At 67.1% G+C, this 111,131-nt stretch carries 106 protein-coding genes (2 of these 106 only partly in view); 54 read left to right on the top strand and 52 right to left on the bottom strand.

What is annotated here, in order from left to right:
- The 5 genes from rodA to DSM104443_RS20890 form a co-directional block, all read right to left on the bottom strand.
- Positions 1–460: the beginning of a rod shape-determining protein RodA gene (rodA, locus tag DSM104443_RS20910; RefSeq protein ID WP_246232388.1), read on the bottom strand. 638 nt of this gene lie to the left of the window's left edge; 460 of the gene's 1,098 nt are visible here — the first part of the coding sequence; the start codon lies at positions 458–460; the stop codon falls past the left edge of the window.
- Positions 453–2,312, bottom strand: a complete 1,860-nt coding sequence (mrdA, locus tag DSM104443_RS20905) for a penicillin-binding protein 2 (protein ID WP_171096673.1) — start codon at positions 2,310–2,312, stop codon at positions 453–455. Before mrdA ends, rodA begins: the two co-directional genes overlap by 8 nt.
- 41 nt (positions 2,313–2,353) lie before the next feature.
- Complete coding sequence (mreD, locus tag DSM104443_RS20900; RefSeq protein ID WP_171095815.1) at positions 2,354–2,887, bottom strand: rod shape-determining protein MreD; 534 nt, start codon at positions 2,885–2,887, stop codon at positions 2,354–2,356.
- Entirely contained in the window at positions 2,874–3,716 is an 843-nt protein-coding gene (mreC, locus tag DSM104443_RS20895) for a rod shape-determining protein MreC (protein WP_246232386.1), read from the bottom strand. Before mreC ends, mreD begins: the two co-directional genes overlap by 14 nt.
- A 166-nt stretch (positions 3,717–3,882) precedes the next feature.
- Positions 3,883–4,926, bottom strand: a complete 1,044-nt coding sequence (locus tag DSM104443_RS20890) for a rod shape-determining protein (RefSeq protein ID WP_171095812.1) — start codon at positions 4,924–4,926, stop codon at positions 3,883–3,885.
- 106 nt (positions 4,927–5,032) lie between these two features.
- Between DSM104443_RS20890 and gatC the strand changes: the two genes are divergently transcribed.
- The 3 genes from gatC to gatB are packed head-to-tail and all read left to right on the top strand — an operon-like array spanning position 5,033 to position 8,318.
- The gene (gatC, locus tag DSM104443_RS20885; protein ID WP_171095809.1) at positions 5,033–5,317 is read left to right on the top strand and encodes an Asp-tRNA(Asn)/Glu-tRNA(Gln) amidotransferase subunit GatC; all 285 of its coding nucleotides are present in this window, start codon (positions 5,033–5,035) and stop codon (positions 5,315–5,317) included.
- A gap of 2 nt (positions 5,318–5,319) precedes the next feature.
- The gene (gene gatA, locus DSM104443_RS20880) at positions 5,320–6,777 is read left to right on the top strand and encodes an Asp-tRNA(Asn)/Glu-tRNA(Gln) amidotransferase subunit GatA (protein WP_171095808.1); all 1,458 of its coding nucleotides are present in this window, start codon (positions 5,320–5,322) and stop codon (positions 6,775–6,777) included.
- Positions 6,774–8,318, top strand: a complete 1,545-nt coding sequence (gatB, locus tag DSM104443_RS20875) for an Asp-tRNA(Asn)/Glu-tRNA(Gln) amidotransferase subunit GatB (RefSeq protein WP_171095806.1) — start codon at positions 6,774–6,776, stop codon at positions 8,316–8,318. Before gatA ends, gatB begins: the two co-directional genes overlap by 4 nt.
- 3 nt (positions 8,319–8,321) lie before the next feature.
- Here gatB and DSM104443_RS20870 read toward each other — a convergent pair whose 3' ends face one another.
- Both DSM104443_RS20870 and pyrE read right to left on the bottom strand, forming a co-directional pair.
- Positions 8,322–9,113, bottom strand: a complete 792-nt coding sequence (locus DSM104443_RS20870; protein ID WP_171095804.1) for a DUF4124 domain-containing protein — start codon at positions 9,111–9,113, stop codon at positions 8,322–8,324.
- Positions 9,114–9,174: 61 nt separating this feature from the next.
- Positions 9,175–9,852 carry an orotate phosphoribosyltransferase gene (gene pyrE, locus DSM104443_RS20865; protein ID WP_212756827.1) on the bottom strand — a complete coding sequence of 226 codons (678 nt, stop codon included), beginning with the start codon at positions 9,850–9,852 and terminating at the stop codon, positions 9,175–9,177.
- Positions 9,853–9,916: 64 nt separating this feature from the next.
- Between pyrE and DSM104443_RS20860 the strand changes: the two genes are divergently transcribed.
- The 3 genes from DSM104443_RS20860 to DSM104443_RS20850 all read left to right on the top strand — a co-directional run bounded on the left by DSM104443_RS20860 (position 9,917) and on the right by DSM104443_RS20850 (position 13,024).
- A complete protein-coding gene (locus tag DSM104443_RS20860) occupies positions 9,917–10,690 on the top strand; it encodes an exodeoxyribonuclease III (protein WP_171095799.1) in 774 nt (257 codons plus the stop codon).
- Positions 10,691–10,693: 3 nt separating this feature from the next.
- On the top strand, positions 10,694–12,604 hold the full coding sequence (locus tag DSM104443_RS20855) for an ATP-binding cassette domain-containing protein (RefSeq protein WP_171095797.1): 1,911 nt from the start codon (positions 10,694–10,696) through the stop codon (positions 12,602–12,604).
- Between the two features lie 69 nt (positions 12,605–12,673).
- Positions 12,674–13,024 (top strand): hypothetical protein, encoded by a 351-nt coding sequence (locus tag DSM104443_RS20850; RefSeq protein WP_171095795.1) that lies wholly within the window; start codon positions 12,674–12,676, stop codon positions 13,022–13,024.
- 52 nt (positions 13,025–13,076) lie between these two features.
- Here the strand turns inward: DSM104443_RS20850 and msrB are convergent, their stop codons facing one another.
- Positions 13,077–13,469: a peptide-methionine (R)-S-oxide reductase MsrB gene (gene msrB / locus DSM104443_RS20845; protein ID WP_171095793.1), complete on the bottom strand. Its 393-nt coding sequence runs from the start codon at positions 13,467–13,469 to the stop codon at positions 13,077–13,079.
- Positions 13,470–13,599: 130 nt separating this feature from the next.
- Here msrB and DSM104443_RS20840 point away from each other — a divergent pair, with 130 nt between their 5' ends.
- Positions 13,600–14,874, top strand: coding sequence for an AmpG family muropeptide MFS transporter (locus tag DSM104443_RS20840; protein ID WP_171095791.1), 1,275 nt, complete (start codon positions 13,600–13,602; stop codon positions 14,872–14,874).
- Positions 14,875–15,061: 187 nt separating this feature from the next.
- Here the strand turns inward: DSM104443_RS20840 and metW are convergent, their stop codons facing one another.
- The 11 genes from metW to DSM104443_RS20785 all read right to left on the bottom strand — a co-directional run bounded on the left by metW (position 15,062) and on the right by DSM104443_RS20785 (position 27,798).
- Entirely contained in the window at positions 15,062–15,655 is a 594-nt protein-coding gene (metW, locus tag DSM104443_RS20835) for a methionine biosynthesis protein MetW (protein WP_171095789.1), read from the bottom strand.
- Complete coding sequence (gene metX / locus DSM104443_RS20830; protein ID WP_171095787.1) at positions 15,652–16,881, bottom strand: homoserine O-succinyltransferase MetX; 1,230 nt, start codon at positions 16,879–16,881, stop codon at positions 15,652–15,654. The genes metW and metX overlap by 4 nt, the downstream gene beginning before the upstream one ends.
- A 121-nt stretch (positions 16,882–17,002) precedes the next feature.
- Entirely contained in the window at positions 17,003–17,383 is a 381-nt protein-coding gene (locus DSM104443_RS20825) for a hypothetical protein (RefSeq protein WP_171095784.1), read from the bottom strand.
- 2 nt (positions 17,384–17,385) lie between these two features.
- The gene (locus DSM104443_RS20820; RefSeq protein ID WP_171095783.1) at positions 17,386–18,648 is read right to left on the bottom strand and encodes a hypothetical protein; all 1,263 of its coding nucleotides are present in this window, start codon (positions 18,646–18,648) and stop codon (positions 17,386–17,388) included.
- 97 nt (positions 18,649–18,745) lie between these two features.
- Positions 18,746–19,864, bottom strand: a complete 1,119-nt coding sequence (locus DSM104443_RS20815; protein WP_171095780.1) for a zinc-binding metallopeptidase family protein — start codon at positions 19,862–19,864, stop codon at positions 18,746–18,748.
- A gap of 15 nt (positions 19,865–19,879) precedes the next feature.
- Positions 19,880–21,397, bottom strand: coding sequence for an SH3 domain-containing protein (locus DSM104443_RS20810; RefSeq protein WP_246232383.1), 1,518 nt, complete (start codon positions 21,395–21,397; stop codon positions 19,880–19,882).
- Positions 21,394–22,545: an SPFH domain-containing protein gene (locus DSM104443_RS20805; protein WP_171095778.1), complete on the bottom strand. Its 1,152-nt coding sequence runs from the start codon at positions 22,543–22,545 to the stop codon at positions 21,394–21,396. The genes DSM104443_RS20810 and DSM104443_RS20805 overlap by 4 nt, the downstream gene beginning before the upstream one ends.
- A gap of 151 nt (positions 22,546–22,696) precedes the next feature.
- On the bottom strand, positions 22,697–25,375 hold the full coding sequence (locus DSM104443_RS20800) for a sensor domain-containing phosphodiesterase (protein ID WP_171095776.1): 2,679 nt from the start codon (positions 25,373–25,375) through the stop codon (positions 22,697–22,699).
- A 9-nt stretch (positions 25,376–25,384) separates the two neighbouring features.
- Positions 25,385–27,133 carry a phosphoenolpyruvate--protein phosphotransferase gene (gene ptsP, locus DSM104443_RS20795; RefSeq protein ID WP_171095774.1) on the bottom strand — a complete coding sequence of 583 codons (1,749 nt, stop codon included), beginning with the start codon at positions 27,131–27,133 and terminating at the stop codon, positions 25,385–25,387.
- A 3-nt stretch (positions 27,134–27,136) separates the two neighbouring features.
- Positions 27,137–27,406: an HPr family phosphocarrier protein gene (locus DSM104443_RS20790; RefSeq protein WP_171095772.1), complete on the bottom strand. Its 270-nt coding sequence runs from the start codon at positions 27,404–27,406 to the stop codon at positions 27,137–27,139.
- Positions 27,403–27,798 carry a PTS sugar transporter subunit IIA gene (locus tag DSM104443_RS20785; protein WP_171095770.1) on the bottom strand — a complete coding sequence of 132 codons (396 nt, stop codon included), beginning with the start codon at positions 27,796–27,798 and terminating at the stop codon, positions 27,403–27,405. Before DSM104443_RS20785 ends, DSM104443_RS20790 begins: the two co-directional genes overlap by 4 nt.
- Positions 27,799–27,850: 52 nt before the next feature.
- Here DSM104443_RS20785 and DSM104443_RS20780 point away from each other — a divergent pair, with 52 nt between their 5' ends.
- From DSM104443_RS20780 to DSM104443_RS20760, 5 genes are all read left to right on the top strand, one after another.
- On the top strand, positions 27,851–28,264 hold the full coding sequence (locus DSM104443_RS20780; RefSeq protein WP_171095768.1) for a gamma-butyrobetaine hydroxylase family protein: 414 nt from the start codon (positions 27,851–27,853) through the stop codon (positions 28,262–28,264).
- On the top strand, positions 28,264–28,998 hold the full coding sequence (ubiE, locus tag DSM104443_RS20775) for a bifunctional demethylmenaquinone methyltransferase/2-methoxy-6-polyprenyl-1,4-benzoquinol methylase UbiE (protein WP_171095766.1): 735 nt from the start codon (positions 28,264–28,266) through the stop codon (positions 28,996–28,998). The genes DSM104443_RS20780 and ubiE overlap by 1 nt, the downstream gene beginning before the upstream one ends.
- Positions 28,998–29,585 (top strand): ubiquinone biosynthesis accessory factor UbiJ, encoded by a 588-nt coding sequence (locus DSM104443_RS20770; RefSeq protein ID WP_171095763.1) that lies wholly within the window; start codon positions 28,998–29,000, stop codon positions 29,583–29,585. The genes ubiE and DSM104443_RS20770 overlap by 1 nt, the downstream gene beginning before the upstream one ends.
- Before the next feature lie 87 nt (positions 29,586–29,672).
- A complete protein-coding gene (locus DSM104443_RS20765) occupies positions 29,673–31,214 on the top strand; it encodes an ATP-binding protein (protein WP_171095761.1) in 1,542 nt (513 codons plus the stop codon).
- A complete protein-coding gene (locus DSM104443_RS20760; RefSeq protein ID WP_171095760.1) occupies positions 31,211–31,891 on the top strand; it encodes a response regulator in 681 nt (226 codons plus the stop codon). Before DSM104443_RS20765 ends, DSM104443_RS20760 begins: the two co-directional genes overlap by 4 nt.
- A 93-nt stretch (positions 31,892–31,984) precedes the next feature.
- On the opposite strand, the gene DSM104443_RS20755 is transcribed toward DSM104443_RS20760, so the two are convergent.
- Positions 31,985–32,266, bottom strand: coding sequence for a hypothetical protein (locus DSM104443_RS20755; protein ID WP_171095758.1), 282 nt, complete (start codon positions 32,264–32,266; stop codon positions 31,985–31,987).
- Between the two features lie 183 nt (positions 32,267–32,449).
- Here DSM104443_RS20755 and DSM104443_RS20750 point away from each other — a divergent pair, with 183 nt between their 5' ends.
- The 3 genes from DSM104443_RS20750 (at position 32,450) to DSM104443_RS20740 (ending at position 38,812) form a co-directional block, all read left to right on the top strand.
- Positions 32,450–34,399 carry an autotransporter assembly complex protein TamA gene (locus DSM104443_RS20750; RefSeq protein ID WP_171095756.1) on the top strand — a complete coding sequence of 650 codons (1,950 nt, stop codon included), beginning with the start codon at positions 32,450–32,452 and terminating at the stop codon, positions 34,397–34,399.
- 1 nt (position 34,400) lies between these two features.
- Positions 34,401–38,402, top strand: a complete 4,002-nt coding sequence (locus DSM104443_RS20745; RefSeq protein ID WP_171095753.1) for a translocation/assembly module TamB domain-containing protein — start codon at positions 34,401–34,403, stop codon at positions 38,400–38,402.
- Between the two features lie 104 nt (positions 38,403–38,506).
- A complete protein-coding gene (locus DSM104443_RS20740; protein WP_171095751.1) occupies positions 38,507–38,812 on the top strand; it encodes a hypothetical protein in 306 nt (101 codons plus the stop codon).
- A gap of 16 nt (positions 38,813–38,828) precedes the next feature.
- Here DSM104443_RS20740 and DSM104443_RS20735 read toward each other — a convergent pair whose 3' ends face one another.
- Positions 38,829–41,672: an adenosylcobalamin-dependent ribonucleoside-diphosphate reductase gene (locus tag DSM104443_RS20735; RefSeq protein ID WP_246232380.1), complete on the bottom strand. Its 2,844-nt coding sequence runs from the start codon at positions 41,670–41,672 to the stop codon at positions 38,829–38,831.
- A gap of 98 nt (positions 41,673–41,770) precedes the next feature.
- Here DSM104443_RS20735 and msrA point away from each other — a divergent pair, with 98 nt between their 5' ends.
- From msrA to DSM104443_RS20720, 3 genes are all read left to right on the top strand, one after another.
- Positions 41,771–42,310, top strand: a complete 540-nt coding sequence (gene msrA, locus DSM104443_RS20730) for a peptide-methionine (S)-S-oxide reductase MsrA (protein ID WP_171095747.1) — start codon at positions 41,771–41,773, stop codon at positions 42,308–42,310.
- A 64-nt stretch (positions 42,311–42,374) separates the two neighbouring features.
- On the top strand, positions 42,375–43,268 hold the full coding sequence (locus tag DSM104443_RS20725; protein ID WP_171095745.1) for an adenylate/guanylate cyclase domain-containing protein: 894 nt from the start codon (positions 42,375–42,377) through the stop codon (positions 43,266–43,268).
- 35 nt (positions 43,269–43,303) lie between these two features.
- Positions 43,304–44,068, top strand: a complete 765-nt coding sequence (locus tag DSM104443_RS20720) for a hypothetical protein (protein ID WP_171095743.1) — start codon at positions 43,304–43,306, stop codon at positions 44,066–44,068.
- A 7-nt stretch (positions 44,069–44,075) separates the two neighbouring features.
- Here the strand turns inward: DSM104443_RS20720 and DSM104443_RS20715 are convergent, their stop codons facing one another.
- The 3 genes from DSM104443_RS20715 to DSM104443_RS20705 are packed head-to-tail and all read right to left on the bottom strand — an operon-like array spanning position 44,076 to position 47,989.
- Entirely contained in the window at positions 44,076–45,104 is a 1,029-nt protein-coding gene (locus DSM104443_RS20715; protein WP_171095741.1) for an ABC transporter substrate-binding protein, read from the bottom strand.
- Positions 45,101–47,227, bottom strand: coding sequence for an MFS transporter (locus tag DSM104443_RS20710; RefSeq protein WP_171095739.1), 2,127 nt, complete (start codon positions 47,225–47,227; stop codon positions 45,101–45,103). The genes DSM104443_RS20715 and DSM104443_RS20710 overlap by 4 nt, the downstream gene beginning before the upstream one ends.
- On the bottom strand, positions 47,228–47,989 hold the full coding sequence (locus DSM104443_RS20705) for a hypothetical protein (protein WP_171095737.1): 762 nt from the start codon (positions 47,987–47,989) through the stop codon (positions 47,228–47,230). It abuts the gene before it with no gap.
- Positions 47,990–48,176: 187 nt separating this feature from the next.
- Between DSM104443_RS20705 and DSM104443_RS20700 the strand changes: the two genes are divergently transcribed.
- Positions 48,177–50,609 carry a protein kinase domain-containing protein gene (locus DSM104443_RS20700; protein WP_171095735.1) on the top strand — a complete coding sequence of 811 codons (2,433 nt, stop codon included), beginning with the start codon at positions 48,177–48,179 and terminating at the stop codon, positions 50,607–50,609.
- Positions 50,609–51,694 (top strand): alpha/beta fold hydrolase, encoded by a 1,086-nt coding sequence (locus DSM104443_RS20695; protein WP_171095733.1) that lies wholly within the window; start codon positions 50,609–50,611, stop codon positions 51,692–51,694. The genes DSM104443_RS20700 and DSM104443_RS20695 overlap by 1 nt, the downstream gene beginning before the upstream one ends.
- Here the strand turns inward: DSM104443_RS20695 and DSM104443_RS20690 are convergent.
- Positions 51,691–52,284 carry a histidine phosphatase family protein gene (locus tag DSM104443_RS20690; protein WP_171095731.1) on the bottom strand — a complete coding sequence of 198 codons (594 nt, stop codon included), beginning with the start codon at positions 52,282–52,284 and terminating at the stop codon, positions 51,691–51,693. The genes DSM104443_RS20695 and DSM104443_RS20690 overlap by 4 nt on opposite strands.
- A 108-nt stretch (positions 52,285–52,392) precedes the next feature.
- On the opposite strand from DSM104443_RS20690, the gene ubiB reads away from it, so the two are divergent.
- Complete coding sequence (gene ubiB / locus DSM104443_RS20685) at positions 52,393–53,838, top strand: ubiquinone biosynthesis regulatory protein kinase UbiB (RefSeq protein ID WP_171095730.1); 1,446 nt, start codon at positions 52,393–52,395, stop codon at positions 53,836–53,838.
- A 10-nt stretch (positions 53,839–53,848) separates the two neighbouring features.
- On the opposite strand, the gene DSM104443_RS20680 is transcribed toward ubiB, so the two are convergent.
- The 5 genes from DSM104443_RS20680 to DSM104443_RS20660 form a co-directional block, all read right to left on the bottom strand.
- Entirely contained in the window at positions 53,849–54,640 is a 792-nt protein-coding gene (locus DSM104443_RS20680; RefSeq protein ID WP_171095728.1) for an SDR family NAD(P)-dependent oxidoreductase, read from the bottom strand.
- 85 nt (positions 54,641–54,725) lie between these two features.
- The gene (locus tag DSM104443_RS20675) at positions 54,726–55,826 is read right to left on the bottom strand and encodes an MBL fold metallo-hydrolase (RefSeq protein WP_171095726.1); all 1,101 of its coding nucleotides are present in this window, start codon (positions 55,824–55,826) and stop codon (positions 54,726–54,728) included.
- Between the two features lie 59 nt (positions 55,827–55,885).
- Positions 55,886–56,788, bottom strand: coding sequence for a TolB family protein (locus DSM104443_RS20670; protein WP_171095724.1), 903 nt, complete (start codon positions 56,786–56,788; stop codon positions 55,886–55,888).
- A gap of 1 nt (position 56,789) precedes the next feature.
- Positions 56,790–57,449 (bottom strand): class I SAM-dependent methyltransferase, encoded by a 660-nt coding sequence (locus DSM104443_RS20665; RefSeq protein ID WP_171095722.1) that lies wholly within the window; start codon positions 57,447–57,449, stop codon positions 56,790–56,792.
- Positions 57,450–57,458: 9 nt separating this feature from the next.
- On the bottom strand, positions 57,459–58,304 hold the full coding sequence (locus DSM104443_RS20660; protein WP_171095720.1) for an endonuclease/exonuclease/phosphatase family protein: 846 nt from the start codon (positions 58,302–58,304) through the stop codon (positions 57,459–57,461).
- A gap of 83 nt (positions 58,305–58,387) precedes the next feature.
- Between DSM104443_RS20660 and blaOXA the strand changes: the two genes are divergently transcribed.
- Positions 58,388–59,179, top strand: coding sequence for a class D beta-lactamase (blaOXA, locus tag DSM104443_RS20655; RefSeq protein WP_171095718.1), 792 nt, complete (start codon positions 58,388–58,390; stop codon positions 59,177–59,179).
- A 61-nt stretch (positions 59,180–59,240) separates the two neighbouring features.
- Here the strand turns inward: blaOXA and DSM104443_RS20650 are convergent, their stop codons facing one another.
- Genes DSM104443_RS20650 through DSM104443_RS20630 form a run of 5 tightly spaced genes read right to left on the bottom strand, consistent with a single transcriptional unit; the run spans position 59,241 to position 63,893 of the window.
- Positions 59,241–60,068, bottom strand: a complete 828-nt coding sequence (locus DSM104443_RS20650) for a carbohydrate ABC transporter permease (protein WP_212756825.1) — start codon at positions 60,066–60,068, stop codon at positions 59,241–59,243.
- Between the two features lie 7 nt (positions 60,069–60,075).
- The gene (locus DSM104443_RS20645) at positions 60,076–60,945 is read right to left on the bottom strand and encodes a carbohydrate ABC transporter permease (RefSeq protein WP_171095716.1); all 870 of its coding nucleotides are present in this window, start codon (positions 60,943–60,945) and stop codon (positions 60,076–60,078) included.
- Entirely contained in the window at positions 60,942–61,622 is a 681-nt protein-coding gene (locus DSM104443_RS20640; protein WP_171095714.1) for an HAD family hydrolase, read from the bottom strand. Before DSM104443_RS20640 ends, DSM104443_RS20645 begins: the two co-directional genes overlap by 4 nt.
- Before the next feature lie 10 nt (positions 61,623–61,632).
- A complete protein-coding gene (locus DSM104443_RS20635) occupies positions 61,633–62,916 on the bottom strand; it encodes an ABC transporter substrate-binding protein (protein ID WP_171095711.1) in 1,284 nt (427 codons plus the stop codon).
- On the bottom strand, positions 62,913–63,893 hold the full coding sequence (locus DSM104443_RS20630; protein WP_171095709.1) for an ABC transporter ATP-binding protein: 981 nt from the start codon (positions 63,891–63,893) through the stop codon (positions 62,913–62,915). Before DSM104443_RS20630 ends, DSM104443_RS20635 begins: the two co-directional genes overlap by 4 nt.
- A 60-nt stretch (positions 63,894–63,953) precedes the next feature.
- Here DSM104443_RS20630 and DSM104443_RS20625 point away from each other — a divergent pair, with 60 nt between their 5' ends.
- The 10 genes from DSM104443_RS20625 to DSM104443_RS20580 all read left to right on the top strand — a co-directional run bounded on the left by DSM104443_RS20625 (position 63,954) and on the right by DSM104443_RS20580 (position 74,839).
- Positions 63,954–65,384, top strand: a complete 1,431-nt coding sequence (locus DSM104443_RS20625) for a high affinity choline transporter 1 (RefSeq protein ID WP_171095707.1) — start codon at positions 63,954–63,956, stop codon at positions 65,382–65,384.
- 68 nt (positions 65,385–65,452) lie between these two features.
- Positions 65,453–66,883 (top strand): high affinity choline transporter 1, encoded by a 1,431-nt coding sequence (locus tag DSM104443_RS20620; protein WP_171095705.1) that lies wholly within the window; start codon positions 65,453–65,455, stop codon positions 66,881–66,883.
- Between the two features lie 190 nt (positions 66,884–67,073).
- The gene (locus DSM104443_RS20615; protein ID WP_171095703.1) at positions 67,074–67,343 is read left to right on the top strand and encodes a hypothetical protein; all 270 of its coding nucleotides are present in this window, start codon (positions 67,074–67,076) and stop codon (positions 67,341–67,343) included.
- 156 nt (positions 67,344–67,499) lie between these two features.
- Entirely contained in the window at positions 67,500–67,655 is a 156-nt protein-coding gene (locus DSM104443_RS20610; protein WP_171095701.1) for a hypothetical protein, read from the top strand.
- A 6-nt stretch (positions 67,656–67,661) separates the two neighbouring features.
- Positions 67,662–68,741, top strand: a complete 1,080-nt coding sequence (locus DSM104443_RS20605) for a sensor histidine kinase (RefSeq protein ID WP_171095698.1) — start codon at positions 67,662–67,664, stop codon at positions 68,739–68,741.
- Positions 68,742–68,750: 9 nt separating this feature from the next.
- Complete coding sequence (locus DSM104443_RS20600) at positions 68,751–69,506, top strand: LytR/AlgR family response regulator transcription factor (RefSeq protein ID WP_171095696.1); 756 nt, start codon at positions 68,751–68,753, stop codon at positions 69,504–69,506.
- 372 nt (positions 69,507–69,878) lie between these two features.
- The gene (locus tag DSM104443_RS20595) at positions 69,879–72,008 is read left to right on the top strand and encodes a histidine kinase (RefSeq protein ID WP_171095694.1); all 2,130 of its coding nucleotides are present in this window, start codon (positions 69,879–69,881) and stop codon (positions 72,006–72,008) included.
- Between the two features lie 9 nt (positions 72,009–72,017).
- Positions 72,018–72,761, top strand: a complete 744-nt coding sequence (locus DSM104443_RS20590) for a LytR/AlgR family response regulator transcription factor (protein ID WP_171095692.1) — start codon at positions 72,018–72,020, stop codon at positions 72,759–72,761.
- 177 nt (positions 72,762–72,938) lie between these two features.
- Positions 72,939–74,090: a sensor histidine kinase gene (locus DSM104443_RS20585; RefSeq protein ID WP_171095690.1), complete on the top strand. Its 1,152-nt coding sequence runs from the start codon at positions 72,939–72,941 to the stop codon at positions 74,088–74,090.
- The gene (locus DSM104443_RS20580) at positions 74,087–74,839 is read left to right on the top strand and encodes a LytR/AlgR family response regulator transcription factor (protein WP_171095688.1); all 753 of its coding nucleotides are present in this window, start codon (positions 74,087–74,089) and stop codon (positions 74,837–74,839) included. The genes DSM104443_RS20585 and DSM104443_RS20580 overlap by 4 nt, the downstream gene beginning before the upstream one ends.
- A 1-nt stretch (position 74,840) precedes the next feature.
- Here DSM104443_RS20580 and DSM104443_RS20575 read toward each other — a convergent pair whose 3' ends face one another.
- Together DSM104443_RS20575 and DSM104443_RS20570 are read right to left on the bottom strand one after the other, a co-directional pair.
- On the bottom strand, positions 74,841–75,320 hold the full coding sequence (locus DSM104443_RS20575; RefSeq protein WP_171095686.1) for a hypothetical protein: 480 nt from the start codon (positions 75,318–75,320) through the stop codon (positions 74,841–74,843).
- Positions 75,317–75,799 carry a hypothetical protein gene (locus tag DSM104443_RS20570; RefSeq protein WP_171095685.1) on the bottom strand — a complete coding sequence of 161 codons (483 nt, stop codon included), beginning with the start codon at positions 75,797–75,799 and terminating at the stop codon, positions 75,317–75,319. Before DSM104443_RS20570 ends, DSM104443_RS20575 begins: the two co-directional genes overlap by 4 nt.
- A 66-nt stretch (positions 75,800–75,865) precedes the next feature.
- On the opposite strand from DSM104443_RS20570, the gene DSM104443_RS20565 reads away from it, so the two are divergent.
- The 6 genes from DSM104443_RS20565 to DSM104443_RS20540 are packed head-to-tail and all read left to right on the top strand — an operon-like array spanning position 75,866 to position 79,554.
- Positions 75,866–76,387: a gamma carbonic anhydrase family protein gene (locus tag DSM104443_RS20565; RefSeq protein WP_171095683.1), complete on the top strand. Its 522-nt coding sequence runs from the start codon at positions 75,866–75,868 to the stop codon at positions 76,385–76,387.
- Positions 76,338–77,444, top strand: coding sequence for a VanZ family protein (locus DSM104443_RS20560; protein ID WP_171095681.1), 1,107 nt, complete (start codon positions 76,338–76,340; stop codon positions 77,442–77,444). The genes DSM104443_RS20565 and DSM104443_RS20560 overlap by 50 nt, the downstream gene beginning before the upstream one ends.
- A 7-nt stretch (positions 77,445–77,451) precedes the next feature.
- Positions 77,452–77,763 (top strand): (2Fe-2S) ferredoxin domain-containing protein, encoded by a 312-nt coding sequence (locus DSM104443_RS20555; RefSeq protein ID WP_171095678.1) that lies wholly within the window; start codon positions 77,452–77,454, stop codon positions 77,761–77,763.
- A gap of 8 nt (positions 77,764–77,771) precedes the next feature.
- Positions 77,772–78,422 carry an alpha/beta hydrolase gene (locus DSM104443_RS20550; RefSeq protein ID WP_171095677.1) on the top strand — a complete coding sequence of 217 codons (651 nt, stop codon included), beginning with the start codon at positions 77,772–77,774 and terminating at the stop codon, positions 78,420–78,422.
- Positions 78,422–79,093 carry an SMI1/KNR4 family protein gene (locus DSM104443_RS20545; RefSeq protein WP_171095675.1) on the top strand — a complete coding sequence of 224 codons (672 nt, stop codon included), beginning with the start codon at positions 78,422–78,424 and terminating at the stop codon, positions 79,091–79,093. The genes DSM104443_RS20550 and DSM104443_RS20545 overlap by 1 nt, the downstream gene beginning before the upstream one ends.
- A complete protein-coding gene (locus DSM104443_RS20540; protein WP_171095673.1) occupies positions 79,090–79,554 on the top strand; it encodes a hypothetical protein in 465 nt (154 codons plus the stop codon). The genes DSM104443_RS20545 and DSM104443_RS20540 overlap by 4 nt, the downstream gene beginning before the upstream one ends.
- A 6-nt stretch (positions 79,555–79,560) precedes the next feature.
- Here the strand turns inward: DSM104443_RS20540 and DSM104443_RS20535 are convergent, their stop codons facing one another.
- Positions 79,561–80,115 (bottom strand): hypothetical protein, encoded by a 555-nt coding sequence (locus tag DSM104443_RS20535; RefSeq protein ID WP_171095671.1) that lies wholly within the window; start codon positions 80,113–80,115, stop codon positions 79,561–79,563.
- A 102-nt stretch (positions 80,116–80,217) separates the two neighbouring features.
- Here DSM104443_RS20535 and DSM104443_RS20530 point away from each other — a divergent pair, with 102 nt between their 5' ends.
- Positions 80,218–80,718 carry a rhodanese-like domain-containing protein gene (locus tag DSM104443_RS20530; RefSeq protein WP_171095669.1) on the top strand — a complete coding sequence of 167 codons (501 nt, stop codon included), beginning with the start codon at positions 80,218–80,220 and terminating at the stop codon, positions 80,716–80,718.
- Here DSM104443_RS20530 and DSM104443_RS20525 read toward each other — a convergent pair.
- The gene (locus DSM104443_RS20525) at positions 80,715–81,176 is read right to left on the bottom strand and encodes a hypothetical protein (protein WP_171095666.1); all 462 of its coding nucleotides are present in this window, start codon (positions 81,174–81,176) and stop codon (positions 80,715–80,717) included. The genes DSM104443_RS20530 and DSM104443_RS20525 overlap by 4 nt on opposite strands.
- 116 nt (positions 81,177–81,292) lie before the next feature.
- Here DSM104443_RS20525 and DSM104443_RS20520 point away from each other — a divergent pair, with 116 nt between their 5' ends.
- Positions 81,293–82,015 carry a tetratricopeptide repeat protein gene (locus DSM104443_RS20520; RefSeq protein WP_171095664.1) on the top strand — a complete coding sequence of 241 codons (723 nt, stop codon included), beginning with the start codon at positions 81,293–81,295 and terminating at the stop codon, positions 82,013–82,015.
- A 120-nt stretch (positions 82,016–82,135) separates the two neighbouring features.
- On the opposite strand, the gene DSM104443_RS20515 is transcribed toward DSM104443_RS20520, so the two are convergent.
- Positions 82,136–82,732, bottom strand: a complete 597-nt coding sequence (locus tag DSM104443_RS20515; RefSeq protein ID WP_212756824.1) for a thioredoxin family protein — start codon at positions 82,730–82,732, stop codon at positions 82,136–82,138.
- Between the two features lie 28 nt (positions 82,733–82,760).
- Positions 82,761–84,938 carry a protein-disulfide reductase DsbD family protein gene (locus DSM104443_RS20510; RefSeq protein ID WP_171095662.1) on the bottom strand — a complete coding sequence of 726 codons (2,178 nt, stop codon included), beginning with the start codon at positions 84,936–84,938 and terminating at the stop codon, positions 82,761–82,763.
- 75 nt (positions 84,939–85,013) lie between these two features.
- Between DSM104443_RS20510 and hemJ the strand changes: the two genes are divergently transcribed.
- From hemJ to DSM104443_RS20495, 3 genes are all read left to right on the top strand, one after another.
- Positions 85,014–85,427 carry a protoporphyrinogen oxidase HemJ gene (gene hemJ / locus DSM104443_RS20505; protein WP_171095660.1) on the top strand — a complete coding sequence of 138 codons (414 nt, stop codon included), beginning with the start codon at positions 85,014–85,016 and terminating at the stop codon, positions 85,425–85,427.
- A 28-nt stretch (positions 85,428–85,455) separates the two neighbouring features.
- Positions 85,456–86,652, top strand: coding sequence for a THUMP domain-containing class I SAM-dependent RNA methyltransferase (locus tag DSM104443_RS20500; protein ID WP_246232377.1), 1,197 nt, complete (start codon positions 85,456–85,458; stop codon positions 86,650–86,652).
- A gap of 80 nt (positions 86,653–86,732) precedes the next feature.
- Entirely contained in the window at positions 86,733–87,512 is a 780-nt protein-coding gene (locus DSM104443_RS20495) for a hypothetical protein (protein ID WP_171095658.1), read from the top strand.
- Here DSM104443_RS20495 and DSM104443_RS20490 read toward each other — a convergent pair whose 3' ends face one another.
- Positions 87,513–88,787 (bottom strand): alanine racemase, encoded by a 1,275-nt coding sequence (locus DSM104443_RS20490; RefSeq protein WP_171095656.1) that lies wholly within the window; start codon positions 88,785–88,787, stop codon positions 87,513–87,515.
- Positions 88,788–88,887: 100 nt separating this feature from the next.
- Between DSM104443_RS20490 and DSM104443_RS20485 the strand changes: the two genes are divergently transcribed.
- Positions 88,888–89,382: a TspO/MBR family protein gene (locus DSM104443_RS20485; RefSeq protein ID WP_171095654.1), complete on the top strand. Its 495-nt coding sequence runs from the start codon at positions 88,888–88,890 to the stop codon at positions 89,380–89,382.
- Here DSM104443_RS20485 and DSM104443_RS20480 read toward each other — a convergent pair.
- The 6 genes from DSM104443_RS20480 to DSM104443_RS20455 form a co-directional block, all read right to left on the bottom strand.
- The gene (locus DSM104443_RS20480; RefSeq protein WP_171095652.1) at positions 89,375–90,964 is read right to left on the bottom strand and encodes an acyl-CoA dehydrogenase family protein; all 1,590 of its coding nucleotides are present in this window, start codon (positions 90,962–90,964) and stop codon (positions 89,375–89,377) included. The genes DSM104443_RS20485 and DSM104443_RS20480 overlap by 8 nt on opposite strands.
- Positions 90,961–91,629 carry an SCO family protein gene (locus tag DSM104443_RS20475; RefSeq protein WP_171095650.1) on the bottom strand — a complete coding sequence of 223 codons (669 nt, stop codon included), beginning with the start codon at positions 91,627–91,629 and terminating at the stop codon, positions 90,961–90,963. The genes DSM104443_RS20480 and DSM104443_RS20475 overlap by 4 nt, the downstream gene beginning before the upstream one ends.
- On the bottom strand, positions 91,626–92,870 hold the full coding sequence (gene mtoX / locus DSM104443_RS20470) for a methanethiol oxidase (RefSeq protein ID WP_171095647.1): 1,245 nt from the start codon (positions 92,868–92,870) through the stop codon (positions 91,626–91,628). Before mtoX ends, DSM104443_RS20475 begins: the two co-directional genes overlap by 4 nt.
- An 83-nt stretch (positions 92,871–92,953) precedes the next feature.
- Positions 92,954–94,357, bottom strand: a complete 1,404-nt coding sequence (gene dacB / locus DSM104443_RS20465) for a D-alanyl-D-alanine carboxypeptidase/D-alanyl-D-alanine endopeptidase (protein WP_171095645.1) — start codon at positions 94,355–94,357, stop codon at positions 92,954–92,956.
- Positions 94,354–95,640: an adenosylmethionine--8-amino-7-oxononanoate transaminase gene (locus DSM104443_RS20460; RefSeq protein ID WP_171095643.1), complete on the bottom strand. Its 1,287-nt coding sequence runs from the start codon at positions 95,638–95,640 to the stop codon at positions 94,354–94,356. The genes dacB and DSM104443_RS20460 overlap by 4 nt, the downstream gene beginning before the upstream one ends.
- The gene (locus tag DSM104443_RS20455; RefSeq protein ID WP_171095641.1) at positions 95,637–95,957 is read right to left on the bottom strand and encodes a hypothetical protein; all 321 of its coding nucleotides are present in this window, start codon (positions 95,955–95,957) and stop codon (positions 95,637–95,639) included. Before DSM104443_RS20455 ends, DSM104443_RS20460 begins: the two co-directional genes overlap by 4 nt.
- A gap of 192 nt (positions 95,958–96,149) precedes the next feature.
- Here DSM104443_RS20455 and DSM104443_RS20450 point away from each other — a divergent pair, with 192 nt between their 5' ends.
- The 8 genes from DSM104443_RS20450 to DSM104443_RS20415 all read left to right on the top strand — a co-directional run bounded on the left by DSM104443_RS20450 (position 96,150) and on the right by DSM104443_RS20415 (position 104,956).
- Complete coding sequence (locus DSM104443_RS20450; protein ID WP_171095639.1) at positions 96,150–96,791, top strand: diguanylate cyclase; 642 nt, start codon at positions 96,150–96,152, stop codon at positions 96,789–96,791.
- The gene (cls, locus tag DSM104443_RS20445; protein WP_212756822.1) at positions 96,704–98,188 is read left to right on the top strand and encodes a cardiolipin synthase; all 1,485 of its coding nucleotides are present in this window, start codon (positions 96,704–96,706) and stop codon (positions 98,186–98,188) included. Before DSM104443_RS20450 ends, cls begins: the two co-directional genes overlap by 88 nt.
- A gap of 83 nt (positions 98,189–98,271) precedes the next feature.
- Entirely contained in the window at positions 98,272–99,162 is an 891-nt protein-coding gene (locus DSM104443_RS20440) for an STAS domain-containing protein (RefSeq protein WP_171095637.1), read from the top strand.
- A 4-nt stretch (positions 99,163–99,166) separates the two neighbouring features.
- Positions 99,167–99,523 (top strand): STAS domain-containing protein, encoded by a 357-nt coding sequence (locus DSM104443_RS20435; RefSeq protein WP_171095635.1) that lies wholly within the window; start codon positions 99,167–99,169, stop codon positions 99,521–99,523.
- Between the two features lie 23 nt (positions 99,524–99,546).
- Positions 99,547–99,966 carry an anti-sigma regulatory factor gene (locus DSM104443_RS20430; RefSeq protein WP_171095634.1) on the top strand — a complete coding sequence of 140 codons (420 nt, stop codon included), beginning with the start codon at positions 99,547–99,549 and terminating at the stop codon, positions 99,964–99,966.
- Positions 99,966–100,967, top strand: a complete 1,002-nt coding sequence (locus DSM104443_RS20425; RefSeq protein WP_171095632.1) for an ATP-binding protein — start codon at positions 99,966–99,968, stop codon at positions 100,965–100,967. The genes DSM104443_RS20430 and DSM104443_RS20425 overlap by 1 nt, the downstream gene beginning before the upstream one ends.
- Positions 100,968–100,970: 3 nt before the next feature.
- The gene (locus tag DSM104443_RS20420) at positions 100,971–103,070 is read left to right on the top strand and encodes an ATP-binding protein (protein ID WP_171095630.1); all 2,100 of its coding nucleotides are present in this window, start codon (positions 100,971–100,973) and stop codon (positions 103,068–103,070) included.
- Entirely contained in the window at positions 103,067–104,956 is a 1,890-nt protein-coding gene (locus DSM104443_RS20415) for a hybrid sensor histidine kinase/response regulator (RefSeq protein WP_171095628.1), read from the top strand. Before DSM104443_RS20420 ends, DSM104443_RS20415 begins: the two co-directional genes overlap by 4 nt.
- 202 nt (positions 104,957–105,158) lie before the next feature.
- Here DSM104443_RS20415 and DSM104443_RS20410 read toward each other — a convergent pair whose 3' ends face one another.
- Positions 105,159–105,959 carry a DUF3014 domain-containing protein gene (locus DSM104443_RS20410; RefSeq protein WP_171095626.1) on the bottom strand — a complete coding sequence of 267 codons (801 nt, stop codon included), beginning with the start codon at positions 105,957–105,959 and terminating at the stop codon, positions 105,159–105,161.
- Positions 105,960–106,189: 230 nt separating this feature from the next.
- Here DSM104443_RS20410 and groES point away from each other — a divergent pair, with 230 nt between their 5' ends.
- Both groES and groL read left to right on the top strand, forming a co-directional pair.
- On the top strand, positions 106,190–106,477 hold the full coding sequence (groES, locus tag DSM104443_RS20405) for a co-chaperone GroES (protein ID WP_171095624.1): 288 nt from the start codon (positions 106,190–106,192) through the stop codon (positions 106,475–106,477).
- 39 nt (positions 106,478–106,516) lie between these two features.
- A complete protein-coding gene (gene groL, locus DSM104443_RS20400; protein ID WP_171095622.1) occupies positions 106,517–108,163 on the top strand; it encodes a chaperonin GroEL in 1,647 nt (548 codons plus the stop codon).
- Between the two features lie 174 nt (positions 108,164–108,337).
- Here the strand turns inward: groL and DSM104443_RS20395 are convergent, their stop codons facing one another.
- The 3 genes from DSM104443_RS20395 to DSM104443_RS20385 all read right to left on the bottom strand — a co-directional run.
- Positions 108,338–108,703, bottom strand: a complete 366-nt coding sequence (locus DSM104443_RS20395; RefSeq protein WP_171095621.1) for a Crp/Fnr family transcriptional regulator — start codon at positions 108,701–108,703, stop codon at positions 108,338–108,340.
- A gap of 86 nt (positions 108,704–108,789) precedes the next feature.
- Complete coding sequence (locus DSM104443_RS20390) at positions 108,790–109,188, bottom strand: hypothetical protein (RefSeq protein ID WP_171095618.1); 399 nt, start codon at positions 109,186–109,188, stop codon at positions 108,790–108,792.
- Between the two features lie 366 nt (positions 109,189–109,554).
- On the bottom strand, positions 109,555–111,131 hold the 3' portion of the coding sequence (locus DSM104443_RS20385; protein ID WP_171095617.1) for an AAA family ATPase. The gene runs 859 nt beyond the window's last position; the window shows 1,577 of its 2,436 coding nt (coding positions 860–2,436); its start codon lies off the right edge, out of view; it ends in the stop codon at positions 109,555–109,557.

Genomic DNA, 111,131 nt, shown 5'->3' with positions numbered 1-111,131 from the left:
GCGCGATGAGGCCCACGGGCAGGGCGAGGATGATCGTGGCGACGGCGTAGTCGCGGATGCGCAGCCCTTCCTCGTGGCGGTGGAAGTACCACGCGAGCACCAGCGGCACGGCAATCTTCATGATCTCGGAGGGCTGCACCGAGCCGAAGCCGAGGTTCAGCCAGCGGCGGGCGCCGTTGCGCACATCGCCGAAGACCGCCACGCCCACCAGCAGCGCCATGCCCACGACGTAGACCGGGACCGCGAGGCGCATCAGCGTCTGCGGCGGCACGTTGGCGGCGATCCACAGGGCGCCCAGGGCCACGAGGACGTTGCGCACCTGGCCGCCGACGCGGTCGAACGACTGGCCGCCCGAGGCCGAGTAGATCACCGTGAGGCCGAGCGCGATGGCGAGCATCAGCGCCGCCATGAGCGGCCCGTCGATGCGGCGGGCGACCAGGTTGAAGAGGCGCTCAATCACTGGCGGTCTCGTCGTCGCCCAGCTTCTGCTTCACGGCGGGCTTCTTCTTCAGCAGGTGGAAGTCGAAGACCTCGCGCGCGATCGGCGCCGCGGTCGATCCGCCGTGGCCGCCGTTCTCCACCAGGAGCGCGATCGCGATCTTCGGGTTGTCGGCCGGCGCGTAGGCGATGAACACCGCGTGGTCGCGGTGCGCCTCCTTCACGCGCTTCTCGTCGTACTTCTCGCCCTGCTTCATGCCGATCACCTGCGCGGTGCCGGTCTTGGCGGCGATCGTGTACGGGGCGTTCGCGCCCGCGCGCGCGGCCGTGCCGCCGGGCTTGGTGACGTCGACCATCGCGTTGCGGATGAGCTGCAGGTATTCGGGCTTGAGCGGGATCGTCTCGCCGGTGGGTGCGGCGAGCTCGCGCGTCTCGAGCGTCTTGGAGTCCTGCACCGCCTTCAGCAGCCGCGGGTGCACGACGGTGCCGCCGTTGGCGAGCGTCGCGGTGGCCGCGGCGAGCTGCAGCGGCGTCACGAGCCAGTAGCCCTGGCCGATGCCCACGCTCACCGTGTCGCCCGCGTACCACTTCTGCTTGTAGCGCTGCCATTTCCAGTCGCTCGACGGCTGGAGCCCGCCCAGCTCGCCTTCGATGTCGATGCCGGTGCGCGCGCCGAAGCCGAAGGGCGTGAGGAAGCGGTGGATCGCGTCCACGCCCATGTCGTTGGCGAGGCCGTAGAAGTAGGTGTCGCAGGAGACGACGATGGCCTTGTGCAGGTTCACGCTGCCGTGGCCGTCGGGCTTGTGGTCGCGGTAGCGGTGAGTCACGCCCGGCAGCGCGAAGAAGCCCGGGTCGGAGATCGAGAACTCGGGCGTGCGCTTCTTCGTCTCCAGCGCCGCGAGCCCGAGGAACGGCTTGATCGTCGAGCCGGGCGGGTACTGGCCGCGCAGCGCCCGGTTGTTGAGCGGCTTGTCGGGCGAGTTGTTGAGCGCGTCCCAGTTCACCGGGTCGATGCCGTCGACGAACAGGTTCGGGTCGAAGCCGGGCTTGCTCACCAGGGCCAGCACGTCGCCGTTGGTGGGATCGATCGCGACCAGCGCTCCGCGGTAGTCCTGGAAGGCGGCCTCGGCGACCTTCTGCAGCTGCAGGTCGAGCGTCACGACGAGGTTGTTGCCGGAGTGCGGCTCGTTGCGCGAGAGCGAGCGGATGGCGCGGCCGCCGGCGTCGATCTCCACCTGTTCGCTGCCGGTCAGGCCGTGGAGCTCGCGCTCGTAGGCGCCCTCGATGCCGAGCTTGCCGATGTGGTCGGTGCCCTTGTAGTTCGTGGTGTTGCCCTGCGAGTCGATGCGCTTCACGTCGGCGTCGTTGATGCGGCCGATGTAGCCGATCGCGTGCGAGGCGACCTCTCCCTGGGGGTACGAGCGGAAGAGCCGCGCCTTGATCTCGAAGCCGGGGAAGCGGAAGCGGCTCACGGCGAAGCGCGCCACCTCCTCCTCGGTCAACCGCGTGCGGATCGGCAGGCTCTCGAAGTTCTTGCTCTCCTCCTGCAGCTTCTTGAAGCGGCGGCGGTCGCGCGGGCTCACCTCGATCACTTCGGAGAGATCGTCGATGGCGCGCTCGACGTTGGACACCTTGCTCGGCGTGATCTCCAGCGTGTAGGCCGAGAAGTTGGCCGCGAGGATCTCGCCGTTGCGGTCGGTGATGATGCCGCGGTTGGGAACCACGGGCACGACGGAGATGCGGTTCTGCTCGGCGAGCGTGTGGTAGTACTCGCGCTGCACGACCTGCAGCCAGGTGAAGCGCGCCACCAGCAGGCCGAAGGCGATGAGGATGAACAGGCCCGAGAGCACGATGCGGCTCTGGAAGACCCGCATCTCGCGGCGCTGGTCGCGCAGCGCGTGGCCGAGTGCGGCGCTCACGAGTGCGACTCCGTGCGGCGCCGCCGCACCGCCGGGTGGTAGAGCACCCACGTGGCCGGCGCCCACAGGATGGCGGTGAGCAGGGGCGACAGCAGGAACGCGAAGCCCGGGAAGTCGGCGCCGAGCACGAGGTTCAGCACCACCAGCACCACGGAGGAAAGGACGAGGATGCCGGCCACGTGCAGCGTCTGCTCCGGCAAGTAGAAGGCGAGGATGCGCACGCGCAGTGACTGCGCGAGGTACACCGCGAGCACGTATTCCAGCGCGTGCTCGCCCAGCAGCATCGAGTCGCCGACGTCCATCAGCAGGCCGAGCGCGAAGGCCACGCCCTGGCCGACCATGCGCGGCTCGTGCAGCGTCCAGAAGAGCAGGGCGAGCAGCACGAAGTCCGGGCGCGCGAGGAGCAGCCACCCCGACCACGGCATGGCGCAGAGCAGGTAGGCGACGGCAAAGGACACGAAGACGAAGCCCAGCCCCGCGGGGCGCTTCATCACGTCGCGTGCGACGGGCGTGAGGTCAGCGGCTCTCACGGCGGCTTCCCTTGGGATTGGTGGCGCGCTTGCGCTCCTCGGCCTTCGCTTCCGGGGCGGGCGGCGAGGCGGGCGGCATGGGCAGCACCATCACGTAGCGGTTGCTGTCGACGCCGGCGGCCGGCTTCGCGACGATGCGCGCGAACACGAACGCCGCGTTCTTCTCGACCGTGGTGACCTTCGCGACGACGAGCCCGGGCGGATACGTGCCGTCGATGCCGGAGGTCACGAAGAGGTCGCCGTTCTGGATGTCGGCGGAGACCGGCATGAACGGGACTTCGAGGGAGCCGTCCTTGCCCGAGCCGGAGATGATCGCGCGCACGCCGTTCCGCACCAGCATCACCGGCACCGACTGGCCCTTCTCGGTGAGCAGCGTGACCTCGCTCGTGAACGTGCCGACGTTGGTGACCTGGCCCACGACGCCGCTGCCGTCGATCACCGGCATGCCGGCGCGCACGCCCTGCGTGAGGCCCTTGTCGATCACGATCTTGCGGATGAAGGGGTTGCGGGCGTTGTAGAGGACCTCGGCGACCATGCCCTCCGATGCGTACTTGGACTTGCCCGGCGCCATGCCGAGCAGCAGCTCCTGCTCCTTCACCAGCAGCTTCGCCTGCTGCGCGGCGGCGGATTGCTCGAGGAGCTGGGACTTGAGCGCCTGGTTGTCCCGCATCAGGCGGTCCTGGTTCGCGAAGTAGTCGCTCACGCGGCTGACCACCTCGCCCGGGAGGGAGGCCGCGCGCTGCGCGGGCTGGGCGAGGACGGAGATCGAGAGGCGCACGGCCTCGAGGGCCTGGAAGCGGTGGTCGGCGATCATCAGGCCGATCGCCACCAACCCGAAGAACGTGAGTCGCGCTAGGGGGGAGGGACCGCGGTGGAAGAATGGAGGCGGATCGTGAATCACGGGGGGCTGCTGCCCACGTAATCAGGGGTCAGACTCGAATTCGCAGTCCCGTGAACCGGACAGAAGCGCGAATTCGAGTCTGACCCCCGCTGCATCAGTCGTTGGTGAAGACGGTTCCGAGCTTGTCCATCTCTTCGAGCGCCCTCCCCGAACCTCGCACCACGCAGGTCAGGGGATCGTCGGCGACGATGACCGGAAGGCCCGTCTCTTCCATCAGCAGGCGGTCCAACTCGCGCAGCAGCGCCCCGCCGCCGGTGAGGACCATGCCCTTCTCGGCGATGTCGGCGCCCAGCTCGGGCGGCGTCTGCTCGAGCGCGCTCTTCACGGCCGAGACGATGGAATTGAGCGGATCGGTGAGCGCCTCGAGGATCTCGTTGGACGAGATCGTGAACGAGCGCGGAATGCCTTCGGCGAGGTTGCGGCCCTTCACTTCCATCTCGCGCACTTCGCTGCCGGGGAAGGCCGAGCCGATGGTCTTCTTGATGTTCTCGGCCGTGGACTCGCCGATCAACATGCCGTAGTTGCGGCGGATGTAGTTGATGATCGCTTCGTCGAACTTGTCCCCGCCGACGCGAACGCTCGCGGAGTAGACGATGCCGCCGAGCGAGATGACACCCACTTCCGTGGTGCCGCCGCCGACGTCGACGACCATCGAGCCCGTGGCTTCCGCGATCGGGAGATCCGCGCCGATGGCCGCGGCCATGGGCTCCTCGATCAGGAAGACCTGCGAGGCGTTGGCGCCCAGCGCGCTTTCGCGGATGGCGCGGCGCTCGACCTGCGTGGACCCGTACGGCACGCAGATCACGATGCGCGGGCTCGGGCGGAACCACTGGTTGTCGTGGATCTTCTTGATGAAGTACTTGAGCATCTGCTCGGTGATGGTGAAGTCGGCGATCACGCCGTCCTTCATGGGGCGGATGGCCGTGATGTTCCCCGGCGTGCGCCCGAGCATCTGCTTGGCGGCAAGGCCGACCGCCTGGATCGTCTTCTTGCCGTTGGGTCCGCCTTCCTGGCGGATCGCGACCACGGACGGCTCGTCGAGGACGATGCCTTTGCCGCGGACGTAAATGAGGGTGTTGGCGGTGCCGAGATCGATCGCGAGATCGGTGGAGAAGTACTTGGAAACGAATGAGAACATCTTGATCCGTAACGTATTTCGGGGCGTTGCTGGTCCCCGGCGGTAAGGGGCCTTTATAATAACTCCGAAATGCCGTGAAAATTGAAGCCCTTAGGCGATTTTTTGCATGCTTTCCCTCCAGGACGTCCAGCGCATTGCCCACCTCGCCCGGCTCGAGCTCTCCGCGGCCGAGGCGGAAGCCATGCAGGCGCAGATGAACTCGATCCTCGCGATGGTCGACCAGATGTCCGCGGTCGACACGAAGGGCGTCGAGCCGATGTCGCATCCCCAGGAAGTCACGCAGCGCCTGCGCGATGACGTGGTCACCGAGCCGGACCGGCGCGACGATTTCCTGGCCCTCGCCCCGCAAGCCGAAGACGGCCTCTATCTCGTCCCGAAAGTGATCGAGTAGCCGTGCATCGCGACACCCTGAAGGCGCTCTCGGCGCAACTGGCCGCACGCAAGGTTTCCAGCGTGGAGCTCACCACGCATTTCCTCGACCGCATCGAGCGCGCGCAGCCGGTGCTGAACGCGTTCATCACCGTCGATCGCGAGAAGAGCCTGGTACAGGCGCGCGCCGCCGACGCCCGCATCGCGAAGGGCGACGTGGCCCCGCTCACCGGCATTCCCGTCGCGCACAAGGATCTCTTCTGCGCGAAGGGATGGCGCACCACGAGCGGCTCGAAGATCCTCTCCAACTTCGTCTCGCCCTACGACGCCCACGTGATCGAGCAGTTCGACCGCGCCGGCGCCGTCATCCTCGGCAAGGCGAACATGGACGAATTCGCGATGGGCTCGTCCTGCGAGAACTCCGCCTACGGGTGCGTGCGCAACCCCTGGGACACGAACGCGGTGCCTGGCGGCAGCTCCGGCGGTTCCGCCGCCGCCGTCGCCGCGCGCATCGCGCCGGCAGCCACCGCCACCGATACCGGCGGCTCGATCCGCCAGCCTGCGTCGTTCACCGGAGTGAGCGGCCTGCGTCCCACGTATGGGCGCGTCTCCCGTTTCGGGATGGTGGCGTTCGCTTCGTCGCTCGACCAGGCAGGCTGCATCGCCAAGAGCGCCGAAGACCTCGCGATGCTGCTCGACGTGATGGCCTCGTACGATCCGCGCGATTCGACATGCCTGGACCATCCGAAGGACGACTACGTCGGCGGCCTCGCGCGCGGCGTGAAGGGCCTGCGGATCGGCCTGCCGAAGGAGTACTTCACGAAGGACGTGGCGCGAGACGTGACCGATCCGATCCTCGCCGCCGTCGAGGAATACAAGAAGCTCGGCGCCACGGTCGTGGACGTGAGCCTGCCGAACCAGGGCCTCTCGGTGCCCGTGTACTACGTGCTGGCGCCGGCCGAGGCATCGTCCAATCTCTCGCGATTCGACGGCGTGCGCTACGGCCACCGCGCGGAGAAGTACACCGACCTGATGGACCTCTACAAGAAGTCGCGCGCCGAGGGCTTCGGCCCCGAGGTGAAGCGCAGGATCATGATCGGCACGTACGTGCTCTCGCACGGCTACTACGACGCTTACTACCTGCAGGCGCAGAAGATCCGCCGCCTCATCGCGCGCGACTTCACCGAAGCCTTCGCGAAATGCGACGTCATCATGGGCCCGGCCGCGCCGACGGTCGCCTACGACATCGGCTCGAAGGTCACGGACCCGGTGCAGATGTACCTGGACGACCTCTACACGATCCCCATCAACCTCGCGGGGTTGCCGGGGATGTCGATCCCGTGCGGCTTCGGCAACAAGGGGCGGCCCGTCGGCCTGCAGATCGTCGGCAACTACTTCGACGAGGCGAGGATGCTCGCCGTGGCGCACGCCTTCCAGCAGGCGACCGACTGGCACCAGCGCGAGCCGAAAGGCGCGGCATGAAAGCCGGCTGGGAAGTCGTCATCGGCCTCGAGACGCACGCGCAGCTCACGACGGCATCGAAGATCTTCTCGGGCGCGGCTACGACGTTCGGTGCCGAGCCCAACACGCAGGCCTCGGCCGTGGATATCGCGCTGCCGGGGACGCTGCCGGTGTTGAACAAGGGTGCCGTCGAGCGCGCGATCCGCTTCGGCCTCGCGGTCGGCGGCACCATCGCGCCGCGCTGCATCTTCGCGCGCAAGAACTACTTCTACCCCGACCTCCCGAAGGGCTACCAGATCAGCCAGTACGAGCAGCCCGTCGTCGCCGGCGGCACGCTCGCGTTCCTGCTGGATGGCGAGGAGAAGGTCGTCCACCTCACGCGCGCCCACCTCGAGGAGGACGCGGGCAAGCTGCTGCACGACGCGGTGCCCGGCACCTCGGGCGTGGACCTGAACCGCGCCGGCACGCCGCTGCTGGAGATCGTGACCGAGCCCGACATGCGCTCCTCGGCCGAGGCGGTGGCGTACGCGAAGGCGCTGCATTCGCTCGTGCGCTGGATCGGCATCTGCGACGGCAACATGCAGGAGGGCTCGTTCCGCTGCGACGCCAACGTCTCGGTGCGCAAGGTCGGCGATCCCAAGCTGGGCACGCGCTGCGAGATCAAGAACGTGAACTCCTTCCGCTTCCTCGAGAAGGCGATCGAGTTCGAGATCCGCCGCCAGATCGAGGTGATCGAGGACGGCGGCAAGATCGTGCAGGAGACGCGCCTCTACGACGCCGACCGCGACGAGACGCGCTCGATGCGCTCGAAGGAAGACGCGCAGGACTACCGCTACTTCCCCGACCCCGACCTGCTGCCGCTCGCGATCGGTGCTGACTGGATCGCTGAGATCGAGTCGAATCTCCCTCCGCTACCAGCAGAGCGAAAGCGCCACTACGTCGAGCACTACAAGCTGGGAGCTGCCGAAGCTAGCTTTCTAACCTCGTCGAGAGAGATGGCAGAGTTCTTTGAGGAGTCGGTTTCGGCAACTTTGCGAACTCTTGAGGCTGATGTACGTTTTGTCGATACGAGAGAAACGGGTGTCGCAAGAGCTGTGTGCAATTGGCTTGTAGGTGCGATGTCCGCGAAGCTGAACGAAACGGCCCTGACCATTGACCAGTCGCCAGTGCGTCCAATGGCCATAGCTGGATTGATACATCGCGTATTCGACCAAACGCTCAGCAGCCGAACAGCGAAAGACGTTTTTGAGGTGCTTTGGGGCCCGCAAGGAGATCCACCGACAGGCGGGCGAGTTATCAACGTCTCAGTTCATGAGCACGCGAATGCGACGGATGCAGTGGATGCCATTGTCGAAATGCGAGGACTCAAGCAGATCTCGGATTCGGGCGCGGTCGAGGCCGCGGTCGACCAGGTGATGGCCGCCAACCCGAAGCTGGTCGAGGACTTCCGCTCCGGCAAGGAGAAGGCCTTCAACGCGCTCGTGGGCCAGGTGATGAAAGCCACGCAGGGCAAAGCCAACCCCGCGCAGGTGAACGCGATCCTCCGGGCGAAGCTGGGCTAGCGTCTAGAGGCGGGGCGCTTCGCAGGCGACGGTCTGCCACGTGCCGTCGGTCTTCAGGCACAGGAACGACTCGCCGCGGCGGCAGGAGAGGGTCTTGTCGCCGCACTTGGCGCTGCCCCGGGACCAGTTGAGCGGCACCGCGGTGGACGGCGCGTTGGCGTCGTTGCGCACCAGACCGGGATTGGTCTTGAGCTCGGCCCAGCGCTTCTTGTCCCCGTCGTACTTGGCGCGGATGTCGGCGATTTCCTTCTCGTACTGGGCGATGCTCTTCTGCAGCGACACCTTCTCCGCCTGGACGCGTTCGTGGTCGGCGGAGAGCTGGGCGGGCATCTCGGCCTTCTTCGCCGCCTTGCTCTTGCCGGCCTTGTAGAACTCCATCTCGTCGGAGAGCTCCTGGGCGCGCTTGTCGACGGCGGTAATGCGTTCCTGGGTGAGGCGGATGCGCGCCTGCACCGGCTCGACGTTGCGGTCGCGGGCCATGTCCAGCTCGGCGGGACTGCTGTAGGTGGCCATCAGCGCGATGTCCTTGCGGCGCTGCTCGGCGGCCTGCTTTTCCTTCTCCTTGCGGTCCGCGGCCTCGGCCTCGCGGCTCTTGGCTTCCTCGGCGGTGGGCGTGGGGTCGATCTTGCGCAGCACCGTGCCGGAGGTGGAGATCTCGAACAGCGGCACCTTGGCGCAAGCGGCCGGAGGCGTGTCGCCGATGTGGGTTACGCCTTTTTCATCCACGCAACGGTACGCCGCGTGCGAGCTGCCCGCCGCGAGTGCCGCCACCACCAGGAAAAGCACCTTTCTCATTGTCATCCCTATGTGCGCCATCGGCGGGCAGCGGCATGGGCCGCCCGTTCCGACACTTCGTTCAGGCGGCGACGCCGTAGCGCCGCCGGTAATCCTCGATGTTCTCGATGTTCGACTTCTGGTCCGGCCGGCTCCGCAGGGTCGCCAGGATGTCGTCCAGGGTGGCGATGGCCGCGACGGGCACGCCGAAATCCCGGCCGACTTCCTGCGTGGCCGAGAGCTCGCCCTGACCCTTCTCCTGACGATCGACAGCAATTAGCACGCCAGCGGCGGCCGCTCCCGCCTGGCGGATCAGCTCCATCGACTCCCGCACCGATGTCCCCGCTGAAATCACGTCGTCCACGACCAGGACCCGGCCCGACAGGGGTGCTCCGACGATGTTGCCCCCTTCCCCATGGTCCTTCGCCTCCTTGCGGTTGAAGCTGTACGGCACATTGTGACCCAACGCGGCAAGCGCCATGGCCGTGCCGGCAGCGAGCGTGATGCCTTTGTATGCGGGTCCGAACAGGAGGTCAAACCGGATTCCCGACGCCAGGGCGGCCTGGGCGTAGAAACGGGACAGCTCGCCCAGGCTGGCGCCGTCGTTGAAAAGGCCGGCGTTGAAGAAGTAGGGGGACAGGCGGCCCGCCTTGGTCTTGAACTCGCCGAAGCGCAGCACCCCGACACGGATGGCGAAGTCGACAAACTCTCGCCGGAAGGCTCGGGGATCGGGGTTCGCGGCGGCGGAAGCGGCGCTCATCGGGGTCCGGGCAGGTACGATACGCGCTATTTTGCCTCGATCCGGCGGGAACTGCCGGTAATCCATGCGTATCGTGACGTTAAATGTGAACGGGCTGCGCTCCGCGGCCGCCAAGGGCTTCCTGCCCTGGATGAAGCGCCAGAAGCCCGACATCGTGTGCCTGCAGGAGATCAAGGCGCAGGAAGCCGACCTTTCGAAGGAGCTCCTCGCGCCGCCGGGCTTTCACGCCTTCTTCCATCCGGCCGAGAAGAAGGGCTATGCGGGCGTGGCCATCTACACGAAGTACGAGCCCGACAAGGTCGTCATCGGACTCGGCATCAAGGACATCGATCAACAGGGCCGTTTCCTGCAGGTGGATATCGGCAAGCTCTCGGTGATCTCGCTCTATCTTCCATCGGGCTCCAGCGGCGAGGAAGCGCAGGCGCGCAAGTTCTCCTTCATGGAGCGCTTCCTGCCGCGCCTGGAGCAGATGCACAAATGCGGACGCGAGATCGTGCTGTGCGGCGACTGGAACATCGCGCACAAGGAGATCGATCTGCGCAACTGGCGCTCGAACCAGAAGAACTCGGGCTTCCTCCCCGAGGAGCGGAAGTGGATGACGGAGATCTTCGAGCGCGTGGGCTGGGTCGATGCCTTCCGCGTCGTCGAGCAGGGCCCCGACCACTACACGTTCTGGTCGAACCGCGGCGACGCGTATAACAAGAATGTCGGTTGGCGCATCGACTACCAGGTCGCCACCCCCGGGATCGGCAAGCTCGCGCGCAAGGCTTCGATCTACAAGACGAAGCGCTTCTCCGACCACGCGCCGCTCACCATCGACTACGACTACAAGATCTAGACCTTGCTTCGCATCTCCAACGTAACGCTGCGCCGCGGCGCGAGGGTGCTTCTCGACGACGCCTCGATGAACGTGCACCCGGGCCACAAGGTGGGCTTCGTCGGGCCCAACGGCGCCGGCAAGTCGAGCGTGTTCGCTCTTGTGCTGAACGAGCTGCACGCGGACTCGGGCGAAGTCGCTTACCCGCCGCGCTGGGTGCTCTCGCACGTCTCGCAGGAAACGCCGGCGGTCGACCGCCCCGCGATCGAGTTCGCGCTCGATGGCGACGTGGAGCTGCGCGAGATCGAAGCCGCGATCGCCGCTGCCGAGGCTTCGCACGAGGAAGGCGAGGAGCTCGCCCACCTGCATTCGCGCTTCGAGGAGATCGGCGGCTACCAGGCGCGGTCGCGTGCGCAGAGCATGCTGGGCGGTCTCGGCTTCGATGCCGAAGCGCAAGCACGCCCCGTTGCATCGTTCTCCGGGGGCTGGCGCATGCGGTTGAACCTCGCGCGTGCGCTCATGTGCCGGGCGGACCTGCTGCTGCTGGACGAGCCCACGAACCACCTCGACCTCGATGCCGTGATGTGGCTGGAGGACTGGCTCAAGGCCTACGCGGGTGCCGTGCTCCTGATCACCCACGACCGCGAGTTCCTCGACACGGTGGCGCAATCCATCGTGCACATCGAGAACCGCAAGTTGAACACCTACGCGGGCAACTACTCGGCGTTCGAGACGCAGCGCGCCGATCGCTTGGCACTCCAGCAGGCGTCGTACGAGAAGCAGCAGAAGTCCATCGCGCACCTGGAGGCCTTCATCGCGCGCTTCCGGGCGAAGGCGACCAAGGCCGCCCAGGCGCAAAGCCGCATCAAGGCGCTGGAGAAGCTGGAGCGCATCGCGGCCGCGCACGTGGACTCGCCATTCACCTTCACCTTCCGCGAGCCGGCGGAAAAACCGAGGACGCTCTTCCGCCTGGAGGAGGCGAACCTCGGCTACGGCACGAAGGCGGTCCTCTCGGGCATCGAGTGGAGCGTGATGCTGGGCGATGCGATCGGTTTGCTGGGGCCGAACGGCGCAGGCAAGTCGACGCTGCTGAAATCGGTGGTCGGCAACCTCCCGCTGCTCTCGGGCGAGCTGCAACGCGCGCAGGGCCTTCGCGTGGGTTACTTCGCGCAGCACCAGGTCGACCAGTTGCGCCTGGAAGAAAGCGCGCTCTGGCACCTCGGCCACATCGCGCCGGGCGTACGCGAGCAGGAGCTGCGCGACTTCCTCGGGGGCTTCGATTTCCGCGGCGACCAGGTCATGCAGGCCTCCGCGAGCCTCTCCGGCGGCGAGAAGGCGCGCCTGGCATTGGCGCTCATCGTCTGGCAGCGTCCCAACCTGCTGCTGCTCGACGAGCCCACGAACCACCTCGACATCGAGATGCGCGAGTCGCTGGCGCAGGCGCTCACGGATTTCGAAGGCGCCCTCGTGGTCGTCGCGCACGACCGTGCGCTGCTCGCCGCCGCCACGGACCAGTGGCTGCTCGTGGCGGACGGTGCGGTGGTCCCGTTCGATGGCGATCTCGACGACTACAAGGAGTGGGCCAAGGCCTATCACGCGCGCGGCACGCAGCGCGAAGAGAAGGCCGGTGTTGTCGACCGGAAGGCCGAGCGCCGCTCGCAAGCCGAAGCCCGGCAGCGGACCGCGGATGTCAGGAAGCCCTTCGAGAAGAAGATCCGCGCCATCGAGACCGAGCTCGAGGTGCTGCAGAAGGAAAGCGCGGAGGCCGAGGCGTGGCTCGCATCCGGCGAGGCCTACGAGGAAGCCCACAAGGACCGGCTGAAGACCGTGCTGCAGCGCCGCGGCGAGGTCGCGACCCGCATCGCCACGCTGGAGGAGGACTGGCTGTGGCAGCAGGCCGCCCTCGATGCCGAGGTCAACCGCGTCCGCGAGTAGGCGTTGTTCGGGGAGCCACTCGCCCCCCTGCATGCGATGGGCCCATCCATCTCAACCAGGGAGGTTCCCATGCAACTGCAGTCCGCACTGCCCATCGTCCGCGCGCTCGCCGACGGCATCAACCCGCTCACCGGCGAAACGTTCAACGACGAAAGCCCGTATTCCGAGCCGCGCACGTTGCGTGCGCTTTTCTCCGCCGTGGAGCTGATGGAGCGGGAGGTCGAGCGCGAGAAGCGCCGCGAGCGCTTGCCCGCCAACTTCGGCAAGCCGTGGACGGAGGGTGAGGACCAGGCGCTGGCCGGCTCTTTCGACGCCGGCCACGCCCTGCTCGAGATCGCGCGCAAGCACGCGCGCACCGTGAGCTCCATCCGCCTGCGGCTGGAGAAGCTCGGGAAGATCGAGGCCCAGCCCGCGGCCTGACCGTCGCTCCCGCGAAGCATGCCCCCGAGTGAATCTATCGGGGGGCGGGAGCCTAGTCCTTCTCGAGTTTCATCACCGTGCCGTTCATGCAGTAGCGCAGGCCCGTGGGCTGGGGGCCGTCGTCGAACACGTGGCCGAGGTGCGCTCCGCAGCGCCCGCAGTGCACCTCGGTTCGCGTCATGAACCAGCTCTTGTCCACCGTCTCGCCCACGTTCTCCCGGCTGATGGGCGCGAAGAAGCTCGGCCATCCGGTGCCGGAATCGAACTTCGTGTTGGCGTTGAAGAGCGGCAGGTCGCACGCCACGCAGTGATAGACGCCCGGCTCCTTGCTGTCGTGGTTCGGGCCGGTGAAGGCGCGCTCGGTGCCGTGCTTGCGCGCGATCGTGTATTGCTCGGGCGTGAGGAGCTTCTTCCACTCCTCCTCGGTCTTGACGATCTTGTCCATGTCGATCCTCGTGTCAGGTCATCCCCGCGGAGCCTGCCCCCGAGCGCTTCAATCGGGGGGCGGGGAATCAGTCGGGAAATTATAGTCGGGGCGCTGCTCCAAACCTTACGTCCGGTATCCTTGCGCCACCTTGGCCACCAACGCATATGCCGCCGTTTTCCGCGATCGCAAGCTCGCGGTCCTGCTCCTCCTCGGCTACGCCTCGGGCCTTCCAATTTCGCTGGTCACCTCCACCTTCCAGGCGTGGGCCACGGTGGAGGGCGTGAGCCTGGTCGCGCTCGGCATGATCACGCTGGTCCAGCAGCCCTACACGTACAAATTCCTCTGGGCGCCATTCATGGACCGCTACGCGCCGCCCTTCCTCGGCCGTCGCCGCGGATGGCTCCTCATCACGCAGGTGGCCCTCATCGGCGGCATCGTTTGGATGGCGATGTACTCGCCGGGCGTGGACATCACGACGATGGCGCTGATCGCCGTGTTCGTCGCCTTCGCCTCCGCGTCGCAGGACGTCGTCTCGGACGCCTACCGGACGGATATGGTGACCAGCCCCCGGGAGCGCGGCCTCATCAGCGCGTTCTTCGTCGTCGGCTATCGCATGGCGCTGCTGGTTGCAGGTGCGCTCGCGCTCCTGATGGCCTCGGGCACCTCATGGCTTCCGGCGATCGGCTGGCAGAACACGTACTTCGTGATGGCGGCCCTGATGGGCATCGGCATCATCGGCGTGTTCTGGGCGAAGGAGCCGCAAGGCGTCACGCCGCCCCGCAACCTGCAGGAGGCCGTGTTCGCGCCGCTCTTCGAGTTCGTCCGCCGCCCGGGCGCGCTGATCCTCCTGGCGATGGTGATCCTCTACAAGGTGGGCGACGCCTTCGCGCTCTCGCTCACCACGCCCTTCCTCATCCGCGGCGTGGGTTTCTCGCTCGAGGACGTGGCCTACGCGAACAAGGTGATGGCGCTCATCGCCGCGCTGGTCGGCGTGGTCCTGGGCGGCGTGCTGATGCTGCGCTGGGGTCTCTTCAAGTCGCTGATGGTCTTCGGCATCCTGCAGGCCATCTCCAACCTGGGCTACATGGTGCTGGCCGTCGCGGGCAAGGACTACGCGGTGCTCTACGCCGTCATCGGCTTCGACCAGCTCGCCGGCGGCATGGGCACGGCGTCCTTCGTGGCGCTGCAGATGGCGCTGTGCAATCCGCGCTTCACCGCCTTCCAGTACGCGCTCATCTCCGCGCTGGCTGCCCTGGGCCGCGTCTACGTCGGGCCGGCTGCCGGGTACATGACCGATCCGCAGTACATGGGGTTGCCTTGGTCGACGTTCTTCTTCGTCACCTTCCTCGCGGCCCTGCCGGGCCTGGTGCTGCTCTGGTGGAAGAAGAAGACGGTGGTCGCGCTGGACGCTTCCACCTCTTGATTCAAGATCTCTCGGGCCCCCTTGAACCACGGAGGCACGGAGACACGGAGGGCCACGGAGTAATCCTTGAATGAACGTGAAGGATTCGGTCGTCGGCGAATCGCGACTGCCCGCAACTGCAATCCCTTGAAGAATTCCTCCGTGGCCCTCCGTGTCTCCGTGCCTCCGTGGTTCAAGGGGTCCCGAGTCATTTCCTCTTGAACCGAAAGACCGCGAGGTCTCCAAGCAGGTTGGGCATGAAGTTCACCTGCCGCCCCCCGGTGATCACCCGCTCGTCCAGGATCTCCGCCCCGACCTTCACGCACAGGTCCTCGAAGTCCTTCACCGTGCACAAGTGGATGTTGGGCGTGTCGTACCACTGGTAGGGCAGCGTCTTCGAGACGGGCATGTGCCCCATCGCGATGTCGAGGCGATGCTTCCAGTAGCCGAAGTTCGGGAACGTGACGATCCCCTGGCGGCCCACGCGCAGCATCTCGTGCAGCACCTTCTCGGTGTTCTTCATCGCCTGCAGCGTCTGCGACAGGATCACGAAGTCGAACTCGCCGTCGCCGAACGTGGAGAGCCCCGTCTCGAGGTCGAGCTGGATCACGTCCACGCCGTTGGCCACGCTCGCGAGCACGCCGGCCGGATCGATCTCCACGCCGTAGCCCACGACGCGCTGCGTGGCGGCGAGGCCGGCCAGCAGCGTGCCGTCGCCGCAGCCCAAGTCGAGCACGCGTGCGTTCTCGGGAATCCACGAGGAGATGAGCTCGAAGTCGTAGCGCTGTTGGGAGGGACTCATTCGCCGCCTCCCTCTTTCCCGCCGTAGCCCTTCATCTCTTCGAGCTCCGTGCCGCCGATCACGAGGGCGCCCGCACGCGACCCCAGCCCGATCTCCGCGGCCACGTTGTCCGCATAGGCGGCGACGATCTTGTGGTAGTGGACGTCGTCGAGCAGGAAGGCGTCGTGCCCGTGCGGCGCGTCGATCTCCGCGTACGTGACGCGCTTCTTGCCCGCCACGAGCGCGCGAACGATCTCGCGCGAGCGAGCCGCCGGAAAGCGCCAGTCGCTGCTGAACGAGGCGACGAAGAATCCCGCCTTCGCCGGCGCCAGCGCCTTCGCGAGGTCGCCGCCCGACTCCTTCGCGGGATCGAAGTAGTCGAGCGCCTTGGTCATGATGAGGTACGTGTTCGCGTCGAAGACCTGCGCGAACTTGTCGCCCTGGTAGCGCAGGTACGACTCGATCTCGAACTCCACGTCGTAGTTGAACGCGTAGCCCTCGCCCTTCGTCTCGCGACCGAACTTCTCGCCCAGCAGGTCTTCGGAAAGATAGGTGATGTGGCCCAGCATCCGCGCGAGCTTCAACCCGCGGGCCGGCACCTTGCCGTGCGCGTAGAAATTCCCGCCGTGGAAGTCCGGGTCCTGCACGATCGCCTGGCGCGCGACGTCGTTGAAGGCGATGTTCTGCGTCGAGAGCTTGGGCGCCGCGGCGATCACGAACGCGTGGCGGATGCGCTCGGGATACGTGATCGTCCACTGCAGCGCCTGCATTCCGCCCAGCGAGCCGCCGATCACGCCGGCGAGCTTCTCGATGCCGAGGCGGTCCATCAGCCGCGCCTGCGAAGCGACCCAGTCCTCCACGGTCACCAGCGGGAAGCCCGCGCCGTACGGCTGGCCCGTCGCGCGGTCGATCGAGGTGGGGCCGGTCGAGCCGTGGCAGCCGCCGAGGTTGTTCACGCCGATCACGAAGAAGCGGTCGGTGTCGATCGCCTTGCCCGGGCCGATCATGTTGTCCCACCAGCCGATCTTCTTCGGATCGTCGACGTAGTGGCCGGCGACGTGGTGGCCGCCGGAGAGCGCGTGGCAGACGAGGATCGCGTTCGAGCGATCGGCGTTCAGCGTCCCGTAGGTCTCGTAGACGAGCTCGTACGCGGCGAGCGTCTTGCCCGCCTTCAGGATCAACGGCTCGAGGAATCCCGCCTTCTGCGGCGTGACGGCCCCGACCGATCGCTGTTCCGAAGTGCCCATGAATGAAAAAACCCGACGGCCTGAAACAAGGGGCGTCGGGTTTTCCGGGACGTCACTCGTTTAGCCGCATTTATTGAGCGCCCGCAATCTGAGTTTCAAATCGGCGCTGACAAACTACATGTTACCGCAATTCCTTGATGCCTTTCACGTAGGCCTTCACCTTGTGGAAGACGAACTTCTTCAGGTCCGCGGGGAGGCTCTCGCCGGCCACCTTGAGCTTGCGCGAGACGATCACCGCGGGGAACACGCCGGCGTCGCCCTGCAGCAGCGCCGCGCTGTCGTCGGTGGCACGGCCCGTGAGCACACGGAGGTGATCGAAGCCGTGGTCGCGGCGCCACGAGAGCGCTCGCTCGTCATTGCGCTTGTCGTAGCAGAGCTGGAAGGCGACGGTCTTCCCGTCGCCCAGCTCCTGCCACGTCCACAGGTCGAAGTAGTCGTCCTGGAACCAGCGCCGCTTCACCGCGACGTTGTCCTGCCGGACGTGGGGAATCTCGCGCAGCATGCCTAGGCGCGCAGCCCCGGCTTCACGATCCAGCCCGCTTTCTCGAGGCCGGCCTTCGCTTCGGGGCTCGCCTTGCCGGCGATGAGGAGCGTGCGGCTCTTCGCAGTGAGCTCCTTCCTCTGCGTGAAGGCCTTCGCATCCGCGTCCCACAGGGCGTAGTCGATCGCGAGGGCCGCGACCACGCGACCGTCCGCGGTGCTGCCCACCGGCACGAGGTTGCTCATGCGGATGCGCGTGAGCTTGCCGTCCTTCTCGTGGAAGGCGGCCAGCATCGCCAGCGACTCGAGCAGGAAGCGCGCGCGGACTTCACCCTGCGTGTTGGCGGCCGTCGCGATGACCGAATCCATTCCGTCGATCCTGCCGAGGGCACCGAGGCGTGCCACGAGCGCGGTCTGCAGCGAGGGCGTGAACCACTTGTTGCGTGCGAAATCCCGTGCGGTGCGGTCCTTCACGCCCAGTGCGAGCAGCTTCTCGAGGTTCTCCTTCTCGAGGTCCACCGGCGCCTTGTTCCACACCGAGTCGCGCACCGTCTCGTCGAACGAGTAGGCGTACGAGATCGGCGCCATCGCCGCGCCCAGCGTGAGGTTCACGGCGAAGTTGCCGGCGAAGCTCGCCTGTGCGGCGCTGTCGAGCAGCGGACGCAGCACGGGGTTCGAGGTGTACGGGTCGATGTTCAGTTTCTTCGCCCATTCGCGCCGGGCCTTGTTGTAGCCGAAGGGATCGCCCGTGAAGGACGGCGGCGCGGGGTCGCCCGCAGGGGCGCTGCCACCGGCCCCCTTCGAGGCGCCCGTCGTCGCATCGACCGCCTTGTCTCCCACGTAGCTGGCTCCCGATTTCGCCATGTAGCCCATGCGGCCGAAGACGGTGCCCACGCCCTTGCCGATGCTCTCGGCCGTCTTGCCAGGATCGTCGACGGTGTTCACGGCGAACTTGGCGATCCCGGAAGCGGACTTGCCGAGCGCTTCGGTGAACGCGGAATCCTTCTGCACCTTCTGCAGCTCCTCGATCGCCTGCAGCTCCTGGACGCGCGCGGCGAGGAGGTTCGTGCCGCGCACGGTGAACTTGCCGAACTTCGACTCGATCACGAAGACGCCGAGGTGGCCCTCGACGGTGACGGGCTCGGCGACCGTGTGGCGGGGACTCTTCAACAGCGTGGCCGGTGCGAGCTCGGCGCCGGAGAGGGTGACGGACTGGGCCAGTGCGGCAGTCACCGCGGTGGCGAGGCCGGCGCAAAGCGCGACCTGGGTGACGAAGAGGCGGTTCATTTCGGGGGGGCTCCGGTTCTTGTTGGGCTTTGGGCGGACGGAAGGCCGCAGGATGATTGTGCGCCCCGAGCGCCCCGGAGGGCATTGCCCTAAGGTCTTAAGGGGCGGGCACCTGCAGGGTTCCCGGCGGCGGCTCCATCGCATCCACGTCGTCGCGAGTGACGACGCGATGCACGAAGTGGAGCTTGGCGACGGCCGGAGCGTTGAGCACGAACGGATAGATGTCGGGCTGGCCCATGCTGCGCGCCGTCTCGTTCAGCACCGTGGTGAGCACCACCCACGCGTTGATCCACGCGAGGAAGGCCTCGCCCGCCTCGCGCGGCGCGTGGCCATAGAGTGTCTCCGGGCCGAAGGGCGTGATCTTGAGCGGCACGGAGTTGGTGTCCAGCCGGTAGCTCGCCACGGTCTCGAGCGTCGATCGCAAGTGGAGGTAATGCGCCCAGCTCTCCGCCCAGTCCTCCCATGGGTGCGAGGCGGCATAGCTGCTGATGAAGCGTTGTCGCCAGTCGGGCGGCGGGCCGTTCGCGTAGTGATTCTGCAGCGCGGCACCGTAGTCGGCGCGCTCGTCGCCGAACAAGCCGCGAAATGGCCGCAGCCACGGCCCGTCGCGCAGCAGCCGGTCCCAATAGTAGTGGCCCAGCTCGTGGCGCAAGTGGCCCACCAGGGTGCGATACGGTTCCGAGAGGCTGTCGCGATTGCGCTCGCGGTAGTCGTCATCGGCTTCGGCGACGTTGAGCGTGATCACGCCCGCGGCGTGGCCCGTCATCACCGGCGGCTCGCCTTCGAGCGTCTCGAGGAAGTCGAAGGCGACGCCGCGCTCGGGGTCTTCCTCCTGCGGCACTACGGGAAGGCCCATGCCGAGGATGTTGAAGAGCACGCGCCGCTTGGCCCCTTCCAGCTCGCGCAGGCGTTGCGGGTTACGCGGGCGCGAGAGGATCGGGATCATCCGTGTCGTGCGGCACGAGAGGCAATCGGCGAACGGCTCGTGCGCGGGCACCATCCAGTTGCAGGCCACCTCGGTGGCGCGATGCGCGCAAAGACGGAAGCGCTCCACGTTGGTGCCCGCGCCGCGAAAGGTCCACGTGCCGTCGGAAGCGGAATCGATGGGGCCCAGGCGCGCCACGTAGGGATCGAACCCGATGTCGGCGCCGCAGCCCACGCAGCGCGTGTTGTCGAAGAAGATCGGCTGCCCGCAGGCGCACGAATAAGCTTGCATGGCCGAGACTATAGGTCACCGGAGGCTCACCGTGTTCTGCTTCCACGCCGGATCCTGCCAGCGCTGGAACGCGGAGAGGTGCGAAGGTTCCTCGGCCGTGCGCACCGTCGCGAGCGTGTCGAGGCGGATCAGCTCGAACGCGCGCTGGTAGCGTCCGTCGCCCGAGGCTTCGCGCGCCACGAGCATCTGCGAGCCGCCCGGCACCCAGCCCGCGACTTCCGCGTAGCCGACCCCCGGCGCGAACGTCGCCGGCGGCAGCACGCGCACGGTCCATGCGGCCCCGGCCTTGCGGAAGACCCAGGCCTCGCGCCACGTGTCGGTCTGCTGCACGGCCACGGCGACCGCATTCGACTCGCGATTCAGCGTCGCGGATTCCATCCACGGCAGCCCGTAGGTGCAGCGGCGCGCGAGGGGTGCCAGGACGTCGTTCTTCGCGTCGACCAGCAGCAGGCACGTCTCGCCCACGTTGCCCGAGACCGCGACCAGCCGCGGGCGCGAGTCGGGCTGCTTCGGCGCGGGCTTCGCCGGGATCGTCGCCCACCGCGAGGCACCGACACGCATCACCGCGTCGCTGTAGGCCCGCGTGTCGCTCTCGGTGAGATCTTCCTTGCGTACGGAAGCCAGCTCCGCGAGTGCGCGTTGTGCCGCGTCCGTCGTGGCCTCGCCGCGGCGCGCCTGGTGGTAGGCGAGCCCGGACCACACCGCGGCACGGCGCATGTGCACGCGATTCTTCATCGCGGGCGGCAGGTCGGCCACCGTCACGCGGTCGAGCATCTCCGAGCGCCACGCGTCGAGGGCCTGGCGCTCGCCGGGACGGAGGCCCGCGTCGATGCAGTCGCTACGCGTCACGGCGAGGGCGGCACGGGCGCGCTGCTCGGGGGTCGCGGCCATCGCCAGCACGCGCTTGAATGCGTCGCCGTCGTAGCAGAGGAGCACGCGGCCTTCGGCCTCCCGCGAGGTAAATCGCACACCGTGGCGCAGCGCCACGTCGAGGTGCGCCGAGACCTCGGCCTGCTCGGCCTTGCCCAGCGTGCCGGCGCTTGCACGGCGCGCGAGCCGCTCGGCGAACGTCCCGAGGGCATCCAACGCCTCCACGCCGTTCGGCCCGTTCATGACTTCCTTCGGCGCGGCCTGGATGTACGCGGCCGCGAACCCGATGCCGAGCGCCTCGCGCCCGGGCATCTCCCGCAGGAACCGGATCACCGCGAGAAGCTCCGGGGCCTCGGCCGCGTCGAGGCGGAAGCGCTGCACGAGGCGCGCCGCGACCCAGCCGCCGCGCTCGCGGCGGTAGTCGTAGACCTGCACGAACTCGAGCTTCTCGCCGCGCACCTCGAGAGCCTCGCCCTGGGAGAGCAGCGTGTGCGGCTTGCTCGATTCCTTCGGCGCCGCGCGAAGGCCCGCGGGCTCCTGCGTGACGATCGCGATGCCCCGGTCGCCGGATATCCCGGTCTTCACGGCCGGGGGCTCGGCCATCGCGGTCGCGGCGAGGGCCAGCGCCGCCAGCGCGAAGACGAAGAGCAGGCGCGTGTTCATTTCCGCGGCCTTCCGAGCAGCGCCGCGCTCACGATGTCGCCGTCCCCGCCGGGCGGCGCGATGATCACCTGCACCTTGTCGGAGAGCTTCTCGGCCATCGCCTTCTGGATCAGCAGCGGATGCGCCGTGACGATGAGGCCTTCGCGCGACATCTGGTCGGCATTGGCCTTGCCCACCTTCTCGAGGCGGTACGCCTCCGCGTCGGCAAGCTTCTGGCGCGCGTCGGCCTCGCCATTGGCTTCGATCTTCCGGGCGGCGGCACTAGCCTCGGCACCGCGGATCCGAGTCTGCTTGTCCGCCTCGGCCTCCAGCTTGCGTTGTTCGATCTGCCGCTCCTTCAACGGCAACACATGCTTCATCGCTTCTTCCTGGCCGCGGGCGGCGATCACCTGCTCGCGCGCATGCGCCTCGGCCGTCTTCTCGCGCCGGGTCTTCTCCGCCTCGCCGTCCAGCGCCACTTCCTTCACGCGCTTGTCCTTCAGCTCCAGCGTGTAGCGCATCTTCTCGGAGGCGAGCTCCTCGGCCAGGAGCTGGTCCATGCCGCGGCGGTAGTCGGCGGGCAGGTCCACCTTGCCGATCACGATCGAGCGCAGCAACACGCCGTCGGCGGCGAGCTTCGCCTTCAGGTCGGCCTCGACCGTCTTCAGGATCTCCGGGCGCTGCGTCGAGAAGATCTCGCGCACCGTGTACTTGGCGAACTCCTTGTAGATGGCGCCGCGGATCGCCGGCTCGACGATCTGCTTGTCGAGGTCTTCGGGAAGCCGCGAGGCCACGTCGCGAAGGCGCGCGGGGTCGAGCGCATAGCGCACCGAGAGGTCGACGCCGAGCGAGAGTCCCTCGCGCGACTGCAGCGGCGCGGGCCCGTCGGAACGCGCCATCTCGGTAGGACGGTAGTTGCGGTCGCGCAGCGAGAAGACGCGCATCTCGTGCAGCCCCGGCAACACGAGGACACTGCCGTCGCGCCACTGCGTGACTTCGCCGTTGAAGCGGTTCTCACGGACACCCGCTTCGCCGGTGCCGACCGTCTGCACCGGCGGGTGGCTCAGGATCACGTAGGCGACCGCGCCCACGATCGCGACGGGGACCACGAGCCCCCAGGGAAACTGCTTGCGGATCGACTGCACCATCTCCTTCACGCGCGGCAACATCGCTCTGGCCTCCAGGTAGGCCGGCCCCGATGGGCCGGTAGAGGCATTGCAACGTCCGGAGGAGATGCGGTGCTGCGCGAGCTATGGAGAGGCGGCGCTCAATTGTGGCAACGCGATTGCAGCCGCTGGCGCGGCTGGTGCTACAGCAACGTCAGTGAGAAGCCATCCACGCAGTGGCATCCGCCGCGGGCATGGGGTAACCGATGAAATACCCCTGCCCCTCGTCGCAGCCGTGCACACGGAGCGCGTCGAGCGTCGCGGCATCCTCGATCCCCTCGGCGGCGACCGAGAGGCCGAGCTGGTGGGCGAGGCCGATGGTGCTGTCGACGATCGCGCCGTCCGCGGGGCTGGCGAGCATCTGCCGCACGAACGACACGTCGATCTTGAGCTTGTGCAGCGGCAGGCGCTTCAGGTGCGAGAGCGACGAGTAGCCGGTGCCGAAGTCGTCGATCGCGATGCACACGCCGAGGTTGCAGATGCGCTCGAGGATGGCCTGCGCGCGATCGGGATCGCCGATCAGGCTGCTCTCGGTGATCTCGAGCTCCAGCATCGAAGGCTCCGCGCCGCTCTCCGAGATCACGCGGGCGATCTGCTCCGGGCAGCTGTCGTCCATCAGGTGGCGCGCGGAGAGGTTCACGGCCATCACTCCGCCCTTGTTCCAGGCGCAGCGCTGCTTCAACGCGGTCCCCAGCACCCACAGCGTGAGCGGGCGGATCACGTCGGAGAGCTCGGCGAGCGGCACGAACCGTCCCGGCCCGAGCAGGCCCAGGCGTGGATGCTCCCAACGCGCCAGCGCCTCGAATCCGGAGAGCTCGCCGTTCAGGAGGTTGCGGCGGGGCTGGTAGTGCACGCGCATCTCGCCGCGGCCCATCGCGCCGCCCAGCTCGGTGAGGAGCCCCAGGCGCTCGACGGAATACGGATCCTGCGTCGCCTCGTACACCACGAAGCCCGAGCCGTGACGCTTCGCTTCGTACATGGCCACGTCGGCGCAGCGCAGAAGGCCGCTCGGCGAGTCCGCATGGTCGGGGGCGATCGCGATGCCGATGCTCGCACCGACTTCGAGGCGGTAGCCTTCGATCTCCAGCGGTGCCGTGATCGCGGCGAGCGCCCGGGCGGCGGCGATCTCCGCCGTCGCATCGCGATCCAGGTGCTCGATCCACACCGCGAACTCGTCGCCGCCGAGGCGCGCCACCTGGCCGCCCCAGCCGGTGCGCATCTCGCGCTCGAGCCGGCGGGATAGTCGGATCAGCAGCGTATCGCCCACGTGATGGCCAAGGGTGTCGTTGATCTCCTTGAAGCGGTCCAGGTCCAGCAGCAGCAACGCACCGCGCCGCCCGGCCGCCGCGTTCGCGCCCATTCCCGCCTCCAGCATCTCGCGCAGCCGCACGCGATTGCCCAGGCCGGTGAGCGGATCGTGCCGCGCCTGGTGCTCGAGCGAGCGCAGCTGCTGCCGGCGTTCCATCTCCGCCGAGGCCCGCGCGGCGAAGATCTTGAGCAGGTTCTCGGCGAGCGCCACGTCGGCGAGCGGCCGCTTGAAGAGCACGGCGATGAGGCCCAGGGGCTTGCCGCTCGCGTCGATGAGCGGGGCGCCGACATAGGCCTCGATGTTGTTCTCGCTGAGGGCGCGGTCGTGCGGAAACCGCACGGCCACGCCGCTCGGATAGGCGCACACGCCGTGCGCCAGGATCGTCTCGCACGGCGACCCGTCGAGCGGATATTCGAAGTCGTCCCTCGGCTTGCCGTGGTCGCTCGTCGCGATGCTGCGCACCGTGCCCGTCTCCGGACGGCCGAGCTCGCCCACGAAGGCCAGGTCCGCTTCCAGGGCCCCGGCGAGATGGTCCACCAGCGAGCGAAAGAACGACTCGCCGATCGCCGCACCGACGCCGCGCGCGATGTCGGCCACCAGGCGCTCGCGGCGCTTCAGCTCGGAGATGTCGCGGCTGCTCGTGACGACGCATTGCTCCCCGCCGATCTCCACGCGGTGGCCGGAGAGCAGGAAGGTCCGGCGCTCGCCCGCCTTCGTGAGGAACTCGACCTCGTACTCGCGCACGAGGCCTTCGGTGCGGATGCGCTCGATCCAGCCCGAGCGCTGCTTGGGGTCCGCCCACAGGCCGACCTCGACGGTCGGGCGGCCCACCACTTCGGCGGCGGCGTAACCCGATTCGCGCTCGAAGGCGTCGTTCACGTGGAGGATCACGCCGTCGTCCATGCGCACGACGGAGATCCAGTCCGGGCTGGAGCGGAGCGCGCGCGAGAAGAGCGTCTCGGACTCGTCGAGCTTGGCGTGCGCGGCGCGCAGCGCCTCGTTGTCCAGCACCGACACGGCGAGATCGGCGATCGATCCCGTGAACTGCTGCTCGTCGGCGAACCAGTCGCGTCGCTCTCCGACGGATTCGAGGCACACGACACCGCGCGCGGCGCCGCCCCGCCAGATGCCGGCGTCCAGCATCGACACGATGTCGAGCGGCTCGAGATAGCCGTTGGCGAACTCCTTCGTGTGCGGATCCGTCGCGGCATCCGGCGCCACGATCGCGCGGCTCCAGCGCAGCGCGTGGAAGTACGAGGGGTATTGCTGGGCCTCCAGCGTGAGGCCCTTGGTGTGGCGCCCGGTCTTCACGTCGTAGAGGTCCTGGAGCATCAGCCGGTCGCGCTTGTCGTCCAGCAGCCAGATCGAGGCACGCTGCACGGAGAGCGTGCGCGCCGTGGCCTCGGTGAGCGCCTTCCACGCATCGGCGGCCAGCGCCGTCGGAATGCCGCTCTTCAGCAGCGCGAACAGGGTCGCCTGCTGTGTCTGGACCCGCAGCGCCGCTTGGTCGTGGGCTCGGTTCATGTCGGCAACCTACGCGTTCAGCTTCTCCATGAGGGCCTGCAGGCGTTCGGGCTCGTCCGTCTTGAGGATGCGGGCGACGAAAGGGGCGATGTCGGGGAGGCTGGTCGAGAGCACGCGCTGCTTCACCGTGAGCACGTGCGCGGGATGCATCGAGAAGTTGCGCAGGCCAAAGCCCAGCAGCAGGCGCGTGAGGTCCACGTCGCCGGCCATCTCGCCGCAGACGGCCACCGGCTTCTCATGCTGCTGCGCGGTGCGGATCACGCCCGCGAGCAGGTTCAGGATCGCCGGATGCAGCGGGTCGTAGAGGTGCGCCACCGCGTCGTCGGCGCGGTCGATGGCGAGCGTGTACTGGATGAGGTCGTTCGTGCCGATCGACAGGAAGTCGAGCTTGCGGATGAACATCGGCAGCGCGATCGCCGCGGCCGGCACCTCGATCATGCCGCCCACCGGCACGTACTCGTCGAACTTCACGCCTTCGGTCTTCAGCTGCTCCTTGGCCGCGGCCACGGCGAGCAGCGCCTGCGTGATCTCCGCCCAGGTGGAGAGCATGGGGATGAGGATCATCACCTTGCCGAAGCGCGAGGCGCGCAGGATCGCGCGCAGTTGCACGTTGAAGATGTGCGGCTCGGCGAGGCAGTAGCGGATCGCGCGCAAGCCCAGCGCGGGGTTGATCGTCGTGATCTCCTGGCCGTCGATCGCCTTGTCGGCGCCGCTGTCCAGCGTGCGGATGGTGACCGGCATGCCCTTCATGCCCTCGACCACCTCCTTGTAGGCCTCGAACTGCTCCTCCTCGTCGGGGAGCCCGCGGCGGTTCATGAACAGGAATTCGCTGCGGAAGAGGCCGACACCCGTGGCGCCGGAGGCGCGCACCGGCTCGACGTCCGAGGGTAGCTCGATGTTGGCGAAGAGCTGCACGGTGGTGCCGTCCAGCGTGGCGGCCGGCGCCGTCCGCAGGCGCTTCAATTTTTCCTTGTCGAGCCGCGCCTCGTTCTGCTTCAGGCGGTACTCGGCCAGGACGTGCTTGTCCGGGTTGACGATCACCACGCCCTGGGTGCCGTCGACGATGATCAGCTCGTCCTCGCGGATCATGCTGCGGCCGTGGTGCAGGGCGACGATCGCCGGCATGCCCATCGAGCGCGCGATGATCGCGGTGTGCGACGTGGCGCCGCCCAGGTCGGTCACGAAGGCGGCGAACGGGTGCTGGCGGAAGAGGATCACGTCGGCGGGCGAGAGGTCGCGCGCCACGAGGATGGGGGAGTCCTCGCCGCGCACCGGCTTCGCGACGATGCGCCGCTTGGTGCCGGCGAGGGCTTCGAGCACGCGCTCGGCTACCTGGCGCACGTCCTCCTCGCGCTCGCGCAGGTAGGGGTCCTCGATCTCGTCGAACTGCGCCGAGAGCTCGTCCAGCTGGATGCGAAGCGCCCATTCCGCGTTGCAGTGGCGCTCGCGGATCAGCTCGCGCGGCGCCTCGGTGAACGCGGAATCGTCGAGCAGCATCAGGTGCACGTTCACGAACGGCGCCAGCTCCGCCGCCGCGCTATGTCGCACGCTCGACGCGAGCTCCTTCAGCTCGTCGCGGACCTCCTTGACGGCCCGGTCGTAGCGGCGCTGCTCGCGCAGGATCTCTCCGGGCGGAACCTCGTAATGGTCCACCTCGGTCGACATGCCGAGGAACAAGTGCGCGTGGCCGATCGCGATGCCCGAGGACACCCCGATGCCGTGCATCGTGAAGCAGACGCTGGAAGCCTTCGCGTCCATGGGCTAGCTGCCCTCTCCGAATTTGTCTGCGAACAGCTTCTCCAGCGTATCCATCGCCGCCTGCTCGTCCTCGCCCTCGGCCTCGATCTCGACCGTGGCGCCGAGCCCGGCGGCCAGCATCATCACGCCCATGATGCTCTTCGCGTTCACGCGCCGGCCGTTGCGGGAAAGGAACACGCCGCTCTTGAAGGTGGAGGCCGTCTGCGTGAGCTTGGCCGAGGCCCGCGCGTGGAGGCCGAGCTTGTTCACGATGGTGATGGTTTTCTTGATCATGGCGTGCGGTGGGGCATGCGCGTGAGGCCGTCCTGGCCGCCCGAGAGCGCCTTGCCGATCACGACCTCGAGCGGCTCGTCGCGGTACGTGAGGGCGCGGATCAGCATGGGCAGGTTCACGCCCGCGATGCCTTCCACCTTGCCGGGCTTGAGGATGCGCGCGGCGATATTCGAGGGGGTGGCGCCGTAGATGTCGGTCAGGACCAGCACGCCCGCGCCCTGGTCGAGGAAGCGGATCAGGTCCTCGGCCACCGGGAGGATCGCGTCCGGGTCGTCGTGGATGGTCACGCCCAGCTGCCGCAGATAAAGGGGCCGCTTGCCGAGCACGTGGCTCGCGCAGTGGATGAGCGCTTCGCCGAAGGCGCCGTGGGAGACGATCAGGATGCCGATCATGGAGCCCATTCTAGCGGCGCTCCGTAAATGCGTCCTGAGCCATAATGGGGCCATGGATCGCAAACACCCCGTCCCGACCGAAATCACCCTCCACCAGGCCTCGAACCGGCTCGAGATCGCCTTCAACGACGGCCAGGCCTTCGACATGTCGACGGAGTACCTGCGCGTGTTCTCTCCCTCGGCGGAGGTTCGCGGGCACGGGCCCGGCCAGGAGGTGCTGCAGACGGGCAAGCGCAACGTCGGCATCACGGCCATCGAGCCGGTCGGCGCCTACGGGGTGAAGCTCGTCTTCTCCGACGGGCACGACACCGGGATCTACTCCTGGGACTACCTCTACGACATCGGCGCCAAGCAGGACTCCAACTGGCGCAGCTACCTGGCGCAGATGGAGCAGGCCGGCGCCTCGCGCGACGTCGAATCCGCCCTCGCAGCCCACGTCCACGGGCCGGGCTGCAGCCACCACTGATGGCGGGCAAGACCCACTTCGGCTTCCAGCAGGTCGACGAAGCCGAGAAGGCGGGCAAGGTCGGCGCGGTCTTCAAGTCGGTCGCGGGCAACTACGACCTCATGAACGACCTCATGTCGTTCGGCCTGCACCGGGCCTGGAAGCGCTTCACGATCGAGCTCTCGGGCGTCCGCGAGGGCTCTCGCGTCCTCGACGTGGCCTCGGGCAGCGGCGACTTGGCACTCGCGTTCTCCAAGCGCGCCGGTTCCACCGGCCAGGTGTGGATGACGGACATCAACGGCGCCATGCTCGCCGTGGGGCGCGACAAGGTGCTGGACGCCGGCTTCTTCCCGCCACTGGCCCTGTGCGACGCCGAGAAGCTCCCCTTTCCGGCCGATTCGTTCGATTGCGTGAGCGTCGCCTTTGGGCTGCGCAACATGACGCACAAGGATCGGGCGCTTGCGGAGATGGCGCGCGTCACCCGCCCGGGCGGGCGCGTGCTGGTCCTGGAGTTCTCCAAACCGCACAAGGTGCTGGAGAAGCCGTACGACACCTACTCGTTTTCGATCCTGCCGAAGCTCGGCAAGTACGTCGCGAGAGACGAAGAGGCCTACCGCTACCTCGCGGAATCGATCCGCATGCATCCCGACCAGGAAACGCTGAAGTCGATGATGGAGACCGCGGGCCTCACGCGCGTCGAGTACTTCAACCTCACGGGCGGCGTGGTGGCGCTGCACCGCGGCTTCAAGGCCTGATGGGCCCGCGTCCGGTCACGGCCGCGCTGAACCACGTGCTGCGCTCGACGCCGGTCGCGATGGAGCGCCTCGCCCGCTACGCCGGCAAGACCGCGGCCTTCCACGTCGGCCCCGTCACGTTCGCCTGGACGGTGCAGACGACGGGCGAGGTGACCGCGGCGATCCCCGGCGTTACGCGCGATCTCGAAGTGCGCATCTCGCCCTTCCTGCTGCCGCGCCTCGCGATGCACGACGAGGCGGCGTACCGCGAGGTCGGCATGACCGGCGACGCGGAATTCGCGCACGAGGTGTCCTTCCTCGCGCGGAACCTGCGCTGGGACGCGGCCGAGGATCTCTCGAAGGTCGTGGGCGACGTCGCGGCGAATCGCGCGGCGGGTGCGGCCAACGCCACGGCGCACTGGGCGAGCGAGGCGGTCAAGCGCACGACGGCTGGCGCGGCCGAGTACTGGACCGAGGAAAGCCCGCTCATCGCCTCGCGCGTGAAGGTCGAGGACTTCACCCACGGCGTCTCGGAGCTGCGCGATGCGGTCGAGCGCCTCGAGAAGCGGATCGAGCGCCTCGCCCCCGGAGCCTCGACGCCGGGCTAAAGCCCGGACTGTGGAGACATTCTGGATTTCGCGGTTTCCCGCCTGCGTTCCATTGCCCGCGCCGGAGGCCTTGCCGGAAAATGAGGCATGCGATTTTCTCCCGGCATCACGGCGAAGCTTTTCGCCGCCTTCCTCGTCACCAACATCGTGACCGCGGTGGTGGTGGGCTGGGGCGTGCGCGCGGCCTTCGACACCGGCTTCGAGGCGTACGTGAAGGAGCGCGAGGAGTCGCGCCTGAACCGGCTCGCGGCGGTCCTCTCCACGGCGTACACCGAAGCGGGGAGCTGGGACTTCCTTCGCGGCAATGAGTCTTTGTGGCTGGACCTCAATCGTTCGGTGCGTCCCGAGCCGCGCGGCTTTCGCACTTCGCCGCGCGAGCCGATGCGGGGCGGGGAGTTCGGCAGGGGACCGGCACCCGGCGACTTCACCAAAGGTCCGGGTGAGTTCGGAAGGGGGCCGCCTCCGGGTGAGCCCGGCAAAGTGCAGCCTTCGCCGCGCGAGGGCTTCGGCATGGGCCCGCCTCCGGGACGCGAGTTCGGTCCGCCGCCCGCCGTCGTGCTCGACGAAGCCGGCCGTGTCGTGGCCGGTCGCAGCAATCCCGGCGAGGAATTGATGCGCCGCCCCGTTGTTTCCGGGGGACATCGCGTCGGCTGGATCGCGGCACCGATGCGCGAGACCGCGTTCGACTTCGCCGACCGCCGCTTTCGCGACCAGCAGTGGCGCGCGGGATGGATCGTGGCGCTCGTGGCCGTGGCGCTCTCCGCGATCGTCGCGGCTTTCCTCGCGCGCGGGCTGCTCTTTCCCGTGAAGCGCATCGCCGCGGCGACGCGGAAGCTCGCCGACGGTGACTACGCCACACGGGTCGAAGCCACGTCGAGCGACGAGCTCGGACAGCTCGTCGAGGACTTCAATCGCCTCGGCAACGCGCTCGAGAAGCACGAGGCCGCGCGGCGCAACTTCATGGCGGACGTGTCGCACGAGCTGCGCACGCCGATCGCGGTGCTGCGCGGAGAGCTGGAGGCGATCGAGGACGGCGTGCGCAAGGCCTCGCCCGAGAACATGGCCTCGCTCAAGGCCGAGGTCGCGCGCCTGGCGCGCCTGGTCGACGACATCCACGACCTCTCGCTCGCCGACGTGGGCGGCCTCGCCTATCGTTTCGAAGCGGTGGATCTCGGCCGGATCGTCCTCGATACGCTCGAGCACGCCGCCGCGCGCATCGAAGCCCGCGGCCTCGACGTCGCGGTAGACGTGCGCACACCCGATGGAATGCTCGCCGTCCGCGGCGACGCGCAACGCCTGGGCCAGCTCGTGGCGAACCTGCTCGAGAACACGCTGCGCTATACGGACGAACGCGGGCAGCTTCGCATCGGCCTTCGCATCGAGGGCCGCGAGGCCGTCCTCGAGTGGAGCGACTCCGAACCCGGCGTGCCGCCCGAAGCACTGCCGCGTCTCTTCGAGCGTCTCTTCCGCGTCGAGACTTCGCGCAACCGGACGCATGGCGGCTCCGGCCTCGGCCTCGCCATCGTGAAGGGCATCGTCGAGGCGCATGGCGGAACGGTTTCGGCCCGTGCGAGCGAGCTGGGCGGCCTGCGCATCGAGGCGCGGCTGCCGCGCGGGGAAGCCGCATGACGCGTCCCGCCGCGCCCTTCGTGCTGGTGGTGGAGGACGAGCCGAAGCTCGCGAGCCTTGTGGTGGATTACCTGCACGCGTCGGGATTCGAGGCCCATCACGTGGCGGACGGTCGCGACGTCCTGGCCGCCATCGTCGAGCGCAAGCCCGACATCGTGCTGCTCGATCTCATGCTTCCCGGCCGAAGCGGCCTCGAAGTCTTCAAGGACATTCGCGCGCGTGCCGACATCCCGATCGTGATGGTCACGGCGCTGGTGGAAGAGGTCGACCGCCTGATCGGCCTCGAGCTCGGCGCCGACGACTATGTGTGCAAGCCGTTCAGCCCACGCGAGCTGATCGCCCGCGTGAAGATGGTGCTGCGTCGTGCGGCGCGTGCCGAACCGACGGCCACGCCGGGCCTCACGCTCGACGAATCCCGCTACGAGGCGCGCCTGGACGGCGAGTCGCTCGATCTCACGCCTGTGGAATTCCGCCTGCTCAAGATGCTCGCCTCGAACCCGGGCCGCATCTTCCCGCGGGACACGCTGCTGGACGGCCTCTATGCCGATCATCGCGTCGTTGCCGACCGCACGGTGGACAGCCACGTGAAGAACCTGCGCCGCAAGCTCTCGCGCGTGCGTCCGGAGGAGGACCTCGTCCACTCCGTCTACGGCGTTGGCTACAAGCTCGACATCTAGCAGGAAGGAAAAAAGGAGCCGGCTCGGGAGAAACCGGCCCCAGGAGGGACCCGCGATTCAGGGGGAATCATCCAATCGGGGTCTGTTGCGGGATCAGTGGCGCGGAGGGCCGGGCGGGCGCGGCATCAGCTGCTTCAGCTTCGCGAGCTCGTCGGCATTGAGCACGGTGGCCAACTGCTTGTCGGTGTCCTCGCGGACGGCGCGCATCTTCTCGCGCGAGGCGGTGAGGATGGCCTCGACCTTCGCGCTGCGCGTCGCGTCGAGATTGAGTGACGAAAGGTCGGGCCGCGGGGGTGGGCCGTCGGGGCGCTGGGCGAGGACCGTGGTGGTGATGGCCCCGGCGAACAGCAGGGCGAGCAGGCGTCGGAAGAACATTTTCTCTCCTGGAAGTCGGGTAGGTACGCCGCCAGATTGGCCGGGAAGCGTGCAGCCAATATGGAGCGAATGAGGAGAATCGGCGCCCGCGTGTCGGAAACGACCCACAGACCGGGGGGAATCGCCCGGGGAAACTAGGGCTCTCGTGAGACCGGCCCGTCCCGGGCCGTAAGATAGGACCCCTTGAGCTCGCACGCCGTACTTCTTCGCCGGGGGTTCCGGGCCCTCGCGCTCCTCCTCGCCCTGGGCGCCGCGGCTGTCTACGCGCAGGCGCCCGCGTCCGTTCCTGCGCCCCCGGCGACCGCCAAGGCGGCCGCCGACGCCGTGGACCACGAAGCGGACGACGACGACAAGGAAGAGGAAGCCGACCAGAAGCAGCGCGAATCGGCGCGGGCCACGCGCCGGGCGCGCCTGGAGACCCTGCGCGCCGCGGCCCGCAACATCACCTGGGAGGCGCCCACCGAGCTGAAGGAGCTCTTCGAGAAGTTCGTGACGCCCCCGGAGATCGCCGAGGGCGAGGTGAAGAGCGGATCGCTGCGCATCTTCCTGCGCGAGGTGAACCGCAAGGTTCCCGAGATCGCCGCCTCCGAGGGCTACTTCTCCACGCAGGTCGCCACGCGCATCGAGGGCGAGGGCAGCGACCGGAAGCTCGTGGTGAGCGTGACGCCCGGCCCGCGGACGATGGTCGACCGCGTGATCGTCGAATTCGAAGGCGACATCGCGCAGGCGGGCGACGGCCGCGAGGCGCAGCGCGAAGCGGTGGAGAAGGCGTGGACCCTGCCCGCGGGCCGCCCCTTCCGCCAGGCCGACTGGGACGACGCCAAGAGCCGCATGCTGGAGAAGATCTCCGAGCGCTACTACGCCAACGCGACCATCGCCGACAGCGTGGCCATCGTCGAGGCCGCCGATGCGAAGGTGCTGCTGAAGGTGATCCTCGAGAGCGGCCCGCGCTACACGTTCGGGCCGCTCGTGGTCACGGGCCTCAAGCGCTATCCCATGGACTTGATCCAGCGCTACAACCGCATGGAGATGGGCCAGCCCTACGAGCTCGCGAAGATGCTCGACTTGCAGCGTGCGCTGCAGAACGCGCCCTGGTTCGCGAGCGTCGCGATCGACATCGACCGCGAAGCCCCGTCGCCGGAAAACATCCCGGTCAACATCACGCTCATCGAGCGCGCGCCCATCGACGTGGGCCTGTCGGTCGGCTACGGCACCGACACCGGGGCGCGCGGCGAGGTGTCGTTCCGCCACCGCGATGTCTTCGGCACAGCGCTCGACATGCAGAGCGCCCTTTCCGTCGACAAGATCCGCCAGGTGGGCTTCGCGGATTTCTACCTTCCGGCGTTGAGCCTGGGCGGCCCGCTCGGCGATCGGCTCACCACGCGCGACAGCTTCGGCTTCCTGGTGGAGCACAAGGAGAACAACGGCCTGGAGACGCAGCGTGTCGCGTTCGCCGCGTACCGCGCCTTCAAGATGATCCGCCCCATCGACGACTATCGCGTGGGCCTGTCGTACCAGTTCGAACGCAAGATGCCGGACAACGCCGAGGACTCGATCGCGCGCGCACTCGCCCCGGTCGTGGAGGCCACGTGGCGCTGGGTGGACGACCTCATCGATCCGAGGAAGGGCGGCGTGCTGAAGGTGCGCCTCGCCGCGGGCAGCAACGCGTTGCTCTCGACGCAGGACTTCATCCAGGCCTACGGCACCTACCAGCATTGGATCCCGCTGGGCGAGAGCGACCAGCTCCTGCTGCGCGGCGAGATCGGCCGCACCTTCGCCGTGTCGCGCGAAGGGATTCCCGAGGACTTCCTCTTCAAGGCCGGCGGCTCGCGCTCCAACCGCGGCTACGCGTACGAGAGCCTCGGTGCGCGCGATGGCGATGCCGTCGTCGGCGGCCGCTTCCTCCTCACGGCGAGCGCCGAGTACGTCCACTGGTTCGGCAAGGTGTTCGGCGGCGCGCTCTTCTACGACATCGGCGATGCGGCCGACGACCGCACGGCCCTGAACGGCAATCCCAGCTACGGCGTCGGTGTTCGCGTGCGCACGCCCGCCGGCCCGCTCGCGCTCGACGTCGCGTATGCCGAGAACGAGCGCAAGGCGCGCGTGTCCTTCTCGGTATCGGTGGCCTTCTGAGATGAATGCGTCCGTACCTCCCGAGATGAACGCGCCGGTTCCCCGCAAGGCGTTCCGCCATCGCCGGCCGTGGGTCTTCCATTCCGGCCTCGGTGCGCTGGTGCTCCTGCTGCTCGTGGTGATGGCCGTGGGCTGGTTCCTCGGCACCACGTCGGGCGCGGCGTTCCTCCTGTCCGGCGCGGGGCTCAAGGCCGAGGGCCTGCAGGGAAGCCTCGCCACGTCGCTCTCCGCCGAGCGCATCGAGTACCGCCAGCCGCGCACGATGGTGGCGGTCACCAAGCCGTCGTTCACGTGGTCGCCGATGGGCCTGCTCTCTGGCGAGCTTCGCGTGGACAACCTGGCCGCCGACGCGATCGAGTTCGCGAGCGCGCCGCCCGCCACCAAGGCGCGCGCCGAGCTTCCGGCCTCGCTCGAGCCGCCGCTCGACATCCGCGTGGACAAGGCTTCGATCAAGCGCATCTCGATCGGATCGATCGACGCGGGCGGCAAGATCACGCAGCGTTTCGAGATCTCGGAGTTCGCGCTGCGCTCCGTCGCGGGGCGCACGGCGTGGAAGTTCGACAACATCACCGCGCGGACGCCCATGGGCGTGCTGGAGGCCAGCGGCTCGATCGGTGCGGTGAAGCCGTTCCCCGTGGACATCAACGTGAACCTGAGCGGCGAGCGCGAGGGACGGCGTTATCGCGTCTCCGCGGTGGCGAAGGGCACGCTCGCGAAGTTCGACGCAGTGCTGAAGGGCGCGGAAGGCGGCATCACCGGGAACGCGACGGCGTCGATCGAGCCGCTCGAGGACGCACCGGTGAAGCGCGTCGTCGGCAAGCTGGCCGGCATCGACATCAACGCCTTCGCACCCGCGGCACCGCACACGGATCTCGCCCTCGACCTCGATCTGCGCGCGGGCTCCGACGGAGCTTTCACCGGCCCGGTGCGCGCAACGAACGCGACGCCCGGCCCGATCGACAAGCAGCGCGTCCCGGTTTCGGAGGCGCGCGGCACGATCCGCATCCTCGCGCCTCGCTACGAGCTGAAGCAGGCCGCGATCGTGTTCGGAGCCTCGGGCTCGGCCACGGGCGACGTGATCGTAGAGGGTCAGGAGGCGAGGGCGAAGCTGGTGGTGGCGGGTCTCGACCTGTCGGCCTGGCACACGGCGCTGCGTCCCACGAAACTCGCGGGCGATCTCACTGCGGAAGCAAGCGCCAAGGCGCAGCGCTTCGACGTGAACCTCACCGATCCGCGCTTCGCCATCGTCGGCAAGGCGGCGATCGAGAACGACCGCCTCACGGTCGAGACGGCGCGCGTCGCCGCGGAAGGCTCGAGCGCCGTGGTGCAGGGCACGATGGAGCTGAAGGGCAAGCGCGCCCTGGACTTCGTTGCGACGCTCGAGCACGTGGATCCGTCGAAGTTCGCCGACGCACCGGTGGGCGACCTGAACGGGAAGCTCCGCGCGAAGGGCACGCTCGAAGGCGGCCCGGCGGGCGAGGCGGTGGTCGATCTCACGCCGAGCCGCATCGCCGGCCTTGCGCTCGCGGGACGCGCCACGCTCGAAGGAACGATGAAGCGCATCTCGCGAGCGGACGTGGATGTCACGCTCGCCGATGCGCGCCTGCAGGCGAAGGGCACGTATGGAACGGCGGGAGACGTGCTCGACGTGAATCTCGTCGCGCCGAATCTGGCACCCATCGCGAAGGCGTTCAAGCAGGATGCCGCGGGCTCTCTCAACGCCCAGGCGAAGCTCACCGGCACGTTCGCGGCGCCCGCGGGCACGCTCACCGCGAGCGGCGAGAAGCTGCGCATTCCCGGCGGCTATGGAGCTTCGAAGCTCGACGTGAAGCTCGAGGTCGGCAGCCAGGCCGATGCGCGCGCCGAGGGGCGAGTCGATGTCGTGTCGCTCACGGGATCGACGAAAGACATCGTGCGCACGATGGCCGAGCGCGCGTCGATCACGATCGCCGGCACGCGCGGAGCCCATCGCATCACGCTGGACGGGCTCTTCCCGCCGGAGTCCGAGTTGGCCGGGCTGCCCACGATGCCGGCCGCGGGCACGGAGGTCACCGACACTACGGTGCAGCCTCGGCAGGCGAGCATCGTGCTGGCCGGCGGCCTCGTCGACAAGGCCACGACGCCGACGTGGAAGGGGCGCATCGAGAAGCTCGACCTGCGCGGCGAGGCACCGATGCGCCTGACCGCGCCCGCGGACCTCACGGTCTCGCGCGAGCGCGTCGAGCTCGCGCAGGCGACGCTGCGCGGCCCCTTCGGCCACGCCAACCTCGAGCGCACGATCTGGACGCCCACGCGCATCGAGGCGAAGGGCAACAGCAAGGGCCTGCTGCTGCGGCCGCTGGGACGCGCGCTCAACATGCCCGCGCGGTTCCGCACCGGGCTCGTCCTCGCCGCGGAATGGGACATCACGGCCGCGGAGACGCTCGACGGTCACATTCGCTTGCGCCGCATCGAAGGCGACATGCGCGTGGGCGATCCGTCGATCGCGTTCGGCGTCGAGCAGCTCGAGCTCTCGGTCGAGGCGCAGCGCGGGCGCGTGGACGCGACGCTCGCCCTGGTCGGCAAGCAGTCCGGCCGGCTGAAGGCGCATGCGACCACGACCATCCGCAAGGAGGGCTCCACCTGGGCGCTGCCGAAGAACGCGCCGCTCACCGGCGACGTGGAGGCCGATGTCCCGACGCTCGCGTGGGCCGCGGACCTGCTGGGTCCCGATGCGCGTCTCGACGGAAAGCTCGCCGCGCGCATCGCCCTGGGCGGCACCCTCGCCTCGCCCACGTACCGCGGCACGGTCACGGCCGACGCGCTGCAGCTCCACGATTCCACGCTCGGCTTCGAGATCGACACCGGCACGATCGCCGTCGCCCTCGACGAGCGCGAAGTGGCGATCCAGCGCTTCCACCTCGAGAGCGCGTGGCGCATTCCCAAGAACGCCGAGCAGACGCTCGAGCGCGCGAAGGTGCCCGAGAAGGGGACGATCTCCGCCGAGGGCCGCCTGGACTTCGCGGCGCGCAAGGGCGTGATCACGGTGAAGGCGGAGACCTATCCCGTGTCGCAGCTCCCGGCGCGGTTCCTCGCGGGCACGGGCGAGGCGAAGCTCGAGGTGGGCGATGCCGGCCTCTCGCTCTCCGGCAACTTCAAGGCCGACGCGGGCTACATCGGCCTCGGAGCGACCGCGTCGCCGCGCATCTCCGACGACGTGCTGGTCGACCGCGGCGAAGGCATCGAGGACACGAAGGCGCGCGTGAACCTCGACGTCCGCTTCCAGCTTGGCGACCGCGTGTACTTCGAAGGCCGCGGCCTCTCGACGCGCCTTGCCGGGGAGCTTCGCGTGCGCGGCGATCCGGGGCGGACTCTCGTGGCGAGCGGGCAGATCCGCACGGTGCGCGGCAACTACGACGCGTACGGCCAGAAGCTCACGATCGAGCGCGGCGTGCTCACCTTCCAGGGGCCGCTCGACAATCCGCAGCTGAACGTGCTCGCCGTGCGCGATGGGTTGCCCGTGGTCGCGGGCGTCGAGGTGCTGGGCACCGTGGGCCGGCCCCAGGTGCGCCTCTATTCGCGACCCGAGGTGCCCGATTCCGAGAAGCTCTCCTGGCTGGTGCTCGGCCGCGGCCCGGCCGACGCGGGCGAGGGCGACGCGGCGACGCTCTTCGCCGCGGCCAACGCGCTGCTGGGCGCCAACAGCGGCAACCGCAAGCTCGTGCGCCAGCTCGGCTTCGACGAGGTGAGCATCGGGCGCAACACGACGGGCGCCCTGGGCGCCATGCCGCAGAGCTCGATCGCGGGGAAGACCGGCTCGACGTCGGGCTCCGAGATGCTCACCGTGGGCAAGCGCCTCACCAAGGACCTCTATGTTTCGTACCAGCAGGGCCTGGCCGATGCGCAGGCCTCGGTGAAGTTCGCGTATACGGTCTCGAGGCGGCTGCAGCTCCTGCTCACCGCGGGCGACAAGCCGGGGCTGGACGCGGTCTACCGGTTCACCTTCGGCCGCGAGACCCGTTGAACGCCGTGTTTCAAACGTCGTTTTGTCACCTGGGAAACGGCTTCCCCGCCGACTTAGAATAGTCCCCAAGTGCCGCCAGGGAGGCGGCCAGAGGGAGTGTCGGCATGTACGCGTGCCCGTGGTGCGAGCGCAGGGGTTTCTCGTTCTGGCAGAAGCAGTCGCTGGTGCCCAGTCGCACCGTCGACTGTTCCGATTGCCGCCGCAAGGTGAGCGTGCCCTGGACGCGGTCCCACTTGGCCGCCCTCCCCATCTTCATCCTCGGCCTCGCCGGCCTCTGGTTCGTGGGCGACGCCTTCAACTCCAAGCTCTTCGCCCTGCTGGGTGCCCTCGGCGGCGGCGCGATCGGCATGCTGATCGCCATCCCGCTCTACCACTACCTCGTCCCGCTGGTGAAACCCGAAAAGAAATAGGGTCAGACCCTATTTCTTACCCGCAGACGCCCGTCCATCCACACGCGCTACAGAAATCGCAGCCGTCCTTGCGGATCACGGTGTAGTTGCCGCACTCGCGGCATATCGCGCCGCGCATCACGGCAGGCTCATCCTCGGCGCGCGGCGCCTGGAGGATTCCCATTTCTCGTACCGGATAGCCGCGCTCGTCGAGGACGCCGAGCATCGCATAGCGGTGGATCACGAGGCGTGCGAGATACGCGACCGTCGACGGCCAGTTCTGTTGGCGACGCTCGCCGGGCACGAAGGCCATGAAGTCACCGAGTGGCTCGGAGTAATCCAGCAACTTGCGGAGCTTCATGCCGATCCACGCAGGATCCACCACGCGCATGTCGAGCGACAGGATGCGCGTGAGGCCGTCGAGTGCGCGCGGATAGTGACCCGAGAGCCAGATCGAATACGGGCGCGTCGTGCCGTCGGGAAGGTGAGTCTCCTTCAAGCCGAGCACGAACTCATCCCCCGACGCGGGGTTCGCGATGTCGACGGTCCAGGAGAGCGTGCCCTCGGTGCCGGTGCGCGGCTCTTCGACGGAGAACATCGCGTCCAGCACCGGCGTGGGTCCGTGTCCTTCGAACGCCTTCATGCGCTCGCAGCGCCAGCGCACCACCTGCGCGAGCGCCGAGACCACGCCCGGCACGCGACGCATCTCGCCGTGCGGCGGCATCTTCATGTCGAAGGAATCGTCACCCACGGTTTGCGCGAGCACATCCAGCTTCGTCTTCAGCCACGCGCGGTCGTTGGCGCGCATGTCCATGGAGAGCGTCTTCGCCACGGCGCCCAGGCCGCGCGGCTGCTCGGCGCCGTTGGTCCACACCTCGAACGGGAAGTTACGGCCGTCCTCACCCTCGACGTGGCCCACGAAGAGCGCGAAGCGCCCGAAGGGCGACTCGATCATGTACGTCCACGCCGGGTTGCCCTCGGGCATTTCGGGGCGGCCGGGCCAGCGCAGGCTCGAGAGCACCGGCTCGGGCAGCGACTTGATCGCCACACGGCGATTGGCGCCGTCCACGGGTGCTTCCTCGGTCACGGGCGCTGCGGGCGTCGCGCTCAGCACCGAGCCCAGCACGGCGTTAGGCCGATAGGTGGCGAGCCCCTTCAGCCCCGACTTCCACGCAGCGACGTACAGATTCTCGAACTCGGCGTATGGATAGTCCTCAGGGACGTTCACCGTCTTCGAGATGCTCGTGTCCACGAACGGAGCCACGGCGGCAACCATCTCCTCGTGCGCCGCCGCGGAGATCTGCAGCGCGGTGACGAAGTAGGCGGGCAGCGGCGCTTCGCTGCCGTGCATGGCCCTGTAGAGGCGATGCGCGTGGTCCTCGACGCGGAACTCCTTCATCGTTCCGTCGGACATGCGCTTCTTGCGCGTGTACGTCCACGAGAACGCGGGCTCGATGCCGTTGGAGGCGTTATCGGCGAATGCGAGCGAGATCGTTCCCGTCGGCGCGATCGAGAGAAGGTGGGAGTTGCGCAGGCCGTGCTTGCGGATCTTCTCCTTGATCGCCGCGGGCAGGCGCGAGGCGAAATTGCCACCGGAGAGGAATAGATCGGCATTGAACATCGGGAAGGTGCCGCGCTCCTTTGCAAGGTCGACGGAGGCCTCGTACGAGCGGTCGCGCAGGAACTCCGCGATGCGCGCGGCCATCGACCGCGCCTCGGGTGTGTCGTAGCGCAGGCGCAGCATCAGTAGCGCATCGCCGAGGCCCGTGAAGCCGAGGCCCACGCGGCGCTTGGCCATCGCTTCCGCGCGCTGCTGTGCCAGCGGCCACGGCGTGACGTCCAGCACGTCGTCGAGCATGCGCACGGCCACGGCGATCACTTCGGCGAACGAAGCGAAGTCGAACGCCGCTTCGGGAGTGAACGCGCCGTCCACGAACTTCGTGAGATCGATCGAGCCGAGGTCGCAGCACCCGTACGCAGGCAGCGGTTCCTCCTGGCACGGATTGCAGGCTTCGATCGTCTCGCAATAGTGCAGGTTGTTGTCTCGGTTCACGCGGTCGACGAACCACACGCCCGGCTCGGCGTGGTCGTAGGTCGAGCGCATGACCTGGCTCCAAATCTCCCGTGCCGCGACCTTGCGGTAGACCCACTGACCATCGCCGCGCACATAGGCACCGGCCTCGCGCAGGTTCTCCGATGGTTCCGCGCGATGCACCAGCTCGACATCGCCGCCCGCCTCCACCGCCTGCATGAAGGCATCCGTGACGGCGACGGAGATGTTGAAATTCGCCAGGTCGCCTTCATCTTTCGCATGGATGAAAGCTTCGATATCCGGATGGTCACAGCGCAGCACCCCCATCTGGGCGCCGCGGCGGGAGCCGGCCGATTCCACGGTCTCGCACGAACGATCGAACACGCGCATGTACGAAACCGGGCCGCTCGCACGAGACGCCGTGCCGCGCACCAGCGCTCCGGAAGGGCGGATCGAGGAGAAGTCGTAGCCCACGCCGCCGCCGCGGCGCATCGTTTCCGCGGCCTCGGCCAGCGCGGTGTAGATGCCGGGCTTGCCGTCGACGGTCTCGGTGATCGAATCGCCGACGGGCTGCACGAAGCAGTTGATGAGGGTGGCGGTGAGCGAGGTGCCGGCGGCGGAGTTGATGCGGCCCGCGGGGATGAAGCCGAGTTCCTGCGCTTCGAGGAAGCGGGCCTCCCAGGCGGCACGCTCGTCCTCGGGCTCGGCGGCCGCGAGGGCCTTCGCCACGCGAGCGCGGACTTCGCGCGCCGTCGTCTCGCCGCCCTTCGCATATTTCTCGAGCAGCACGTCGCGCGAGATCTCCTGCGCGGGCAGGGTCCCGGGGGTTGCTGTTACAGCGGTCTTCACGCTCTGGGCCATCTTCGTCAGGTATGTATTCCGACACCGACTTACAAGGTAAGTTTGAACCCAATTGAAGCGCTCAAACAGGTCAGGAAAGGACCGCCATGACTCGTGAAATCGCAACGCTCGCCGGGGGCTGCTTCTGGTGCCTCGAGGCCGTGTACGACCAACTGAAGGGCGTGGAATCCGTCGAGTCCGGCTACATGGGCGGCAAGTCGGCCAACCCGACCTACGCCGAAGTGTGTTCGGGCCGCTCGGGCCATGCGGAGGTGGTGCAGGTCACGTACGACGCGGACGAGGTCGAGTTCCGCGACCTGCTGGCGGTCTTCTTCACGATCCACGATCCCACTACGCTCAATCGCCAGGGCAACGACGTCGGAACGCAGTACCGCTCCGCGATCTTCTACCACTCGCCGGAGCAGAAGAAGGACGCCGAGGAGGTCGTGGCCAATCTCACGGGGGGCAAGGTCTGGGCGAACCCGATCGTGACCGAGATCGTTCCGGCTTCGGCCTTCACGAAGGCCGAGGAAGAGCACCAGGAGTACTACGCACGCGTGGGAAACGCGAATCCGTACTGTTCCTTCGTCGTCGAGCCCAAGGTGGCGAAGTTCCGCAAGGCGTACTTCGACCGCCTCAAGCGCTAGGCTTTCGTGGCAAAATTCCTCGTTGCGGTCACAGGGAGGCCGTGAAACCAAGAACGGGGAAGTCATGCCGGCGGACCAGGACGAGGCGAAGGGCTGCGTGCTCTTCGCCGATGTGAGCGGAAGCACCAAGCTGTACGAGGCCGTGGGCGACAAGCTCGCCCACGCCGCCATCGACGGGTGCGTGAAGATGTTCGCTTCCGTCACCGAGCGCAACGGCGGCCGCGTCATCAAGACGATCGGCGACGAGATCATGGCGGTGTTCCCCGACGCCACCGCGGGCGGCCGCTCGGCCCTCTCGATGCAGCAGGAGCTCGCCGTGATGGCGCCCGTGGGCAACCTTCGCCTGGGCGCGCGCATCGGCTATCACTTCGGAGCGCTGGTCGAGCGCGACGGCGATGTCTTCGGCGACACGGTGAACCTCGCCGCGCGCCTCACCGAGATGGCCTCCCGCGGCCAGATCATCACGTCGTTCGAGACCGTCGAGCACCTGGAGCCCGTCCTCAAGATGGACTGCCGCCGCCTCTACGCGATCCCGGTGAAGGGCAAGGACAAGGAAGTCGCCATCTGCGAGATGATCTGGCAGGAGAGCGACGAGGTCACCACGCTCGCCACGCAGCGCGCGGCGCCCCGCTCCGGGCAGCACAGCCTGCGCCTCGTCTACAAGGACCGCACCATCGAGCTGCCCAAGGAGCGCAAGTCGCTCGTGCTCGGCCGCGACGCGACCACCGACCTCGTGATCCCCGACCGCATGGCCTCGCGCGCGCATTGCTCGATCGAGGTGCGCCAGGACAAATTCGTCATCGCCGACCGCAGCGCCAACGGCACCTACGTCCTCATCGACGGCGACAAGGGCATGGTGCTGCGGCGCGAGGAAGCGCTGCTGCGCGGCCACGGATACATCACGCTCGGACAGTCGCGCGAGACGGCGACCGAGGTGGTGGAGTTCTTCTGCGAATAACCCAACCCTAACGAGACCGAAAGCGCGCACACCCCATGGGCATCAAGGACTGGTTCGGCGGAAACAAGAACAAAGAGGAATTCCGCGAGAAGGCGAAGGAGACGTTCAAGAACGCCAAGCTCACTCCGGGAAAGGCCCTGGAGCTGAACAAGCTCGCCGAGGAGTTCCAGATCGAGGACGCCGGCGACGACAAGACGATGCTCCGCAAGGAGGTCTACAACGCCGCGGTCGGCAGCGCCAAGGCGCGCGGCAAGCTGACCGACCAGGAGGCCGCGGAGCTCGCGAAGATCCAGAAATTCCTGGCGCTGCGCGACGACCAGGTGGACAAGACCAAGCGCGATCTCAATCGCCTGAAGCTCCTCACCGAGATCCGCCAGGGCAACCTGCCCACGCTCACCAAGGACCATCCGTCGCTGCGCGGCCTGATGCTCGACGGCGGCGAGACCGCGCATTGGTCCGTGCAGGTGGATGTTCTGGACCGCCCCACCACCATGGGCCGCGACGGCGTTCCGGTGAAGTGGAACACTCCTTACGTGAGCCGCTCGGCCAAGGTGCACGGCATGCCTTCGGAGGGCGCCAAGGAGCTGGGCGACGGCTACCTCGTGATCACCGACAAGCGGGTGGTCTTCAAGGGCGACAAGTCCGCCGCCGTGCCCTACACGCCGCAGGCCGAGTTCTTCCTGTATGCCGAGGGGCTTCGCATCCAGCGCACGGTCGGCAACACGCTGCTCAAGTTCAAGAGCGGGACCGACGACACTGCGGAGATCGTGGGCGAGCTGCTCGCCGCGCTGATGAAGTAGCCGCGCGCTACTGCGGCTTGGCTGCGTCGGAGGTGAGGAATTCCGCGTAGTTGAACATCGGCAGCGGCGGGGGCAGCTTGAGCGCCTCGGCCGTCTGCAGGTTCACCTGCAGCGAGAAGCGCGTGAGCGTTTCCACCGGCACGCGCGAGGCGGGAATCCGGTTCAGCAGGATCTGCTCCACCTTGTACGCCGTGAACTGCCCGATCGAGTGGTAGCGCGAGACGAGGCCGGAGAGCGCGCCCGTTTCCATCAGCTGCTCGGTCGACGCGAAGGTCGGGAGCCCCGCCTCCATGGCCGCGGGAATCACGAACTGCTTCGCCTGCGTGCCGAGGTAGGAATCGGGCGGCAGGTAGAGCCACTCGGCCTTCTGCGCCTTCAGGTCGCGCACCATCTGCGGCGCGCCTTCGATCGTGACTTTCTTCGCCGCATCGAGGTTGAGCGGCTTCGCGTACACGGTGAAGCCGAGCTTCTTGCCCACGGCGCGCAGCTCGTCGACGATCACCACGGAGTTCTGCTCGGTGGGTGTGTAGAGCACGCCGATCGACTTGAACGGGCGGTACGACGCCATCGCGCGCATCTGCGCTTCGGTGGACGCGACGTGGAAGACACCGGTGACGTTCCGCCCCGGGTTCTTCAGGTCCGTGACGATCTTCGCGAGCACCGGGGAGGCCACGAGCGTGAACACGACCGGGATGTCCGTGATGTGCTTGGCCGGATCGACCGCGTCGTACGCGCCGACCACACCCAGCGTGACCGACGTGCCCCAGGTGTAGATGACGTCGGGACGCGTGCGGCGGATCTCCTCGATGAAGCCGGGCATGCGCGTCGCGTCGCGGTTCAGGTCGCGAAAGGTGATCTCGACCGGGATCTTGCGGGCGGCGAAATAGTCCTGGAAGCCCTTCTCGACGTCGGTCATGCCGCGGAAGGTGATGGCGTAGATGCGCAGCGGCTTCGCTCGCACTTGCGCGTCGGCGGCCAGCGGTGCGAGCACCGCGACGGCGGCGAGCGCGAGCAGGAATCGGCGGGCGAGGTTCATGGGTGCGGGACCTCCTCGCCCGTGGCGTGGGGGTGGTGCATCGGTCCGAAGCGCATCGAGATCGCGAACAGGATGCCGCAGACGAACGCGAGCCCGGAGAGCGCGACGAAGGCGCCGATGTAGCCCCAGAACACCACCAGCAGGCTGGCGAGCAGCGGTCCCAGCGCGTTGCCGAGGCGCTCGAGGAAACGGTAGACGCCGTAGACCGCGTCGGCGCCGTAATGATGGATCTCCTCCTGGCAATGCTCGCCCACCAGCGCGCTTTGCGCGGCGATCGAGAGCGCCTGTCCCAGGCCCAGCAGGAAGACCACGGCGAAGAGCACGAGGAAGCTGTCCGAGAAGAGCATCAGGAAGCCGCCGAGGCCCGAGATCACGAGGCCCAGGGCCACGTAGCGCTCGCGCTTCATGCTCGCGTCCGAGAGCGTCGCCGCGAACGGCACCACGAGCACCATCATGATCGCGTAGACCATCAGCAGGCGGCCCGCCATGGCCTGCGTGTTGCCGATGGAGACGATGTAGAGCGGCACCAGGTAGAAGCACACGCCGGTGAGCAGGATCTTGGCGGGCATCGCCGCGAGGCCCGTCAGCGTCATGAAGCGCGAGTTGGTCATCAGCGCCAGGAACTCCGAGAGCTTCGGCGCGCGCGACGGGATGCCCAGCGGGCCGCGGACCTCTTCCTTCGGCAGCCGCAGGATCGCGAGGATCGAGAGGAAGGCCATCGTGGCCGACACCGCGAACGACGGACGGAAGCCGATGTTGTCGGCGAGGATGCCGCCGATCGACGGGCCGCAGACCGTGGCCACCATGATTGCGCCGATGAAGAGCGCGAAGCCCTGGGCCCGGTTGATGCGGTCGGTGCGGTCGAGCACGTAGCCCTGCGCCGCGACGAAGACCATGCCGTAGCCCAGCGCGCAGAGCGAGCGCCACAGCAGCAGGTCGTAGAGGTTGACCGCGAGTGCCGTGCCGCCGAACCCGACGGTGGCGAGGATGGCGCCCACGAGCATGGCCTTGCGGCGCCCGACGCGCTCGCTCCATCCGCCGAGGTACGGCTGGCCGATGGCGACGATGAGCATGAACAGCATGATCGGCAGGCCGATCACGACCTGCGGGGAGATCCACGGGATCGGCACCAGCAGCTGGTTCACGTAGCTGGGCAGGTAGGAGCGCGTGAGCTCCTCGGCGAGGATGAAGGCGAAGAGCGGCGCGCGGATGCGGTTGAGGTCCGTCTCCTCGGCCTTCGCGGTGACTTCGCCGGTGCCGAAGCGCTTCGTGGTGCGCAGCTGCTCCATCGCCTGGGCGGCGGGCTTCAGGTGCTCGCGCATCTCCGCGTTGGATTCGGCCAGGCGGCGGCGCACTTCGCCGGCGAGCGTTTCGTAGCGGACGTTGATGTGGTCGATGGCGCTGTCGATCCAGCGCAGCAGCCGGCCGATCTCGTCGTTCACGCGGATGCGGCCGGAGGGCGTGAAGTCCCCGCCCTTCATGCGGTCGACCTGGCGGGTGAATTCACCCAGGCCCGAGGCGAGGCGCGCGCCCGCCATGAAGTTCAGCAGCTCGAGCGTGAAGAAGAGGGAGACGACGAGCACGACCAGCACGTCCAGCAGCACTTCGAGCAGCACGCGGTCGACGAATGCGGAGTCGATGCCGATGTGCAGCACGCCCAGCGCCTTCTGCGGGGCGACGATCGGCATGGAGACGATGTACTGGCTGCCGATCTTGATCGCGTCGCGCGCCTTGTCGGGCGTCTCGAGCACGGTGAGCACGGCGGGGCGGCTGAAGTATTCGCGGACCGATTCCGGCTCCTTGCCGCGCGCATAAAGGACGCGGCCGGTGGTGTCGGTGATGGCGATGGAGGCGAACTCGGGGTTCTCCGAGAACACCTCGTCGAAGGTCTGCTCCACGCCGTAGAGCTGCGAGAAGTCGAAGCCGTAGCCCGCGGCCTTGAGCGCCAGCGAGCGCACCGAGGCGCCCACGGTGAGCGCCTTCTTCTCGGTCTCCGGGACCAGCTCGCGCTCGAACACGCGATGCGAGAAGTAGGACACGACGCCCAGCGCCAGCACCACGCTCAGCATGATCACGCCGGCGAGCTGCCAGTAGATGCGCCAGAGGTAGTTCTTGTCGAGCATCTATTTCGCCGAGTCGAGCTTGCGCCGGACGTCGTCCAGCTCTTCACGGACACCGCGCAAGGATTCGCGCAGCGAGGCGATGGCGCCGTCGAAGGCCGAGCCCGTGGGTGGCGGCGGTGGACTGCCGTCCTCGAGGTGGGTCACGGCGGTTTCCAGCACGTGGAGATCGCGCTCGAAGCGCCGGATCACCACGATCAGCATGAGGGGTGTCACCACCGCGACCACGACGAACGCGATGAGGGATGCGATAAGGATCTCGCGGCCGACGCCCACCGAGGCCTTGTCCAGGTAACTTCGCGAATAGCGCATCGCGAGGTAGCCCACGGTGAGGTCGAAGTTGTTCTTGAGGGATATGCCGGCGATGACCTCGTCACCCTCCTCGGAGAACCACTCGGTGGTCTTGGACCGCTTGGCCGCGGAGATCCAGGAGATGGGTACGTCGCGCTTCAGGCGCGCGTCGTCGGTGCTGTAGATCACCTGGCCCGCGTCGTCGAAGACGTCCATGCCGAGGATCAGCTGGTCGGCGATCTTCTCGCGCTTCATCAACGGGGTGAGGGTTTCCAGCTCGGTGAACTGGAGACCGACGTTCAGGGAGGCCTGGACGGCGTTTTCAACGCCTCGGCCCACCACCAGCACGCGCTCGCGAACGATGGTGCCGAACGTGCTCTTGTACTTGAAGAAATTGAGGAAAGCAGACATCCCGATGGCGAAGAAGCCAACGACCAATGCCACCAGGATGAATCGGATGCGTATCGTGCCCATGCGCCCCTACGCCCCGTCCCCCAATAAGTTAAGGATTGTTTCAGCAATCCTAGCACGGCGCCTCGCAAATACCTAAAGTTACATCCGTAAGTAGTTGTCCAGCATGGGATTTCCCTCCCCGGGAGGGGGTTTTGTGTTAGTTTTGGTCTATAGACGGCCTGGGTAGGCCGCCACAGGGGGGTTCATCTTGGGAGAAAACCCCAAGGACAGCACGGAAAGGACTCTGGTCGATCCCGAGATGCAGCGGCGCTTGCGCGCGGCCATCGGGGAGGATGACGAGCGCACGCTCGTCGAGCCCAGGCCGGTCGACAAGACCGTGGTCCAGCCCGTCGACAAGACCCGCGTGGAGCCGGCCGGCGAGGCCGCCGCCAACGAGCCGCGCCGGGCGCTGCCGCCCAAGCCGGCCGCCCAGAGCAATGTCCTGCCCATCGGCTTCCGCCTCCACGAGTACCGGATCGACGGCATCCTCGGCCAGGGAGGTTTCGGTATCGCGTACGCCGCGACCGACGTGAACCTCAACGCCAAGGTCGTCATCAAGGAATACCTCCCCGAGGACTTCGCCTACCGCACGGTCGACAACACCGTTTCCGCGCGCGCCGACGACGACCAGGGCTTCTACCAGACCGGCCTCGACAACTTCCTCGTCGAAGCCCGCACGCTCGCCACCTTCCGCCATCCGCACATCGTGCGCGTGGCGCGCTTCTTCGAGGCGCACAAGACGGCCTACATGGTGCTGGAGTACGAGCGCGGCCAGTCCCTCAAGGTGTGGCGCAAGAAGCGCGTCAACGTGGCCGAGCAGCAGATCGTCTCGCTTTTCGCCCCGCTCTTCGACGGCCTGGCCGTCGTGCACCGCGCGGGCTACCTGCACCGCGACATCAAGCCCGACAACATCTATGTCCGCGACGAGGACGGCAGCCTGGTGCTGCTGGACTTCGGCGCCGCGCGCCAGACCACGAGCCAATCGGCCGACACCGGCGCGGTGGTGACGCCCGGTTATGGCCCGATCGAGCAGTACGCCGGCGGCGGCCGCCAGGGACCGTGGACCGACATCTATGCGATGGGCGCCACGCTCTTCTGGATCGTCACCGGCAAGAAGCCGATCGAAGCCCCCGAGCGCCTGCAGGAAGAAGACCCGCTGCCCAGCGCCGAGGCGCTCGCCCGGGGCCGCTACAGCGAAGAATTCCTGCGCGCCATCGACTGGGCCCTGAAGGTCCACCCGAAGGACCGCCCGCAGGACATGAACCAGTTCCGAGCCGCGCTCTTCGCGTCGGCCGGCGAGCTCGGCCTGCAGGATGCACTCCTCGCGAGCGAAGAGGAGTACTCGCAGCCGGTGAAGGAGAGCTGGGTCGCATCGCTGCGCTCGCCGCGCACGCTGAAGGGACGCTTCGCCAACATCGGGCGCGCGATCACCCGCCCCGCGTCCTGGCCCATCGCGGTCAAGATGACGCTGGCCATGGTCGCCACGGCGCTGCTGCCGATGGTGATCACGGCGTACTTCAATTTGAATGCCTCGCTCGACGCGATCTCGAAGAACGAGCTGCGCAACCTCGAGCAGCTCTCGCAGAGCACGGCCGGGCGCATCGCCCAGCTGATCGGCGACAGCCGCAACCTCGCCAACTATCTCGGCACCGACGACGACTTCGTGCAGTTCCTCTCGAAGCCGCCCACGGATGCCGGCAAGGCGGACCTCAAGCGCAAGCTCGACGGCCTCATCAAGGCCAACCCCGACGTGCAGCTCGCGATGGTGTTCAACACCGCCGGCGACGCGCTCGTGTCGAGCGACCCCGCGGTGATGGGACGCAACTTCAAGTTCCGCGAGTACTTCAAGGTCGCGATGGAAGGCCGGACGTTCATGACCGGCATCGTCGTGGGCTCGGTCGCGGGCGCGGCCGGCGTCTTCTATTCGCAGCCGGTGTTCGCACCCGACGGCAAGACCGTGATCGGCGCCGTGGTGCTTCGCATCCTCGCCGACCCCATCGGCCGGATCATGACCAGCGCGCAGATCGGCAACGACCGCGTGCCCTTCCTCGTGGACGAGGACGGCGTGATCGTGATGCACCCGAACGAGAAGGTCCTCTATTCGAGCCTGGCGCCGCTGCCGAAGGAGGCGATGGAGGAGATCATCGCCGACCAGCGCTTCCGCCGGCCCAAGATCGAAACCGTGAACCAGCTCGACCTCGCCAGGGCGATCGCGAGCCACAAGCAAGGCAACATCACGTACAACTCGAACATCCAGAAGCGCGAAGAGATCGCGGGCTACGCCCCGGTCCCGGGCACGAGCTGGACCGTCGCCGTGTCCGAGTCGCGCGACTACTTCGCCGAGCCGCTGGACCGGCTGTTCCAGAACACATTGCTGTCCGTCCTCCTGGTGGGCGCGATCTTCGTGCTGCTCGCCATGCTCTTCGCGCGCTCGATCGTGAAGCCGATCGAGAAACTCACCGCCGCGGCGCATGCCCTGAAGAGCGGGGATTACGCCAACGCGAACATCGCCGTTCGATCCAACGACGAGGTGGGCCAGCTGGCGCGCACCTTCAACGTGATGATCGACGTCCTTCGCCAGAGAGAGCGTGAACGCTCCGGTCGGCGCTCCGCCCTAGGGTACGACCAAGAGGAAAGCTGATGGCGCGCAAGCCCGCCGCCTCGGTGCGTCGCGCACGCCGCCACGATCCCGATTGGGAACCCCCAATCCCGGGAAGGCGCCGCGTCCTCAAGACGTGGGACGAGTACATGGCGCTCGCGAAGCGCGTCGTCGGCCGCTTCCACGACAAGTTCGAGCTGCGCCACTTCGACTACTGGCATCCCAAGCGGCTGCAGAGGCATTCGGCCCCGCGCTTCCGCAAGCCCTATCCCGTCAAGATCGCCTATAGCGACTGGGGCAGCCCGAAGAACCCGACGATCGTCTGCTGCGGCGGCGTGGCCAACACGTCGATGCGCTTCAACTACCTCGCCGGGGACCTGATGAGCGACTTCCGCGTCGTCTGCTTCGACTGGGTCGGCCGCGGCCTCTCGGCGTGGATGGCCGACGAGACCGACTACTCGCTCCAGACATACGTCGAGCAGCTGCGCCAGATGATCGTGCACCTCGAGTGCGGTCCGGTGATCGTGCTGGGCTCGTCGCTCGGCGGCAGCGCCGCGATCGAGCTCACGGCCAAGCATCCCGCGCTGGTGAGCCGCCTGATCCTGAACGACATCGGGCCGTTCATCCCCAAGAACCGCCGCAAGCGCCGCTCGCAGACGCTGGCGCGCCACTACGTGTTTCGCGACCCCGCGGACCTGCTGCGCAAGATCGGCGCCTCGCAGAAGAACGACGGCCCCATCAGCGACGACATCCGCTTCAACGTCACCTTCCACCAGACCAAGTGGTCGGACGAAGAGGGCGGGCGCATCTATCGCCATGATGTCCGCGCGCTCCAGGCCTTCAAGGCCGATGCGCAGGAAAGCCTGGACCAGTGGAGCTACTGGGATCGCGTGAAGTGCCCGGTGCTATTGATCCACGGCATGCTCTCGGACGCGCTGCTGCCCCCGACCATCAAGCGCATGCGGAACTCGCACAAGGTGAAAGTGATGCACGTGCCGGACACCGGCCACACGCCGGTGCTCTCGGACCGCAACCAGAACTGGTTCATCCACGAGTGGCTGAAGGGACGCGGCGGCATCGGCGAGTGGACCGTGCTGCACGCCCGCCAGCGCGACGACCCCCGCTAGAGCTGGTGCGGGCGGGTCACTTTGACGGTGGCGAGGCCCGAGGCATTGGGTGCCACCGCGAATTCCACGACTTCTCCGTTGCCGACCGTCATGCGGCCTTCGCCGCCCAGCAGGCCATTGAGGATGCGCCCGACGCCCTTGCTCGACACGAGCAGGATCTTGCGATCGAAGCGGGGACGCAAACCCTCGAGCGCGCTGTTGATGCGCTGCGCGAACGTCTCCTCGGACTCACCGCCCGGGGGCGTGACGCGGTTCCTCAGCAGCTCCTCGGTCGCTTCGATCGACTGGTTGTTCCAGACGCCGAGCAGGCGCTCGTTCAGGAGCGGATTCACCTCGATCGGGAGGTTGCCCATCACGCCGCTGATGATCGACGCGGTCTGCCGCGTGCGGATCAACGAGCCGGTGATGATGACGCTGATGCCGAGGTCCATGCGCTGGATCTGCTTGGCGAGCAGGTAGGCCTGGTCGCAGCCGATGTCCATCAGCGGGATGTCGAGGTCGCCGCCGCAGCGAAGGCCCTTGAAATTGGGCTCCGTCACGCCATGGCGGACGAAATAGAAGGTGAAGGGCCGATCGGCCTGGTAAGTCATGGGGGCGCGCTGCCTTGTTCGAAGTCGAAAAAAACCCGGCTCTTGGTGGCCGGCGGGGAGATGGAGATTAGCACCGGTAGAATCGCCCTTCCAATGCGATAAGTCACAATGCGCCTCTTCCGCTTCCTCCGGATCCTCTTCACCCTCGCACGCCACCGCTGGGACCATTCCCGGACCCGCGGAGCGCGCCTGCGCGTGGCCCTGCAGGAGCTGGGGCCGATCTTCGTGAAGTTCGGCCAGCTCCTGTCGATCCGCCCCGACCTGATCCCCGAGGACATCGCGCAGGAGCTCTCGCAGCTCCAGGACCGCGTGCCCCCCGTCGATCCGGCGCAGGTCGACCAGGCGCTGCGCGAGGCGTTCGGCCGCCCGCACGCGGAGGTCTTCGGCACGTTCGACCTCACTCCGGTGGCGAGTGCTTCCGTGGCGCAGGTGCATTTCGCGACGTTGCCCGACGGGCGCGAGGTCGCCGTGAAGGTCCTGCGCCCGGGCATCGACAAGACCATCCGTTCAGACGTGTCGCTGCTGTACCTCGCCGCGGGCTTCATTGAGCGCTTCTCCGCCGACGGCCGCCGGCTTCGCCCGCGCGAAGTCGTCCGCGAATTCGAGAAGACGATCCACGACGAGCTGGACCTCCTGCGCGAGGCGGCCAACGCGAGCCAGCTGCGGCGCAACTTCGCCGACGGGCGCCTGCTCGTGGTGCCCGAGGTCTACTGGGACTGGTGCACGCGCACGGTGATGACGATGCAGCGCATCGACGGCATCCCGGTGAACGACGTCGATTCGCTCCGCAAGCACAACATCGACATCCAGCGCCTCGCGCGGGACGGCGTGGAGATCTTCTTCACGCAAGTCTTCCGCGACGGCTTCTTCCACGCCGACATGCATCCGGGCAACATCTTCGTCGCGAGGGACGGCCACTACTGCGGCGTGGACTTCGGGATCATGGGAACGCTCTCCGACGAGGACAAGAACTACCTCGCCACCAATTTCCGCGCGTTCTTCCATCGCGACTACCACAAGGTCGCGGTCGCGCACGTGGACGCGGGCTGGGTGCCGCGCGACACGCGGGTCGACGAGTTCGAGGGCGCCATCCGCGCCGTGTGCGAGCCGATCTTCGACCGCCCGCTGAAGGAGATCTACTTCGGCAAGCTCCTGATGCGGCTCTTCGAGGTCTCGCGCCGCTTCAAGATGGAGGTGCAGCCGCAGCTCGTGCTGCTGCAGAAGACGCTGCTGCAGATCGAGGGGCTCGGCCGCGCGCTCGATCCGGACCTCGACCTCCGCCGCCACGCGCAGCCCGTGCTCGAGCGCTGGATGAACCAGCAGGCGGGCCCGGAGGCCTTCCTCGAGAAGCTGAAGGATGAAGCACCGCGCTGGGCGCGCACGCTGCCGCAGCTGCCGCTGCTCGTGCACCGCCTGCTCTCGGACGACACCCCGCGGCGCCTCGAGCGCACGCTGATGCAGCTCGAGGCTACGCAGCGCCGCCAGACGTGGATGATGGGCGTGATCGCGCTGGTGCTGGCCCTGCTCGCCGTCGCCTACATCCTGCGGCTGTGACGCCCCCGCGCTAGAACGCGAACTTGGTCGTGCCTCCGTCGACGCGCAACGCCGAACCGGTGGTGGACGACGCGAGCGGACTCGCGACATAGGCCACGAGCGATGCCACTTCCTCCGGCGTGGAGAAACGCTGGATCAGCGACGTGGGGCGCACGGTCTTGAAGAACTGCTTCTCGAAGGCCTCGAACGTCGTGCCCTGCTCCTTGGCGAGCGCGGCCACGAAGTCGCCGACGCCGCGGGAGTTGGTCGGACCCGGCAGCACCGAGTTCACCGTGATGCCCGTGCCGGCCACGCTCTCGGCCAGGCCGCGCGAGATCGCGAGCTGCGCGGTCTTGGTCATGCCGTAGTGGATCATCTCCGCGGGGATCTGCAGGGCGCTCTCGCTGGAGATGAAGATGATGCGGCCCCAGTTCGCCGTCTTCATCGCGGGGAGCACGAGGCGCGAGAGCCGCGCGCCCGAGAGCACGTTCACCTCGAAGAAGCGGCGCCAGTCCTCGTCGGGGATGTCCTCGAAGGCCTTGGGCTCGAAGATGCCGAGGTTGTTCACGAGGATCTCGATGCCGGGGTTCTCCCGCACCACGCGCTCGGCCTCCGCGGCCTGCGAGAGATCGCCGCCGAAGGCGACGAACGTGCCGCCGGTTTCCTTCGCGAGCTCCGTGGCCGCGGCTTTCGCGGCTTCGGCCTTGCGGCCATTCACGATGACGCGCGCGCCTTCGCTTCCGAGTTGCGCCGCGATCGCGCGGCCGATGCCGGCCGTGCTGCCGGTGACGAGTGCCAACTTGCCCTTCAGTTGCAGGTCCACGAACACCTCCAAGGCCATTGCCCGCCCGACGGCGAGCGTCGTCGTTCCCGCGAAGGCGGGAACCCACGACCATTGTAGGTGAGGACTATTGCAGGTTCTGCAAGAAGGCCGCGGGCTCGCCGCGAGCCTGCCGGATGGCGCGCGTGACGGCCGGCTGCACGACGTAACCCTCGAACTCGCGCTGGCGGATCGTGTTGTCGCCGGCGAAACGGGCCTGCCAATCCTTGAGGTCCACCTGCTTCGCGGCTTCCTCCGCCGAGAGCGATGTCGCCGCCGCCACCTTCGAGCGCGCCGCGATGTCGCGCAGCAGCGCCTGCACCTGCTTCAGGTAGGTGCGGTCCTTCTGCGGCGCTCCGTGCATCAGGAAGAGCGTGTCGGCAGGAAGCGCGGCCACCTTCTCGAGCGTTTCGGGCCACGTGTCGTAGTAGGACCCGAACATGAAGGGGATCGGATAGACGAGCAAGTCGCCGGTCGCGACGATGCGCTCCTTCGGCAGGAACACCACGAGGTCGCCGCGGGTGTTTCCGAGACCGAGGTGCAGGATCTCGATGCGCCGGTCGCCGCGTTCGACCACGAGCTTCGAATCGAGGGTGATGTCGGCGGGCGAATCCTTCACGGAGCGCAGCAGCGGGATCTCGGCGCGGGCGGTGGCGAGGAACTCCACGATCCGCTTGCGGCGCGCCTCGTCGATCGCCTTGCCCGTGTCGTCCACGCCCTTCTCGAGCCAGGTGTCGTAGCGCGCGAGGCCGGCCTCGCCCTTGTCGAGGTTCGCCTGGCGCGGGGCGATCACCTGCTCCATTTGATCTTGCCGCGTGTTCGCGTGGGCGACGACCAGCACGCCCGGATACGCATCGCGGTAGAGGCCGTTGCCGTTGACGTGGTCGTCGTGCCAGTGCGTATTCACGACCATCGACACGGGCTTCGGCGTGAGTTTCCGCAGCTCCTCGATCATGCGCAGCGTGCTGGCGGGCATGAGGCCGGTGTCCACGACGATGACATCGCGCTCATTCACGATGAAGAGCGCGTTGCCCTCGATCACCTGCGCCGACGGATCGCGCCACACGAAGCCGTGCACGCCGTCCGCGAGCGTGACGATGTCGTAATCCTTGTTGGAGACGCGCCCCGCGGAAGCCGCGAAGGCCAGCGGGGCGAGGAGGGCGATGGCCAGCAGGCGAAGTGCGTTCATGCCCACTTTGATAGCACGCGAAAATCGCGTGCCGTGTCACCGAACGTCGCGGCGATTGGCTAGCGCGGTACCGGAGGTGACAGGCGCACCGGCTTCGAGCCGTCGGCCTCGACCACGTAGATCCAGCTCGCGTTGTTCTCGTCGGCCGAGATCGCGAGGCGCTTGCCGTCGGGCGACCACGTCGCCATGCGGTCGTTGGCCGCGGTCTGCGCGAGGCGCCGCACGTTGGCGCCTTCCGCGTCGGCCACGAAGATGTCCACCGTTCCATCGCGCGAGGAGGAGAAGGCGATCCATGCATTGTCGGGCGACCAGAACGCGACAAAGTCGTCGTGCTTGCCGTCGGAGAGCCGGCGCTCGCCCGTGCCGTCCGCGTTCATCACGTGCACCTGGTTCCGGCCGGAGCGGTCGGAGAAGAAGAGCAGTCGGCGCCCGTCCTTCGACCACGCGGGCACCTGGTCGTTGGCTTCGCCGCCGGAGATGAGCCGAAGGTCCGAGCCATCCGCGGCCATCGTGGCGAGCCGCCACTTCTTCGCGGTCGCGGGCGGCTCCGAGGCCTCGCGCCACTGGAACGCGATTCGCTTGCCGTCCGGCGAGTAGACCGGCACGCCGGCGAATCCCTTCAGGTCCGTGAGGCGCACGACGTTCGCGCCATCCACGTCCATCGCGTAGACCTGCACGTTCTTGCCATCGGCGCGTGGGGACTGGAACACGAGGCGCTTCCCGTCGGGCGAATACGAGGGATGCGCATCGCGGCCGGGTGCGCTCGTGAGGCGCCGGGCATCGCTGCCGTCCGCGGCCATGGTGTAGATCTCCCAGTCGCCGTCGCGGTCGGACGTGAAGGCGATGCGCTTGCCGTCGGGAGACCAATGCGGAAAGGCGTCGCTCGCCGCCTGCGCAGCGAACGACAGCGCGGCGAGCGCGAGCGCGGCGGAACCGGCGAGGACAGCGGAGCGCTTGTACACGCTAGCGCTTGCGAAGCAGCGTGACCCCGTCGCCCAGCGGCAGCATGGCGAGGCCGACGCGCACGTCCTTGTGCACGAACGCGTTGAACTCGCGCAGCGCCACCGTATCGCGCTCCTGGTTCTTCGGATCGACCACCGAGCCGGACCACAGCGTGTTGTCGACCATGATGAGCCCGTTGGGGCGCATCAGCTTCAGCAGCCGCTCGTAGTAGCCGATGTACGCCGGCTTGTCCGCGTCGATGAAGGCGAAGTCGTACTTGCCCGCGCCGCCTTCGGCGAGCAGCTTGTCCAGCGTGTCGTTCGCCGGTGCCAGCTTCAGCGTGATCTTGCTCGCCACGCCCGCCTTCTCCCAGTGCTTCTTCGCGATGGCGGTCCACTCCTCGCTGATGTCGCAGGCGACGATGGTCCCGTCCGAGGGGAGCGCCAGCGCCACGGAGAGCGAGCTGTAGCCGGTGAAGACGCCGACCTCGATGCAGCGCTTCGCGTTGATCAGCCGGACCATGAACTGCATGAACTGGCCCTGCTCCGCCCCGATCTGCATGCCCGCATGCTTGAGCGGCGCCGTCGCAGCGCGCAGCTCGGCGAGCACCGGATGGTCGCGCACGGAATGATCGACCATGTACTGGTTCAACTCCGGGGTCATGTTGAGGAGGCGCGACATGGTGTCCTTTCAGCCGATTTCGAGGATGACGGGTTGGTGGTCGGATTCCTGCGCTTCGAGGTCGACGGCGATGCTGCGCACCGGCAGCCCTTCGCTCGCGAAGATGAAGTCGCAGCAGAGCGGCACGGGCTTCCAGCTATGGTCGTGCACGCAGAACGTGGGATCGTGCGCGCGCATGCCGTGGACGGTGGTCCATGCATCGCGGTAACGCGGCCCGCCGCTGGCGAGCGGCGCCTGGATCTCCGGGAACTCCGGCGCCTCGGGCGGGAAGTTGAAATCGCCGGTGAGCACGGCGGCGGTGGGTTGCGGCGTGACCGCGAAGGTGGCGTTCGATTCGCGGGGCTTCGGATTCGGCCGCGCGGCTGCGCGTGCGCAAGCCTCGTCGTGCAGCTCGCGAAGCCGCCGCGCCTGCGCCATGCGCTGCACGCCGGAGTAGTACTCGAGGTGCGTGGTGGTCACGCGAAGCGGACCGAACGGTGCGCCGACGACGATCTCCACGGCCACGCGGGGCATCGAGTCCCGCTCCGGATCGGCGGGCCACGGAAGCGCATGCCTGCGTGCGGAGTGCACCGGCAGGCGCGTGAGGATGAGGTTGCCGAAGCGCTTGCGCCGCGCTCCGTCGGCCACGTCCACCGCGATGCCCTCGAACGCCGCATAGCCGGGGAAGAGGGCGGGCAGCGCCGCGAACTGGTTCGCGGAGTCGTTGCCGGGGAGGTCGGGATAGTTGTCGGCGACTTCCTGGAAGCACATCACGTCGAAATCGCCGAGCCACGGGATTCGCCGCGCAATCCGCCCGAGGTCGACGCGCCCGTCGACTCCACGGCCCCACTGGATATTCCAGGTGATGAGCTTCATGCCCGAATCGCTCCGAGGAAGGCCAGAAGTTTGCCAGATTCGGGGGGCACGCTGGCTCCGTTATTCCACATCGGAGAAGCGCAATGAAACGCATTGCCCCCTCGCTTTTGATGCTCCTGGCCGGGCTGCACGCGGGCGCTTCCGAGACGGTGGAGCGGCCGGGCTGGAAGCGCCACTTCGACGCCTACGGGGTGGCGGGCACCTTCGTGCTCTACGAGCCCGCAAAGAACCGTTACTCGGTCCTCGACCCGGAGCGCGCCCGCCACGGCTACCTGCCCGCGTCCACCTTCAAGGTCCCCAACGCGCTGATCGGCCTCGAGGTGGGCTCGATCCGCGACGAGCACGAGGTCTTCCGCTGGGACGGCAAGCCCAAGCCGCGCCATTCCTGGGAGCAGGACCACACGCTCGACACCGGCATGAAGGAGAGCGTCGTGTGGATGTTCCAGGAGGTCGCTCGCCGCACCGGCAAGGCCCGCATGAAGGAGTGGATCGAGCGCTTCGCCTACGGCAACCGCGATATCGGCGGCGGGATCGATCTCTTCTGGCTCCAGGGGCAGATGCGCATCAGCGCTTTCGAGCAGGTGGAGTTCCTTCGCAAGCTCGAGGAAGGGCGGTTGCCTGTGAGCGCCCGTTCGCGGCGACTCGTACGCGATGCCCTGCGTGTCGAGGAGACCGCGGGATACACCATCTATGCGAAGACCGGCACCACCGGCGCCGTGCGCGAGCCTGTCGTGTGGTGGGTCGGTTGGATCGAGCGCGAGGGCGTCGTGACCGCCTACTTCGCGATGAACGCCACTCCGACGAAGGCCAGCAAGTTCGCGCACCGCTACGCCATCACGCGGGCAATCCTGAAAGAAGCAGGCGTGACAAAATGAATAAAGGGGTCAGACCACTTTATTGCGCAGGACAAGCAATAAAGTGGTCTGACCCCTTTATTCATCGGATCCCGGCCCTCATGAAGGACTGGACGAACTGGCGCTGGAAGAGGAGGAACGCGAGCAACAGCGGCGCCGACGTCATGAGGGTGGCCGCCGTGATGATCGACCAGTCGATACCCTGATCGCCGGACGAGAACACCTGCAGGCCCACGGTCACGGGCCGAGAGGTCACGGAGTTGGTGACGATGAGCGGCCAGAGGAAGTTGTTCCAGTGATAGCTCACCGAGACGAGCCCGTAGGCGAGGTACACGGGCTTCGCGAGCGGAACATAGACGCGCCACAGCACGGTGAGCGGCCCGGCGCCTTCGACGCGCGCGGCCTCGTCCAATTCGCGTGGGACCGACTTGAAGGTCTGCCTCAGGAGAAAGATCCCGAACGCCGACGCCGCGTAGGGCAGCGCGATCGCGGGAATCGAGTCGAGGAGCCCGAGCTTTCCCATCGTGCGGTAGTTCTCCACCAGCAGCACGTCCGGCATGATCATCAGCTGGATCAGTACCAGCAGGAACACCGTGTCCTTGCCGCGGAACTCGTAGCGTGCGAAAGCGTAGGCGGCGAGGGTGCACAGCACGAGCTGCATCGAGAGCACCAGCGTCACGAGCATGAAGCTGTTGAGGAAGTAGCGCGCGAACGGAGCGGCGTCCCAGGCGCGGCGGAAATTCTCGAGCGTGAGCGGCGCCATGAGCGAGAAGCGCGCGGAGTACTCGCTGGGATGGAACGCGGTCCACACGGCGTAGATCAGCGGCAGGATCCAGAGAATGCCCAGCGCCCACGCCGCGACCGTCTCGACACCGAGCGCGATTCCGCGCGGCTCGTAGTGGCGGCTCATCGGACGCTCATTGGTAGTGGACCTTGCGGTCGAGGAACACGAACTGCCCGACCGCCACCAGCGCGAGGATCGCGAGCAGCACGACGGTCAGCGCCGCGGCATAGCCCGTGTCCCAGAAGTTGAAGCCGACCTGGTAGATGTGGAACAGCAGCAGCGACGTGGCGTTGTTCGGTCCGCCCTTCGTCATCACCACGATGTGATCGACCATCCGGAAAGCGTTGATCACCGCGTTCACCATCACGAAGAGCGTGGTGGGCATCAGCAGCGGCAGCACGATCCTTCTCAGATAGTACGAGCGCGGCGCGCCCTCGATGGCCGCGGCTTCCGCAAGCGACGGCGGGATCGACTGCAGCGCCGCGAGGTAGAAGATCATGAAGAAGCCGGCTTCCTTCCACACCGCGACGATCATCATGCAGACGAGTGCCGTCGATTCGCTGCCGAGGTAGTTGCGGCCCGAGAAGCCGAAGAGCCCCGTGAACTGCTCGAGCAGCCCGTACTGCGGCGTGAAGAAGAAGAGCCAGATGTTGGCCACGGCGATCATCGGCAGCACCGTCGGCGTGAAGAACGCCATCCTCAGCCACGTCTTGCCGCGCATCGCGCTGTTCACCCAAAGCGCCATCGCGAGCGCGAGGATGATCGAAAGGGGAATGGTCCCGAGTGCGAACCACAGGTTGTTCCACAGCGACTTCCAGAACACCTCGTCGGCCACCATCACCTGGTAGTTCTCGAGGCCCACGAACGGCGCCGGGCGCTTGCCCTTGGGCGTGCCGAAGAAACTGTCGATCACCGTGCCCACGATCGGCCAGTGGGTGAAGAGCGCCAGCAACGCCAACGAGGGCAGCAGGAGCAGCCAGCCGTGGATCGCGCTTCGGCTCACGCAGGCTCCAGCAACGCGGGCAGCTCGCTCACGGCCCAGAACACCGTGGCGCCGTGCGCCGATAGGCTCGCGGCATCGGAGTGGGGAGCGCCGGCGTAACCGAACACCTTCATTCCCGCTGCGACGCCGGCTTTCGTTCCGGTCGGCGTGTCTTCGATGACGGCGCAGTCGCGCGGGGCGGCCCCCATCGTCTTCGCCGCGTGGAGAAACAGATCCGGCGCGGGCTTCGGCTTCGCGACCTGGGAAGCAGTGAAGATGCGTCCATCGACGAACCGAAGCAGGCCCGCAGCCTCCAGTGCCAACTGCATGCGGTCGGGATTGCCGTTCGAAGCGACGCAGTACGGAATGCGCATCGACGCCAGCAGCTCCGGAATACCTTCCACGGGCTTAACCTCGGCTCGCAGCGCCGCGAACAGCTCGCGGTCCCAGCGGTCGCCGAAATCCGCAGGCAATGGCCGGCCGAGCATGCGCCCGGCCAGCTCGATGCAGCCGTCCTTCGTGTTGCCCACGAACGTGCTCATCACTGTCTCGATCGGAAGGTCGAGCCCCGCCGCAGCGAGCCCGTCGCGGAACACGCGGTTCGCGATCGGCTCGGAGTCGATGAGGACGCCATCACAGTCGAAGATGACCAGCTTGAATACTGGACCCCCGCCTTCGCGGGGGTGACGGTCGTTCACTTGCGACGGTTCACTTGTACGTACGCAGGATGCGGGTGGCCTCGGCCTGGGCATCCTTCATCGCCGCCGCTGGTTCCTTTGCACCCGTGAGGGCCGCCTGGATGCCGTCGTTCAACGCCTTGGTGACGCGCTGGTTGTCGTGCGTGGAAAGCTCCGCCACCGAGTACTGCAGCTGGTCACGCGCGACGGAAGCCACCGGGAAGCCCTTCACGTACTCCGTCATCTTCGCCGTGGCCCACGCGTCGGGACGAACCGCGACATAGCCCGTATCCATGCCCCACTGCGCGGCACGCTCCGGCGTCGTCATGAACTTCGCGAACTTGGCCGCGGCAACCTGCTGCTCCTTCGTCGCCTTCTTGAAGACGTAGAAGTTGCCGCCGCCGGTGGGCGAGCCGCGCTTCTTCGAAGCCGGCAGCATCGCGACGCCGAAATCGAACTTGGCGTTGTTCTTCACGTTGGTGAGGTTGCCCGTCGTGGTCCACATCATCGCGATCTTCTTCTCGAAGAAATCCTTCGGCGTGGTGCCCCACTCGATCACGCCCGCGGGCATCACCTTGTGCTTGCGGCCCAGGTCCACCCAGAACTGCAGGGCCTCGACCACTTCAGGCTTGTCGAAGTAGGTCTCGGTGCCCGCGGCGTTCATCAGCTCCACGCCGTTGGGGGTCGTGAGGCCCTGGAAGAGCCAATACGGGAAACCCGACGACGGGATCTGCACGCCCCACTGCGTGACGTTGCCGGAGGCATCCTTCTTCGTGAGCTTCTGCGCGTACTCGAGCATCTCCTTCCAGTTGGCGGGCGCCTTGTTGGGATCCAGCCCCGCTTCCTTGAAGAGCTCCTTGTTCCAATACAACACGATGGTGGACCGCTGGAACGGGATGCCCCAGGTCTTGCCGCCGGTCTGGCTGTTGGCCATGAACGCGGGGTAGAAGGACTTCCGCCACGCGGCGTCGTCGGCGCCGGAATTGATCTCTTCGAACGGCGTGATCGCGTCCTCGTCGATCAGCGTGTACATGTCGGTGGAGAGCAGGATCGCGGTGGTGGGCGGCGTGCCGGCCTTCTGCGCCGTGATCGCCTTCACCAGCGTCTCCTGGTACGTGCCCGCGTACACCGGTTTCACTTTGATGCCGGGGTTTTCCTTCTCGAAGTCGGCCGACATCTGGTCGATCGTCTTCGTGATGGGTCCGCCGACGGCGACCGGGTAGTAGAACGTGATCTCCGTCTGCGCGAACGCGGAAAGCGCCGTGGCGGTGAGGCCGAGGGCGAGCGCGCGCGCGGCGCGTTGCAGGGTCTTCATTGTTGTCTTCCTCCGTGGTTGTCGAAGCGATGCTCGTGTTGCTTGTCCCAGCTGATGCGAATGGGGTCGCCGGTCTTCACGGTGGCGTGGCCGGGGACGCGCACCAGCACCTCCTGCGCATCCGTGCGGGCCGCCACCAGCGAATCGGCGCCGAGGTACTCGACGGATTCCACCACCGCCGCGAGTCCATCCGATGAAAGGCGCAGGTCCTCGGGGCGCACTCCGATGGTGCCGTCGACGCCCGCGGTCTTGATGAGGTTCATCGGCGGCGCCCCGATGAAGGAGGCCGTGAACGCGGTGGCGGGCCGCTCGTAGAGATCCTCGGGCGTGCCGTTCTGCTCGATCTTCCCGGAGCGCATCAGCACGATGCGGTCGGCCATGGTCATGGCCTCGGTCTGGTCGTGGGTCACGTAGACCATCGTGATGCCGAGGCGGCGCTGCAGCGAGCGGATCTCACGGCGCATCTCGCCGCGTAGCTGGGCGTCGAGGTTCGACAGCGGCTCGTCCATGAGGCACACCGGCGTCTCGGCGATGATGGCCCGGCCCAGGGCCACGCGCTGTTGCTGCCCACCGGAGAGCTGCGACGGCTTGCGGGCCAGCAACGCGCCCAGGCCCAGCAGCTCCGCGACCTTCTTCAGCCTTGCCTCGCGCTCGGCGGCCGGAACCTTGCGCACCTCGAGGCCGAAGACGATGTTCTCGGCCACGGTGAGGTGGGGGAAGAGTGCGTACGACTGGAAGACCATCGAGATGCCGCGCTCGGCCGGAGGCGCCTGGGTCACGTCGCGGCCGGCGATCGTGATGCGCCCTGCGGTGGGAGTGTCGAGGCCGGCGATGAGCCGCAGCGTCGTCGACTTGCCGCACCCGGACGGCCCCAGCAAGGCCACGAACGATCCGGGCTCCACGGCGAAGGAGATGGAATCGACGGCCCGCGTTTCTCCCCAGTGCTTGGCGACGCCGTCGAGCGAAATGGCTGACACGGCGGCATTTTCTCCTAAAATAGCGCCAGCCCCACATCCGCCCGCGAAAGAAGACCAAAAATGCTGCTGTCGTTCGTGATCATCTACTGGATCATCTCCGTCGGGATCGGCATCTACGCCGCCAAGTGGGTGCACAACTCGAGGGACTTCGCGGTCGCCGGCCGGCGGATGCCGATGTACATCGTCACCGCCACGGTCTTCGCCACGTGGTTCGGCTCCGAGACGGTGCTGGGCATCCCGGCCACCTTCATGAAGGAGGGCTTCTCCGGGATCATCGCGGATCCGTTCGGCTCCTCGCTCTGCCTGATCCTCGTGGGCCTGTTCTTCGCGCGGCCGCTCTACCGCATGAACCTCCTCACCATCGGCGACTACTACCGCAAGCGCTACAGCCGCCCGGTGGAGATGCTGACGACGCTCTGCATCGTGATCAGCTACCTCGGCTGGGTGGGTGCGCAGATCAAGGCGCTGGGCCTGGTGTTCTTCGTGGTCTCCGGCGGCTCGGTCACGCAGGAGTGGGGGATGATCATCGGCGCCTCCACGGTGCTGGTGTACACGGTGCTGGGCGGCATGTTCTCGGTGGCGATCACCGACTTCATCCAGATGATCATCATCGTGCTCGGCATGCTCTACATCGCGTTCGCGGTGAGCGGCATCGTGCCGGGCGGCGCCGAGGCGGTGATCACGCACGCGGCGAACAACGACAAGTTCCAGATCCTGCCCAAGCCCGAGCTGAAGGAGGTGCTCTGGTTCCTTGCGGCGTGGATGACCATGATGCTGGGCTCCATCCCGCAGCAGGATGTCTTCCAGCGCGTGCAGTCGGCAAAGAGCGAGGACATCGCCGCGCGCTCGGCGATCGTCGGCGGCATCATGTACTTCTGCTTCGCCTTCATCCCGATGTACCTCGCCTACTCGGCGAGCCTGATCGACCCGGCGATGGTCTCGGGCGCGCTGAAGGAGGGCGGCGACGCGCAGCTGATCCTGCCGAACCTGATCCTCTCGCCGATCGTGCCGATCTTCGCGCAGATCATGTTCTTCGGAGCGCTGCTCTCGGCCATCAAGAGCTGCGCCTCGGCCACGCTGCTGGCGCCGTCGGTGAGCTTCAGCGAGAACATCCTGCGGCCGTTCTTCCCGAACATCCCCGACCACAAGTTCCTGCAGCTGATGCGCGTGGTCCTGGTGGGCTTCACGATCCTCGTCACCTCGTTCGCGATGAGCACCGACGCGTCGATCTACAAGATGGTGGAGAACGCGTACAAGGTCACGCTCGTGGGTGCGTTCGTTCCCCTTGTGTGCGGCCTCTACTGGAAGCGCGCCACCAACCTGGGCGGCATGCTCGCCGTACTCTTCGGCCTCGTGATCTGGATCGGCTGCGAGTACTACTACAAGGAAGCCACCGTGCCCCCGCAGATGGCCGGCCTCATCGCCAGCTTCGCGGGGATGATCATCGGGTCGCTCGCCTTCCGCTCCCTGCAACGCGAAGCGACGGCTTGAAGCCGCCGTCGTCCCCGCGAAGGCGGGGACCCAGTGGATTCCCGCTTTCGCGGGAATGACGGAATCGAATGCTAATCACCTGCATCCTCGTATACCTCGCCGTGTCGATCGCGATCGGCCTGTACGCGGCGCGGCGCGTGCAGGACGCGCGGGATTTCGCGGTCGCGGGCAAGCGCTTCGGCACGGTGGTCGTCACGGCGACCGTGTTCGCCACGTGGTTCGGCGCCGAGACGGTACTCGGCATTCCCGCCACGTTCCTGAAGGATGGCCTTCGCGGCCTGGTCGCGGATCCGTTCGCGGCGATGGGCTGCCTGGTGCTCGTGGGCCTCGTCTTCGCGCGCGCCTTCTATCGACTCGACGTGCTCACGCTCGGCGACTACTTCCGCCGCCGGTTCGACCGGCCGACCGAAATCGTGCTGTCGCTGTGCATCGCGTTCTCGTACCTGGGATGGATCGCCGCGCAGTTCGTGGCGATCGGGCTCGCGTTCAACGTCCTGTCGCACGGCGCCATCGACACGCGCACCGGCATCGTGATCGGTACCGTGGCCGTCCTCATCTATACGATCCGCGGCGGCATGTGGTCGGTGGCGCTCACCGACTTCTTCCAGGCGATCGTGATCATCGGCGGCATGCTCTACGTCGCGTGGGTCGTCTCGGACCTCGCCGGCGGTGCAGGACGTGTGGTCGACGCCCTCGCGACCTCCGAGCGGATGGCCCTCCTGCCCGAGCCCGACGCACGCTCGATCCTCGCGTGGATCTCCGCCGCCCTGATCGTGCTGTGCGGCTCGGTCCCGCAACAGGATGTCCTCCAGCGTGTGATGAGCGCGAAGGATGAAGGGGTCGCGGTGCGCGCCTCGATCCTCGGCGGCGTTCTCTATTTCATCGTCGCCTCGCTGCCGATCTTCCTCGTCGGTGCGGCGACACTCATCGACGCGCCGCTCGTCGACCGGCTGATCAAGGACGACTACCAGCTGATCCTTCCCACGCTCATCCTCGAGCGCACGCCGCTCGCGGTGCAGGTGCTCTTCTTCGGCGCGTTGTTGTCGGCCATCCTCTCCACCGCGGGCGGCGCGCTCCTGGCGCCGGCAGTCGTCATCGCGGAGAACGTCGTTCGGCCGGTGATGGAGCGACGCGGCGCAGGCCCGCTCGGCGATGCCCGCCTCCTGAAGACCATGCGGGTGAGCGTGCTGCTCCTCGGGCTCGCGGTCCTGGCCATGGCCCTCACCTCGAAGATGTCCATCTACCAGCTGGTCAACGAGTCGGGGAAGGTCGTGCTCGTGTCGGCTTTCGTTCCGCTGACGGCCGGCCTGTTCTGGAAGCGGGCCACGGCCCGCGGCGCCCACCTCTCCATTGCCGCGGGGCTGGTCACCTGGATCGTGCTGGAGGCCGTGGCTCCCGAAGTGGTCGTCCCCCCGGCGTTGGCCGGCCTGCTGGCGGGTGTCCTGGGGATGATGTTGGGTTCAATGGCGTCCCGTCCGAAGGCCGTCATCCCCGCGTAGCCGGGGATCCAGCTGGGTTCCCGCCTTCGCGGGAATGACCCCGTAGCGCCCCCACATCCGCGCCGCCCGCACTTCGGTCCGCCGTTTCCGCATTTCGTCGCTTTCCGCTATCTCCCGCCCGGGCAACGGCCGAAAGTGCAGTCATCCCGCGACGCAAACCGCTCCGGGGCCGACAAAAGGAGACCCAGCCATGACGAACTTCCGCGAATTCAACCTCGACTCCACGCTTTCGGTTGCCATGATGGTCGCCGCCGGTCTTGCGGTCGCCTGGTTCGCCGTCTCCAAGGATTCCGCCTCGCAGCAGGCCCAGCGCATCGCCGCCGAAGACCGCGTGACGGTCTCCCAGGAAGACTCGCACTTCCGCGTCACCGTCACCGCCCAGCGCCCGCACGATTTCGTGCCCGCCTCGGTCCAGGCCGACGCCCGCCGCACGACCGGAAGCAACTCGCAACGCACCTGATTTCGGTTACGTCCCCCTGCAACTCCTCCCCCAATACGGAGTTGCCCTAAGCCCAGCCTCCCGCTGGGCTTTTTTTTTGCTCCATTCGTCCCCGCTTATACGCGTTTCGTCGCAATTTCTTTGCCCGGTCACGGCGCCGCCGGTAACCTTTCAGTCATGAAAGCGCGCCTCCTCCCGCCCGTCCCCCGGATTCCCGGTCCCGCGTCCTTCCCGCGCAGGCGGGAACCCACGGGTCTCTGGAGCGGGCGGCCGGCACCCGGCCTCTCCGGCCGGTGGAAGGGCGCCCACCGCCTGGCACTCCCCGCGAGCTGAGCCCCCATGAGCCGCTACGCCTACCTCTTCGAGGGGTTGACGGTCCGGCGCGTGGCTTGGGTAACCCTCATCTGCGTGGTCGCCACGGCGATCGTGGTGTGGTTCTTCATCAACACGTATCTCGACCTGCTGGTGACGTCGCTCTGCGTCGGCTACACCAGCATGGTTCTGTTCACCATCGCGGGGAACCTGCGCGAGTCGGCCATGCCGCGCGAGGTGCGCCAGGTGCTCGCCATCGTGGCGGGGTCCTTCATCGGCACGGTGCTCACCGGCATCGTGAAGGGCCGCGACCTGCTGCAGATGTTCACCGAGCGCCTCGCGGGCGTGACGATCAGCATGAGCCTTGGCATCGGCTTCGGCTGCGTCGTGGTGGCGTGGTTCATCCTGCGCGAGAAGCTCGCGCGCGACCAGGCGCGGATCCTCGCCGCCGAGAGCGAGCGCCACCAGTTCGAGAAGAACATGCTGCAAGCGCGGTTGCAGCTCATGCAGGCGCAGGTCGAGCCGCACTTCCTCTTCAACACGCTCGCCAACGTTCAGCACCTGGTCGAGACGGATCCGGCGAACGCGAGCCGCATGCTGGACAGCCTCATCAAGTACCTGCGCGCCGCGATGCCGCAGATGCGAGAGTCGGCGACCAACCTCGGACGGGAGGTGGAGATGTCGCGCGCTTTCCTCGAGATCACGCGCATGCGCATGGGCACGCGCCTCACGTACGACGTCGATGTTCCGGAGGCCCTTCGCAGCCGCCAGTTCCCGCCGATGATGCTGATCTCGCTCGTGGAGAACGCGGTCAAGCACGGCATCGATCCGTGTTGCGACGCCGGCTCCATCAGCATCCGCGCGCGCGAGGACAACGGCCGCCTCACCGTCTCCGTGGCCGACACGGGCGAGGGCATCCTGCCGAAGAAGGGAACGGGCGTGGGCCTGTCGAACATCCGCGAGCGCCTGAAGACGCTGCACGGCACCTCCGCTCGCCTGATCCTGCAGGAGAACGCGCCCCACGGCGTCGTGGCCGCGATCGAAATCGACGATAATCCCGCCACTGAAGCGGCGCCCACCGTGACCGGCGCCGCGGCCGCGGCCTAGCACCACCCCATGAAGACACCGACCTGCGTCATCGCCGACGACGAGCCGCTATTGCGGGCGCAGCTCAAGTCGCGGCTCGCGCGCCTGTGGCCCGAGCTCGCCATCGCCCACGAGATGGAGAACGGCCGCGACGTGCAGGCCGTGATCGACGAGCATTCGCCCACGCTCTTCTTCCTCGACATCCACATGCCCGGCGTGAACGGCCTCGAGGCGGCGCGCGCGATCGGCAAGCAGGCCCACATCGTGTTCGTGACCGCCTTCGACCAGTACGCGGTCGAGGCTTTCGAGCAAGGCGCGATCGACTACGTGCTGAAGCCCTTCAACGAGGAGCGCCTGGCCACCACGGTGGAGCGCCTGCGCGAGCGCCTGGGCGGCGAGCCGCCGGTGCTGGAGCAGCTCATCTCCGACCTCGCCTCGCGCCTGGGCGGCAAGGCCCAGGACCACCTGCGCTGGATCAAGGCCTCGGTGGGCCAGAACGTCCGGCTGATCCCGGTGGAGGAGGTGCTCTTCTTCCAGTCCGACGAGAAGTACACCCGCGTGGTGACGATCGATTCCGAGACCCTCATCCGCAAGCCCATCAAGGAGCTCCTGGACGAGCTGGACCCGGACAAGTTCTGGCAGATCCACCGGGCGACCATCGTGAACGTGGACCATATCGCCACGGTGAAGCGGGGCCTCAAGGACCAGGCGGAGCTGGCCCTCCGGGACCACCGGGAGGCGCTGGTCGTTTCGCGAGCGTTCACTCACCTTTTCAAGCAGATGTAGCGTGCATGTCTCCCCCGCGAAGGCGGGGGCCCAGGCTGGATTCCCGTCCCCGATAAAGGCACTCGGGGATGACGGCGGGAATGACGAATCCTGGCCCGGTTCGTCGGCGCCCCCTACGTTTCACCCCCCGGTTTCTGCAGTTCGCCGTTTGTGGCTGGCCCCCCCTCCTGTCACCCCTAGATTCACCCCCGTAAGGCCGAAAACGGCCTGTGAAACCTAGGGGAGCGGGCAATGACACTGATCCAGGCGTTGGGACCGAACGTGACGACCGTCGCGATCTTCTTCGGAGTGCTGTCGGTCTCCCTGGCCGCCGTGGTCATCGCCCTGCTCTCGGACTACTGAAATAATCGGGCCCCGGCCCCTGGAAACCGAATGAAGTCGCTCTCCGACCTCCTGTACAAGACCCCGTGGTGGGCCCTGCTCGTCGCAGCCTTCGCCTGCCTCATCGCGCTCGCGGCGTTCGTGACGCCGTACCACATCATCGATTACCGGGCCGAGGGCGACACCGACCAGGAGCGCCGCGCCATCAAGCGCGAGATCGACAACGCCTTCGCCGAGAACGCGATCGACATCGCCCACGGCGTGATCCGTGGCATGCGCCGCAGCACCAAGGACCCGGAGCGCCGCGCCGAGCTGGATGAAGCCTTGCGCGGCCTCCAGGAGGCGCGCCAGGAGCTGCGCGACGCCGGGGCTGAAGTGCTGCGTGCCAAGCGCGACGCCCTCGAGCAGAGCCGCGACGCCGCGCGGACCGCCATGACCCGCCTCGAAGAAGCCCGGCGCGAGATCGAAGTCGCGATGAGCAAGGGCGGGCCCCAGAATGCCGAAGCGCGCCGCGCCCTGGATGACGCGATCAAGGCCGCCGCCGAAGCGCAGGCGCGCGTGGAGGCCGAAGCCGCCACGACCAAGCCCCGCAAGCGCATCCGCATCGGGGTATCCGGCGACAGCGACAAGCCCCTGGTCGACATCGACGTGGGCGAGCCGCAGCCCGGCGAGAAGCAGGGCCTGCACATCGAGAGCACGCCGGATACGCCGAAGGTCCCGTCCGGGAAGCCGGGCAAGGGCGTGCCGCCGCCGCTCCCGGGCTCGATCGCAGCGCCGCCGTCTCCCCCGTCTGCGCCAGCGCCGGGCGCCATGCCGTCCCCGCCCTCCCCGGGCGCCGCCCCGTCCCCGCCGTCGCCGCCTTCGGAGCCGCTGCCGCCCGAATTCCGCGACCGCATCCGCCAGAACGTGACCGGCGACATGTATCGCATCGGCATCGGCGCGGCGCTCGCGTTGATCCTGCTGCCGATGTTCGTGCTGGCCGTGATCGCGAAATTCTTCATCGACCGCTCGCGGGCCGCGACGCGCATGGCCGATCTCAAGCGCAAGGAAGCCGAGCATCACCGCATGAGCCAGCAGCTCACGGAAGCGAAGCTGCAGGCGCTGCAAGCCCAGGTCGAACCGCACTTCCTCTACAACACGCTCGCCTCGGTGCAGGCGTTGACGGAGGTCGACCCCGCACAGGCCAACGCGATGACGGGCCACTTGATCCAGTACCTGCGCAACGCGCTGCCGAAGATGCGTGAAGGCATCTCGACGGTCGGCCAGGAGATCGAGCTCGTCCGCGCGTATCTCTCCATCCTGCAGATGCGCATGGGCAAGCGGCTCGCCTTCGAGATCAACGTGCCCGAGAGCCTGAACGCGATCGCCTTCCCGCCGCTGATGCTGCCCTCCCTGGTCGAGAACGCGATCAAGCATGGCCTCGAGCCGCAGCGCGAGGGCGGGACCGTGAACATCAGCGCCGAGCTGGTCGAAGGGCGGCTGCGCCTCATCGTCGCCGACACCGGCCGCGGCTTCGGCGAGACGATCGGCGCCGGCGTGGGACTCGCCAACATCCGCGAGCGCCTCGCCGCGCTCTACGGCGACACCGCGAAGCTCACGCTCGTGGAGAACACGCCGAAGGGTGTGGTCGCGACGATCGACGTGCCGGCCGATGCCGCGCGCGCCGCATCGGCGGCCCAGGCGGCGCAAGCTGCAACCGCGGCCACGAAGCAGGCCGACGCTCCGGCCGAGCCCGCGATTCCCCTGACGCGCACCGCTCGCTTCCTCGGCGTGCTCGCGGCCGTCGAGCGCTTCTGGCGCAGGGCGCTCATCTATTTCTTCTACGCCCTCGTGATCCTTGCCGCGGTGTTCGCGTTCGTGGGCATCGTGGGTGTGGTGACGGGCGCCTTCCCGGTGCAGATCGAGGACGAGATCTTCTCCGGTCCCGGGGGCTCGCTCCTGGGGACCGCCGCGGTCCTGCTCGCGTTCGTGGTGTGCGTGGTCGCGATCGCGATCGTGGTCGCGGTGATCTACGGGCTGGGGTTCCTCTTCGTGGCACTCACCGTGCTGATGGCGCTGATCTTCCTCGCCGGGATCTCACCGGTCCTGGCGCCCATCATCCTGGTGGGGCTCGCGATCTGGTGGTTCATGCGCAAGAAGGAACCCAAGGTCGTCGAGCAGCGCGTCGAGCCCACGCTGTAAAATCGCGCCATGCCTACCGCCATCCTCGCCGAGGACGAGCCGATCCTCCGAGCGCAGCTCGAGAACAAGCTGAAGAAGCTCTGGCCCGAGCTCGAGATCATCGCCTCCGTGGAAGATGGCGCCGCCGCCCTCGAAGCGCTCGAGGACCGCGTCCCCGACTTCATGTTCCTCGACATCCAGATGCCGGAGATGACGGGCGTGGAGGTCGCGCGCCACGTCGGCGGCCGCTGCCACGTGGTCTTCGTGACGGCATACGACGAATACGCGGTGCAGGCCTTCGAGACCGGGGCGGTGGACTACATCCTCAAGCCCGCCACCGACGAGCGCCTCGGTACGACGATCGAGCGGCTGAAGGCCAAGCTCTCGGCTCCGCCCACGGACCTGAAGGCGATCCTCGCGCAGATCGGCCAGCTCGGCCCGAAGAAGGAGCGCCTGCAGTGGATCAAGGCCACCATCGGCCAGAACCTGCGGCTGATCCCCGTGGCCGAGGTGCTGTTCTTCCAGTCCGACGAGAAATACACGCGCGTCGTGACGGCCGATGCCGAGGCGCTCATCAAGACGCCGATCCGCGAGCTCATGGAGGGCCTCGATCCCGAGGTCTTCTGGCAGATCCACCGTTCTACCCTGGTGAATGCCGCCGCCATCGCCGCGGTGACCCGCGATTTCCGCGGCCAGGCCCACGTGAAGATCAAGGGCAAGGACGACAACCTCGTCGTCTCCCGCATCTACTCCCACCTCTTCAAGCAGATGTAGGCGGCAATAAAGGGGTCAGACCACTTTATTCATGCTGCCCTTCGAATAAAGTGGTCTGACCCCTTTATTGACCGGGCTTCCTGCCCGGCGACGATCGAATAAAGGAGTCTGACCCCCGATTTTTGTCGCTTCGTCGGCTCCCAGCCCCCACCAAGGCCCTTCCGGTAGGCTTTTCCCATGGCGACCAACCTCTGGACCCGGGCCAAGGCCTATTTCGTACGCATCGAGGAGTGCGGCGACGCGTGGGCGCGCAGGCGCCTGACCGCCGAGGAGTACGCCGAGGCGAGCGACCTCGACCGCCTCATCAAGCTCCATTTCTGGAAGTGGTTCGCGATGTTCGTCGCGGCCACGCTTGTGGGCGGCCTGATCGTGCTCGGCATCAGCCCCGAGATGTCGTTCGCCAAGGCGGCCGTCGGTTCGGGCGTGGTGATCCTGTATGCGCTCGCCGCCGTGGCGTCCGCCTGGTACGGCTACCGCAAATGGGCGAAGCATCCCTTCTGGTACATCCTCGGCATCTTCATCCTGCTGATGCTGGCCGGGACGCTCTTCGGGTTCTCGATCTCGTCGTTCATGAGCGGCCGTGCGTTCACGGACCTCGCCTGGGAACGGGTGGCGCGCGGGGCGTCGGTCGCGTTGCTGCTGGGCATCGGTGCCTCGGCGGTGCTGCTCACGATCGCTCGCCTCCGGCAACGTGAAGCGTTGCAGCGTGCGGCGCGCCTGGAAGCGGAGGCGGAGCGCGAGCGCCTTGCACGACAGTCGATTCAAGCAGAGCTGAAGCTGCTGCAGGCGCAGGTCGAGCCGCACTTCCTCTTCAACACGCTCGCCAACATCCGCCACCTCGTGCAGACCGGTTCGCCCGACGCGGTCGTGATGCTCGACCACCTCATCCGCTACTTGCGAACGGCGCTGCCCGAGATTCGCGCCGAGGGCTCCACGCTCGGACGCGAGGCCGATCTCGCGCGAGCCTATCTCGAGATCCTGCGCATCCGCATGGGCGGAACGCTTTCGTTCGCGATCGACATTCCCGACGAGCTCGCGCGTGAGCCCTTCCCGCCGCTGATGGTGATCACGTTGGTCGAGAACGCGATCAAGCACGGTGTCGCGCCCCAGGGCCGCGGCCGGGTCGACATCCGCGCGGCGAAGCAGGGCGACCGCATCCACGTCACGGTGGAAGACGACGGGCGCGGCCTGCAGGAGCCGATCGGCCAGGGTATCGGCCTTGCCAACGTGCGCGAGCGGTTGCGCGCGATCTTCGGTGAAAGTGCCAGCCTCGCGCTCTCCGGCCGCGACGGCCCCGGCACCCGGGCGGTGATCGAGGTGCCCGCGTGACGCGCGCCACCGCCGTCATCGCCGACGACGAGCCGCTGCTGCGTGAAAGCCTGCGCTCCGCGCTCGCGGAAGCCTGGCCCGGGCTGGAGATCGTCGCCGAGGCCTCGAACGGCGCCGAAGCCGTGCACGCCGTCCGCGAGCATCGGCCGGCGTTCGCCTTCCTCGACATCGAGATGCCGGCGATGAACGGCCTCGAGGCCGCGCGCGAGATCCGCGACCTCGCGCACGTGGTCTTCGTGACTGCTTATGACCGCTACGCCGTCGAAGCCTTCGATCGCGGCGCCGTGGACTATGTGTTGAAGCCCGCGGCCGTGGATCGCCTCGCGGATACGGTGAAGCGTCTCAAGGAGCGGCTCGCGTCGCCCGTGCCCCACCTCGACTCGCTGGTGGACGAGCTCGCGCGCCGCATGGCTCCGTCCGGCGAGCGTTTGCAATGGCTGCAGGCCACGCTCGGCAACACGCTTCGTCTCGTGAACGTGGACGACGTCCTCTACTTCCAGTCGGACACGAAGTACACGCGCGTGACCACCCGCGAGGGCGAGGCGCTGGTGAAGAAAACGCTGAAGGAGTTGTGCGCGGAGCTGGACCCGCGCAGGTTCTGGCAGGTCCATCGCGGCACCATCGTGAACGTGGCGGCGATCGCGTCCGTATCGACCGATGAACTGGGGAAGCGAGAGATCACCCTGAAGGACCGGCCGGAGCGGCTCGAGGTGAGCCGCACCTTCTCGCACCTCTTCAAGGCGAGCTAGCTCAGGAGCTGGAAAGCCTCTCCGCTTCGAGCCTCTTCTGCAGCGCCGCGAAGAGCCCGCCCAGCATCGCGCCGCCGGGCACCGTGATCCAGCCCATGAAGAGCAGGCTCCACGCGGTGAAGGCAGCCGCCCCCCAGAGCGCGTTCAACGGATCGATCACGTCCTTCTGCGCGAGGAGCCCCGTCATGGCGGCCATCCACGCGCCCCAAAGGACCAGGAGCCAGCAGATGTACTGGCCGCCGATGCCGGCGAGCAACCCCGCGAGGATGCCGCGCCGCACGGAGAGCTTCGACTTCCACCCGATGAAGAGCCACCAGTTGAAGGCGCCCGTGAGGAATGCCGCGATGCCCGCGGGCACGGCGAAGAAGCGGTAGCTCTCGTTCGGGCTCGCCAGGATCGCCACGACGATTCCGCACGCGATGCCGAACACGCCGCAGACGGCGCCGAAGCCCAGCACGTACTTCCGGTCTTCGCGCGTCACGACACCGCCCCCAGCTCGCCCTTCAACCGCTCCATGCGCAAGGCGACGAGCGCCCCGCGTTGCAGCGCGTAGAAGCGGCGCGTGTCGTAAAGAAGTCCGTTCTTGGGATCCTCGCACTCGTACGCGACGATGAGGCGGCTGTCGGCGCGGTAGTCGAGCCAGTCGGGAAACTGTGCGGCCTCCTTCGCACCTCCGGGCGCGCAGGAATTCAGCGTGCGCGGCGCCATCACCACGCGCCCCGTCTGCTGGTCGATCACGGCCCACTGCAGGCAGTTGGAGCCGCAGCCCCAGCGCGCGATCTTGAAGTGGCCGTTGAAGTCCGCGGGCTGCTTCGCGGCCTCGCGAATCTGCGTGGCGAACTTGGCCGCGGGTCCCGTGACGATGGGCTTGGCCGCAGGCGCCACGAGAGGTTCATCGGGCGGAAACGCGGCGAAGTCGACGGCGGCAAGAAGGAGCGCGGCGGCGAGCAGCAGGGGCATGGGTCGTGAATTCTTGTTGTGAGATGATGGGCGGAAACAAAGATCACTCCTCCCGCGGCGCTATTTATGATCTACGAGCTTCCCGGACGCAAGCCCTCGATGAAGGGCGACTACTACGTCGCGCCGAACGCGGCCGTGATCGGCACGGTGGTGCTCGAGCACGGTGCCAGCGTGTGGTTCAACGTCACCATTCGCGGCGACAGCGACGTGATCACCCTGGGCGAGAACGTGAACATCCAGGACGGCAGCGTGATCCACGCCGACGAGGGCACGCCGGTCACGCTCCACCGCAACGTGAGTGTCGGCCACATGGTGATGCTGCACGGCTGCACGGTGCACGAGAACTCGCTGATCGGCATCGGCGCGATTGTTCTGAACCGCGCCGTCATCGGGAAGAACTGCCTCATCGGCGCGGGTGCGCTCGTGCCCGAGGGCAAGATGATTCCCGACGGCTCGCTCGTCCTCGGTGTTCCCGGCAAGGTCGTGCGGCAGATGACCCCCGAGGACATCGCGTTGAACACGTGGATCGCGAACCACTATGTCGAGCGCGCAGCCCTCTACCGATCCGGCCTCAAGCCCGTCGGCTGAGCTCTCGCCGGGGCGCCACCGCGGCTCGCTGCTGGTGTGCGCGCTGGTCCTCGCGTATGCGAGCCTCTATCCCTTCGTTCCCCTTCGCCTGCCCGCGGCCGACGCCGTCGCGCTCTTCCTGCAGCTTCGCTACCTCACCGGCTTCGACATCGCACTGAACGTGGTGGCCTACGTGCCGCTCGGCGCGCTCGCCGTGCTGGCATTGCGTGCTTCGGGCGCGTATCGCCACGTCATCGCGAAGGCCGCGGTGATCGGCTTCGGATTCAGCGCGGTGATGGAAGCGCTGCAGCTCTTCATCCCGTTTCGCGTGGCGCAGGTGGCGGACGTGGCGTCCAACACCCTCGGGTCGCTGATCGGCGCCCTGCTCTTCGCACGTCCCGTGTACGAGCGCATCACGCGCCCGCTCGAGGCGCTGCGCGACCGCCTGGTGGAGCCCGGTCCGTGGGGCGATGCGGGACTGGCGCTCGTCACGCTGTGGCTGATCGCGCAGCTCAATCCCGCGCTGCCGTTCTTCGAAGCGGGGAGCATCGGCTCCGCGGGCGACACCGATCCCTTCGAGGGCGACGTCGTGATCCTCGCGCTGCAGGCGATGGCGATCGGACTCTCCACGTGCGGCTTCGGGCTCTTCGTCTCTTCGCTGCTGCGCGGGCCCGACGGCGCGCTGCGAGCGACCGTGGCGCTGCTCAGCATCGCGCTGTGGCTCAAGTTCGTGACCGCGGCAACGATGCTGAAGCCCCAGCTCTCCGCCGACTGGGTGAACGAGGTGCGCGTGATCGGCCTCGCCGCCGGCCTGCTGATCTTCATACCGCTGCGCGAGCTGCAACGCTCGACGCGGACGTACCTCGCGATGATGCTGGTGCTGGCCGGAGCGCTCTTCGCGCGCATCGTCGGCGACTACAGCCCGATGGACGATCTCGTGCGCCTCTTCCGCTGGCCCCACGGCCAGCTCTCCACGTTCACCTCGCTCACGCGCTACCTGCACGAAGTATGGCCGCTGCTGGTGATGGGCTACCTGATCGCGTACTTCGTCTCGGGGCGCGGCAGGGACGTGCGATAATTTCCGCATGGAATCCTTCTACAAGCACCACGTTTTCTTCTGCCTGAACCGCCGCGATGCGCCCGAGGCCTGCTGCGCCTGCCATGGCGCCGAATCGATGCAGTCCTACGCCAAGGACCGCATCAAGGCCATGAAGCTGAGCGGCCCGGGCAAGATCCGCATCAACAAGTCCGGCTGCCTGGACCGTTGCGAGGAAGGCCCCGTCATCGTCGTGTATCCGGACAACGTCTGGTACACGTACGTGGACAAGAACGACATCGACGAGATCATCGACGAGCACCTCGTCGGCGGCAAGGTCGTCGAGCGCCTCAAGATCTAGGCGCGCCCATGGCCGAGCGCACGACGATTCGTGGCGCGGCCGGGTCCATCGAGGTCGCCTCCGACCTCCCCGCGGCCGCTCCCATCGCAGTCTCCGTCATCGCCCATCCGCACCCGCTCTACGGCGGCACGATGGACAACAAGGTCGTCACCACGATCGAGCGCGCGATGCGAGAACAGGGCGCGGCCACCTACCGCTTCAACTTCCGCGGCGTGGGTGCCACCGAGGGCGTGCACGACAACGGCCACGGCGAGACGGACGACACCGTCACCGTCATCGAGCACGCGCGTGCCGCGCATCTTGGCCTTCCGTTGTGGCTCGCTGGGTTTTCGTTCGGCGGCGCCGTCGCCGCGCTCGCGAGCAACCGCGTGGACTTCGACCGGCTCATTCTCGTGGCACCGGGCTTTCGCCGCGTGGCCGCCGGCGGAATGGAAACACCGATCGATCCCGCCGACGCGTCACTCGGCCCTCCCGGCCGCCATTCCTTCGAGAACACGCTCATCGTGCACGGCGATCTCGACGACACGGTGCCGCTCTCCGATTCCATCGCGTGGGCAACGGCGCGGGAGGTGAACGTGGTCGTGATCGCGGGGGGCGAGCACTTCTTCCACCGCAAGCTGCATCCGCTGCGCGATGCCGTCGCACGCGGGGTCCGGTAATGGGAATCTTCGGGTTCCTCAAGATCGCCCTCGGCACCGCGAACATCATGCGCGAACGGCAAGCGCTGGCGGCGGAGTTGGCGGCGCTGCCCATGGCCGCGTTCATCCCGCGCTGGATCGCGCTGAGGAGTTCGGCCGCCGGGTTGGGACGTCCGCAGGTGCGCCCGCCGGCAACGCAGCTGCAGTTGGTCACGGCCCGGGCGAGGCTCGGTCTCACCCTGCCCGCCGAGCTGCAAGATTTTCTCCGCGTCACCGACGGGATCACCTGGGTCGGCTCCTTCAACGAGCAGCCCATCGCCTCGGCGGATGTCCTCGCCTTCGGTTCGGCCACGAGTCTCGCCGCATCGGTGCGCGCGCATTGGGAAAGCGAGGGCCGTGAAACGGAAGACCCGATGGGCCTCCAGGTCTTCAACGAAAGCCTGGTGGAGATCATGGCCGATGCGCATGACAAGTTGCTGCCGTTTTCCGATCTCGACGATTTCCTCGTGCTGCAGCCGCTGCACGAGGGGCAGGCCGTGGCGATGATCGCGCGGCCCCACAAGTACTACCCGGCGGGCACCGTGTTGCGCATCGAGGGCAACGGCGCCACGCGACATGGGACGCTGCGCGCCTGGCTTGCCAGCGACGCGACGCTCCTCGCGTCTCCGGAAAGCCTGAAGGCGGCGCGATGAAGATCGTCTTCCTGATCGTGGTCGGCTTCCTCGCGTTGATCGGGCTCGCCGTGCTGGTGGGACTCTTCTGGCTGAAGTTGAAGGTGGGACGCGGCATGCGCGAGCGCAGTGCCCAATGGGACGCGGACCAGGAGGTGATGGAGGAAGCCGAGTGGATCGGAAAGACGGGGCTCGGCGAGGACGACGAGCGCGAGTTGCCGCGCTACCTGCGCCGCGAGCTCGGTGAGACGCTGGCCGATCCCGAGGCGCTGAAGGCGTCCGACCTCGTGTACCTCGGCGCCTGCGATGAAAAGGATGGACCCACGCACTACTGGTACATGCCGTTCGGCAAGGATGAGGTCTATGCCTACATCATTGCGGACGGGGCCAACCAGTGCACGGGATGGGGCGGGGGTCGGGTTCCGTCGGACCCCGCGATGCGCGAGCAGGCGAGGAAGCTGCGCGAAGCGCGAGCCGCCTGACGCGGGTCAGCGGCGGTCCGTGGGAGCAGGCGCGCTGTTTCGCGCGGGGCGAACGCCTTCGATGCCCTGCACGTTGTTCACGAACGTCTCGAGCCGCCGGTGGGAGGTGAGCACCGCGAGCGTCTGTCCCTTGGGCATGCGCATCACGGCCATCGCGGTGTCGCCGCCGTCCCAGGCCATGCGCACGCGCTCGCCCTTCTCATCCTCGCGCGTTTCGACGGGCGCTCCGTACCGCTGACCGAAATCGCGCGTGAGGCGGTCGAACGAGCTGGACCCGAGCTGGGCCATGACGAAGTCGAGGTTGTTTTCGTCGTCGAGGATGAGGTCCCAGCGCTGGACCCGCTCCCCGGCCAGCGGCTGGGTGTTCTCCGCGGCCATGCTGTAGCCACAGACCGTCTTGCCCTTCACGTCGAGGCATTTGAGCGTCGCGCCGGGGAAGACCCGCTGGATCTCGGCCTGGCTCATGCCCGGGGCCAGGGCGCCGAGGGCGATCCGGTTCTCCGCGTGGGCGGCGGACAGGGTGGCTAAAACCGCTGCGACGGCCAAGATCCGAGCCTTCATCCAACCCTCCCAGGTTGCGATGGATTTGCCACCAGCATACGGGTGTCAACGCGGTTGCGGAAGGCGCGTTTGTAAGGAAATCCACCCCCCGGGAGTATCGCCATGCGTGCCTTCCTGATCGTCCTCGCTCTCCCCCTCCTCGCCGTGGCGGCCCCTCCCGGCCCCAACCCGCAGATCGGGTACACGGAGTTCATGCGCAACGTGGTGGAGGTTTCGCGGGTGCGGGAGGATCGCCGTGTCTCGGAGGAGGATTTCCTCCGCATGGCGGCCGAGCCGAACACGGTCGTGCTGGATGCGAGGAGCGAGCGACTTTTCAAGCTGCGGCACGTGAAGGGCGCGGTGAACCTGAGCTTCCCGGAATTCACGGAGGCCACGCTCGCACAGGCCATACCGTCGAAAGACACGCGCATCCTCATCTACTGCAACAACAACTTCACCGACGCTCCGACCTCCATGCCGGTGAAGGCCGTCGGCTCCGCGCTCAATGTGTCCACGTTCGTGTCGCTGCGCACTTACGGCTACGAGAACGTCTATGAGCTCGGCCCGGCCCTCGACATCGCCACCACCAAGCTCGCGTTCGGCGGCTCGGAGTTCGTCCGCTAGGTCTTGCAGCCGAAGCGCTGCACGCGCAGCGCGCCCGCTACCGCCACGCCCTTGCCGGTGTCGTCGTGGGCCGCGACGGCGGTGCCATCGCCCTTGGCGTTCGCAAGGTGCGCGTCGCAATGCGCCTGGATCGTGATCTTGCCCGCCACCGTCGTCTGCTCCTGCAGGCAGTACCAGCCGTTGGGGTTCGCAAGTCGCACGGTCGACTTGCCCGCGACGTTGACCGCCGGGTTCACGAGCACGAGGCTGGGCGCGGTCGTGGTTTCCTCGTTGCCCTGGCGTTCACCGATGCCGAAGACCTTCACCCCGGCGCCGATCACCCTGTTGGGCTTCGCGCCCTTCGGGAAGGGGGACTGGGCTCCCCACGAGGCAATGCATGCGTCGATCGCGGACTGGTCGTCGGCCAGGGCGGGGGCGGCGATGGCCGCAAGAATGAGGAAAGTCAGTACTTGTTTCATGTGCCCTCCGGGCTCGTGAACTGGTACGCACGCACGTCAGGTGCGCTTCGAAAATTGGTATTCAGCCGCGATCGGCACGAGTGGAAACGCTTCCGCGCGGGGCATAGACTCCGCCCATGAAAACGTACCTCCTCGCGCTCGCCGGACTCCTTGCCACCGCCGTGCTCGCGCAAAGCCCCGAGTGGCAGAAGCTCACCGACGACGCGATCGCCCTGCATAAGCAGGGACAGTCCGAAAAGGCGCTCGTTCCCGCGCAGCAGGCGCTGGACATCGCCGTGAAGGAGCGCGGCGAAAACCATCCGCTCACCGCCATGAGCCTGAACAACCTTGCCGTGATGGACCGCACGCTCGGCAAGTACGCGGAATCCGAGGCGCTCTACCTGCGTGCGCTGGCGATCCGTGAGAAGGCGCCCGGGCCGAAGAACGCCGACCTCGCCGCATCGCTCGACAACATGGGCATCCTCTTCGACGTGCAATCGCAGTTCGAACGCGCCGAGCCCTACTACCGGCGCGCCCTGGAGCTGCGCGAGAAGGCGAACGGTCCGGAATCGCTCGAGGCCGCGCGCAGCTTGAACAACCTGGGCGAGATGTACATGGCGAAGCGCCAGTACGACAAGGCGGAGCCGCTGCTGAAGCACGCGTATGCAATCCGCAGCGCCAGCGTCGCGAAGGAAGACCCGCAGATGAAGCAGTCAACGCGCAACTTGGCCATCACTTACGCGGCGTTGGGACAGATCCCGCTCGCGGAGCAATACGCGGACGGGCAGGTGATCGAGGGCTTGAACCTCAAGCTGCTATCAGCGCCGCAGTCTCCTGGCCGAGGCAGCGACAAGAAGTAGAGTTGGGGAGCAACAAAGCAGAGAGGGGTACGAGGGGGTTGGCGAAACGATGTCTGGACACCGGCTGGTTCCAGAAGGTTTCGACAACCCCCTCGTACCCCTCTCTAGCTTTGTCTATCCCTACTTGTACTTGATGGTGCAGCCGTACGGCGTGGTGCTTGCGGTGCTGACCGGCTTGCCGGCCTTCAACTCATCGAGCGCCGCGACCACGTAGTTCTTGGCGACCTTCACGTCCGCGACGTCCGTGGAACGCTTGTCGTCGATGGCGCCGTTGTAGACCACCTTGCCGCTCGGATCGATGATGTACATGTGCGGCGTCGTCTTCGCGCCGTACGCGCGGCCGATGGTGCCCGGCTCATCCACGAGGTACTTGGCCGGCGCGGCGCCGAAGCCATTCAGCTCCTTCGTGACGACCGGCGGATCCTGCCAGTCGGAGGAGCCCTTGTTCGTGGAGTTCACGGCGAGCCACACGACGTCGTTGCCGTACTTCTTCTGCAGCGACTGCATGTTGCCGCTCTTGTAGTGCTTCTGCACGAACGGGCAGCCGAAGTTGTGCCACTCGAGCACGACCGTCTTGCCCTTGTAGTCCGCGAGGTTCACGGGCTTGCCGGTGAGGTCGGTCACGGTGAAGCCCGGGGCTTGCGAGCCGGCGGGGGCGTTGGCGAGCGCGGCGACGGAGAACGTGGCGGCGATTGCGAGGAACAGGACCTTCTTCATGGACACTCCTTTCATCATCGAACGTTGATCAGCGTTGCGTGATAGCGGTCTTGGTATCCGTGGGGAGCTTGTCGATCTCCGCGAGCACCAGCGACGAGGTGAGCACTTCGGGAAGCAGGCGCGGCTTTGCCTCGCCCGGCAGGTAGAGCACGTACACGGGCACGGCGTTGCGGCCGAGCTCCTGCAGCGATTGCGTGATGCGTGGATCGTTGTTGGTCCAGTCGGCCTTGAGCGGAACGATGCCGCGCTGAGCGAACGCGGCCACGACGGAGCTGCTGTTCAGCACCACGCGCTTGTTGACCTGGCAGGTGACGCACCAGGCCGCGGTGTAGTCGACGAACACGGGCTTGCCCGCGGCGGTGAGCTCGGCGACCTTCTCCGGCGACCACGCCTGCCACGGCAGCTCGCCCGCCTTGTTCGCGGTCACTCCGGGCGTCACGCTCGCCGTGGCATCCGGCCACGCGACGTACACGCCGAGCGCGGCGAAGAGCACGGCGAACACGGGACGCAGGGCGCTTTCCGATTGTGCCCAGCGCCCGTAGATCCACGCGCCGATCGCGATGGCTACCAGCCCCAGCAGCAGGCCGAACACGCCGTCGTTGCCCGATTGCGCGCCGAGCACCCACGCCAGCCATGCGACGGTGGCAAAGAGCGGGAAGGCCATCACCTGCTTGAACGTCTCCATCCACGCGCCCGGCTTCGGCAGCTTCTTCAACAGCGCGGGAAAGAACGACAGCAGCAGCACCGGCAGCGCCATGCCCGCGCCGAGCGCGAGGAATACGGCGAGCGAGACCGCGGCCGGTTGCGCGAGCGTGAAGCCCACCGCCGCCCCCATGAACGGAGCCGTGCACGGCGTGGCGACCACGCTGGCGAGCACGCCGGCCAGGAACGCATCGGCGTTGCGGCCCTTCGCGGAAACATCGGAGGTCATCGACTGCGCGAAGAGGCCCCACTCGAAGACGCCGGCGAGATTCAACGCGAGCACGAAGAAGAGCATGGCGAGCAGCGTCACGAACGCGGGCGACTGGAGCTGGAAGCCCCAACCCAGTTGCGTGCCGCCTGCGCGGAGCGCGAGCATGAGCCCCGCCAACACGAGGAAGGACACCAGCACGCCGACCGTGAAGACGATGCCCTGCATGCGAAGCGCCTTCGCATCGCCGTGCGCGTGCTCGACGAAGCCCATCACCTTGATGCCCAGCACCGGGAAGACGCAGGGCATGAGGTTCAGCAACAGGCCGCCGAGGAGTGCGAAAAGGAGTGCCGTGGCGACGCTGCCGCCGACATCGGTGCTGCCCGTGGCGGATCCACCGGTGAAGCCCGTCGCGGAGCCGCCAGTGCCGCCGCCGCTCGCGCTCGAGCCCGCCATTGCGATTGGCGATCCCACCGGAGCCGACACTTCCATCGCCCGGCGATCGGAGGCACCCGGCCACGCGCCATCAGCCACGACCACGCCTTTCAGCACGGGGAGGTCCTTGGGGACGGCATCCTGCAGCTTCATCTCGATCAGCAGCGCATCGCCCGACCGTGCGACGCGTTGGGGCGCGGCGGCCTCGATCACGTTGTCGCGCTCGGGGAAGAACGTCACCTTCGCGGGCAGGCCGGAGGGAAGCGCCAGCCGCAATACGACGTTCTTGCCCGTGATACCCGCATCGGCCTTCAGCGCCGCATCGCTCACCGGCAGCATGGCGCGCGCGCGTTCGAACGACGGCTTCCAGCGATCGCTCTCGGCGGGGGGTGCGGCATCGACCTTCAGGGCGAGATCGAGCTCGCCCTTCTCCGGGATGCAGATCTCCTTGCACACCAGCCAGTCGGCGGAGGCCTTGATGGGGACCGTGCCCGGCTTCGCATCCGCGGGCACCGTGAGCTCGGTGAGGAGGACGACTTCATCCTCGTAGCCGTAGTTGTTGAGCGGGCCCACGGGCAGGTTCTTCGGGTGCGGCCACTGGATCGCGCCCGCGGACCATCCCGCCGGGAGAGTCCACTTGATGCGTGTGGGCAAGCCCGAATCCCCCGGGTTTTTCCAGTACGTGTGCCAGTGCGGGATCATCTGCAACCGCAGGCCCACGACCACGGATTTGCCGGGCTGGGCATGGGTTCGCTCGGGCAGCAGCTGCGCCTCGACATGCTCCGTCTTCACCACGGGCGCGGCGAAGAGGGGAAGGGCGGCAGCCAGAAGAGTGGCTAGAAAGGCGCGGGGGAGATGCATTTCGTTAGAATTGGACACCAAAAGCAAGGATTTAGGGTCGAAACCGGGGATGAAAGTTCCGGCCCTACGAGAACAATGCTCTGGGCTAAAGCCTTCCATATCGTGTTCATGGTCGCGTGGTTCGCGGGGTTATTTTATCTCCCGCGCCTGTTCGTCTATCACGCGCAGGCGAGCGACACCGTTTCCCTCGAGCGTTTCAAGGTGATGGAGCGCAAGCTCTACCGGGGAATCATGACACCCTGCATGGTGCTTACGCTCGCCCTCGGCCTTTGGTTGTGGCTGGGATATGGCGTCACGGGAGCCTGGCTGCATGCGAAGCTCGCCTTCGTGCTGCTCCTCGTGGGACACCATTTCTGGCTCGGCCACCTCGTGAAGGTGTTCGCGCGCGACGCCAACGCGAAGTCCCACGTGTTCTACCGCTGGATCAACGAAATTCCGCTCCTCTACCTCATCGCGATCGTGATCCTGGTCGTCGTGAAGCCGTTCTGAAAACCGGGGTCAGAGTCGACTTTCTACCTTGAACGCAAAAACGCCCGTCATCATTCGCAAGAAAGTCGACTCTGACCCCGGTTTTCAGTCGTACTACGCCACCACGCCGCGCGGCCTTGCCGAGCCGCTCGCCGACGAGTTGCGGGATCTCGGGGCCAGCATCGTGCGCATCGATCCCGCGGGCGTGGAGTTCGAAGGAACGCTGGAGACGGTCTACAACGCGAACCTGAGATCGCGCCTCGCCACGCGCATCCTCTGGCGGCTCGCGAAGTTCGACTACCGCAACGAGCAGGACGTGTACGACGGCGCGCGTCGCATCCTGTGGCACTCGTACTTCGGCCTGGAACGCTCGTTCAAGATCGAGACCTCGGCGGTGAAGAGCCCGCTTCGCAGCCTCGACTTCATCACGCTCAAGGTGAAGGACGCGATCGCCGATACTTTCCGCGACGCCTTCGGCAAGCGCCCCGACGTGGAATCGCGCGAGCCCGAAGTGCGCGTGCATGTGTTCCTGGATGCGAAGTGGGCCACGCTCTACCTCGATACGAGCGGCGAGCCGCTCTTCAAGCGCGGCCATCGCGCGGCGATCGGCGAGGCCTCGGTGAAGAAGAATCTCGCCGCGGGGATCTTGCGGCTCGCGAAGTGGGAGCCGGGCATCCCGTTGCTCGATCCGATGTGCGGCGCGGGAACGTTCCTGGTCGAAGCGGGCGAGATGTCCTTCGGCTGGGCCGCGGGGCGCGGTCGCCGCTTCGGCTTCGAGAACCTCAACAACTACGAAGCGCCGCTCTGGGAGAAATTGAAAGCCCAGGCCGCGTCCGAGGAAAAGGAGGTCGTGCCCGTCGAGATCTACGGCTCCGACCTCTACGGCCGCACGCTCGACAACACGCGCAAGAACATCGAGGCCGCGGGCCTGGAGGGTGCCGTGCAACTGAAGCAGGCGAACCTCCTCGAGGTCTCCGCGCCCGGACCCGAGGGCAAGCTCGTGACCAACCCGCCCTACGGCGTTCGCATCGGGGACAAGGACGAGCTCGCCAAGTTTTATCCGGAGCTGGGCCACCTCTTGAAGCAGAAGTTCTCCGGCTGGACCGCGTACATCTTTTCCGGCGATCCCGAGCTCGCAAAGCTGATCCGCTTGAAGCCCACGCGCAAGACCGTCCTCTACAACGGTCCGCTCGAGTGCCGCCTCTACGTGTACCCGATGGTCGCCGGCGGAAACCGCAAGGAATAGGTAATTAGGGTCAGCTTCTTTTTTCGCCCGCCGGCCGTGTTGGCCGGAAACGAAAAAAGAAGCTGACCCTAATTACTTTCATGGATCCGACCACTCTCCTCAAGCTCGCGCTGGTCCCGATTGCCGTGGGACTCGCGAGCCTCGCCGCGCGCAAGTGGGGCCACACGGTGTCGGGCTACCTCGGCGGCATGCCGATGGTGGGCGCGCCGATCATCATCTTCCTCGCGATGGATCACGGGACGGTGTTCGCGGCCAAGGTGGCGCTCGTGACGCTGGCGGGCCTCGTCGCGCAAGCCGCGCATCAGATCGCGATGGCGTACGTGGGTCGCCGCTTCGGTTGGATCGCGGGTTTGCTCAGCGGATGGGGGGCCTTCGCGATCGTCGGCGTGGGGCTCGCTCATCTCGAATACCCGTGGTGGGTGGCGGCCTCGTATGGCGTCGCAGCACTCCTCGTGATGTGGCGCGTGTTGCCGCGAGCGAAGGACGACGGCGCACTGCCGGCCGTGCCGCGCATCGAGCTGGCCCTTCGCATGGCCGCGGCCTTCGCGATCGCGGCCGTCATCCTGTGGGGTTCGACGCGCTTCGGCCCCGTCGTGAGCGGCGTGCTGCTCTCGGTGCCGGTGACGGGTTCGGTGATCCCGCCGTTCACACTCAAGCTCTACGGGCCGGAAGCCTTGGCCAGGGTGCAGCGCGGCTTCCTCACCGGCCTCACGGGCTTCGCGTCGTTCTTCCTCGTCGTCGGAGTCGCGCTGCAGCCGCTGGGCCTTGCGATGGGCTTCGGCGCGGCGACGCTCGCGGCACTGACCGCCGTGGGGATCTTCTCGCGCTTCGGCAAACGCAACGTCGTGGGCGACGACTGATCAGAAGCAGGTCGTGACCGCCCCGGTGACGTTGTAGCGCTCGTCGACGAGCGCGAGCCAGCGCCACTTGTCGAACGTGGTGCACGGATGCGAGATCCCCAGCGCGATGCGATCGCCCACGGCCGGTACCGGAGCGCCGGCGGCCAGCACGAGATACGCATGCTGGTCGTTCATCTTCGGGATGCTCCATTCCGTTGGCGCGTCGACGAGGCTCGCATCGGCGGCTCGATGCCAACGCACGGGCCGCGGCATCTCGATGTCGTACGAGACGTCGCGCTTGCCGGCGGTGAGGATCGCGAGCCCGGGCTCCGGCGTCGATTGCACGCGCGTCCACACCTCGAGCGCCGCGCGCAGGCCCACATCGCAGCCGAGGCGGCGCGACACACCCACCATCGAACGCTCGTAGGTTCCATGGTCGTGCGTGGCATAGCAGCCCGATCGCAGGACGGCGCGTACGGGACGGCGGATCGCGGGGTGCATCTTCCCGGCGACGAGGTCGAACAGCGCCGAGCCGCCCGCGGAGACGATCACCTCGTCGCATTCGAACAGGCCTTCGTCGTCGCAGATCGTCGCCACCAGGTGCACCCGCTGCATGAGCGCCCCCACCAGGCCGCGGTCGGTCGGATCGTCGCCCGTGGCGAACAAGCCCTCGTAGCATTCGATGCCCGCGAGGCGAACGGCGGGACTTTTTCGCGCCGCGCGCGCCAGCGCCACGGCATCCTCCACGCTGCGGCACCCGGTGCGACCGCCCGCGAAACCCATCTCCAGCAGCACCGTGTGCGGTTCGGAAGGCGCGCGCGCCTCGAGCATCGCAAGTTGCGACAGCGAATCCAGCAGGAACCACACGCGCAGCTCCGGATTCGCGAGCCGCAGCGCCGCGAGCCCCTCGAGGTCGCGGGCATCCAGCACCTGGTTCGCGATGATGGCGTTGCGCGCGCCGCTCGCCACCGCCACCGTGAGCTGCGCCATGTTCGCGACCGTCATCCCCCACGCGCCCGCATCGAGCTGCCGGCGAAAGATCTGCGGCGACATCGTCGTCTTGCCATGCGGCGCGAGTTCCGCACGCTGCCCGCGCGAGAAATCCTGCAGCCAGGCGAGGTTGCCCCGCAGCCGCTCTTCGCGGATCACGGCCAGCGGAAACGGGAGGTCCCCGCGCAACACGTTCCACCCAAGCGCACCGACCTGCGACGATCGCACGCGCGCCGCCGCCACCGGAAAGCCCTTGTCGCCCGGCCCGATCCACGGGTCGAGGAAATCCCGCAATAGTTCGTTCATCCCGGGAGTATGTGTCCGCGCGCGCGACGTCGGCAACGGCTGACAGGGCGACGGTGCCCGGGCCGATTCCGAAGGGCAGTGCCGCCCCGGACAATGGCGCATGGCCATCGACCACCCGATCTTCGCAAACCGCAGCAGCCACCCCGAGCGCTTGATCCTGTGGATGGCCGTATGCCTGGGCGGTGGACTCGCGATCGGCTTCCTGTTCCAACCGGACGCTTGGTTCCAGTCGCTCAATCGGCCCTGGTATGCGCCGCCGAACTGGCTCTTCGGACCGGTGTGGACCGCGCTCTACCTCTTGATGGCGTACGCGATGCATCGCGTCGAGCACGACGGCTTTTCCCATCCCGTGAGGATCGCGCGCCGCATCTTCCTCACCCAGCTCGCGCTCAACTTCCTGTGGACGCCCGTGTTCTTTGGCGCGCACCTGATGTGGGCTGCATTCGGCATCATCACGGCGCTGCTGGTCGCGATCGGCGCCACGATCCTCGCTTTCGACCGAGTGGACCGCACGGCCGCCCTCTTGATGGTGCCCTACGGGGCGTGGGTGACGTTCGCCGCGTTCCTCAACGCGGGCTACGCATTCCTCAACTGAGGATCTCGGCCGTCCGCGCCGACGCCGGCAGCGTCCCGAGTTGCCTTCCGCCGTCGCCCGCGATGCGAGAAGCGATGAATGCATCGGCCGCCGCGGCATTCGCTTCCCGTGCCATCAACACCGCCTGCGTTCCGACCGCGATCTGCTCGACGAGCCGGCGCGCAAGGGTCTCCGCACCTTCGGGCTTCGCGATCGCGTCACCGATGGCCTTCGCATGGCGCGACAGCCGCTCGTCGCCGACGCCCGCCATGTCTTCCAGCAACGCATCGAGCCCCTCGCGCGATTTGGCGATAGACCGCAGCACGTCGAGGCAGATCACGTTGCCGCTGCCTTCCCAGATGCCATTCAGCGGCGCCTCGCGATAGAGCCGCGCGAGCGGAGCCTCCTCGACGTAGCCGTTGCCGCCCAGCACCTCCATCGCCTCCACCGTCATCACCGGCAGGCGCTTGCAGTGCCAGTACTTCGCCACGGGCGTCAGCGTCCGTTGCACCGCACGTTCCCGGGCATCCGAAGCATCGAAAGCGCGCGCGAGCCGGAACGCCATCAGCGCCGCCGCCTGCGCCTCGAGGGAAAGATCCGCCAGCACGTTGGCCATCAGCGGATGCGCGGCGAGCTTCTTGCCGAACGCTTCACGGTGCCGGGCGTGGTGCAGCGCCTCGGCGAAGGCCGAGCGCATCATGCCCGCGGTGCCCACGACGATGTCGAAGCGCGTGAGGTGCGCCATCTCGATCAGCGTCGGAATGCCACGGCCGGGCTCGCCCACGATCCACGCAGTGGTGTCGCGGTACTCGATCTCGGACGACGCGTTCGAGCGATTTCCGCACTTGTCCTTCAGGCGCTGGATCAGGAAGGGGTTGCGCGTGCCGTCCGGCAGCGAGCGCGGCACGAAGAAGCATGTGACGCCCTCAGGAAGCCGCGCCAGCGTGAAGAACGCATCGCTCATCGGCGCCGAGCAGAACCACTTGTGGCCCGTGAGGCGATAGCTGCCGTCTGCAGTCCGTTCGGCGACCGTCTGAACCGCGCGAAGATCGGAGCCGCCCTGCTTCTCCGTCATCGCCATGCCGAACGTGACGTTGGATTTCTCCGCGACGGGCAGCGGCCGCGGATCGTAGGCATTCGCGAGCACCTTCGGCTCCCACGTGCGCGCGAGGTCCGGCGACTGGCGCAGCACCTGCACGCCGGCGAAGGTCATCGTCACGGGGCACGCCGTGCCCTGCTCCAGGACGTTCCAGAGATAGAAGATCACCGCGCGCGACGTGAAGCCCGACTGCGGCGCCGTCCACGCGAGCGAGTGCACGCCGGAGCCGATCGCCTTCGCCATCAACGCGTGGTAGCTCGGGTGGTATTCCACGAAATCGATGCGGTTGCCGTAGCGATCGTGCGTGCGAAGCTCCGGCTCGTTGCGGTTCGCTTCGCGAGCAAGCGCCTGCGCATCGCGGCTGCCGACGAAATCGCCGAGCGCCATCGCGGCATCCGCAACGGGAAGTCTCCGGGCCGCCGCGACCAGCCACGGATTCGACGTGAAAGCGTTGTACCCCTCGTGCGGCGGCGGCTGGTTGGCGACTTCGTGCGTGGCGCTCATGGCGTTCCGTCCTCGGCGGCGAGCGTGAGGATGTCGTTCACGATCACCTCGGGCATCAGGTAGGCGCTGGAGTAGATCTCGCGCACGCGCGAGCGCCGGTCGATCAGGAAGACGCGCAGCGTATGGTCCAGCCGCCGCGCACCGCCCGGGGCATCGGCGACCGCCGCATCCTGGCCGAAGCCCACGAGCAGCGGCGCGAGCTGCGAGTCCGACGCCGTGGTAAGGAAATGCCACGCGGGCTTGCGGCCGTTGCCGTCGTACGTTTTCGTGAAGAGGCGCATCACGTCGGGCGTGTCGTAGCGGGGATCGAAGGACAGGCTCACGAGCTGCGCTTTCGCGGTCTCGGGCCGTGCGGCGAGTCTATCGCGCACCGCGGCGAGCGTGGCGAACGCGAGCGGGCAGCCCGCCGGATCGGTGCAATGCGTGTAGATGAACGACAACAGCGTAACGTGGCCGTGGAGATACCCGGCGAGCGAGCGGCTGCGGCCTTGCTCATCCAGCACCGTGCCGCGCGGCGCGGCCTGGATCGGCGGCAGGGAATAGGACCCCGCGGGCGGCGCGGTGAAGAGTTGCTGCGGGAACGCCACGCGCTTCTCGTCCTGCGCCGCGGGCACTTCGAAGGCGACCAGCGCGGCGAGGACGAGGAGAGTGGCGCGAACCCTCAACGCGGCTTCGCCGAGAACTTCATGTGGTGCGCCCGGCCCAGCTTTTCCTTCGTGAAGTCGACCTCGAAGGCGGGCTTCAGCTCCTTGCCGTCCCAGTCGAAGGCTCGCACGAACTGCTCATTGTCGGCGCCGCCCTTGTCCCAGTTCTCGAGCAGCGACGAGGCGATGTACACGCGCTTGCCGTCCCAGCTCTGCGAGATCATGTTGACCTGCTTGCCGGTGACCTTCGAATACGTCTGCTTCGGCTGCTCGGGATTGGTGAGGTCGAAGTAGCGCGTGGTGCCGTCCATGAACGTGTTCACCCACAGGCCCTTGCCGTCGGCGGTGATGCTGATGTCCACCGGCAGCGGGATCTTCGCCGGGTCGCCGATCGTGCCCACTTCCTTGGCGACCCACTCCTTGCCTTCCTGCTTCACGAGCCACAGCTTGGAGGTGAGCGCCGTGGCGGTGATGGCCCAGTTGTCGCCGGCCTTCGGCGACCAGCGGATCTCGAGCGGAGCACCGGGCACGGCGAGCACCTTCACCGGCTTCATCGCCTTGTGGTCCCACACCACCATCGTGTTGCCGAACTTCTTCATCGCCTCGCCGTCCTTCACGAGGTCGCCCAGGGGCCGCATGTAGTTGGTGTAGCCGGTGAAGCTCGAAGTGAGCATCGTGTTCTTCGCCGGGTTGATGGCCACGTCGTAGCCATAGCCGTCGCCGCCGCCGGAAACCGGCAGGTCGTACTTCGCGACGTACTCGCCCTTGTTGTTGTAGACCGCGAGCCCCGTGACGCCGCCCTTGTCCTTCGTGTTCGAGAGCGTGCCGATGATCATGCGGCCGGGCGTGGCGTAGAACGTGTGCGGCCCGAGGTAGCCGGTCTTCGCACCCAGGTCGGAAATCGTCTTCGTGAGCTTGGGCTTGGCCGGGTCCTGGAGGTCGAACACGTAGATCTTGTTGTCTGACAGGCCGCCGGCCCAGAGGTAGCGCCGGTCGTCGGTGAAGCCCATGTGGTGCGCTTCGCCGCGCCCCCCGACCGAGACGCTGCTCACGACCTTGCCGTAGTCCTTGGCCTTGGGATTCGCGCCGATGGTGACCAATTTGTCCTGGCCGTCGCCGAGGTCCTTCACGCCGAGGGCCCAGACGTGGATGTAGTCCTCCTGGCCCTTGATGAGCGCGGTGGTGTACGGGGAGAGGCAGGTCTCGTCGGCGGCGGCCGGCAGGCCGAACGCGAGGAGTACCGCGAGCAGGATCTTTCTCATGGGGATCTCCAGGAGGCTGGGGAGACAAAAGTCTACTCCCGGCGTCGGGGGCGGCTCCTTGCCGCAACACCCCATTTCCTGCCCTATCGTCCGCCGCCCCGATGGACCCACTCGACCAGGGCGTCGAGGGCCGGCTGGGCCCGGTTGGCGTTGTCGTGGTTGGCCATCATCACGACGATCCACCGGCGGCCCTTCACGTCGCGCACGAAGCCCGCGATCGCCTGCACGCCGGTCAGCGTTCCGCCCTTGATGTGCGCCTGGCCGGCCGCGGCGCTACGCGTGTTCTTGAACGTGCCGTCGAGCGCGAACACCGGCAGCGACGAGACGAGCTCGGGCATCACCGGGCTGCCCCAGGCACTCTTCAACAGCGCCGCGAGCGTGGCGGCACTGGCCCGGTCTGCGCGCGAGAGGCCCGCGCCATTCTCGATCTGCAGCTCCGGCGCGCGGATGTCCTTCTGCCGCAGCCACTCGGCGATCACGAGGCTGCTCGCCTTCGCCTCGCCCGGGACCCCGAGCTTCTCCGCGGAGAGCGTGAGGAAGAGCTGCCGCGCCATCACGTTGTTGGAGAACTTGTTGATGTCGCGCACCAGCTCGGCGAGCGGATCGGATTCCTCGGTGTAGAGGAGCTTTGCCTCCACCGGCCGCGTGCCGGCGCGCACCTTGCCGAGGATCTTGCCGCCCGCTTCGCTCCACGCCCAGCGGAAGGCGCTCTCGAAGTAGCGGTCGCCGTCGAAGACGGAGAGCGCCCAGCTTTTCTCGCCGCAGTCCTGCGGATAGGTGCCGGAGAAGACGACCGTGGCGAGCAGCCCCGTCTCCTCGATCTCGTGGCGGATGTTGCGCCGCCATGCACCGCACGCCTCCTTCACTGGCGTGAGGCGGCTCGCGATCGTGACGTTGGGCAGGTCCGGTTCGCCGAAGACGCGGATCCCTCCATCGGTCGGCACGAAGCGGAAGTCGATCGCCTTGAAGTTGGCGAGCAGCGCGTCGGGCCCCACGTTGTAGGCGCGGCGCGTGTCGCCATCGAACTTGGCCGGGTCGTGGACGAGGGGCGCGAAGTAGGTGCGGTCGAGCACCACGTCCCCGCGGATCTCTTGCACGCCGCGGGAGCGAAGCTGGTGGACCATCTTCCAGATGCGATCGTAGGTGAGCTTCGGATCGCCGCCGCCGCGGATCACGAGGTCGCCCTGGAGCACGCCGTTGCGGATCTCGCCCGCGACGATGAGCTGTGTCTTGAACGTGAAGGCGGGCCCGAGGAGATCGAGGCCCGCGTACGTGGTGACGAGCTTCATCACCGAAGCCGGGTTGAGCGGCTTGTCCGCGTTCACGGACACCAGCGCGCTGCCGCCTTCCACCGGCTCCACGACGACGCCGACCGCATCGATCGGCACGCCCGCCTTCGCAAGCTCCGCCTTCACCGTTGTGGGGAGATCGCGCGCGGAGGCGAGCAGCGGCACGGCGAGGATCAGTGCTGCGAGGAAGCGCCTCACGACGGCGTTCCGAAGCGACCGGCGATGGCGAGGCCGGCATCCACCAGCAGCGCGAACTCGCGGTCGCCGATCACATAGGGCGGCATGAAGTAGACGGTGCGCCCGATGGGCCGCAGCAGCACGCCGCGGGAGAGTGCGAGCTCGAAGGCCTGGCGCGCGAACTCCGCCGCCTGCGTATCGACCTCGAAGGCCCAGATCATGCCGCGCTGCCGGAAGTTGCGAACGGACGGATGCGACGCGAGCTCGCCCGCGCTCGCCGTGAAGCGCTCGGCCTTGGCGCGGTTGCCGGCGATCACGCCGTCGCGCTCGAGGATATCCAGCACCGTGCACGCGGCGCGGCAGGCGAGGGCGTTGCCCGTGTACGAATGCGAATGGAGGAAGCCGCGCGCGACATCATCGTCGTAGAACGCCGCGTACACCTCGTCGGTGCACAGCACGCACGAGAGCGGGAGGAATCCCCCGGTGATGCCCTTCGACAGGCACATCAGGTCCGGCCCTTCGCACTTTGCCTGCTCCCACGCGAACAATGTCCCGGTGCGCCCGAAGCCCGTCATGATCTCGTCGGCGATCAGCAGCACCTCGTAGCGCGTGCAGAGCTCCCGCGCGCGGACGAGATACTCCGGCGAATACATCCGCATGCCCGCCGCACCCTGCACGATGGGCTCGACGATCAGCGCCGCAATCTCGGCATGGCGCTCGGACAGCAGGCGCTCCAGCGCGTCGATCGCGCCCGCCTCGCCGGGAAAAGGCACGCGCAGGTTCTCGCGCAGCAACGGCGCATAGGCATCGCGGAAGATCGCGACGTCGGTGACGGCGAGCGCGCCCACCGTCTCGCCGTGATAGCCGCCGTCGAGCGAAACGAAGCGATTCTTGCCGCGCTTGCCGCGATTGGCCCAGTAGTGGAAGGCCATCTTGAGCGCGATCTCCGTGGCACTGGCGCCGTCGGAGGCATAGAAGACGTGCCCCAGCTTCCCGGGCGCCACGCGCGCGAGCCGCTCCGAGAGCTCGATCACCGGCTCGTGCGTGAAGCCCGCCAGCATCACGTGGGAGACCTTGCCGAGCTGGTCGCGGATCGCCGCCTCGATCTCGGGGTGGCCGTGGCCGAGCAGGTTCACCCACCAGGAGCTGACCCCATCCAGGATGCGCTTGCCCTCGAAGTCCTCGAGCCAGGCGCCCTTCGCGCGCGCGATCGGCACGAGCGGGAAGCGCTCGTGCGCCTTCATCTGGGTACAGGGATGCCAAACCGCCGCGAGGCTGCGCGCGACCGCGCGCTCGTTGCTCACGACCCCAGCAGCTTGTTGATCTGCGCGGCGAGCGAGCTGGTCGCCTCCGTGGCGAGCGGTTCGAGGCTTTCGTGCGGCATGGCCTGGGTCCCGTCGGCGGCGAGGTAGCAAAGGGCAGTAAAGAGGGATCGCGTCTCGACTTGCGCGAGCGCGTCCTGTTGGGGTCGGGTGGCAAGCTCGACGCCGCCGGAAGTCACGATGACGCGGAGTCCGGGCTCCAGCAACGACAGCGGCCCGTACTTCTCATAGTGCTTTTCCAGCTTCCCGAGGATGAGTACCTCGAGCTCCCCCTTCTCCTGCGATCCAAGCAGCGGCATGGCGCCATATTAACGATTACCAAGAAGTGTTCAACCATTTCGCGGCCTCGTCCGTTACTCCTACAAGGACATGCGCTGTCCTCTGGCAACCGTGTCAGGCGAGTGCTAGCAACCGCTCGTTACGTTTGCAGGCGATATTCCGTGCACGAGGTTTGCTTACGGTTAGTGGTGTCCGGTTCAACCTGAAAAGGAATGACGGCCATGCACCTGCTGGATTGCATCGAAACGCAACTCGTCTGCAACCGCCTGCCGCTGGTCGGGGTCACGGTCGCGGCGGTGCCTTACGCCAACACGCCGTTCGTCCTCACCCTCCACTGGCACGGCTTCGTCGAGACGCGCCTGGCGGATGTGACGGATGCCAACGTCGTCGCCTACCAGCCGGTGCCCAGCAGCGCGCTCCAGGTAAACGAGCGCTGGGACCACTTCGAGGAGCTGGACCACGAGGTGCTGAACACCGCGTGGGAGCTCGGGGCCTGGCGCCTCGAGCGTACGGAGGCCCTTCCCTTCGTGCGTCCCGGCGCCACCGAGCAGGAATCCATGCGCTGCCTCGGGGCGTTCGGCACCCCGCCGGTGCTGATCGAGGGGCAGCCGCCGATCGTCGCAGAGTGCCCCGATTCGGAAGATCTGATCGAGGCCGCGTCGCGCTCGGGATATTACGAATGGATTTTCCATCCGGTCCGCGGCGGCCTGTGGACTGAACGTAACGAGGACAGCACACTCCAAGAGGGCGGTTACAGGAACCCCCCATGCCCCTACTTGAGCGCACCCATTCGCCCCGGCCGCAATCGCCGCGTGGTCTACCAGCTCGGCAAGAGCGAGCGCATCGCACGCTGACGGCCGCGTTCGCGACGCTCGTCCTGCTTTCGGGCGGGACGGGCTGCGCCACGCCGCCCACGGCCCAGAAGGTGATCTCGGACGCGCAGGCGTCTTCCGAGCCGATGAAGATCAAGTCCTCCAAGGGCGAGCTTTCGCCCGAGCGCACCCGCGCCATCGTCGAGCGCGTGAAGGCACTCGGCCCGGATGCCGACATGCTGATGCGCCACCTCGTCGTCGAAGAGGCGGTGGCCGACAGCCCGCTCACCATCGAGAACAAGACCACGCTGCTGCAGAACGGCCCCGCCACGTACAAGTCGATGTTCGAGGCGATGGAAGCCGCGAAGGACCATATCTACGTCGAGATGTACATCGTCGAGGACGACGAGATCGGCCAGAAATTCTCCGAGCTGTGGCTGCGCAAGCAAAAGGCCGGCGTCCCGGTGAGCGTGCTCTACGACAGCGTGGGCTCCGTCAGCACGCCGAAGGAATACTTCCAGAAGCTGAAGGACGGCGGCGTTACCGTCGCGGAGTTCAACCCGGTCAACCCGTTGAAGGCCCAGAAGGGCTGGGAGCTGAACGACCGGGACCATCGCAAGTTGATCGTGGTCGACGGCCAGGTCGGCTTCGTCGGCGGCATCAACATCTCCGGCGTCTACTCGGGCGGCTCGTCCACGCTGCGCAAGAAGAGCAAGGACGGCGCCGACGCGAAAGCCCAGCGCCCGTGGCGCGACACGCAAGTGAAAGTAGAGGGCCCCATCGTCGTCGAGCTGCAGAAGTCCTACCTCGAGGCGTGGTCGAAAGCCGCCACCAAGGAACAGCCTCCCACGAAGCAGCAGAAGCTCGTGCCCAAGGCCATGGGCAAGGAAGCGGTTCGCGTGCTCGCCGGCTGGTCGGACGAGAAGGACACCGTCAACCCGATCTACGCCACGTTCGTCTCCGCGATCACCCAGTCGCAGAAGAGCGTTCACCTCACCATGGCGTACTTCGTCCCCGATCCCGAGACGATGAAGGCGCTCACGGATGCGGCGAAGCGAGGCGTGGACGTGAGCATCGTCGTGCCGAGCTTCAGCGACTTCTGGGCCGTGTTCCATGCCGGCCGCTCCAAGTACGAGGATCTGCTGGAAGCCGGCGTGAAGATCTACGAGCGCAAGGACCGCCTGCTGCACGCGAAGACCGCGGTGGTGGACGGCGTGTGGTCCACGGTGGGCTCGGCCAACCTCGACTGGCGCAGCTTCATCCACAACAACGAGCTGAACCTCGTGATCCTCGGCCAGGGCTTCGGCGAGCAGATGGAAGCGGCCTTCCAGGACGACGTCTCGAAGTCCGAGCGCATCACGAAGGAAGCGTGGGCCAAGCGACCGCTCAAGGACCGCGCGCTCGAAACCTCCGCGCTCGTCTGGCAATACTGGCTCTAAAGCCAGGCACGTAGGCCCCCGCCTACATCCCCGGGGTGGACGCCGCCACATAGTGAACCCTCGGGCGCCCCCGGGGAGAAACCATGAAGAGCAAGACGATGCTTGCGGAATTGATCCGCAACAACGAGACCGCCATTCTCGACGAATGGCTGGCGGAGCAGCAGAAGTCGCTCACGCGCTCGCGCGACAAGATCAGCGACACCGACCTCAAGGCCGACTCCAGCGCATTCCTCCGCTCCCTGGTCGACGGACTGCAAGTCGGCGACGGCGATCTCTCGTCTCCCGGCTGGAAGGGCGTCCACGGCGAGCTGGACAAGATCGCTTCGTCACGCGCGCGGAAGGGGTTCACCCCGAGCGAGACGGCCATGTTCGTCTTCTCGCTGAAGCAGCCGCTGTTCGCCCGCCTGGGCAAGGAGCTGGCCGCGAAGCCCGCGGAGCTCGCCTCCGAGACCTGGAACCTCACCACGCTGCTCGATCGCCTCGGCCTCTCCTCGACGGAGGCGTACCAGCGCAGCCGCGAGGAGGTGATCATGCGCCAGCAGCGCGAGCTCCTCGAGCTCTCGACGCCGGTGGTGGAGCTGTGGGACGACATCCTGGCACTCCCGCTCATCGGCACGCTGGACAGCAACCGCACGCAGGTCGTGATGGAGAGCCTGCTGCAGAAGATCGTGGAGTCGGGTGCCTCGATCGCGATCATCGACATCACGGGCGTGCCCACGGTGGATACGCTCGTGGCGCAGCACTTGATGAAGACCGTCGCGGCCGCTCGCCTCATGGGCGCCGACTGCATCATCAGCGGCATCCGCCCCCAGATCGCGCAGACCATCGTGCACCTGGGCGTGGACCTCACCGCCGTCACCACCAAGGCCAGCCTCGCGGATGCATTCCGCGTGGCACTCCAGCGCACCGGCGCCTCGATCACCAAGGGAAAGGGCGCGGTGAAGAATCCGGAAGGAGCCGGCGCAGCGAGCTGACGCCATGGAGCGCATCCCGATCCTCCGGATGGGCCGCATCCTCCTGGTGAGCATCCAGGTGGACATGCACGACCAGCTCGCCCTCACGCTCCAGGACGACCTCACCTCGCGCATCGTGTCCGACCGCGCGCGCGGCGTGCTGATCGACATCTCGTCGCTCGACGTCGTGGACTCGTTCATCGGCCGCATGATCGGCAACATCGCGGCGATGTCGCGCGTGCTCGACGCGCAGACCGTCGTCGTGGGCATGCAGCCCGCGGTCGCGATCACGCTGGTGGAGCTGGGCCTCGTGCTCGAAGGCGTGCGCACGGCGCTCAACGTCGAGAAGGGAATGGCGCTCCTGCAAGACGCGACCTCGTAACGCGTCCCAGGGCGTCCGAGCCAATGGCCGACGTCACCACCGTCCAAAGCGACAAGCTTCCGCTCAAGACCGGCGAGGATGTCGTGCGCCTGAGGCAGCTCACGCGCGAGCACGCCGTGCGCGTGGGCTTGAGCCTTGTCGACCAGACCAAGGTCATCACCGCGGCCAGCGAGCTCGGCCGCAACACCATCACGTACGGCGGGGGCGGCGAGGCGCTGGTCGATACGGTGCAGAACGGGACGCGCCGCGGCGTCCGCCTCGTCTTCACCGACCAGGGACCGGGAATCGCCGACATGCGCCTCGCGCTCACGCCGGGCTATACGTCGGGCGGCGGGCTGGGGCTCGGCCTCACGGGCGCGCGCAGCCTTTCCGACGAATTCGACATCCAGTCCGAGCCCGGCAAGGGCACGCGCGTGACGATCACGCGCTGGAAGCCGTTCTGATGCGCTGGCAAGCCCAATTCCCGATCGCGGATCCGAGCCATGTCGCGCAGGCGCGCACGGCCCTCGGCAGCCTCATGCACGACGGCGGCTTCGACGAGACGCGCGCCGGCCGCGGCAACCTCGTGCTCACGGAAGCCGCGACCAACATCCTCAAGCACGCGGGCGAAGGCTCGCTGCTGATCCGCAGCCTCGCCAGCGAGGGACTGAAGGGTGTCGAGGTCCTCGCGCTGGACAGCGGTCCGGGCATCCGTGATTGGGCGCACAGCAGCGCCGACGGGGTCTCCTCCTCCGGTACGCAGGGCACGGGCCTGGGCGCGATGCGCCGCCTTTCCGACGAGTTCGACGCCTACAGCCGCGACCGCAAGGGCACGATCGTGCGCATGGCCATGTGGTCCGGCGCGCGGAAGGAAGAGTCCGGGTCCTGCAACGTCGGTGCCGTATGCATCCCGATGAAGGGCGAGGAAGTCTGCGGCGACTCGTGGGGCATCGCATCGCACCCCGAAGGCGTGACCCTCGTCGTGGCCGATGGGCTGGGCCATGGCTTGCAGGCTCATGATGCGTCGGAGGCGGCGATCGAGGTCCTGATGAAATATCCGGCCGACTCCGCGACGCGCCTCCTCGACACGGCCCATGCGGCCTTGCGCTCCACGCGCGGTGCCGCGATGGCGGTGGCGCGCTGCGATTTCGCGAAGCGGGAGATCGTCTACGCGGGTGCCGGCAACATCTCCGGCTCCATCGTCGGCGAGGGCCCGCGCAAGCAGATGATGTCCCACAACGGCATCGTGGGCCACAAGATCCACAGCTCCCGGGCGACCCCGTACCCCTGGCCCGAGGGCGCGCTGCTCGTCATGCATTCGGACGGCCTCGAGACGCAATGGAATCTCGACGACTACCCCGGCCTCGTCGAACGCCACCCGGCGCTGATCGCCGCCGTGCTCTATCGGGATTTCACGCGCGGCCGCGACGATGTCACCGTCGCCGTCCTGCGCGCCGGGCGCTGATCCATGGCCATCCGCATCCTCACCGTCGCGCTTCGCCAACCCTCGGATCTCGTGGCCGCCCGCCAGCGCGCGCGCCAGCTTGCCGAGGCGCTTTCCTACCCGCACACCGACCAGATCGCCATTGCAACATCCGTCTCGGAGATCGCGCGCAACGCCATCCGCTACGCCAGTGGCGGTCGCGTTGAATTCGGCATCGAGGACGTGGACGGCGCGCAGCACTTCGTCGCGCGCGTGATCGACACGGGGGGCGGAATCCCGAACCTCGAGGAGATCCTCGCCGGGCGCTACGTGTCGGAGACGGGCATGGGCCTGGGTCTCGTGGGCGCGCGGCGCCTGATGGACTCGATGCAAATCGACACGCAGGCGGGAAGCGGCACGACGGTCACCCTGACCAAGCGCCTGCCCCCGGCGCAGCAGGGCCGCGGCGACCTGGGGCGTATCGCCACGCAGCTGCCGCACCTCACCGCGCCCGACACGATCGTGGAGCTGCAGGCGCAGAACCGCGAGCTGATGCAGGCGCTCGCCGACCTCGCCCGCCACCGCGAGGAAGTGCAGCAGATGGCCCGCGAGCTGGAAGACACCAACCGCGGCGTGATGGCGCTCTACGCGGAGCTGGACGAGAAGGCGGATTCCCTGCGGAAAGCCGACGAATCCAAGACGCGCTTCCTCTCCAACATGAGCCACGAGTTCCGCACGCCGCTCTCCTCGGTGCGGGCACTCTGCAAGCTGCTCATCTCGCACGCCGATGGGCCGCTCGAGTCGGAGCAGGAGACGCAGGTGCGCTTCATCGCGCGCGCCGTCGACGACCTCACCGATCTCGTGAACGACCTGCTGGACATCGCCAAGATCGAGTCGGGCAAGATCGACGTGCGGCCCACCGAATTCACCGCGGCGGATCTCTTCAGCACGTTGCGCGGCATGATGCGCCCGCTGATCACCCCGGCCGTGGACCTCGTGTTCGAGATCCCCGGCGACATCCCCGTGCTTCGCACCGACGAGGGCAAGGTCGCGCAGATCCTCCGCAACTTCATCTCCAACGCGCTCAAGTACACCGAGCACGGCCGCGTCACCGTGAGCGCACACCTTTCGTCCGATGGCCGCACGGTGGAATTCTCCGTCGCGGACACAGGCATCGGCATCGCCCCCGAGCACAAGGAAGCGATCTTCGAGGAGTTCCTGCAGATCCCCGGTGCCTTGCAGGGCAAGACCAAGGGCACGGGCCTGGGCCTGCCGCTCTGCCGCAAGCTCGCCGCGCTGCTGGGTGGGTCGGTGAGCGTCGACAGCACGCTGGGCAAGGGGTCGGTGTTCGCGGCGACCTTGCCCATCCTCGTGCCTTCCGCGCATGGCGGAACGAGCCCCGCGGCCCCGAAGGAAGGCGGATCGCAGGGATTCATCCTCGTGGTGGAGCCCGATGCGCGCCTCCGGGCGAGCCTCGAGGTCGCACTGAAGTCGACGGGCTACGAGCCCTTCTGCGTGCCTTCGGTCGCCGAGGCACAGGACGTGATGCAGAGCGTGCGTCCTGCGGCCGTGGTGATCGTGGGCGAATCAGGCGCTGAGCTGCATACCGGATCTCGTTGGCTTCGTGACCTGAAGGGCCCGGGCGCGGTTCCGGTCCCGGTGCTCGTCGCGAGCGCGGCGGCCGACCGGTCTCGCGCCATCGAAGCCGGCGCGGATTGGCATGTGTCGACGCCCTACGAGATCGGCGAAGTGACCGCCGTCCTCGAGCGCCTGCTGCAGGCGCGGCGCGACAACTCGCCGGTGCTGATCATCGACGACGACGAGGCCGCGCGCTACGTCCTGCGGAAGCTCCTCAACACCGACTCCCGCGTGGAAGAGGCCAGCGACGGCCTGCGCGGCGTGGAGCTCGCAGAGCGCTGGAAGCCGCGCTGGATCTTCCTCGACCTCAACATGCCGGGCCTGCAGGGCGAAGAGGTGCTCGATCGCCTGAAGGCCGATCCGAAGACCGCCGACATTCCCGTGGTGATCGTCACCGCGCGCGATCTGCCGGCCGCCGACCGCGCCCGCCTCGCGCCGCGCGTGAAGGCGATCATCTCGAAGAACGAGCTCTCCCGTGAAGCGCTCGAGAAGGCGATGGCCGCATGACGATCGCCCACGACAGCGACGGCGCCCTCGTCCTCGTGGTCGATGACAACGAGGGCGGCCGCTATGCGAAGAGCCGGATCCTGCAGCTTGCCGGCTTCGAGGTCATCGAGGCCGGCACCGGCTACGAAGCGATTCGCCTGCTGAAGGAGCGGCGGCCCGAGCTGATGGTGCTGGACGTGCGCCTGCCCGATCTCAACGGCCGCCATGTAGTGCTGCGCATTCGCGCCGACCCCGATGTCGCCGACGTCGCGGTGCTGCAGACCTCGGCCACGCACGTGGACGCGCATCACAAGGTGCTGGCCCTCGAGGCGGGCGCCGATGCCTATCTCGCGGAGCCCGTGGAGCCCGAGGAGCTGGTGGCCAACGCCCGCGCCCTGCTTCGCATGCGCCGCGCGGAGAAGCGGCTGCACCAGGCGGAGTCGCGCTTCCGCGAGATGTCGGAGAGCATCGGCGACGTCTTCTGGATCCTCGATCCGGTCGAGATGAAGTTCGACTACGTGAGCCCCGCGTTCGAAACCATGTGGGGCCGTACGGTCACCGACGTGATGGGCGACATCGATGTGTGGCTGGACGCGATCCATCCGGATGACCGGAAAGGCGCGCTCGCTTCGACACGGCAGCTGGTCGACATGGGGACGTACAACGAGGAATACCGCATTCGCCGGCCCGACAAATCGGAGCGCTGGATCGCCGTGCGCGGTTTCCCGATGCGCAACGCGGGAACCGAGCGGCGCGTGGCCGGCGTCGCGCAGGACATCACCGAGCGCAAGAACGCCGAGGCGGCGCTGCTCGCGCTGGACCATCGCAAGGACGAGTTCCTCGCGATGCTGGCGCACGAGTTGAGGAATCCCCTGGGCCCGATCCGCAACGCCGTCGAGATCCTGCGCATCGCGCCTTCCGAGCGGACCGAGATGCACGCCAAGGCGCGCGAGATGATCGGCCGGCAGGTCTCGCACCTCGCGCGGCTGGTGGACGACCTGCTCGACGTCTCGCGCATCACGCAGGGCAAGATCGCGCTGCAGATCGCGCCCGTGCGGCTGGAAGCGGTGGTGCACGCCGCCCTCGAGATGGCGCGCCCGGCGATCGATGCGAACGGGCTGCAGGTGACCGTGAGCCTCGCGGACGAGCCGCTCTGGATCCACGCCGACGCCGTGCGGCTCACCCAGGTGATCGGCAACCTCCTCAACAACGCGGCGAAATTCACGCCGCCCGGGGGGCACATCACGCTGCGCGGCGAGCGCCGCGGCGATGAAGTGGCGATCGTCGTCGAGGACACCGGCATCGGCATGGCGAGCGACCTGCTGCCCCACGTCTTCGAGCTCTTCGCTCAGGGCGACCGTACGCTCGAGCGCACGCGCGGCGGCCTCGGCGTGGGCCTGGCACTCGTGCGCCGGCTGGTGGCGATGCACGGCGGCAGCGTGAAGGCGAGTAGCGCGGGCCAGGGCCAGGGAAGCCGATTCGAGGTGCTTCTTCCGCTGATGAAGACGCCCGCCGAGGCGAGCCCCGGATCAGCGCCGGCGCGTCCCGCGTTCGTGCCCCGCAAGATCCTCGTGGTGGACGACAGCCGCGATTCGGCCGAGGCATTGGCCGTGCTGCTGGAGCAGTCGGGCCACCAGGTCGTAGCCGCGTTCAGCGCGCGCGAGGCGCTGGTGAAGGCCAAGGCGTTCGTGCCCGACGTGGTCTTCCTCGACATCGGGTTGCCGGAGATGGATGGCTATTCGCTCGCGCGCAAGATGCGAGAGATGCCGGAGACGAAATCCGCGCGCATCCTCGCGCTCACGGGCTACGGGCAGGTGGAGCATCGCGAGCATGCCCTCGCGTCGGGCTTCGACGATCACCTCACGAAGCCCTTCGATCCCGCCCAGCTGAGCCAGGTGATCGGCTAGACCTACGCGTGCGCGCCCAGCGTGTTGGCGACGATGCGCGGGTAGTAGAACCCGATCGCGGACCACAGGTACCAGTATTCCAGCGTGCCTTGTTCGATCTCGATTCTCATGGCCACTCCCGAAGTACGGTCGATGACTGACTATCGGCCGCGGCACGCGCGGGGTAAGCCGGAAGCGGGTGGATTTCCTTGTAGGACGGCCGTTAACGCGGCGTGGGCGGAGTTTCGCCGGGCTGTAGTCCGGTGACGGCCGCGCGGATCTCGCGCAGCTTCGCCTTCACGCGCGCCCGGTTACCCGATCCCAATCGCAGCATCGCCTTCTGCCCGAAGGACGCCTCTTCGAGCGCCGGGTCCGCGAACTCCAGCAGCACCTTCGGCTGCACGAGGCGGATCGGTCCTTTCGGATCCGGCGTCTCCAGCAAGTGGTCGATCACCTCCACCAGCCGGTCGTTGAAGTAGCGGTTCGGATAGCCGAGGTCCACGTATGCCTGCTGGAAGAGCGGATAGAAGTGGCGATAGGCCGCCACCAGCTTCGCGGTATCCACCGACTCCAGCAGGCGCACGTGCATCGCATAGCGGCTGTCGTTGGCCGGCGCGAAGGCCAGTGTGTCGCCCGTGCCCTGCGTGACCGAGACGCTCGGCACCGGCTTCATCGGGTTCAGGCGCTGCGCCACTGTCTCGCGCGGGAGGTTGTCGATGGTGGCCACGAGGTTGCGCACCAAGCTCTCCGGATTGAGCACGCGGCCGAACGCATCGAGCCCGATCAGGCTCGCGATCGCTTCGGTGAGCCGGGCGTCGCTCTCGTTCAGGGGTGGAAGCTCGCGCGCCGGCTCCGCGGGCAGGGGATAGCGCGGACCGGTCGGCGCCGCTGGCGGCGCGGAAGCGGCGGGGGCGGAAGCTTGGGGAGCTGGGGACTGCGCGTACCAGGGCCAGAAGAAGAAGTAGCCGACTCCGGCCACGGCCAGCAGGACGGCGACGGCGATGGCGGCGCGGGCGGGGTTCATACCTTAGGGATCGCCGTCCGGCGGCACAAGTTCCGGTGCCGCAGAGGGGGTGAGCAGGTACTCACCTCGGAAGGGGCCATGTAATTCGGCCGGCGACCTTGAAACCTTCATGGTTCAGGCCTATTATTAGCACTCGTATCGGGTGAGTGCTAAGCCCCCCTGATTACCTTCGAGGCTGCTTTCAGCGGCCTCCCCCATCGCAAGTCGAGACCTAGCTGAGGAGATAACTCATGAAATTGCGTCCGTTGCACGACCGAGTGATCGTCAAGCGCCTGGAAGAAGAGCGGAAGACCGCTTCCGGCATCGTCATCCCCGACACCGCCGCCGAGAAGCCCGACCAGGGCGAAGTGCTGGCCGTCGGTCCCGGCAAGAAGAACGACGACGGCAAGATCACCGCCGTCGACGTCAAAGTCGGCGACAAGGTCCTCTTCGGCAAATACTCGGGCACCACCGTCAAGGTCGACGGTGACGATCTGCTCGTGATGCGCGAGGAAGACATCATGGCCGTCGTGAACTAACACGGCCCACCGAATCCACGCACTCGAAAGGAATTACCCATGGCAGCCAAAGACGTCAAATTCAAGGAAGCCGCACGCAACCGCATGATCGTCGGCGTGAACGTGCTGGCCGACGCGGTCAAAGTGACCCTGGGCCCGAAAGGCCGCAACGTCGTTCTCGAGCGCTCCTTCGGCGCCCCCACCGTCACCAAGGACGGCGTGTCGGTCGCGAAGGAAATCGAGCTGAAGGACAAGTTCGAGAACATGGGCGCGCAGATGGTGAAGGAAGTCGCTTCGAAGACTTCCGACGTCGCCGGTGACGGCACCACCACCGCGACCGTGCTCGCGCAGGCCATCATCGCCGAAGGCATGAAGTACGTCGCCGCCGGCATGAACCCGATGGACATCAAGCGTGGCATCGACAAAGCCGTTGCCGCCTCCGTCGAGCAGCTCAAGAAGAACAGCGTTCCCTGCAAGGACAACAAGGAAATCGCCCAGGTCGGCATGATCTCGGCGAACTCCGATGCCTCGATCGGCGACCGTATCGCCGAGGCGATGGATAAAGTCGGCAAGGAAGGCGTCATCACCGTGGAAGACGGCAAGGGCCTGGAAGACGAGCTGGAAGTCGTCGAAGGCATGCAGTTCGACCGCGGCTACATCTCCCCGTACTTCATCAACAACCCCGAGAAGCAAGTCGCCCTGCTGGAAGATCCGCTCGTGCTCCTGCACGACAAGAAGATCTCCAACATCCGTGACCTGCTGCCGGTACTCGAGCAAGTTGCGAAAGCCGGCCGTCCCCTGCTGATCATCGCGGAAGACGTCGATGGCGAAGCCCTCGCGACCCTGGTCGTGAACAACCTGCGCGGCATCCTGAAGACGACGGCTGTCAAAGCCCCGGGCTTCGGCGATCGTCGCAAAGCCATGCTCGAAGACATCGCCATCCTCACGGGCGGCACGGTCATCGCCGAAGAGCTGGGCCTGAAGCTCGAGAACACGACGCTGAAGGACCTGGGCAAAGCCAAGCGCATCGAAGTGGGCAAGGAAAACACCACGATCATCGACGGTGCCGGCAAGCCGGAAGGCATCAAGTCGCGCGTGGAGCAGATCCGCGCCCAGATCGAGGAAGCCACCAGCGACTACGACAAAGAGAAGCTGCAGGAGCGCGTGGCCAAGCTGGCCGGCGGCGTTGCGGTCATCAAAGTCGGCGCGGCGACCGAAGTCGAGATGAAAGAGAAGAAGGCCCGCGTCGAAGACGCGCTGCACGCCACGCGTGCCGCCGTTGAAGAAGGCATCGTGGCGGGCGGCGGCGTTGCGCTGCTGCGTACGCGCGAAGCCATCTCCAAGGTGAAGGGCGACAACCCCGAGCAGGATGCCGGCATCAAGATCATCCTGCGCGCCATCGAGCAGCCGCTTCGCGAAATCGCCCGCAACGCCGGCGACGAGCCGTCGGTTGTGGTGGCGAAAGTTGCCGAAGGCAAGGGCAACTTCGGCTACAACGCCCAGACGGGCGAGTACGGCGACATGGTGAAGATGGGCGTTCTCGATCCCACCAAAGTCACGCGCTTCGCTCTCCAGAACGCAGCCTCCGTTGCCGGCCTGATGCTCACGACCGACGCGATGGTTGCCGAGCTGCCGAAGGAAGACAAAGGCGGCGGCCCCGGCGGCATGGGCGGCGGCATGGGTGGCATGGGCGACATGGACATGTAATTCGCCGTCGTCCCTTCACAGGGACGTCATCCCCGAGGGTTCAATCGGGGATCCAGCGAGTCCAACAAAAAGCCCCGCTTCGGCGGGGCTTTTTCTTTGTACGGCGCGGCGGCCTCGACCTAAAACAAGGAACGTCGCTATTTTAGATTTTCGACAAAAACTAAAATAAGGGGGCTACGCAGAGCCCGCGTTCGCGTTCATCCGTCGCAGCCGCTTCGCCATCACCTTCATGACCTCGAGCCCGAAGTAGGGCGTGTCGTGGATCAGGTCCAGGAACTGGCGCTCGGTGATCGACATCAGCCTGCAGGGCGTGCGGGTGACGGCACTCGCCACGCGCGGCTCGCTGTCGATGAGGGACATCTCCCCGAAGGGTTCGCCGGGCCCCAGGGTCTCGAGGATGCCGTCGGTGATCCTCAGGTCCACCTGGCCTTCCAGGATCACGTACATGATGTTGCCCGCATCACCTCGCGAGAAGATGGTGGTGCCTGCTTCGTGACGCGTTCCCTGCGTGGCTTCGAACATGCTGAGGATGACGCTCATGCGGGCTCTCCCTTTCTTGTTCGCCGTTATGACGGCAGTATCTCCGAAAGGGAGCGCGCCTGCATGACCGCCGTCAAGACGGCCCGTCAGGGCAGCTCTGCCACCCTCACCGCCATCTTCATGTGGAAGATCGTGATCGAATCGTCGACCAGGTATCCGGCGAGCCGGTAGCCCTTGCCTCCCAGCGCGTTGACCTGCACCCGAGGCTTTATGGAGTGCTGCCCGTTGGAACAGAAGAGCGTCACGTCGTAGTGGCCGGGCAGCAGCGTCACTTCCGACCGGGTGGCGCCCAGCTCGACGCCGGTGGAGCCGCGCACGCCCCGCACCTCGAGGATGTTGCAGGCGAAGAGCTTCGTCTCGGAGGCGGCGACGAGGCGGGTCACGTCGCCGGCCCCCTTGCCCGAGGCGTTAGGCGCCGTGAATGGCGTCGCGGCGCAGGCGCCGAGGAGGAGCGGCAGCAGCAGGAGGGCGGGATGAGGGCACATGGCTGGTTACTCCACAGGTGGGGTAACCATACAAACGCAATCCGTCCCGCAAACCGGACACGCTACATCAGTGTCCACGCCGCCTTCGCGATGGCCGCTGCTGCTTCCCGCCCACTAAAGTCACGCGCTTTGCTTTTCGAAAATGCGTCCGCTGCCGGCCTGATGCTCACGACCGATGTGATGGCTGCCGAACTGCCGAAGGAGGACAAGGTTGGCTGCATGTCCAGTGAATGGGCGGCATGGGTGACGTGGATGTGTGACATCGTCGAAAGTCGCTATTGCGATCCGGGAGATGTCACCCACGAGGGTTTAGTCGGGGACCCAGCCTCTAGCGTCACAATAAGCCCCCCTTTCGGCGGAGCCTTTTCATGCTGCGGTGAGCCAAGAATCCCTGTGCCACACAATTGGCTCATATTTTAAGACCGTCTCCCCGCTCGCATTCCGGGCAAGCTCGATAGTGATCAAGCGATCGTTCTGAAATGCGGGACTCAACTCCAGGCTCAAGTAATCAAACAAGGGCTTTTCATGAACAGCGATGACGACTTGGCGGCCGTGCTGCTTCGATAGAGTTCTCAGCAGAGCCGCGAACTGCGCGATGTGTACCTCATCCATGCTTTGAACGGGATCGTCAATGACCAACCACGGGAGATGGGCATCGACTGAGAGATGTAGAGCGAGAAAGAGAGTAAGTGCCGCCGTATTGAGGTTGCCGGCGCTCAACATCTCTCTCGGATTGCCGCCGATGCCTCCGTTTCGATAACGCGTCTCGAGGATGGCCTCAACGGAACCCGATGCGTCCGGGGGTACTGCAAAACTGGGCACAAAGGGTTCTTCTGGTGCCAGTCGCACGAACAAGTCCTTCCACAGCGTGTTTAGAGATTCATTAAAAACGCGACGCACGATGTTCGCCTTAGTCTCACGTGCCCCTCGGGCGAGAGCCTTTGCACTTTCAACCGCAGCATCTGCATTGTGCTTCGAGGCAATCAATCGAGTCAGCCGTTGCTCAAACTGTGCGACTTCCAACTCAAGCCGACCTGCCCGATCACGCAGATCGGTCAAATTACTTACCAATCTCGACGCCTCTCGCCGATCTTGCTGGGAACGTAGAAGACGCTGCTTCCGTGCAGAAATCACGGCGTCAAATCTCCCCAAGGCCGCATCAATGGTCTCCGACGCCCCCAGCTCCTGAAGTCCTAATAGGGCCCCGACTCGATCCACCACGCTACGAATTGCAGTGGCCATCTGGTCGCGGTGGCGTCGCTCGGAAAGGCGCCTTGCGGCTACCAGTGCCGCCTCACCGATAGCTGTTCCTTCAGCTGCTATGGTGCCTATCCCCGCCAAGGCCGAGAGCAATTCGGCGAACGTGGCTTGCACCGACTTCAGCGTGTCCGTGGCGCTCTGATTGAGCTGTCGGGACGAGAGTGCAGCGAGCTCGCGGTCAAGAGCGGACGACGCTGAGCGGGAGAGTGCGCGCGCTCGCGAAATCTCCTGAATTCGGCTGGCGTTCTCTGAGAGAGCTGCAACGCGATTCGCCACGAAGGCATGGAGCGGCAGATCCGATTTCTCCTTGAAATCACGCATGCATACCGGGCACTCATCGGATTGAATGTGAGTAAGAATCTCACTCAAGGACTGAGCCAACGGCCCGCTGCTGATGGCAAGCTGATTTAGTTGCCCCTCAAGCGCTTGGTCGCGGGCCTTCGCCTGCGCAATCTCTTGGGCCAATTGCGCAATGCGTTCATCAAGACCTTTCGACTGCGATAGGGCCGACGCGCGCTCCTCCATTTCCCTCCTAACCACACTGGCCCATGAGAGGTGCCATGGAGTGCTTATGAGGTCAGAATGCTCTATCGAGGGCAGAACCGACCGAACCTTAGTCTTCAAGGCCTCGACTTCGCGACCTGGACCCAGTTCCCACTCCCTGAAGCGCGCTTCAGTGCGCT

The sequence above is a fragment of the Usitatibacter rugosus genome, assembly GCF_013003965.1.
GTDB classification, from domain to species: domain Bacteria; phylum Pseudomonadota; class Gammaproteobacteria; order Burkholderiales; family Usitatibacteraceae; genus Usitatibacter; species Usitatibacter rugosus.
Note: the sequence above shows the minus strand (reverse complement) of the source record. Positions and strands in the feature narration are given on the sequence as shown.

Excerpts from the sequence above, each read along its gene's own strand:
- DSM104443_RS20485 (WP_171095654.1), top strand. The coding sequence starts at position 88,888 with ATGGCCATCGACCACCCGATCTTCGCAAACCGCAGCAGCCACCCCGAG.
- DSM104443_RS20810 (WP_246232383.1), bottom strand. The coding sequence starts at position 21,397 with ATGAACACGCGCCTGCTCTTCGTCTTCGCGCTGGCGGCGCTGGCCCTC.
- DSM104443_RS20805 (WP_171095778.1), bottom strand. The coding sequence starts at position 22,545 with ATGTTGCCGCGCGTGAAGGAGATGGTGCAGTCGATCCGCAAGCAGTTT.
- DSM104443_RS20825 (WP_171095784.1), bottom strand. The coding sequence starts at position 17,383 with ATGCTGCGCGAGATTCCCCACGTCCGGCAGGACAACGTCGCGGTGAAG.
- blaOXA (WP_171095718.1), top strand. The coding sequence starts at position 58,388 with ATGAAACGCATTGCCCCCTCGCTTTTGATGCTCCTGGCCGGGCTGCAC.
- DSM104443_RS20545 (WP_171095675.1), top strand. The coding sequence starts at position 78,422 with ATGGGAATCTTCGGGTTCCTCAAGATCGCCCTCGGCACCGCGAACATC.
- DSM104443_RS20665 (WP_171095722.1), bottom strand. The coding sequence starts at position 57,449 with ATGTCGCGCCTCCTCAACATGACCCCGGAGTTGAACCAGTACATGGTC.
- DSM104443_RS20615 (WP_171095703.1), top strand. The coding sequence starts at position 67,074 with ATGACGAACTTCCGCGAATTCAACCTCGACTCCACGCTTTCGGTTGCC.
- msrA (WP_171095747.1), top strand. The coding sequence starts at position 41,771 with ATGACTCGTGAAATCGCAACGCTCGCCGGGGGCTGCTTCTGGTGCCTC.
- DSM104443_RS20420 (WP_171095630.1), top strand. The coding sequence starts at position 100,971 with ATGGCCATCCGCATCCTCACCGTCGCGCTTCGCCAACCCTCGGATCTC.
- DSM104443_RS20450 (WP_171095639.1), top strand. The coding sequence starts at position 96,150 with ATGACGGCCATGCACCTGCTGGATTGCATCGAAACGCAACTCGTCTGC.
- DSM104443_RS20550 (WP_171095677.1), top strand. The coding sequence starts at position 77,772 with ATGGCCGAGCGCACGACGATTCGTGGCGCGGCCGGGTCCATCGAGGTC.
- DSM104443_RS20535 (WP_171095671.1), bottom strand. The coding sequence starts at position 80,115 with ATGAAGGCTCGGATCTTGGCCGTCGCAGCGGTTTTAGCCACCCTGTCC.
- DSM104443_RS20620 (WP_171095705.1), top strand. The coding sequence starts at position 65,453 with ATGCTAATCACCTGCATCCTCGTATACCTCGCCGTGTCGATCGCGATC.
- hemJ (WP_171095660.1), top strand. The coding sequence starts at position 85,014 with ATGCTCTGGGCTAAAGCCTTCCATATCGTGTTCATGGTCGCGTGGTTC.
- DSM104443_RS20755 (WP_171095758.1), bottom strand. The coding sequence starts at position 32,266 with ATGTTCTTCCGACGCCTGCTCGCCCTGCTGTTCGCCGGGGCCATCACC.
- DSM104443_RS20725 (WP_171095745.1), top strand. The coding sequence starts at position 42,375 with ATGCCGGCGGACCAGGACGAGGCGAAGGGCTGCGTGCTCTTCGCCGAT.
- DSM104443_RS20625 (WP_171095707.1), top strand. The coding sequence starts at position 63,954 with ATGCTGCTGTCGTTCGTGATCATCTACTGGATCATCTCCGTCGGGATC.
- DSM104443_RS20660 (WP_171095720.1), bottom strand. The coding sequence starts at position 58,304 with ATGAAGCTCATCACCTGGAATATCCAGTGGGGCCGTGGAGTCGACGGG.
- DSM104443_RS20480 (WP_171095652.1), bottom strand. The coding sequence starts at position 90,964 with ATGAGCGCCACGCACGAAGTCGCCAACCAGCCGCCGCCGCACGAGGGG.
- DSM104443_RS20850 (WP_171095795.1), top strand. The coding sequence starts at position 12,674 with ATGCAACTGCAGTCCGCACTGCCCATCGTCCGCGCGCTCGCCGACGGC.
- DSM104443_RS20605 (WP_171095698.1), top strand. The coding sequence starts at position 67,662 with ATGAGCCGCTACGCCTACCTCTTCGAGGGGTTGACGGTCCGGCGCGTG.
- DSM104443_RS20595 (WP_171095694.1), top strand. The coding sequence starts at position 69,879 with ATGAAGTCGCTCTCCGACCTCCTGTACAAGACCCCGTGGTGGGCCCTG.
- cls (WP_212756822.1), top strand. The coding sequence starts at position 96,704 with ATGCCCCTACTTGAGCGCACCCATTCGCCCCGGCCGCAATCGCCGCGT.
- pyrE (WP_212756827.1), bottom strand. The coding sequence starts at position 9,852 with ATGAGCGCCGCTTCCGCCGCCGCGAACCCCGATCCCCGAGCCTTCCGG.
- DSM104443_RS20565 (WP_171095683.1), top strand. The coding sequence starts at position 75,866 with ATGATCTACGAGCTTCCCGGACGCAAGCCCTCGATGAAGGGCGACTAC.
- DSM104443_RS20720 (WP_171095743.1), top strand. The coding sequence starts at position 43,304 with ATGGGCATCAAGGACTGGTTCGGCGGAAACAAGAACAAAGAGGAATTC.
- mrdA (WP_171096673.1), bottom strand. The coding sequence starts at position 2,312 with ATGCGGGTCTTCCAGAGCCGCATCGTGCTCTCGGGCCTGTTCATCCTC.
- DSM104443_RS20520 (WP_171095664.1), top strand. The coding sequence starts at position 81,293 with ATGAAAACGTACCTCCTCGCGCTCGCCGGACTCCTTGCCACCGCCGTG.
- DSM104443_RS20600 (WP_171095696.1), top strand. The coding sequence starts at position 68,751 with ATGAAGACACCGACCTGCGTCATCGCCGACGACGAGCCGCTATTGCGG.
- DSM104443_RS20490 (WP_171095656.1), bottom strand. The coding sequence starts at position 88,787 with ATGAACGAACTATTGCGGGATTTCCTCGACCCGTGGATCGGGCCGGGC.
- DSM104443_RS20560 (WP_171095681.1), top strand. The coding sequence starts at position 76,338 with ATGTCGAGCGCGCAGCCCTCTACCGATCCGGCCTCAAGCCCGTCGGCT.
- DSM104443_RS20570 (WP_171095685.1), bottom strand. The coding sequence starts at position 75,799 with ATGCCCCTGCTGCTCGCCGCCGCGCTCCTTCTTGCCGCCGTCGACTTC.
- DSM104443_RS20780 (WP_171095768.1), top strand. The coding sequence starts at position 27,851 with ATGGATCGCAAACACCCCGTCCCGACCGAAATCACCCTCCACCAGGCC.
- DSM104443_RS20770 (WP_171095763.1), top strand. The coding sequence starts at position 28,998 with ATGGGCCCGCGTCCGGTCACGGCCGCGCTGAACCACGTGCTGCGCTCG.
- DSM104443_RS20785 (WP_171095770.1), bottom strand. The coding sequence starts at position 27,798 with ATGATCGGCATCCTGATCGTCTCCCACGGCGCCTTCGGCGAAGCGCTC.
- metW (WP_171095789.1), bottom strand. The coding sequence starts at position 15,655 with ATGAGTCCCTCCCAACAGCGCTACGACTTCGAGCTCATCTCCTCGTGG.
- DSM104443_RS20525 (WP_171095666.1), bottom strand. The coding sequence starts at position 81,176 with ATGAAACAAGTACTGACTTTCCTCATTCTTGCGGCCATCGCCGCCCCC.
- DSM104443_RS20800 (WP_171095776.1), bottom strand. The coding sequence starts at position 25,375 with ATGAACCGAGCCCACGACCAAGCGGCGCTGCGGGTCCAGACACAGCAG.
- DSM104443_RS20590 (WP_171095692.1), top strand. The coding sequence starts at position 72,018 with ATGCCTACCGCCATCCTCGCCGAGGACGAGCCGATCCTCCGAGCGCAG.
- DSM104443_RS20705 (WP_171095737.1), bottom strand. The coding sequence starts at position 47,989 with ATGGGCACGATACGCATCCGATTCATCCTGGTGGCATTGGTCGTTGGC.
- DSM104443_RS20430 (WP_171095634.1), top strand. The coding sequence starts at position 99,547 with ATGGCCGACGTCACCACCGTCCAAAGCGACAAGCTTCCGCTCAAGACC.
- DSM104443_RS20675 (WP_171095726.1), bottom strand. The coding sequence starts at position 55,826 with ATGAACGCACTTCGCCTGCTGGCCATCGCCCTCCTCGCCCCGCTGGCC.
- groL (WP_171095622.1), top strand. The coding sequence starts at position 106,517 with ATGGCAGCCAAAGACGTCAAATTCAAGGAAGCCGCACGCAACCGCATG.
- ubiE (WP_171095766.1), top strand. The coding sequence starts at position 28,264 with ATGGCGGGCAAGACCCACTTCGGCTTCCAGCAGGTCGACGAAGCCGAG.
- DSM104443_RS20635 (WP_171095711.1), bottom strand. The coding sequence starts at position 62,916 with ATGAAGACCCTGCAACGCGCCGCGCGCGCGCTCGCCCTCGGCCTCACC.
- DSM104443_RS20610 (WP_171095701.1), top strand. The coding sequence starts at position 67,500 with ATGAAAGCGCGCCTCCTCCCGCCCGTCCCCCGGATTCCCGGTCCCGCG.
- DSM104443_RS20440 (WP_171095637.1), top strand. The coding sequence starts at position 98,272 with ATGAAGAGCAAGACGATGCTTGCGGAATTGATCCGCAACAACGAGACC.
- DSM104443_RS20530 (WP_171095669.1), top strand. The coding sequence starts at position 80,218 with ATGCGTGCCTTCCTGATCGTCCTCGCTCTCCCCCTCCTCGCCGTGGCG.
- DSM104443_RS20425 (WP_171095632.1), top strand. The coding sequence starts at position 99,966 with ATGCGCTGGCAAGCCCAATTCCCGATCGCGGATCCGAGCCATGTCGCG.
- DSM104443_RS20760 (WP_171095760.1), top strand. The coding sequence starts at position 31,211 with ATGACGCGTCCCGCCGCGCCCTTCGTGCTGGTGGTGGAGGACGAGCCG.
- ptsP (WP_171095774.1), bottom strand. The coding sequence starts at position 27,133 with ATGGACGCGAAGGCTTCCAGCGTCTGCTTCACGATGCACGGCATCGGG.
- metX (WP_171095787.1), bottom strand. The coding sequence starts at position 16,881 with ATGGGCACTTCGGAACAGCGATCGGTCGGGGCCGTCACGCCGCAGAAG.
- DSM104443_RS20765 (WP_171095761.1), top strand. The coding sequence starts at position 29,673 with ATGCGATTTTCTCCCGGCATCACGGCGAAGCTTTTCGCCGCCTTCCTC.
- DSM104443_RS20410 (WP_171095626.1), bottom strand. The coding sequence starts at position 105,959 with ATGAACCCCGCCCGCGCCGCCATCGCCGTCGCCGTCCTGCTGGCCGTG.
- DSM104443_RS20510 (WP_171095662.1), bottom strand. The coding sequence starts at position 84,938 with ATGCATCTCCCCCGCGCCTTTCTAGCCACTCTTCTGGCTGCCGCCCTT.
- DSM104443_RS20695 (WP_171095733.1), top strand. The coding sequence starts at position 50,609 with ATGGCGCGCAAGCCCGCCGCCTCGGTGCGTCGCGCACGCCGCCACGAT.
- gatC (WP_171095809.1), top strand. The coding sequence starts at position 5,033 with ATGCTTTCCCTCCAGGACGTCCAGCGCATTGCCCACCTCGCCCGGCTC.
- DSM104443_RS20390 (WP_171095618.1), bottom strand. The coding sequence starts at position 109,188 with ATGTGCCCTCATCCCGCCCTCCTGCTGCTGCCGCTCCTCCTCGGCGCC.
- DSM104443_RS20585 (WP_171095690.1), top strand. The coding sequence starts at position 72,939 with ATGGCGACCAACCTCTGGACCCGGGCCAAGGCCTATTTCGTACGCATC.
- DSM104443_RS20540 (WP_171095673.1), top strand. The coding sequence starts at position 79,090 with ATGAAGATCGTCTTCCTGATCGTGGTCGGCTTCCTCGCGTTGATCGGG.
- mtoX (WP_171095647.1), bottom strand. The coding sequence starts at position 92,870 with ATGAGAAAGATCCTGCTCGCGGTACTCCTCGCGTTCGGCCTGCCGGCC.
- DSM104443_RS20740 (WP_171095751.1), top strand. The coding sequence starts at position 38,507 with ATGTACGCGTGCCCGTGGTGCGAGCGCAGGGGTTTCTCGTTCTGGCAG.
- DSM104443_RS20815 (WP_171095780.1), bottom strand. The coding sequence starts at position 19,864 with ATGCAAGCTTATTCGTGCGCCTGCGGGCAGCCGATCTTCTTCGACAAC.
- DSM104443_RS20745 (WP_171095753.1), top strand. The coding sequence starts at position 34,401 with ATGAATGCGTCCGTACCTCCCGAGATGAACGCGCCGGTTCCCCGCAAG.
- gatB (WP_171095806.1), top strand. The coding sequence starts at position 6,774 with ATGAAAGCCGGCTGGGAAGTCGTCATCGGCCTCGAGACGCACGCGCAG.
- DSM104443_RS20495 (WP_171095658.1), top strand. The coding sequence starts at position 86,733 with ATGGATCCGACCACTCTCCTCAAGCTCGCGCTGGTCCCGATTGCCGTG.
- groES (WP_171095624.1), top strand. The coding sequence starts at position 106,190 with ATGAAATTGCGTCCGTTGCACGACCGAGTGATCGTCAAGCGCCTGGAA.
- DSM104443_RS20455 (WP_171095641.1), bottom strand. The coding sequence starts at position 95,957 with ATGCCGCTGCTTGGATCGCAGGAGAAGGGGGAGCTCGAGGTACTCATC.
- DSM104443_RS20690 (WP_171095731.1), bottom strand. The coding sequence starts at position 52,284 with ATGACTTACCAGGCCGATCGGCCCTTCACCTTCTATTTCGTCCGCCAT.
- msrB (WP_171095793.1), bottom strand. The coding sequence starts at position 13,469 with ATGGACAAGATCGTCAAGACCGAGGAGGAGTGGAAGAAGCTCCTCACG.
- DSM104443_RS20790 (WP_171095772.1), bottom strand. The coding sequence starts at position 27,406 with ATGATCAAGAAAACCATCACCATCGTGAACAAGCTCGGCCTCCACGCG.
- ubiB (WP_171095730.1), top strand. The coding sequence starts at position 52,393 with ATGCGCCTCTTCCGCTTCCTCCGGATCCTCTTCACCCTCGCACGCCAC.
- DSM104443_RS20415 (WP_171095628.1), top strand. The coding sequence starts at position 103,067 with ATGACGATCGCCCACGACAGCGACGGCGCCCTCGTCCTCGTGGTCGAT.
- DSM104443_RS20515 (WP_212756824.1), bottom strand. The coding sequence starts at position 82,732 with ATGAAGAAGGTCCTGTTCCTCGCAATCGCCGCCACGTTCTCCGTCGCC.
- DSM104443_RS20820 (WP_171095783.1), bottom strand. The coding sequence starts at position 18,648 with ATGAACCGCCTCTTCGTCACCCAGGTCGCGCTTTGCGCCGGCCTCGCC.
- DSM104443_RS20435 (WP_171095635.1), top strand. The coding sequence starts at position 99,167 with ATGGAGCGCATCCCGATCCTCCGGATGGGCCGCATCCTCCTGGTGAGC.
- DSM104443_RS20395 (WP_171095621.1), bottom strand. The coding sequence starts at position 108,703 with ATGAGCGTCATCCTCAGCATGTTCGAAGCCACGCAGGGAACGCGTCAC.
- DSM104443_RS20650 (WP_212756825.1), bottom strand. The coding sequence starts at position 60,068 with ATGAGCCGCCACTACGAGCCGCGCGGAATCGCGCTCGGTGTCGAGACG.
- DSM104443_RS20555 (WP_171095678.1), top strand. The coding sequence starts at position 77,452 with ATGGAATCCTTCTACAAGCACCACGTTTTCTTCTGCCTGAACCGCCGC.
- DSM104443_RS20890 (WP_171095812.1), bottom strand. The coding sequence starts at position 4,926 with ATGTTCTCATTCGTTTCCAAGTACTTCTCCACCGATCTCGCGATCGAT.
- DSM104443_RS20870 (WP_171095804.1), bottom strand. The coding sequence starts at position 9,113 with ATGAGAAAGGTGCTTTTCCTGGTGGTGGCGGCACTCGCGGCGGGCAGC.
- DSM104443_RS20860 (WP_171095799.1), top strand. The coding sequence starts at position 9,917 with ATGCGTATCGTGACGTTAAATGTGAACGGGCTGCGCTCCGCGGCCGCC.
- DSM104443_RS20715 (WP_171095741.1), bottom strand. The coding sequence starts at position 45,104 with ATGAACCTCGCCCGCCGATTCCTGCTCGCGCTCGCCGCCGTCGCGGTG.
- DSM104443_RS20710 (WP_171095739.1), bottom strand. The coding sequence starts at position 47,227 with ATGCTCGACAAGAACTACCTCTGGCGCATCTACTGGCAGCTCGCCGGC.